Raw genomic sequence first — 99,118 nt, forward strand, 5'->3', positions numbered from 1 at the left:
TATTTTCTTTGAAGTCTTTAAATTCTTTTTTTATTATTTCTTCATTTTGTTCTTTTGCTTTATGAAGTACTTTATCTACCAATTCTTTTATTTTTTCTGGTGTATTCAGCACTTTTAATTTTCTACCTTCTACTATTTTTTCTCCAAAAGTAGTTTCTAATATCTCTTTTTTATAACTTTCTTTTTTTTCTTTTTTCAACTCAGTTAATTTTTCTAATTCTTTTTGAGCATCATATTGTTGCCAGTGAATTCTTATTCTTGCTTGCTGAGTACCTGCATTAAATAACCCCATTACTGGTACATATACTTGAATTGAAAATTCATTTGATTCTTTTTTTAAAGGAATTAAAAATTCTTTAGGGAATTTTTTCCCTTTCATTACTGTATCTGCTCCATTTACTGGATCATTAAAACCATCAATTACATTATATTCACTTATTGGTGTCACAGGATCATATCCTTGTGGTTTTGATGAATTATGAAATTCTCCTGTACCATTTTCTATTCCCAATTTTCCTAAAAAACCTTTAAATGTCATTAGATTTAGTGATTTGAATGCAAATAATCCATAATATCCTTTATTTGTTTTTATTATTTTTGTTGGATGAACAATTGCACCGTCTGCCATTGACAATCTTCCACTTTCATATTCCCAATAATTTATGACTGTAGAATCTGTTTCATCTATCGATTCTATTGTTTCTCCTTTTTCTTTTAATATTGATTGTAATCTTTCATATGGTGAATATTCACTATCATTATATGCTTGTACTGCTGCTTTAAAAGTTGTTAAAGCTCCTTCAATTTTTTGATTTTTTTCTAAAGCTTTTTCTGCATATCCTATATCATCTTGTAATAATTTATATGCTCCTGGAAATTTTTTACCATTATCTTTTATTTTTTTAGCATTTTCTATTTCAGTTTTAAATTCTAATATTAATTTTTCTGCTTGTGCTGATTTTTCTGTTGCTTCTTTTAACGTATTTTCTATAATAGAATTGTCATTTGCTTCTTGTATTTTTTTTGTATATTCTTCTTTTTCTTTTTTACTTAAATTTGCTAATTGGGCTATTTTTTTTATAGCTTTTTCTTTTTCTTTTTTATTTTCTTCTTTTTTATTAGTTTTTACTTCACTTGTATTTTTAGTATTATCTCTTTTCACATCTTGTTGTTTTTCAACTTGTTCTTTGGCACTAGCATTATTAAGACCTAAAACTTGCCCTCCTGTGCTCATAACCAATGCTCCTGCTACTCCAACTGCTAATATCTTATTGTATTTCATATTTTCTCCTTAATTATTTATATGTCTCATTAACTCTTATAATGATAATTATTATCATCGTAAGAGCTTAAAAAAATTTAAATCAAATCTATTTTCATTTTATCATCTTATAAATAAAAAAACAACAATTATTTTAAATATTTTTATCAAATATTTCTTTGCTAAATTTTATAAACGAGTTATATTATGCCCTGCTTGCTGTATATATTAAATTTTCAAAAAATATTTTTTTATTTTTTGAAAAAGAGTTTATAATAATAAAAATACCAACTACAAAACAAGTTTTTTTTATTTTTTGTGTTGATATTTCTTTTTTTCTTTTTTATATTTTTAAGCTGATTGTTAAATAAAACTTTTATTAAAGTATATTTTTATACAACCTATTAATTTTGATAATATTTATCCGTCTATCTTTTCATTTGAACCCACATAACCTCTTATATGCTCTTTTGCAAGTTGTTCATGCTCTTCAAATGTTTTTGAAAAATAAGCTTTGCCTTCCTTATCTGTTAGAAAATATAGATAGCCATGTTGTGAACTGTTATTTATCGCTTCGTATGATTTTTCTCCCGGAGAACAGATGGGACCTGGGGGTAAACCATAATTTACATAGGTATTATATTTTGAGTCATTTTTCAAATCTTCTAATGTTAATTCTCCGCTTGTTTTGTTTAAGCTGTAATAAACCGTAGGGTCTGTTTGTAATGGCATATTTAAAGCTAATCTATTTAGAAAAACTCCTGCTATTTTTTCATTGTCAGTTGATTTTGTTGATTCTTTCTCTAAAATACTACTCATAGTTATATATTTATGAATAGTTACTTTTTCTTTATCTCCTGATATATTCCAAACTAATTCTTGTTTTTTAAAAATTGGTAACACTTTTTCATTAGTAAGCCAAACCATTTGAGATATTAAACTTTCTATATCTTTATTTTCATCATTAATTTTTTCTATATCATATTTTGCTGGGTATAAATATCCTTCTAGCTTATATTTTATATCATCATCTTCTATTTCAGAAGTGATTAATTCTGGATACTTTTGTGACAATTTATTAATAAAATTTTTATCATTTATTTTATCTATAAAATCCTGTTTTTTTATTCCAGTTAATTTTTCCAATTTCTCTGCTATTTTTAATATATTATCTCCTTCTATTATTGATAATGTATATAAAGGTTTTGCATTATCTTTATTTGTAAGAAAATATATTATTTCATTCACACTCATATCTTGCGATAGGTCAAAACTTCCTGTAAAAAAATCTTTTTTATTTATAGTTTTTGCATAAATTTTAAATATAAATTTATTTTTTATTAATTTTTTTTGATATAAAGTTTCTACTATAGAAGAACTACCCTCTCCTTCTCTTATGTGTATTTTTACTTTATCAGAATTATTTTTATTAACAGGTGTTATTTGAGAGTGAATATATCCCAAAAATAGCATTGTAATTACCATAAATATAATAAAAATAGATGCTATCTTATTACTTGATTTTTTCCTTTTTTTATTTCTTAACTCTTCTCTTCTTTCGTAGTAATCATGTTTCATATTAGCAACTTTCTTCTGAATCTATTTCCTCTGATTCAGAATATAAAATATCAAGAACCTCAGACACCATATCCAATTCTTCATCATTTTCTAAAGGCTCAAATCTCATATTTCCTTCTTCTTCTATACATTCCATTGGAAATACTTCTAACTGATAATTATCTATATTTTTTTCTTCTGTAAAAATAAAATATAATTTGTTATTTACTGGATTGGTAAATTCTAGTATTTTTCTATATTCTTTTTCTTTTCCTTCACTGTCAACTAATTCATATACTTCTTCTTCGCTATTTATATTCATTTCATCTAATTTTTTTTCTAACATTATGCTCTCCTATTAATAGTATCTAAATATGTTTGTAATATTATAACAGCTGCCATTTTATCAATTACTTGTTTTCTTTTCTTTCTTGAAAGATTTGCTTCTAACAAAACTCTCTCTGCTCCTACTGTAGATAATCTTTCATCTTGAAATACTATTTCTACTGTTTTTATTTTTTGTTTTAATATTTCTGAAAATTTAATAGTAGCTTCCCCTCTAAATCCTATTGAATTATTCATATTTTTAGGTAGGCCTATTACTATTTTTTTTATATCTTGTTCTCTAACTAATTCTTTTATTCTTTTTATCTTAAAGTCATTTATTTCTTCATTAATTTTTAGTGTTTCTACTCCTTGTGCTGTTAAACCAAGTAAATCACTAATTGCTATACCTATAGTTTTGCTTCCATAGTCTAAGCCCATTATTCTTCCAATACTCATTATATCTCCTTAATAAAAAAATATAGTAAATATTCTAGTATTTCATTTGTATTTATTTTAGAAATTTTTTCCCTCGCTCCATTATCTCTTGGAATATATATGGGATTATTTGTTTTTATATATCCCATTATTTGATTAATAGGATCATAATTTTTCTCTTTTATAACATTTATTACATCTGTCAAAACCATTTTTACATATTCTTGTTTATATTCATCTGTTTTAAAAATATCAGTTTTATCAAAATTAGCCATATATTCTCTCCCCTTATTCTAATTCAATAATTATCCCTACAGCTCCTTCTCCTGTATGTGTTGATATTACTGGACACGTTATAAATACGTCATTATCTGTTAACTTATATCCTAAGTTTTCTAATAATGCCACTTTTATCATTTCTATATATTCATAAGAAAGTGCGTGGGCTAACTTAATAGATTTAATTTTTTCTCCAGCATCTTTTTTTATGTTTTCTATTAATGCACTTACTAATTTTTTCTTTCCTCTTACAGTTTTTATCATTTTTAGTTCATTTGTATAAAGTTTTGTTAGTATTTTTATATTTAAAAATCCTCCTATTATACCAGAAGCTTTTTTTAATCTTCCTCCTTTTACCAAATTATCTAATCTATCGATTGTTACATATGTTAAAATTTTCTTTGCTTTATTATTTAATATTTCAGAGATTTCTGATATGTTTTTTCCTAATAATATCTGATTTATACATTCTTTTATTAAGAAAACCATACCTCTTGATGTAGTTTTTGAATTTACTACTTTCACATTGGTAAATGATTTTGCTACCTGAGAGGCTGTATTAAATGTACCACTAATTACATCAGATAAATGAATTGATATAATATCGTAACCTTCATCTGTCAATTGTTTATATTTATCCATTATCTTACCAATAGCTGGCTGACTAGTAAAAAAACTTTTTGCTGTTCTCATTTTTAAAATATAGTCTTCATTTGATATATCCTCAAATTCTTCTCCATCAACATTTACAGTTAAAGGTAATACTTCTAGATTATATTTTTTTATTTCTTCTTTTGTTAAATCTGCAGTAGAGTCCACAACTATTTTTATCTTATTCACTTTTAACTACTCCTTTTTTTATATAGTGCTTAAACTTGTAATCATATTCATTATCTTTATCTTTTAAAAAACTTTTTTCTTCCACTAAATTCCATTCATTTTTATTTATATCAGGAAAGTAACTATCCCCTTTAACTGTTGCATTAATTTCTGTAATATACATTTCATCTACATCCTTAATGTATTCATTATATATACTACTTCCTCCAAAAATAAAAATTTTTTCTGTCTTTATATTTTTTAATGCTAAATCTCTATTGTTATAAACTTTTACTCCTGGAAAAGAAAAATTAGCAGAAGATGTCAATACTCTATTTTCCCTATTTGGAAGTGGAAATCCTATACTTTCAAATGTCTTTCTTCCCATAAGTATAGTTTGATTAGTTGTTAAATTCTTAACCCGTTTCATATCTGATTTTAATTTCCAAGGTATCTTATTTTTATTACCAATACATTTATTTTTATCATATGCTACTATAAGAGATATCATACTTTACCTCCTATACTGCTATAGGTGCTTTTATAAAAGGATGACAATTATAATCCGATATAGTTACATCCTCTATTTTTAAATTGAAAATAGTATCAAAATCATTTATAACTAACTTAGGTGATTTATATGGCTTTCTTTCTAATTGAGTTTTTACTTGTTCAATATGATTTAAATATATGTGTGCATCTCCTATTGTATGAACAAAATCTCCTAATTCTAAATTACATTCTTTAGCTATTAAAATTGTTAAAAGTGAGTACGATGCTATATTAAAAGGGACACCTAAAAATACATCTGCACTTCTTTGATATAATTGACAACTAAGTTTATTTTCACAAACATAAAATTGAAACATTGTATGGCAGGGAGGAAGTGCCATTGTATCTATTTCCTTTGGATTCCATGCAGAAACTATTATTCTTCTTGAATATTTATTTTCTTTTAACTGATTTATTACATTTTTTAATTGATCTATACCATCAAAATTTCTCCATTGTTTTCCATAGACATTTCCTAAATCGCCATATTTTAAAGCGAATTTTTCATCTGTTAAAATTCTTTCTTTAAATTTTTTCATTTCCTTTTTATATTCTGTCATTAATTTGTCATCTGTCAATATCCTTCTACCAAAATCAGTCATATCAACACCTTTGTATTCAGAACTTTCTACCCATTTTTTAAATGCCCATTCATTCCAAATATTATTTTTATTTTCTAATAAAAATTTTATATTTGTATCTCCTTTTATAAACCACAATAATTCTGACCATATTAAATTAAAATTAACTTTTTTTGTTGTTAATAATGGAAATCCGTCATTAAGATTAAATCTCATTTGATATCCAAAAATACTTTTAGTTCCTACTCCTGTTCTATCCTCTTTCAGACTTCCTTTTTCTAATATAGTTTTACATAATTCTAAATATGTCTTATCTGCTTTCATCTTACCTCTTTACTTTAATTTGTAATTTTTTTCTTTTAAATATTCTATCAATATTGTTATTTTAGATATTGAATCTTTACTAAAATGGTGTTCTATACCTTCCACCTCTTGATAAATATTCTCTTCTTTAACTCCTATAACACCTAAAAACTCTTCTAAAATCTTATGTCTTTTCAAAGTATAGTCCCCCATACCTCTTCCTTTAGGAGTTAAGGCTATTCCTCTATATTTTTCATATTTTATATAACCTTCTGCATCTAATTTTTTAACCATTTTAGTTACAGCAGAAGGATATATTTTTAATTTTTCAGCAATATCCGCCGACCTTGCATAGCCTTTTTTTGATATTAATAAAAAAATAGTTTCAATATAGTCTTCCATTGTTGGGGTAGTTTTAGCCATATAATTCTCCTTATAAAAGTTGAAATGGATTTTCTTCTACTTCAGATAAGTAAATATTTATATTTTTTAAAGAATTTATATTTTCTAAATATTCTTTAAATATCTTTTTACAAATATTTTCTGAAAAATGACCAATATCAATTACATTTTTATTCATTTCAATTGAATCTAATGCTTGATGATAACTTACATCTCCTGTTAAATATATGTCTACATCTGGCAATTTATAAATAAAATCTCCTCCACTACCCCCTAGTAGTGCAACTTTTTTGATATAGTTATCTGGATTTTTTGTTATCAATTTAACATATTTAAGATTTAACTTTCTCTTTACAAACGAAGAAAATTCACTTATTTTCATTTTTTCTTTTAATGTACCTTTTCTTCCCAAACCACAACCTTTAAAATCATTATTTTCAAATAAAACTTCTATATTTTCAAGTTCTAACTCTTTTGACAAATAATAATTTAATCCAAATTTTGCTGAATCTAAATTAGTATGAGCAGAAATAACAGCTATATCATTTTTAATAAGCTTACTAATAATTCTTGCCTTGAAATCATTATAATTTAAAGACTTAATAGGCTTAAATATTAAAGGATGATGAGAAATAATAAGATCAACCTTTTTATTAATTGCCTCTTTAACTACTTCATCTGTCACATCCAAACAAACTAAAATGCTAGATACCTGTCTTTTATCATCTCCAAGCATAAATCCTACATTATCCCAATCTTCTGATAATCTTTCATCTGCTAAATTTTTTATATAATTATATATATCTTTTACTATAATCATTTTTTCTCCTTATTTTCTTATTATATCATAATTACAAGCAACTATTCAACAAAAATTAAAATCACTTTTTCTCTTTATATCAAGCTTTTTAGATTTATAATTTACTATTAAGAAATAATTAAAAATTTTACTATATAATCATTCAATTTTTTCCTATATCATTTATTTTTTAAAAACATAATCTATATCTTAAATTAAAATTATATATTTTATCTTTTTTAATATTTTACTAAAAAATTATTTTAGATATTTTATATATTTGAGTAGACTTTTTCAAAAATTTAATATACGATAAATTTAGAATTTTTTATGAGGTTTTATAAATGAATATCAAAGGTTATCTAAATAAAATAATTTTTCATAATAAAAATAATAATTATTTTATATTATCTGTTTTTTTAGAAAATTCACTTGAATACTTTGAAAGTGATTATGTAACTATCGTAGGTAATTTTAATAATCTAACTTTTAAAGAAGAACAGTTATATGAATTTCAAGGAAACATAATTGAACATAAAAAATATGGAAAGCAATTTTCAGCATTATTCGCAAAAGAAATAGTTGAAAAGAATGAACAAGCATTAATTTCTTATTTATCCGGAAATTCTTTTAAAGGAATTGGGAAAAAAACAGCAGAAATCATCCTAAGTGAACTAGGACTAGAATGTCTAGATAAAATATATGATAACAAAGAAAATTTATATAATATTAAAACAATAAATAAAAAAAAGAAAGATATTATATATAGTAGTATAGTATCTAATTATTATACACAGAATATTTTTTTAGAATTAAATAAGTACAATTTAAGTAACAGTTTAATAACAAAAATATACAATCATTATAAAATAAATACTCTCGATATTATAAAAAATAACACATACGATCTCATAAAAAATATTACAGGAATAAATTTTTTTACAGTTGATAAAATAGCTGAAAAAAATGGGATTTCTTACGACTCTGAAAAAAGAATTTCAGCAGCAATTATTTATACATTAACATATTATTGTTATAGTAGTGGAAATTCCTATCTTTCTAAAAATCAACTTCTTTACAATACATACAATGTTTTATACAAAGCTAGACAAATTCAAATAGATAAAAACACAATTATAAGTGCTCTAAATAAATCTTTAGAAAATAATGAATTAGTCGAAAAAGACGATAAAATATTTTTATTCAATATTTTCCACTCTGAATTTTTTATTTTTAACGATATTTCTTCTAGAATTAAAAACACACAAAAAAATAAATATTCAGAAAAATTAATTTTAAAATATATAAAAAACATAGAAAAAGAATTAGAAATAAAGTATGATGAAACTCAAATTGAAGCTATAAGGACAGCTATAAATAACAATTTTTCTATAATTACAGGAGGCCCTGGAACTGGAAAAACTACCATTACATTAGGAATTATAAAATTATTTCAAAAATTAAATAATTACTCATATAATGAGATAATAGACAAAGAAAAAAATTTAATTACTCTTTGTGCTCCAACAGGAAAAGCTTCTAAAAAAATGGCTGAAGCAACAGGATTACACGCTTCTACAATACATAAAATACTTGGATGGACAACAGAAGATAAATCAATTGAAAATTTTACTACTAGTAACAAAATTAATTCAAAACTAGTTATTATTGATGAGGCTAGTATGATTGACATTTTTCTTATGAAAAATATTTTAAAAATAACAAATAAAAATTCTTGTATAATATTTATTGGAGATAATGACCAACTTCCTTCAATATCTATAGGAAATGTTTTAAATGATCTTATTGAGTCAAAAAAAATAAATGTTATAAAATTAAATAAAATTTTTAGACAAAAGGCCGACTCCGGAATAATAAAATTATCTCATGCTATAAAAAATAATTTAAAAATAAATATCTTGGATAACCAAAAAGACAAAATATTTATAAAAGTCAATAAAAATAATATCAACAATGAAATTCTTAATCTTTATGAAGATTTATTATACGAAAAGCAAAAAGAAAAAATTCAAATTTTAATTCCTACTTATAAATCTGATTTTGGAATAAACAAAATAAATCTTCTAATTCAAGATAAATTTAATAAAAATGAAAATCAAATAGAATATGGCAATAATATTTTTAAAATAGACGATAAAGTCATGCAACTTGTTAATAATGCTGAAGATAATGTTTTTAATGGAGATATTGGTATTATTTATGATATTTACAATGAAAACAATGAACAAAAAGTAATAGTTGATTACGATGGTCACTTCGTTACATATAAAAAAAATGAACTTAATCAAATAACCTTATCATATGCTATATCTATACATAAATCTCAAGGATCAGAGTTTGATTATGTAATAATTCCATTAGTCGATACATACAACTTTATGTTAAATAAAAATATCATGTACACTGCTATTACAAGAGCTAAAAAAAAATTAATTATTTTAGGTGATGAAACGGTTTTTTATAAATCGGTAGAAGAAAATAATGTTGTTATAAGAAATACCTATTTAAAATATTTTTTTAATAAGAATGAAAAAAATATAGAAAAAAATTATATTTTAAATATACATAATATACAAGAAATAGACCCTATGATTGGTATGGAAAATATAACACCATATGATTTTATATAAAAAAACTTGTAAAAAGAATTAATTATTTTTAAAATTTTTCTTTTTACAAGTTTTTTATTAACTTTCTATTTTTTCTAATACTTCCTTGAAGTATTTTGGTAAATCAGTATCTATTTTTATAATTTCATTTGTTATAGGATGATTAAAAACTAAACTTTTAGAATGTAACATCTGTCCTTTTGTATCTAATGTTTTTTTAGGACCATAAACCAAATCTCCTACCAGTGGAAAATTAATATATTTCATATGTACTCTTATTTGATGTGTTCTTCCAGTTTCCAGTTCACATTCTACAAGTGTATATTTTTTATACCTTTTTATAACATTAAAATGAGTTATTGCTTTTTTCCCTTCATCTGAAACTGCCATCTCTTTTCTTTCTTTCGGATTTCTAGAGATAGGAGCGTCAATAGTACCATAATCATGTTTGATATTTCCATGAACTAAAGCATAATATTTTCGTTTAACTTCTTTATTTGCTATCATTTCTGATAATTTAATATGTGATCTATCATTTTTAGCTACTATAATAAGTCCTGAGGTGTCTTTATCTATTCTATGTACTATTCCTGGACGAATTATTCCATTTATAGTCGATAAATTTTTACAGTGATACATTAATGCATTGACTAATGTCCCATCTGGGTGCCCTACAGACGGGTGAACTACTATTCCCTTATCTTTATTAATAACTAATAAATCATCATCTTCATAAACTATATTTATAGGAATATTTTGTTTTTTTATATCTAATTCTTTTTCTTCTCTAAAATTAATTATTATTTCATCATTATTTTTTAATTTATAATTTGCTTTTATATTTTTATTATTTACCAAAATATAATTTTCTAAAATTAAATTTTGAATATTTGTTCTTGAACAATTTTCAAGTTTTGATAATAAAAATTTATCTATTCTCTGTGATTTTTCTAATTCATATATTATTTTTATCATATTTACCTTTCAAAAAAATATATGCACACCTAGATGTGCATATATTTTATTTTTTATTTTTTAGGGCATGTTTTTGAGCTTTTTGCATACTACTCATCATTTGATTTATTTTTTTCTTAGAAGGTTTTTGTCCCATTTGAGCCATCATATTTAACACTACATCTTCATTTAATTGTGGATTTTTTTCCATATATGAAATAAAGTTTTTTCGTGCTATATAAAATCCTCCAATAACTCCCACAACAAGACAAATAGCTCCTACTAACACTACCATTCCTATAGACATTATTTTTTCTCCTTCCTTTTATTTGGAGTAATATCTTCTCCTTTTTCGTTAACTACTTTTGTGTTTTTCAAAATATTTTTAAGATTATTTCTAAAATTTTCTAAATATAATTTTCTATATTTTTGCAACAATTTTTGTTGTTCGTCTGTTAATTTTTTTTCTTTTTTTATTTTATTTAATTCATTGATATTTTGAATTATTTCACTAATTTCCATATTATACACTCATCAACTCAGATTGTTTGTCTTTACTTACTTTTTCTAATTCAGAAATAAACTTATCTGTAACTTTTTGTATTTCATCAGAATATGATTTCAAATCATCTTCTGTTATTTCTGATGATTTCTCCATTTTTTTTATAGCATCCATTGCTTCTCTTCTAATATTTCTTACTGCTATTTTAGAATTTTCTGTTTCTTTTCCTACTTGTTTTGCTAATTCTTTTCTTCTTTCTTCTGTAAGTGCTGGAAAAACAATTCTTATTACATTTCCATCATTTGCTGGATTTAAACCTAAATCTGATGCTTGTATAGCTTTTTCTATTTCTTTTAATAATGATTTTTCATATGGAGATATTAATAACATTTTAGGTTCAGGGACACTAATACCTGCTACTTGATTTATTGGTGTTGCTACTCCATAATATTCTACTGTAAGCCTGTCAAGAACGGCTGAGCTTGCTTTCCCTGCACGAATAGATGATAACTCTTTTCTTAAACTATTTACAGTTTTAGCCATTTTTTGTTCTAAATTTGATATAATTTCCTTCGGCATAATTATCTCCTCATTTATTTTATTTTTTTATAGATGTTCCCATCTTTTCTCCATTGATTACTCTAATTATATTGTCTTCTTCATCTATTGAGAAAACTATTATAGGAAGATTGTTGTCCATACAAAAAGATATCGCAGTTGAATCCATTACTGCTAAACCTCTATTTATAATTTCCATATGAGTTAAGTCATCAAATTTTTTAGCACTTTTAACCAACTTAGGATCTGCAGAATAAACTCCATCTACTGCATTTTTTCCCATTAATATTACATCTGCATCTATTTCTTTTGCTCTTAATGCCGCTGTAGTATCAGTTGAGAAAAATGGATTTCCTATTCCTGCTGCAAATATAACAACTCGTCCCTTCTCTAAGTGGCGTATTGCTCTTCGTCTTATATAAGGCTCTGCCATAGCTTTCATCTCTACAGATGTCAACACTCTTGTATCAACACCTTTTTGTTCCAATGAATCTTGTAATGCTAGTGAATTCATTACAGTAGCTAACATTCCCATAGAATCTGCTGTTGCTCTCTCCATTCCGAGTGCTTCTCCAGTTTTACCTCTCCAAATATTTCCTCCACCAACTACTATAGCAATTTCAACATCTTGTTTTTTAGCTTTTGCTATTTGATTAGTTAGCTTATTAACAACTTTAGGATCTATTCCAAAACCTTTTTCTCCTGCTATAGCTTCTCCACTAAGCTTTAAAAGTACTCTTTTGTATGCCTTACCCATTTTATATCCCCCTGAGTTTTTAACTTTTTTAAAAAAGCACACACTAAAACGGTGTATGCTTTTTTTTAATTAGTTTCCTTTTACTTGGCTCATTACTTCTTCGGCAAAATTATCTTCTCTTTTTTCTATTCCTTCTCCAACTTCATATCTTACGAATTTAGTTAGTTTTCCACCTTTTGAAGCAACAAATTTTTCAACTGTCATACTATCATCTTTTACAAATTTTTGTTTTGTTACGCATATTTCTTCTAAATATTTATTTAATCTACCAACAACCATTTTTTCAACTATTTTAGCTGGTTTTCCTTCTTTTAATGCTTGTTCTGATAGTACTTTTTTCTCATGTTCTAATTCTTCTTTAGATACTTGTGTTTCATCTAAATATTTTGGATTTAATGCTGCTATGTGCATTGCTACATCTTTAGCTACACTTGCATCATCTATTCCATCAATAACAGTTAAAACGCCAATTTTTCCTCCCATATGAGAATATAAACCAAATACTGCATTATCGTTTTTAACTATTATTTCAAATCTTCTTAATGATAATTTTTCTCCAATTGTTGCAATGGCATTATTTATTGCATTTTCTACTGTAATTCCATCTATATCCAATTTAAGAGCTTCTTCTAATGTTTTTGGTTCATTTTTTAAGATAACTTCAGCTATATTTTTAACTAATGTTGTGAACTTCTCATTTTTAGCAACAAAATCTGTTTCTGAATTTATTTCTAAAATTAATGCTTTATTATTATCACATAATAAATATGTTGTTCCTTCAGCAGCTATACGTCCTGCTTTTTTAGCAGCTTTTGCTATTCCATTTTCTCTTAAATAATCTATTGCTGCTTCCATATTTCCATTAGCTTCTGTAAGTGCTTTTTTACAGTCCATCATACCTGCACCAGTACGACTTCTTAATTCTTTAACTTGTGAAGCTGTTATTGCCATGATAATTCCCTCCAATATCGCTTTATTAACTTTTTTTTATTCTTCTACTGTTTCTTCTTTTTCTTCTACTTCTTCAGTTTCTTTTGTCTCTTCTACTTCTTCTATATTACCTTCGTTATATGAAACAAATGCATCAGCCATTTTAGATGTTAATAATTTAACTGCTCTGATAGCATCATCATTTGCTGGTATTACATAGTCTACATCGTCAGGATCACAGTTTGTATCAACAATCCCTACGATAGGAATACCTAATTTTTTTGCTTCTGCTATTGCATTATGTTCTTTTTTAGGATCTACTACAAACATAGCATCTGGCATAGATTTCATTTCTCTAATACCACCTAAAAATTTATTTAATTTATCATATTCTTTTCTTAGTTGAATAACTTCTTTTTTAGGGAGAACTTCAAAAATTCCATCTGCTTCCATTTTTTCAATTTCACTAATTCTGTCAATACGTCCTTTAATTGTTTTATAGTTAGTAAGTGTTCCTCCTAACCAACGGTGATTAATATAATATTGACCAGATCTTTCTGCTTCCTCTTTAATTGCTTCTTGAGCTTGTTTTTTTGTTCCTACAAAAAGCATTTTTCCACCTTGATCTGCTATTGATTTAACAAATTCATAAGCTTCATCAACTTTTTTTACTGTTTTTTGTAAATCTATTATATATATTCCATTTCTTTCTGTAAATATATATTTATCCATTTTAGGATTCCATCTTCTTGTTTGGTGTCCAAAATGAACTCCTGCTTCTAAAAGTTGTTTCATTGAAATAACTGACATAGTTATTGTCCTCCTTGGTTTTTTCCTCCGATATCTTCTTATTAGTTGTAGACAAATGCACCAAACAACTAATCTAATATCGTGTGTTTTTTAGTTGAACATAATCAACCTTTTTAATTATATAGTAAACAGCTTTGAAAATCAAGTATTTTAATACTTTCTTTTTACTTTTTATGAAATTTAAGATATATCAAAAAATTAACAAAAAAAGCTAAACAACTTTGTGCTTAGCTTTTTTCTATTATCATTATTAATTAAGTTTAGTTAGTGAGAGTAATTATTTAACCCAAGCTCCACTTCCGTCTACATAGTAGCTACCTACATATGTATCGTGTGCCATTGCTCCGCTTTCAGTTAAGAAATACCATGTTCCATTAACTTCAACCCATCCTGTTTGCATATATCCATTTTCGTCAAAGTGATACCAGTCATCTCCTACTTTTTCCCATTCGTTAGCTGGGTATGTACCATTTGCTCTTTGATACCACCAACCTGTAGTATTTTGAAGCCATCCTGCTGGTTGATATGCACCATCTGCATTAACAAAGTATCCATCAGGTGTTACTGTGTTTGCTAACATATAACCACCTGCATTGAAGTAATACCATGTTCCATTTATTAATTTCCATGCACTTGCTGGGTATGAACCATCTGCATTTCTGTACCACCAACCTGTAGTATCTTGAACCCATCCTTCTACTACTGATGGAGTTTCTGGTGTAACTGGTGTGTTACGCCAAACTGTAGCTACAGCATCTAAGTAATCAGCAAAACTTACACCTTTATCTGCTGCTTCTTTTTTAGCTACTTCTAAGAAGAATTTTATTTCTTTTAATGTTTGTTGTTTTTGAGCTAAATCTGTTGCTTTTTCTAAATCAGTTTTGAATTTCATGTATACATCGTAATTAGGGATTTCAAGAGCATCAAATTGTTGCATTACAGTATCATCTGTCCCAAATACATTTAATATTTCAGTTTTCCATTTTTCTACTTCTTGTAAATCTTTAGCAGAATCTATTTTGTAGAAATATTGTTCTTTAGTAACACCATGTTTTTTCAAAAATTCTTTAGCTTCTGCTTTAGCTTCTGCTAATTTTTGAGCATCATTGTGTTCAGCAATTGTTACAGAACCTTCGATACCAGCTTTGAATTTTTCTACATCTTCTAATGTTTTTAATTTTTCTAAATCTGCTAAAACTGCTGCTTTTTGTTTAGCATTTTTGAATTTTTTTTCTATTATAGGTTTTAGCTCATCTTTTGCTTCTTTTAATTTTTTTGCAAGTTCTGCTGCTGAATTTTCTTTTTTATCTTGCAATACTTTATCAACTTGTTCACTAAAACTTGGACTAGTTGGATCAGTATAATTAGCTGCTTGTGCAGTGAAACCTACACCACTCATAACGATAGCTACACCTAACGCTGATGATATTAATTTGTTTTTCATAACTATTTCTCCTTTTAATTTAAATATTAATCATAGTCTAATTATATATATATATGTATATATTGTCAACAACTTTTATTGCATTTTATAAAAATATTAAAACTTATTTTAAATCTTTGAATGCGAAATCTCCTTTTATTTTCATGAAATATTATTTTTATTTTTCATTTTATAATACGAATATATATTTTTATTTTTATTAAATATATAATAGATTTTATATTTTATTTTATTAAAATAATAATAAAATGTTATATTGTCAGTATTAATATTTGTTTTTATAATGATATTCAATAATAAATTTATAAATTTATTATTACTATTTCTAGTTAATAAATAATAAATATTCTTGAAAATCAAATAATTAAATGTGTATTTTCCCCTAAACTCAATAATTTAATGCTAGAATATTAATATTTTAAAATATCCTATATCATTAAATCTTTTAAATTAAAATTATCAAAAATCTAGATAATTAAAAAAATTTTTAAAAGATTTTATACATAAAAAAAAGAGAACTATTAAATAATAGTTCTCCTATGACGTCCCGGGAGGGATTCGAACCCACGACCGACGGCTTAGAAGGCCGTTGCTCTATCCTGCTGAGCTACCGAGACATTTGAAAATACTTTAATATTATATATTTTTTATTCTTCTTTGTCAATATTATTGTTGATATTTTTTTAAAATTATAAAATCAACAATAATATGAAGTAAAATAAAATTAAAAATGATAGTATTCAATTAATCATTTATCATAAATAAAATAAATAACTAATACATATTAAATCATTATTGTTAATGATAAAAAAAGCTAATTTATACAAATTAAACTATCTTTTTCTAAATATTTAGGCTCTTTGTCAATAGTATAAGAGAAAAATTTTTTAAAAAAATTTTCAGTTTCAAAAAATACCAACTAGAAAAACAAGTATTTTTTTTATTTTTGTGTTGATACTTATTTTTTAAAATTTTAAAGCTGATTTTTTCTCTAAATAATTTATCAACGATTATATTGTACAACCGTTTTTTCTCTAAATAATTTATCAACGACTATATTACATAACCATTTTGTTTAGTTTTAAAGCTGGTTCTTCTTTCCTAAATTATTATCGGCATGTTATCGTAGAACCTATTTTCCTTTTTTAATCTAGTTTCAAACTAAAATCTTTTCTCAACATTGTTTTAAACAAAAAAAGGAAAACCAATGTCTAAAAAGGTTTTCCTAATGAATTTTTAAAACTATCTTCTTAATCCTAATGATTTTATTAATTGACGATATCTTTGAATATCTTTTTTAATCAAATAGTCTAATAAGTGACGTCTGCGTGATACTTTTTTTAATAAACCTCTACGTCCTGCGTGGTCTTTTTTATGTGTATTTAAGTGTTCAGTTAAACTTTCTATTTCTGCTGTTAGAACAGCCACTTGAACTTCTACTGAACCAGTATCAGTTTCATGCACACGATATTTTTCGATTATTTCATTTTTTCTTTCTTGACTTATTGCTGCCATTTGGCACCTCCATTTATTTTTTTATCCTAAATCTGAGTATAGAATCGGAGTGTTTCTATACCAAGAAACAGGCTATGGTTATTTTATCTTAAATTTTAATTTTTTTCAAGTATTTAAAAAATTTTATTAAAATCTATTTCTTCTTTTTCTGCTACTTTTTTGTCAATGTTTAATTGTTTTTTTAATTCATTCATATCATTAAATTTTTTTTCTTCTCTTATATACTTATAAAAATAAATATTTATTTCCTTATCATATATATCTTCATCAAAGTTTAAAATATGTGTTTCTATAGAAAGGTTATTATCAGCAGAAACCGTTGGGTTATACCCTATATTTGTGATTCCTTTATATAATCTATCATTATACTCTACAACAGTTAAATATACACCATTTTTTTGTGGTATTATGTAATCAGTTACTTTTAAATTCGCAGTAGGAAATCCTATAGTTCTTCCAAGCTGTTTCCCTCTGACTACTATTCCAGAAATTTGATAATATCTTTGTGTTATTTTTTTGTAATTTTCTACTTCTCCTGAAAGAATATATTTTTTTTGGAGAGATGTAGAAATTTTATTTTCTTCTATTTTTTCTATATTTAAGATATTTACATTTATTTCTTTATGATTTTCTTTGATATACATAGGTGTTCCTTCTCCCATATAACCAAATTTATAATCTTCTCCACAAAAAACATCTTTAATATTTAATTTTTTTAACACTTTATTTACAAATTCTTCTTTTTTTAGTTTTTTCAATTTATCATTAAATTCAAGAAAATAAAGTTCTTCTATTCCTAAATTTTCTATTATTCTTTTTTTTAATTTATTAGGGGTTACTATTTTTATATTTTGATTTTTTATATAATTTTTAGGACTATTTAAAAATGTTATTAAAACTGATATTTTATTTTCTTTTTTTGCTTTTTCTACTGCACTTTCTATTATTTTTCTATGTGCTATATGAATCCCATCAAAATATCCTAAAGCACACGTTCTTTTTTCTTCTTTTTTTTCTATTTTATCAACATCTAAAATTTCAAAAAATTTCATAAATATCCTTCTTTTACTCTATTTTTGTAGGAAATATATTTTTTACAGTCAAAAGTTCATCTGACCTTTCTTTTAAATAATATATTCCAATAGCCTTTTTTTTATATGTGAAAACAACTGGATTTTCAAAATCAATATCTTCAAACTGATTTTTTCTAAATCTTAAACCATTTTGAATTTGCTTTGCTCTATATTTAGGAACTTCATAAAATTTATAATTTTTTAAGGCATATTCTTTAGGTAATAAAATCGAGTTTATTTTTTCCAGATTTTGTTTTATGTAATCTAAAGTATATGTATCAGCAATAGTTATATCGCCTGTTGCAATTCTTGTTAACTTGCTCATACAACTTGGAAGATTTAACATTTCTCCTATTTGAGTGGCTACCGTTCTTATATAGGTACCTTTTCCACAACTTATATCTACTGTGAAATAGCATTTGTTTTCTCTATAATGAATACTTTTTTCATCAATGTCTATACTGTTTATCGTTACAATCCTTTTTGGTATTTCTACATCAAACTTGTTTAATCTTGCATACTCATAAAGCTTTTTCCCATTAACTTTTACAGCAGAATATATAGGAGGTTTTTGTTCTATTTTCCCTATAAGTTTTTTAGTCACTTTTTTTATTTCTTCTATGGGGATGTTTTCTACATTTTTCTCATTTAATATATCACCAGATAAATCTTCTGTTGTTGTACTCATTCCTAGACATATTTCTGCTCTATATTTTTTACCTAAATTCATTGCATAATCACTTACTTTGGTACTATCGCCTATTAAAATTAAAAGTATTCCTTCTACATCTGGATCCAAAGTTCCTGCATGACCTATTTTTTTTATTTTTAATATTTTTCTAAGTTTAAATACAACATCATGACTTGTCATATTTTTTTCTTTATATATAGGTAAAATGCCGTTTATCATTTTTTCTCTTCCTTACATTTTGGACAAAGTCCATATATTTCAAACTTGTGATATTCTATTGTATATCCTTCTAATTCAGGAATTATAAACTTGTTACATAAATCAACATTAATATCTTTTGCCTTTCCACAGTTGATGCAAATATGATGATGGTGATGATGAACTGTATCAAAACATTCTATTTTAAAAAATCTTTCTCCCTTTATTTCTATATATCCTAGAATTTTTAGTTCTACATAAGTATTCAAATTTCTATAAATAGTATCAAAACTTAATCCCGGATACGTTTTGACAAGAATCTCTGATATGTATTTTGCATTAAGATATCTATCTTCTTTTACAAGTAATTCTATTATCGCTTTTCTTCTTTCTGTATACTTATAGCCATTTTCTTTTAAAATAGCCATTATTCTTGAAACTTTTTTTTCTATAGTCATATTTCACCTTTTAAAAAGAGTTATTTCTTATTTTGCCTTTTTGCAAATTTTCTTCTCTCTTTTTGTTTTAATTTATCCATTTTATATTTATGTTTTTTCTTGTACCCTGGTTTTACTTTTTTACTTGTTCTAACTTTACTTTTTAGTTTTTTTGTTAAATCGTGATCTGGTGTTACTTTTTTTCGTTTTTGCCTTTTGTTTCTATCTTTTACTTCTATAAATTCACCATTTTTAATATCTTTATGTTCAAATTTTATACCAGATTTTTCTAAATGTTTTAATTTATCTTCATCTTTTTCGGAGTATATCGTTATACAAATACCGTCCATTCCTCCTCTAGCTGTTCTTCCAGCACGATGAACAAAAAAATCTAAATCATTTGGAATATTATAATTTATAATGTGACTAACCGCTTCTATATCTATACCTCGGCTCATCAAATCACTAGCTACTATATAAGTAAAATCTAAATTATTAATTCTTTTTTGGACTTGTTTTCTTTCTCTGCTTGAAAGATCTCCGTGTAAAGCTCCTACTTTTATTCCTCTAGAAGAAAGATACTCAGTTATTTCTTCAACCTCTTTCTTTTTATTAGCAAAAATTATTGCTAAATAAGGATTTATTGTATCTATTATATTTGAAAGTCGCTGTATTTTTGTATATCCTTTTTCTGAAACAAGATAATATTTTATATTTTTAGGACTTGGATTTTTTATTTCTACAAATTCAGAGTTTTTAAAATGTTTTTTCAAAAATACAGATATTTGTTTAGATATTGTAGCTGAAAAAACCGAAAAAGAACAATTTTTACCCGTTTTACTTATTATATTATCAATATCATCTATAAATCCCAAATCTACCATTACATCACATTCATCAATAACAAAATATTTAACAGTTTTTAAATTTATAGCTCCCCTTTTTGATAATTCTAAAATTCTAGTTGGGGTTCCTATTATAATTTGAGGATTAGATTTCACCTTTGATACATCTCTTAATATATCTTGTCCCCCAATTAATAAAGAAATTTTAATAGATTTCTTTGAAAATGATGCTATATGTCCTGCCATATCAAATAATTGCCGAGATAGCTCTCTTGTAGGAGCTAATATAATTGTCTGAAGCTGAGAATTATCTGCATCTATCTTGCTAAATATAGGTAATAAAAATGAATGAGTTTTACCACTTCCAGTTTCTGATTTAGCAATTATATTTCTTCCCTTTAGAATAGGAGAAAATACCTTTTCTTGAACTTGGGTAGGTTTTTTAAAACCTAAATTAACTATTGAATCATTGACAAAATCAACAAATTTAAATTGTTCAAATGATTTTGGTAGCATCTCTTACCTCCATTTTTAAAATTTTCTTTATTATACAATAAATACATTTCTTTTTCCATTTATTCTTAATTTCTAAACTTTAAAAATCTACAAAAAAATGACAAAATAAAAAATATATGATAAAATAGCTTTTAAAACTAAATATATGAAAGCATTTAAAAGGATAACAATATGACTAATAATTTAAAAAATTTAATTGGAAATACCCCTTTAATTAAATTATCACTAGATGACGATGAAAATACTGCAGATATTTATTTTAAATTAGAGAAAAATAATTTAGCAGGAAGTATAAAAGATAGAGTAGCACTTTACATGATAGAAGATGCGGAAAAAAAAGGAATTTTAAAAAAAGGTGATACTATAGTTGAACCAACAAGTGGAAATACCGGAATTGCTCTAGCTTGTATAGGAGCATTAAAGGGATATAATGTAATTTTGGTTATGCCTCATACAATGAGTAAAGAAAGAGAACTTTTGGCGAAAGCTTATGGAGCTAAGGTAATAAGAACAACAGAGGGAGGATTAAAAGGCTCTGTCGACAAAGCAAAAGAACTTGCTAGTATGGACGGATATTTTATGCCTGACCAATTTAATAATAATGCTAATGTTAAGGCACATTATGAAACTACAGCTCCTGAAATATTAGAAAAAATTACTCCAGACGCTTTTGTCGCAGGGTTTGGAACTGGTGGAACTATTAGTGGTGTAGGTAAATATTTAAAAGAAAAATTAGAAAAGGTCAAAATATACGCTGTAGAACCAGCAGAAAGTCCAATGTTGTCAAAAGGATATGCCTCTAGCCACAAAATACAAGGAATTGGAGCAAATTTTGTGCCTAAGATAATTAATAAAAATGTAATAGATGAAATTATAAATATAAAAAGTGATGATGCAATAACTATGACAAAACTTCTAGCTAAAAAATATGGTTTACTTGTCGGCATATCTTCTGGTGCAAATGCAAAAGCAGCACTTAATGTTGCAAAAAAACTTGGGAAAGGAAAAGTAGTAGTAAGTATTTTGCCAGATACTGGAGAAAGATATTTAACTACAGGTATATACGATATATAAAATATGGAATTTGAAGAATATAAGAAAGAACTTATAGTTACAGCACTAAAAAAAGATCCATCATTAAAATCTGAAGATGAAGCAATTATGTTTACATCTGGAGTTAAAGCATTATTATCTCATTTCAGTGCTCATAAACTTTATAATGAAAAAAAATTTTTAGAAGCAAGTGAACTTAGTTTTTTAGCAAAAAAAGAAACAGGAATTGAAATACACCCTGGTGCTAAAATAGGAAGAAGATGTTTTATAGACCATGGAATTGGAGTCGTTATAGGAGAAACAAGTATAATAGGCGATGATGTTGTTATGTATCATGGAGTTACTTTAGGAGCTATTGAAAATAAAAAAACAAAACGCCATCCTACTATAGGAAATAACGTTCTAATAGGGGCAGGAGCCAAACTATTAGGAAACATAACTATTGGAGATAATGTTAAAATTGGAGCAAATGCCGTAGTTTTAAAAGATATACCAAAAAACTCTACTGTAGTTGGAATACCAGGTAAAATAATCAAAAATAATAACTAAACATTTTAAATTAGAGCATAAATCTTATTTATTAAAATTTATGCTCTAATTTTATTATAAAATTTTTATTTGTAATTTTTCACTTTCAAAATAAATATAGATATTAAAAATAAAATAAGACTATTATATCCCAAAAACGAAATAATCTTCATAATATTATAATTAGTAGCATTAAAAAAACTATCAAATGCTAAATTTAAAATATTAAGAAAAGAATATTTAATAAAATAAAATTGTTCATTAATACTAATTAAAAATAAAGTTAAATATTTACTACCTATAAAAAATAATAGTGATAATGAAATAGCTAAATTAGTATTATTAAATATTGTTAAAATAAAAATAACTACAACAGAAATAAATAAAAATAAAGTAATAGATAAAAATACATTATACAAAATTGTAATATCTTTGATTACTGAGAAAAAATCAGTTTCTCCTACATAGTAAAAATAAAAAAATAATATTATTAAAACTATTAGATATAAAACAATTACATTTATTAAATTTACTAAAATTTTTGAAAGCAAATTACTAAATATTTTTGTTTTAGAATAGATAATAAATTTACTAAATTTGCATTTATAATCATCTCTATAAGAAACTATTATGTTAATTGCTAAAACTACAGAAAATATTAAAAATATTAAACGAAATAATATCCCATAATAAAATTCATCAAAAGTAATATTCAAATAATTAATAAAAAAACTATATTTATATGAAATAATTAAAAATAAAAACAAAACAGCTAAAAATAAAAAATAATTCCATTTTCTTTTAAGTAATTTTAAAAATTCAAGTTCTAACATTTATTCTCCTTTTCTTTGCATAAAAAAATATTATTATTAAAATCGTCAATACTAACAACCTCTAATCCAACTTTTATAAGATAAAACAATATTGTTTCTAAATCATCTTTTCTTACAATTAACATATCATCAATAACTGTATATTCATAGTTAAAATCATTATATAATTTTTTTTCATCAAAATTTTTGATTTTTATTATTATCAAATCTTTTATTATTTCTAATTTTTTTAAATCATCATAATATATCTGATTATTTGATGAAATTACTAACGCTTTGTCACATATTTTAGCGATACCGTTTATATTTTCAGAAATTATAATAATATTTCTATTCGAATTATTTTTTTTAATAAAATTACATAAATCTACCTCGTCTTCTTTTGCTAAACTATTATTTAATAAATCTAAAATTAAAATTTCTTTTGAAATTAAAAAAGAAATTAAAATATCAAATTTTTCTCTTTCTATCAGAGATAATTCTGCTATTATTTTTCTGTGAGGTAATCTTAACTCTTCTAAATAATATAATATTTTTTCTTTATTTATTTCATATTTATTAATTTTTAATATTATTTTTATAATTTTATATAATGATATATTATTAAAATATCCTATATCTTCAGAAAAAAATGGATAATATTTTTTTATATTTTTAATATTTTTTTTATTTATCAGCACATCCCCACTATATTTTATATTTTTTTTAAAAATTTCTTTTATTATTTTTAAACTCTTTATATCTTCACTTATTATTGCTAGTGATTTTGCTCCATCTAGAATAAATTCTAATTTAAAATCATTTTTTTTATTTATTTTTTTCTTAAATTTTAAAAATTCAAGTGTCATAAGTTACCTCTTAAATATTTTTTTCTATTATATCATAAATAAAACTATTTCATCAAAATTTAATTTAAAATAAAAAGACATGAAAAGTTTCATGTCCTATTTTTATCTTACTTATTATAATAATTCAATATATTTATATGCACTTTGTGCTGCTATTGCTCCGTCGCTTGTCGCTGTTACTACTTGTCTTATCTCTTTTTGTCTTACATCTCCAGCAACAAAAACTCCTTCTACAGAAGTTAGCATATTTTCATCAGCTATGACATACCCTTTTTCATCAAGTATATTTAAATCTTTAAAAACTTCTGTTTGAGGTATCATACCAATATAAATAAATATACCTTCTGCCTCTATTTTTTTAATCTCATTAGTTTTTACATTTTTTACTTCTATACCTGTTACTTTTTTTTCTCCATTTATTTTAACTGGTATACTGTCCCAACAAAATTCTATATTTTTTTTCTTAAATGCTCTATCTTGCAAAATTTTTTGAGCACGAAGTTCATCTCTTCTATGTACAACAGTAACTTTGTTTACTAAATTAGCTAGATATAGAGATTCTTCTATTGCACTATCTCCTCCACCTATTACTACTACATTTTTTCCTTTGAAAAAAGCTCCATCACAAACTGCACAATAAGAAACTCCCTTGCTTGTAAATTCTTTTTCGCCTTCTATTCCTAAAAGTCTTGCTTGTGTTCCAGTAGCTATTATTATTGATTTGGCTTTATAAGTCTTACCAGATATTTCTAAAATTTTAATATTGTTTTCTATTTTTACTTTTTTTATTTCTCCAAATACAAAATCAGTTCCAAATTTTTTAGAATGTTCAAACATTTTTTCTGATAAGTCTGGACCCGTTATGTTTTCATATCCTGTGTAATTTTCTATTTCTGCTGTTGATAGCATCTGCCCTCCAGGATATTTTTTTTCAACCATTAAAACATCTAAATTTGCTCTACTTGCATATATAGATGAAGTCATTCCTGCTGGACCTGCTCCTATAATTATAACATCATATATTTTTTCCATGTTTTTCTCCAAATTATTTTTAACTATTTATATATAGTATTTTTTTCTTATTATTAAATCTATTAAAAATAAAATAACATATTCCTAATATAACCATTATTAAAGAAACGATTTGAGAAACTCTTATTATTCCTATATATAAAGAATCTGTTCTCATTCCTTCCACAATAAATCTTTCCACTCCATAAAATATCATATAGAATGAAAATACTTCTCCAGAATATAATTTATTTTTTATAATTAGTAATATAATCAAAACTATAAAACACCATATACTTTCATATAAAAATGTAGGTTGTCTATAGCTTCCGTCTATATACATATTTTCTATAATAAATTTTGGTATATTCAACTTTTGCAAGAAGCTTTTAGTTACTATTTCCCCGTATGCTTCATGATTAAAAAAGTTGCCCCATCTTCCTAAAGCTTGTCCTAATAATAAACTAGGGGCTATTATATCCAAAAGTTTCAATATTTTTATTTTATTTCTATTTGAAAATATTAATAATACTAAAAGACCTCCTATAAGCCCCCCATATATAGCAATCCCTCCGTCCCAGATTGCTACTATTTCAGAATAATTTTTTGAGTAATAATCCCATCGGAAAATAACATAATATGCTCTGGCAAATATAAATGCTATCGGAAGTGCTATTATTAATAAATCAAGTATTTTATCTTTTTTAATTCCACGTTTTCTTGCTTCTAACTCAGCTAAATAGTATCCTAATAAAATTGTAGCAGAAATTATAATTCCATACCAATAAACTGGTTTTCCTAATAATTCAAATGCTACCGGATTTATGTAATTGTTCAAAATTAAATTTTCTCCCTATTATTCATTATTTTTTCTGTTAAATTCTTCTCGAACTGTTCAGAAGTGTTTATTCCCATTTTATTTAATTTAAAATTCATTGCTGCTGACTCTATAATTATAGCCATGTTACGACCTGGACTTACTGGTATAACTTTCTTTTCTATCTCGGTGTTATGAATTTTGATTGAATCTCTTTCCAAGCCTATTCTATCATAATTTTTATTTTTATCCCATGATTCTAAATGAATATTAAGGTCTATTGCCTTATCTTCACCTACAGCTCCTACTCCAAAAAGTGTCATAACGTTTATTATACCAAGTCCTCTTATTTCTAAAAGATTTTTTATTATTGACGATCCACATCTTCCTATTAAAAAACCACTGTCTAATTCCTTGATATCAACCCTATCATCAGATATTAATCTATGACCTCTTTTGATTAATTCTAACGCTATTTCACTTTTTCCTATTCCACTTTCTCCTGTAATTAATATGCCAACTCCATATACTTCAACTAAGACGCCATGCATACTAATTTCTTTTGCTAATTCTCTATGTAAAGTAAAGGCTAATTTTGCAATTAATCTAGATGTTGTTTCCTCTGTCCTTAATAAAGGAGTGCCATATTTTTTGGCAGAATCTATTAATTCTTTAGGTACTTCTAACCCTCTTGTTATTATTATTGCTGGTGTTTTTCTAGTACAAAGCATTCTTGTTCTAGCTTTTTTATCTTCATGAGTTAATAATTTAAAAAAAGATAACTCTCCTCTTCCTAGTACTTGAACTCTTGTTGGGTCATAATGAGAAAAATAACCGGCAAGTTGAAGTGCCGGTCTTGATATGTCAGGAGAATTTATTTCTCTATCTAAACTATTTTCACCACTTATAATTTCTAAATTCAAGTTTTCTTTTATAAATCTTGTATTTACTACAACCATAATTTACTATTTTATCCTTGTTATTATTATATTTCTATCATCTTTATTTATTATAAAGTTAAATATTGACATAAATATCGCTAATCCTAAGGCAGAATTGAACGATGTTATCACAAAATTTGGTTCTAATAGTCTTGAAACTAAAATTATCAAAATTGCATTTATAATAATTATAAATAAACCAAAAGTAAATATTATAGGGATTATACTTATTAACATTAAAATAGGTTTTATAAATCTATAAAATAATGTTATTGCTAATGACGCATATAAGGCGTACAAGGCATTTTTTACATATAAATTATTTTCAAAAAAACCTGCAAATGCTAAAATTATTAAAAAATTAATAACTATATTTTTAAGTATAAAAATAACTTGCTTTACTTTATATTTATTCATATTTCTCCTATTCTATTTATTAAATTCTTCAGTAATAGGTGGGACTATTTGTTTTTTTCTAGATACTACTCCTTCTAATGTCATAAAATTATTAATTAATGTTTTAGAAAATGCTTTAGCTACTTTATCTTTGTCTTCTCCCATTACTAATACTTCTGAATTTGATGTCAAAATATTTGTAATAACAAATACAAAAGCATCTAGATTTCTTTCTTTTATGTCTGTAGAAATAGTTTTTTCTAATTCTTCTACTCTCTCTGTTACTTCTTTAGTGTCTACTGTATTTATTTGAGCTATTACTAATTTTTTATTATTTATATCAAATTCTTTTGCATCTAATCCTATTAATTCTTTTATTGATTTATCTTTAGTGTTAGCACCTGCTTTAAGCATTGCTATACCATATTCTTCTAAATTTACTCCTGCTATTGCTGCTAATTCTTCTGCTGCTAATTTGTCTTGCAATGTACATGTAGGTGATTTAAATAGCAATGAATCAGATATTATTGCTGAAAGCATCATACCTGCCATTTTTTTATTTATATCTACTTCTTGTTCATCATATATTTTTTTCATTATTGTTGAAGTACAACCTAATGGTTCTGCTCTAAAATATAGTGGTGATGAAGTTTCAAAATTAGCTACTTTATGATGATCTATCACTTCTTTTATTTTTGCTTTTTCTATTCCTGGAGCTGATTGTTGTCTTTCATTATGGTCAACTAAAATTACTGGTTGTCCTTCTTTTACTCCGTCTATAACTCTAGGTGCATCAAGTCCAAAATAATTTAAAGCATATCTTGTTTCGTCATTAACTTCACCTAATGCTACTGCCTCTGTATCCATACCTTGTGCTCTTTTTAAGTTATTATAAACTATTGATGAACATATAGAATCAGAATCTGGATTTCTATGTCCAAAAATTAAAATTTTATCCATTTTTTATTCCTCCTAAAAACTTTTTTATAATTTTTTATTAGCTAAACTTAAATCAATATGACAATATCCTGACGGATTTTTTTCCAAATATTTTTGATGATACTCTTCTGCATCAACAAAATTCTTCATTTCTTCTATTTCAACAACTATCTTTTTATCATAATTTTTTTGAAGATTTTTTACAAATTTAAAAGCTTCTTCTTTTGTTTCTTTGTCAATATAGTATATTCCTGTTCTATATTGCCTTCCAAAATCTTCACCTTGCTTATTAATACTTGTAGGGTCTATAATTCTAAAATAATGTTTTAATATATTTTCTAAAGAAATGATATTTTTATCATACTCTATATAGATTGTTTCTGCATGGTCAGTTTCTTTTACTTTTTGATAATTAGTATCTTTTGTTTTTCCATTGCAATATCCTACTTTTGTCTTTAATATTCCCTTTATTCTTGAGAAGTATCCTTCTACTCCCCAAAAACATCCTCCAGCTAAATATATTTTTCCTACCACTTTTATCTCCTAATGTATTTCTATATGTGTTTCTTCAAATTTTCTATTTTCAATTCTATAATTATATAAAATAGCATTTATTTCAGCTCCTATTATCAATATATATCCTGTAAAATAAAGCCAAATAACAAAAAGCATTATAGCTCCTATTGATCCATATGTTTTTATATAATTAGAAAAATGATCTATATAATATCCAAATACCTTACTTATTATAATCCATGAAAATGCTGAAAATACAGCCCCTGGTATAGCTAACTTAATCGGTATTTTTAAATTAGTTGCTAACATATATAAGAATGTAAAAATTATTATTGTAAAAAATAATGGTAATAAAATAGTTATATAATTCCATATATCAAAAAATTCTTTATCAAAATTTAATTTATGGAATAATACCCAAGTTATTTGTTTACCAAAAACTAAAAGTACTAACATCAGTAACATAGCTACCATTATTACTATAGTAAAAAATATACTAATTATTTTTACCGTTAGCCACATTCTCTTTTCTTTTACTCTATATGCAATGTTAAAAGCATACATTAAACCATATATACCATTAGACGCAGACCATAGAGTAAAAATTATCCCAAATGTTATTATTGTCTGATTTTTATTATTCAATACTTCACTTATCAATGTGAAAATATAATCACCTAAAACACCTGGTGCTATTGTTTCTATTTTTGTTAGTAAAAAATTTTGATTAATATTAAAATATGGTGTTAATGCTAAAATTACCATTAATAGAGGCAAAATTGATAATATAAAATAATAACTAAGATTAGCAGATATTAATGATAATTCATCATGCATCATTCTATAATATAATTCTTTTAAAAATTTTTTAAATGTTAATTTGTTTTTAGGATTTTCACCTATAAATGTATAATTTTTATCAGGTATTAGCATTTATATTAAAAATTTTATTATTTTTTTCGTAATATAATAATATTTAGGTATAGATGTTAATATATTTTTCTTAGTACTATCCTTTTTATAATTATTTTTATCAACAACTACAAATCCTCTATCATCTAAGTACTCAGAATAACTTTTTATTTTTTCTAATTCACTTTCAGAAAATTTTTTGTCTTTACTCTTAGTCGATAGAAATAATAATATACCTGCACCAACCAGCATTAACATTTTTTTATTATTCATAAATTCCTCCTAATTAGCTAATCTTTTATAACATTTTACTTACTGATTATACCATTATATGAAATTTGTTTCAAATGTATTTCCTTGAAAAAAAATAATACATTTCAATCACGATTTTCTACTCTTTAATTCGTAGATTATCTTGAAATGTATTATTAAATAAGTATATTTTATTTGCTTAAGCTTGCTTTATATCTGTTAGCTGCATTTTTATGAATAAGATTTGTTTTTGCAGCCTTATCAATTTTTTTGAAAGCTAAGTTTACTAATTCTGCAGAATTATCAGCACCCTCAACTTTAGCTAATTTAGCTTTTTTTATCGCTGTACGCATTTCTGATTTTTTAGCTGAATTAGATGCGTTAGTTTTTGTGTCTTTTCTTACACTTTTTACTGATGATTTTATATTTGGCATTATATTCACCTCCTATACTATATTTTCACTAAGAAATATTAATTAATATTCTTAATTACGAATAATTAAGATGTTGTTAAAACAACTTACTAATTATATCAAAAATTCTATTATGTTTCAATAGTTTTTATTATTAATTTTATCAAAGTCTTTCACATAACTTATAAACTAAAAATTGAAAAGTTAAATATTTATCTATATATGAAGTTTTCAATCTTTTATCATATTCTTTACATATTATTATTAAATCCATTAAATCGAATAAATCTCTATTATAAACATATTCCACTGCTAATTTAACTCTATATGGATGAATTTTTAAAATAGATGCTATTTCTTTCTGATTGTAATTATTTTTCAAAAGAATTTTCACATTTATATATATTCTTAACTGATTAGCTATCAAAGTTATCAAAAATATCGGCTCTTCTCCACTAAGTTTTAAACTATTTAAAATTATCTCCAATTTTTTATAATTTTTAGAAAATAAATTGTTAGTTAAAGAAAATATGTCGTATTCCAAACTTTTGCTTATTACACTTTTTATATCTTCTTTTTCAACTGTTTTCTTTTCAAAACAATATATTAATAATTTATCTAATTCTCCTTTTATTTCTTCATACTTCAATCCACTATAAAAAAGTAAAAAATTTATATTATCTTCTGAAATAACAATTTTGTTTTTTTTAAAATAATTAAATACATATTTTCCTAATTCATTATCATTATAATTTTTAAATTCTCTTATATCTGCTATTTTCTTAATATCTTTAACAATTTTTTTTCTGTTATCTAAAGCAACTTCTAATATGAAAATTAACAATATTTCTTTATTAATGTTTTTTATATATTCTTCCAAAAAATTTACTTCTTCTTTTGTTTTTTTTAAGTTAGATTCTATAAATAAAGGATTATTTATAACTACTACTTTTTTTTGAGAAAAAAAACTATTACTTTTACATTCATAAATCCATTCAGATGAATCATCTTTTTTTAAATCATATTCAATATAATTAAAATCATTTTTTTCTTCAGATAAAAATTTTTTTGTTATTTCTTTTTTGAAATCTTTTATTACTTCTTTATTTTCTCCATATAAAATATAGATATTTTTCATATTAATATTCCTTACTTATTTCTTCTTCTTTATCTTGAATTTTAACTTTGAAAGAATTATCATTATTATTTAATATTATTCCTTTTATATTGTAGTTTTTATTATTTTTTATAATTTCAACATTTATATTATTTAAATTAGCAATTTCTTCTATTTCTTTTATAATAGTTGCATTTTTTATTTTTTCTATGACAAAAACTTTTTTTACCATATTTTCGGCTATTAAATTTTTAGAATATCCTATATCCTTTTTCTTTTCACTAGTTAATATTAAATAGTCTATTTTTTTTATTCCTTCATAATTATATAATAAATTATATTCATTCATTATATCATATGAATTTTCTTTCTTTCTAAAATCATTATAAAAATCTTTATAATTATCAGATGTATTTACTAACAAAGTAGTATTATTATTTTTAGCATATAAAATATCATTATTTGCAATTTTTATTTTTTCTAATTTATTTTCTCCATGATTAGCCGAGTAGAAAATAATAAAAAATATAATAAAAATATTAATAAAACTAATTTTAAAATATCTTTTATTAAAAAATATCATTGAAAAAATAACCAATATAAAAATTAATAAAATAGTATTTTCACTTGTATGACCTACTTTTATGATAAACAAAAATTTATTGAATAAAAATCCTATATTATCAAATATTAAAAAAATAAAATTTAATATTGGCACAAAAATTGTATTGAATAAAAAATGAGATAATAAAAATGATATATATGAAACAATTATAACTGGAAATAAAGTCATAGTAAATAAAGGAACAAATATTAAATTACTAAATAGAGCCATATATGAAAAAAAGTAGAAATTATAAATTAATATAGGTAAACTTGATAAAGTAGAAATTAAAGATATTTTTAATAATTTTAAAAAATATTTATCGTTACTATTTATAAATTCGTAAGACATTAATAAAGAAAATGTTACTAAAAATGAAAGTTGAAAACCTATATTATATAAATATAAAGGATTATAAAGTAACATTAGAGAAAAAGTTATTAAAAGTGAATCTAGTGCCTTTATATTTTTATCTACTAATAATATGTATATTAATATCATTATTCCAGCTCTCAAAACTGATGGAGCTAATCCTGTTAATAGCATATATAATGGTAAGGATATAAACACAATCTTTTTATATATATCTTCTCTTATTTTTAATTTTGAACAGAAAAAATATATTATTGATAAAAATGTAGCTATGTGTAACCCTGATATAGCCAATAAATGACTTATTCCTAAATTAGAAAAATTTTGTTTTTCTTCAAAAAATAAATTACTTTTTTCTCCAAAAATTAAAGTTTCGAAATAGCCTTTTTTGTTTAATTTTATGTTTTTTTCTATATCTTTTATTAATTTTAATCTAAAAGCTTTTATTTTATTTTTATATTCTTTTACATCTAAAGATATTTTTTTTATATTTTTTATTGTTACATTTTTAAATATGTTATTTTGGTTACAATATTTTTTATAATCAAATGAATAAAAATTTTGTTTTTTCTTTATGTCACCAATCTCTACATCTGCCAGTATTTCTCCACCTTTAAACTTTTGTAGAAAATATTCTTTTTCATCTTTACTTCTTAATTTATAATTTATATTAACTTTTTCATCATTTATATATCCTATTGTTTTTAAATAATCACCATTTATATCTATTTTATCCACCAATACTATATTTTTTTCTGTTAAATCTGTATTTTTTAATTTAGATACATTATTATTAATTGAAAAGTCAGTTCTGATAAAAAATATTAAAAATATTAAAAAAAATATTAAAAAATTTTTTACACTTATATATCTTTTATTTAAATATATTAATATCAAAAATATTATACTTAAAAGGAATGATATTTTTATATTAATTAATAATAATGATGATATTAGGGATATTAATGAGATTAAAAATATTAACATTGTTTTTGCATTCTTTTAATTACTAAATTATTATCATAAAATATTTTTCTTAATTTAATATTAGATTTTTTTATTAATTGTATTGCATATTCGTTATTTCTATAATCATTAGCATAACATATTTCTTTTATCCCAGATTGAATTATGGCCTTTGTACAATTTAAACAAGGAAAATGAGTTACATATATAACTGCTCCTTCTGTCGATGCCCCAAACTTTGCGCATTGTAAAACTGCGTTTATCTCTGCATGTATTGTTCTTATGCAGTGTCCATCTACAACTTTACAACCTTTTTCTATACAGTGTTCATCCCCTTTTATAGAACCATTATATCCTCCTGCTATAATCCTTTTTTCTCTCACTATAGTTGCCCCGACACATAGTCTGGTACAAGTCGATCTTAAAGATAATAAATAACTTTGTGCCATAAAATACTCATCCCAAGATATTCTATCCATTTACATTACCTCACTTTTTTAATATAATTTTTAAATATCTATTTCATCTTTTATTTTTTCAAAAGTTGCTTTTCCTATTCCTCTTACTTTTGTTATATCTTCTTTTTTGCTAAAACTTCCCTTTTCTTCTCTGTATTTAATTATTGCTTTAGCCTTTGTTTCACCAATACCATTTATCTTCATAAGCTCTTCTTTTGTAGCATTATTTATATTAATTACTTTACTATTTTCATTAGATAAAGTTCTATTTTCTACATTTTCTCCTTTTTTAGGTATGAATATCATCATCTGATCTTTTACTTTTTGACTTAAATTAACTGTTTTTGTATCAGAATCCCCTAATAATCCCCCTGCTTTTTCTATAACATCATTAATTCTATCTTCTTTATTACATTCATAAAGACCAGGATTTTTCACAGCTCCTTTTATATCAACAAAAATTTTATCTACATTTGTTTCCTTAGTATCTAATGATTTTTCACTTTTATTATCTGCTATTTCATAATCATTAATATTTTTATTGCTACTATTATCTTTAAAAAATAAAAAAATAAAGCCTACTAAAATAATACTTGTTAATAGTGCTAATAAAATTTCTTTATAATTTCTTCTTATAAAAATTACAACTTCTTCCTTAGTTATTTTCATATCACTACCTCTCTTTAAGGTAATTATAATATATTAGATTTTTAGTGTCAAAGCTTTTTAAATTAGTATTTTATTCTTAAAATTGAGTGTTTTATTTTTTTATGTTAAAATTATTAATAATGTATAGGAGGTTTTATTTTGGAAAAAATTTATTTAGATTATGCAGCTTCATCACTAAAACATTTTAATATTTATCAAGAAGTTATTAAAAAATTAGAAGGAGAATATGCTAATCCTAGTAGCTCCCATTCTTTAGGTAAAAAAAATTACAGACTTTTAACTACTGCAAGAGAAAAGATTGCTAATTCAATAAATACTAAGAAAGAAAATATAATTTTTACTTCAGGTGGTACAGAAGCAAATAATATGGTATTTAATCATATAAAAACAATATATAATTCTGGAGATATTATTATTTCAAACATTGAACATCCTTCCGTTAATGAATATGTAAATATCTTGAAAAATGATGGATTTAATATTATAAAAATTAAAGTAAATAAAAATGGATTTATTGATATAAAAGAATTAGAAAAGAAAATAACAAAAAATACTATTTTAATATCTATTATGTTTGCTAATAATGAAACAGGGGTCATTAATCCTATAGCAGAAATAGGTGAGATAGCTAAAAAACATAATATTTTATTTCACAGTGATATTGTTCAAGCATATTGTAAAACCGATATAGATATGGAAAAATTAAATATAGATTTTGCATCAGTTTCTTCCCATAAAATAGGAGCTACAAATAATTTTGGGTTTTTATATACAAAAACAAAAATAACCCCTCTTATAATAGGAGGAGGGCAAGAAAATGGAATGCGTTCAGGAACAAGTGATATTTTTTCAGCATTAGTTTTAAGCGAATGTATTGATATAACAAAAAATTCCATGAAGCATATAAAAGAAATGAAAGATTACTTTTTAAAAAAATTATCTTCTGAAAATGTATCATTTTTAATAAATGGTGACGTTACTAAATCACTTCCAAATATTGTTAATATCTATTTTCCAAATATTCAATCACAAAGACTTTTATCATATTTAGATATAAATAATATTTTTGTTTCTGCTGGAAGTGCTTGTAAATCAGGTAGTATCAGAGAAAGTAAAATAATATTAAATATGTTTAACGACATAAAAAGAGCTGGCAGATCAATAAGATTTAGCTTTGGCTTTGATACTACCAAAGAGAAAATAGATATAGTTATTGAGAAAATAGCAACATTAGAAAATAAAATTTTAAATAGAGGTTAATTATGAATAAGAAAAGAGTAATAGTTGGTATGAGTGGAGGAGTAGATTCTTCTGTTTCTGCTTATTTACTTAAAAAACAAGGTTTTGAAGTTATTGGTGTTTTTATGAAAAATTGGGAAGAAAAAGATGAAAATGGTCATTGCACTTCTGAAAAAGACTATGAAGATGTTATAAATGTCTGCAATCAATTAGATATTCCTTATTATTCAATAAATTTCACTAAGGAATACTGGGATAAAGTTTTTTCCTACTTTCTAGATGAATATAAAAAAGGAAGAACTCCAAATCCAGATATTATGTGTAATAAAGAAATAAAATTTAAAGTTTTTCTAGAATATGCTTATGACCTTGGAGCTGATTATGTAGCTACAGGCCACTATGCAAGAATTAAAAAAAATAAAGAAGGTGAAAATCTTTTATTAAGAGGTGTCGATAGTAATAAAGATCAAACATACTTTTTAAGTCAACTATCTAAAGAACAGTTAGAACGAATTATTTTTCCAATAGGAGATTTAGAAAAAAAAGAAGTTAGAAAAATAGCAGAATCAATAAATTTAACTAATGCTAAAAAGAAAGATTCAACCGGAATATGTTTTATTGGAGAAAAAAACTTCAGAAAATTTTTAAGTAATTATTTACCAGCTAAAAAAGGAGATATTATCGATATAAATGGTATAAAAAGAGGAACACATTATGGACTTATGTATCACACAATAGGTCAACGTCATGGTTTAGGAATAGGAGGATGTAAAGATAGTAGTGATGAAGCGTGGTTTGCTTGTGGGAAAGATTTAGAAAAAAATATTCTTTATGTTTGTCAAGGATTTCATAACAAAGCTTTATATTCTAACTGTCTTATTGCTGATTCACTATCATTCACTTTAAGAAAACCTGAAAAGAACAATTTTGAGTGTACTGCAAAATTTAGATATAGACAACCTGACAATAAAGTTAATGTACAAATATTGGATAATAATAAAGTTAAAGTAGAATATAATGATGTTCGAGCCGTTACTCCTGGACAATCAGTTGTTTTTTATGATGGTGATATTTGTTTAGGGGGAGCTATCATCAAAGAAGTATTCTATAATGGAAAAAAACTACAATTATAATTCATATAATAAAATATTGACAAGAGAAGATTAACTTTCTCTTGTCAATATTTTTTCTAAAGATAATGTTGATTTAGCATTTAAAACCAAAGGATCTGAAAATATATTTTTTTTATAATAATAATATCCACAAGCACCTATCATGGCGGCATTATCGCTACAATATTTCATATCAGGTATAAGGACATTTATATCAAAAATTTTTTCGAAATTTTTTACTCTCTTTCTTAATTCGCTATTTCCTGCTACTCCTCCCGCAAGAATAAACTGTTTAATACCAAAATCTTTAATTGCCCTTTTACTTTTTTTCTCTAATACTTCTACAACTGCATTTTGAAAGCTTTTTGCTAAATTTTCTTTAATTATAGATTCTCCTCTTTGTTTACAATTGTGAATAATATTTATAACTGCAGATTTCATACCTGAAAAACTAAAATTATAATCATCACTATCTATCATTGCACGTGGTATATCATAAGTATCTATTCCTAATTTTGATAGTTTGTCTACCTTAGGTCCCCCAGGGTACTCTAAATCTAATTGTCTTGCTACTTTATCGTATGCTTCTCCTACAGCATCATCTTGGGTAGTTCCTATTATATGAAAATCTAATTCTCCTTTTAATAAAACTAATTCAGTATGTCCTCCGCTCACTACTAATGCTAAAGATGGATAAATTATCTGATTGTCTATATTAGAAGCATATATGTGACCTGCGATATGATGTGCCCCTATAAGAGGTTTATTCAGTAAATAACTCAATGTTTTTGCTACATTTACCCCGACCAAAAGTGACCCTATTAATCCTGGCCCTTGAGTTACACAAATTGCAGATATTTCTTCTAAAGTCATTTTTGCTTCTTGTAAACTTTCTGAAATAACTTGAATTATTACTTCTATATGTTTCCTACTTGCAATTTCTGGGACAACCCCTCCATATTTTTTATGAATATTTATTTGACTGCTCACTATATTAGATAATACTTCTTTTCCATTTCTAACTACTGATACACTAGTTTCATCACAACTTGATTCTATAGCTAATATATTAATATTCATCACAAAATTCCCTTATCATTACATATGCATCTTCATTATTATTTTGATAATAATCTGGTCTACGCCCTACTACATCAAAACCTGCTTTTGTATAAACTTTTATTGCTTTTTTATTACTTTCTCTCACTTCTATAGTGGATTTTTCTATACCTTTAGTAGTTTTATAAAGCTCCATAACATAAATTAAAAATAACTGACCCAATTTCTTGTCTTGGTGAGGTTTATCGATAACAAATTTATTTATTTGGTATTCTTTTGCTACATACCAACCACCAAGAAAACCAATAATTTTGTCATCATTAAATAGAGCATAATATTGTGAATTTTCATGTTCCAACTCTTTTTTGAACATCTCTTTACTCCAACTATCATCAAAATTATTTTTATCTATTTCCACTAAATCATCTAATTTTTCTAATCCTACTCTATCTATTTTTATCATTTAATAATTTCCTTTCTGCTTCCGTCAGTCTTAAATAACTAGGAATAGCATTAAAATAATCTGTTTTTTCAACATATTTTTTTACTAATAAATAGTTTTTTGCATATGCATATTGATTAAATAATTTATATTCTTTATTAAATTTTTCATAATCAAATTTATTTATATCTACTCCTACAAATACTATTTCTTTATCGTATTTCTCTAAAAAAGCTAAAATATCATTTAAATCATAATAATTTTCTTTTAAAATTTCCTTATCATTCAAATAAACTGCACCATAAACATGATTTCTTCTAGCATCAATTAAGGGTACTGTCAATTTATCTTTATTATCTACACCAGCAGATAGAAGTCGAAGTGTAGACAAAACTTTTATAGGAATATTTAATACAAATGAAAAAGTTTTGGCAATTGCTAAAACGATTCTTATTGCTGTATATGACCCTGGCCCTTTTGTAACAATTATCTCAGTTATATCATTTTTATCTAGCCCTGCTTTTTTTATAGAACTATCTATTTCATGTAAAATTATTTCTGATAAGTTATTATTACACTGTTTATTTTCTTCTAAAATTAATTTATCATTATCAATAATTGCTATAGATAAAAATCCAATTGAAGCTTCTACTACTAAACTTGCCATCTTTCCTCCAATTTTTTCAACATTTTATTATAATAGTCACCTTCAGATGACAAGGTCAACTCCCTTTTTCCTAATTTATTTTCTATCTTTATATTTATTTTCTCTTTTGGTAAAAAATCTTCTATAAATTCTCCCCACTCAACAACGCATACATTATCTTCAAAAAAAATTTCTTCAAAACCTAAATCATCCTCTGAATTTTCTAACCTATATGCATCTATATGATAAAATGAAAAATTCTTAGCTTGATATTCTTTAAGTATGTTAAACGTAGGTGAAGTTACAGTTTCCTTAACTCCTAAATTTTTCGCCAAAAATTTTGTTAATGTTGTCTTCCCCGCAGCTAAATCTCCTGTTAAAGTAAGAAATAATTTATTTTCTACCAAAGAAGACAATAATTTTGCTAATTTTTTTGTATCTTCTATATTATTTAAAAAAATCTTCATTATCTTATCACCGTTTTTTCTCTACTAAATAATATATTATATAATAAAAAATTATCTTTTTCAAATTTATAAATCTACATTTCTAGAAATTATTATGATTTATACTAAAAATACCATTTTTTATAATTAGCAATAATTTTATTTTCATTTCTTTAGCACTATCTTTATATCGTAAATTGAGTTAAATTTTATTATTATACTTTAAACAAAAAAATTTTTTAGTGTTGTTATTTAAATTTAAATTTGCTATACTTGAAAAAAATAAAAAATAAAGCTTATGTCTTAAGGAGATAACATGAATAAAAAATTATACTTTATTCTCTCATTAATTTTTACTGTAGCTATATGTTCTTGTATTTTTTTATTTAAAGATATAAATTATAAAAATAATTTTCAAAAAACAAAGTCCCAAAATGTTAATGGTATAGTTGTTAAGGGAGATACAACAAGATATGAAGTCAAATTCATAAAAAAAGTCGATGGAGATACGATAAAAGTTAAATTTAATAATAAAAATTTAACCGTAAGATATTTAAATATAGACACTCCAGAAACTGTAAAACCTAATACACCAGTACAAAAATACGGACCCGAAGCAAGTGAATTTAATGAAAACATATTAAAAAATGCAAAAAAAGTAGAACTTGAATTTGATGTTAATAAGAAATTTGATAAATATAATAGAGCCTTAGCCTATGTATATGCTGATGGTAAACTTGTTCAAGAAGAGTTATTAAAAGAAGGATTAGCAGAAATAAAATATGTATATGCTCCCGATACAAGATATTTAAAAAGATTGAAAAAAGCCCAAAATGAAGCAAAATCTAATAAAAAAAATCTTTGGAGCGAAAGATAATATTTTAAAAAATAATTGTTTATTTCTCTATTTAGTTGTATAATTATTATAAAGTTTGAAAGGAGTTTTCTTATGAAAGTAATTGTTTCACTATTTTGGGGATTTATTTTTGCATTTATTGCAATATTCATAATTTCATCAATTTTAGGAAGTAATGGTATTAGTAAAGGAATTTCTTTACAAAATTGTGCTATATTAGCCATTTTCTTTACTATAGGAGCTTCTATAATCACTTCTATGTTTAAACCATCACAAAATAAAGAAAAATAATAATAATAATTTGAACTGTTTTTACAGTTCTTTATTTTTATCTAGGAGAATAAAATGAAAAATGTATTAGCTACAATGTGTTATATAGACAACGGCGATGAGTTCCTAATGCTTTTAAGAAATAAAAAGAAAAATGATATACATGAAGGAATGATAATTAGCGTTGGTGGAAAAATAGAAGATGGAGAAAGTCCAGAAGATTGCGTAATAAGAGAAGTTAAGGAAGAGTCAAATTTAAATATTATAAATCCTAAATTAAGGGGCATAATAACATTCCCAAATTTTCAAAATGAAACAAATTGGTACACTTATGTCTATACAGCTACTGAATATACTGGCAATATTACAGATAACTGTACAGAAGGTGAATTAATATGGATAAAAAAAGATGATATAAAAAATAAAAAAATAAAAACATGGGAAGGAGATTTCTTTTTTTTAAACTGGTTAATAGAAAATAAACCATTTTTCTCTGCAAAATTTATCTATAAAAATAATAAATACATAAACCATGAAGTCAAATTTTATTAAAAAGGAGTAAATATGAATATAATAGAAAACTTAGAAAAAAAATTTATTGTAGAAAAAGAACATAGTGCAAAAAATGTAGGAAGTGGAGATTTAGATGTTTTATCTACTCCTATGCTTGTAGCATACATTGAAGAAACTTGCAAAGATATAATAAATATGTCGTTAAATAATGACGAACTTGGTTCTGTTGGTAGTAAAATAGAATTAGACCACCTTGCCCCATCAAAAATAAAAAATGAAATTTTAATAAAAGCTAAAGTTAAAGAAATTATAAAAGAAAAAATAATAATTTTCGACATTATTGCCATAGATAACACTACAAATAAAAAAATAGGTATCGCCTCTCACACTAGAGTTATAATCAATAATAAAAAATTTTTAGAAAAATTAGGTAATTAATAAAACCTAAATTATTTTTAAAATTATTATTTCCTTACCATTCTTATTAAAAAATAAAAAAATCCTTTGTAACAATTTTATCTTTCTTAAACTTAATTAGTTTAATTTTTTTAAAGTTAAGTATTGTTCAAAGGATTTTTTTATTGTTTTAAATAACTTCTTTTATTCTTTTTACAGCTTCTTTTAGATTTTCCATACTAGTTGCATAGCTAATTCTAACATACTCATCATAGACATTTCCAAATGCTGTTCCTGGAATTACTCCTACTTTTGCTTCTTTTGCTAAAAGTTTGCAAAATTCCATTGATTTAATTTTTCTATATTTTTCAGGTATCCTAGCAAAAACATAAAATGCTCCATCTATTCCTGAAATAGTAAAACCTAATTTTTTTAATTCTGGTACTAAATATTTCTGTCTTTGTGTATAGGTTTCTACCATTTTTCTACTATATTCTTTTGATTTTTCATCTTTTAAAGCAGATATTGCAGCATCTTGAATAAACGTTGCAACTCCTGACACTGTGAACATATGAAAAACTAATATTTTTTTTATAGCTTCTTTTGGTGCTACTACAAACCCTACTCTCCATCCTGTCATTGCGTGTGATTTAGATAGACCTGTTATTAAAATTGTTTGCTCTGGTAATAATTCAGTTAGTGATGTATGTTTATAATTGTAGCTTATATCAGAATATATTTCATCACTTATTACAAAAATATCATATTTTTTAAATGTTTCTGCAAGTGCTTGTAGTTCTTCTTTTGTATAAGAAACTCCAGATGGATTATTTGGATAGTTTATTACTATTGCCTTAACATTATCATACTTTTTGTAATGTTTTTCAAAAAGTTCTGGAGTTAATTTAAAGTTTGTTTCTAATGTATCTATAATTCCTACATTACAATTATTTAAAATTGAACATCCTTCATATGAGGTGAAATATGGTGCTACTATTAAAATAGTATCTCCTGAATTTGTTAAAGCTGATATTGTATGCTCTATTGCTGCACTTGCTCCTACTGTAACTATAACTTCATCAGGAGTATAATTTACATTGTATTTTTCCTTCATCATGTCTGATACAGCTTCTCTTAACTCATAAACTCCAGCATTCAATGAATAATGTGTTCTATTATTCTGTAATGATTTTATAGCTGATTCTTTTACTACTTCAGCTGTATTAAAGTCTGGTTCTCCTAATGTTAATTTTATTATACCTTCTATTTTAGAGGCATATGCATCAAATTCTCTGATTGGAGATCCCTTTAAGTTATCTAACGAACTACAAAAACTGTTTTTTAATGTTTCTTTTAATTTCAATTTCCTACCTCCATAATTTAAATTGTTTTACTTTTTAGCTTATCAGCTAAATATATAAATTTTATAATAGAATTATTCTCTAATTAATTCTTCTAGTTTAGCAAAAGCTACATTTACTTTTGTTTGGTCTTTTGCTCCTGCTTGAGCCATCTCTGGACGGCCTCCACCTCTTCCGCCGCATATTGTAGCTATTTCATTTACTAATTTTCCTGCTTGATATTTAGTTGTTAATTTTTTATCTACTGCTACTACAAAATTAACTTTATTATTATTTATAGCTGCAAATGCTATAACATAACTATCAAGTTTATTTTTAGCATCATCTACTATTTGTTTTAAGTGATTCATGTCTTCTGCTTCTACTACACTTGTTAGCAATTGAACTCCAGAAATTTCTTTTACATTCGAAAGTAAATCTTTTACTTTTTGATTTGAGATTTTTTGTTGTAATGTTTCTTTTTCTTTTGTTAATTTTTTAATATCATCTTGCAATGTTTCTATTTTATCTATTACATTTGTTTCATTTGATTTTGTTAGATTGCACACTTCTTTTAATATATTATTTTCTTTTTTAAGATATTTATAAGCTGCTTTCCCTGTTAAAGCTTCTATTCTTCTTACTCCTGCTGCTATTCCTGTTTCTGATATTATTTTAAAAATACCTACTTCTGCTGTATTTCTGTTATGGGTTCCTCCACAAAATTCTTTAGAAAATTCTCCTATGAATACTACCCTTACCATATCATCATATTTTTCTCCAAATAGCGCTTGTGCCCCTAGTTTTTTTGCTTCTTCTATTGGCATTATTTTTGTGTGCATTGGTATTGCTTCCCATATTTTTTCATTTACTAATAATTCTACATCTTCTATTTCTTGCTGTGTTAGTGCTTTAAAGTGTGAAAGGTCAAATCTTAATCTTTCATCTGTTATAAGTGAACCTGCTTGTTTTACATGATTTCCTACTACTTTTCTTAATGCTTCATTTAATAAATGTGTTGCAGAGTGATTTTTTTCTATATCTAATCTATAAGCTACATTAATTTTTAATTTGTAGTCTTTTTCTTTAGATAATATTCCTTTATTTATTTTTATAAAGTGAATATGTCTTCTATCTGGTAATTTTTTAACATCTACTACTTCTGCTTCAAATTCTTCTGATAATATTTTTCCTTTGTCTGCTACTTGACCTCCACTTTCTGCATAAAATGGTGTTTTGTCAAAAATAACTTTTACTATATCTTTTTTATCATAGTTTTCTATAATATTATCTTCTTTATCTATTATTGCTACTATTTTTGAAGTTGTTTCGTATTCATGATATCCTACAAACTCACTTGTTCCTTTTATTTTAGAATACAAATCAGATTGTACTTGCATTGATTTATCATCATGGCGTGAACTTCTAGCTCTCTGTTTTTGTTTTTCCATTTCTTTTTCAAAACCTGATAAATCTACTTTTAATCCTTGTTCTTGAGCGTATTCATTAGTTAATTCTACAGGAAAACCAAATGTATCATACAATTTAAATGCTTCTTCGCCTGATATTGTTTTTGTTGTATTTTTCACTTCTTCTATTACTTTATTTAAGATTAATTCTCCCTCTTGTAATGTTTCATGAAATCTTTCTTCTTCTTTTAGGATAACATCTTTTACAAAAGTTGTTGATTTTGATACTTCAGGATAGTAATCATGCATTATTTTTGCTACAATGTCTGTTAATTTGTACATAAATGGTTTATTTATATTTAGATATTTTGCATATCTTATTGCTCGTCTTATAAGCCTTCTTAATATATATCCTCTTCCTTCATTAGATGGTATTGCTCCGTCAGAAACAGCAAATACAACTGTTCTTATGTGGTCAGCAATCACTTTAAATGCTACATCCTCTTCTTTTTTATTTCTATATTTATGGCCAGAAATTTTTTCTATTTCTTTTATTATAGGAATAAATAGATCTGTATCAAAATTTGTTTCTACCTCTTGGATAACAGAAGCCATTCTTTCAAGACCCATTCCCGTATCAATATTTTTTGCTGGTAAGTCAGTGTATGTACCATCAGGATTATGGTTGTATTGGCTGAAAACTATATTCCATATTTCTAAATATCTTTCATTTTCTCCTCCTGGATACATTTCGCATTTAGGACAATCTTTATCTACTTCTTCCCCTCTGTCATAAAATATTTCTGTATTAGGACCTGAAGGACCTTCTCCTATATCCCAAAAGTTTCCTTCTATTCTAATTATTCTTTCTTCTGGTAGGCCTATTGTTTCTGTCCATATTTTAAATGTTTCTTCATCTTCTGGATGAATAGTTACATATAGTTTTTCCTTGTCTAATGCTAGCCATTTATCTGATGTTAAAAATTCCCAGCCCCATTCTACTGCTTCTTTTTTAAAATAATCTCCAATTGAAAAATTACCTAACATTTCAAAAAATGTATGATGTCGAGCTGTTTTCCCTACATTTTCTATGTCATTTGTTCTTATAGATTTTTGTGAGTTTACTATTCTAGGCTTGTTAGGTATTTCTCTTCCGTCAAAATATTTTTTTAATGCAGCTACTCCTGAGTTAATCCATAATAATGTTGGATCATTATTTGGGACTAAAGATGCCCCAGGTTCTACCATGTGGTTTTTGCTTTTAAAAAAATCTAAAAACATTCTTCTTATTTGTGATGCTGTTAATTCTTTCATTTTTTTCTCCTCCTCAAAATATATAAATAAAAAAATCCTTGAGTTTAAAACCCAAGGACGAAATTTTCGTGGTACCACCTATTTTCAAGATAATCAGTCTTCTCTAATGTTAATAACGACTTTTCTGCCGGTGAAACTTTTTATAGGTAGCAATTAATAAATGATATTCAGATCCTTTTCACCACTAGATCCTCTCTTTGAAATATCTTTTTTTATTAAAATTCCTAAATTTCTTTATTATTTTCTAATATTATAATAAATTTATAAGATAATTGTCAACTATTTTTTGTTTTTTTAATTTCTTTTTTTGCATTTTTTTCCCAAATATCCAAGTAATTTTTTATTGTTTCAAATCCATATTTTAATTGAATATTTTTGAAATTATCTATATTTTTAGCAAATCCTTTTTTACCATTTTTTGTGAAATTTAATGTTGCATCTATTTTTCCATTTCTTACAGATAGAACTTTAACTTCCACTATTTGTCCTATTTTCAGATAATAATTTATGTCTATTATAAAACTATTATCTATTTCTGAAATATGAATTAGTCCGGATTTCCCATCTTTCGTTTTTATAAATGCACCATAGTATTTGATAGCAGTTACCTTAACTTTTATTATATCTCCATTTTTGTAATATGCCATTTTCCCTCTACTTATTTTAATTCTTTTATCTTTTGAACAATTTTTTCTACTGTAAATCCATATTCTTCCATTACTTTATTTGCTGGTGCTGAAGAACCAAATTTATCAATTCCTATTGCTATTCCATCAAGCCCTACATATTTATACCAAAATGCTGTACTTGCCATTTCTATTGATATTCTTCTTCTAATTTGTTTTGGCAATAAATATTCTTTATATTCACTACTTTGCTCTTCAAAAAGTTCTACAGAAGGCATACTTATTACTCTTATTTTAAATCCTTCTTTTTCTAATAATTTTGCACTGTCCACAGCTAAATTAACTTCAGAACCTGTCGCTATAATTATTGTATCAAATCCTTCTTTATTTTCATATACTATATATGCACCTTTTAAAGTTTTTTCAAAAGATGAATTTTCTAAAATATTTATTTTTTGTCTTGATAATACTATTGATGTTGGTTTATCATTTGTTTTTTGTGAAAAGTACCATGAAGCTTGTGTTTCCACTGCATCTGCTGGTCTAAAAACATATGAATTAGGTAATGTTCTTAGCATTGATAGTTGTTCTATTGGTTCATGAGTTGGGCCGTCTTCTCCTACTGCTATACTATCATGAGTAAATACATATGTTACTGGCAATTTTTGTAATGCTGAAAGGCGTAATGCAGGTTTTAGATAATCTGAAAAAACAAAAAATGTTCCTCCAAATACTCTTACTCCTCCATGAAGCATAAGTCCATTAAGAATGGTTGCCATTGCAAATTCTCTAACTCCAAATTGAATATTCCTTGCAAGTTTATTTTCAGAATTTTGTAAATTATCCTTATTAATAAATGTCATATTTGAATGAGATAAATCTGCAGATCCTCCAAAAAAAGTTGGTAATACTTCTGAGATTGCATTTATAGCGTCTTGTGAAGAATTTCTTGTTGCTTGACTTTCTCCGTATTCTTTAAAATTAAAACTTTTTATGCTTAAATTTTCTATATCTTTTCTGCTTAAAACTTCTTCTAATTCTTTCGCTAAAATAGGATATTTTTCTTTGTATTGATTATATGTTTTTAACCATTTTTTATATGCTTCTTTCCCTCTTTTTATTACTCCTTCTTCAAAATCATTATATACATCCTCTGGTATCTCAAACGGTTTATACTCCCAATGTATTTTTTCTTTGAAAAGCTTAGTTTCTTCTTCTCCTATAGGAGAGCCATGAGCAGAACTTTTCCCTTGTTTATTTGGTGAACCAGCTCCTATAACTGTTTTTACTTCTATTAGAGTCGGTTTCATAGATTTTTTTGCCTTTTGTATAGCTTTATCTATCTTTTTATAATCATAACCATCTTCTACTAAAATTGTATTCCAGCCATATGATTCATATCTTTGTCTTACATTATCAACAAAAGCATCTTTTGTTTCTCCGTCTAAACAAATATTATTTGAGTCATAAAGAACTATTAATTTTTCTAGTTTCTGTGTCCCAGCAAAAGATGCACTTTCAGACGATACTCCTTCCATTATATCTCCATCGCCACAAATTACATAAGTATAATGATTAAATATTTCATATTTTTCTTTATTATATTTTTCACTTAAATATCTTTCAGCAAGTGCCATCCCTACTGCCATTGATATCCCTTGTCCTAATGGTCCTGTAGTTGCATCTACTCCTTTTGTATGTAAATATTCAGGATGTCCAGGTGTTTTTGATCCCCATTGTCTAAAATTTTTAATTTCTTCCATTGATAAGTCATTATATCCAGCAAAGTGCAATAAAACATATTGAAGCATTGATCCATGCCCTGCTGATAGAACAAATCTATCTCTATTTATCCAATAAGGCTTTTGTGAATTAATATTTATATGATTGTTGAATAGTGCGTATCCCATAGGAGCAGCTCCCATGACAATTCCTGGATGCCCAGATTTTGCTTTGTTTATTGCATCTACTCCCAATACTTTTATTGCATTTATAGATTTTTGTGACATATTTACTCCCTTTTCTTTTTTTTATTTTCTATTTTTATAGTTCTGTTCTTGCTGATATTGCTTTTGCTAATGTTACTTCATCTGCATACTCTATATCACTACCAAAAGAAATTCCTTGTGCAATCTTGGTTATTTTTATATCTGTTGTTTTTAAAATCTTAGCTATAAATGATGATGTTCCTTCTCCTTCTGGAGATGGATTTATAGCTAAAATAATTTCTTTTACTTCTTTATCTTTTGCTCTTTCTAAAAGTGATTTTAAATTAATGTCATTAGGCCCTATACCATTAATAGGAGATATCACTCCATTTAAAACATGATATACGCCCTTATACTGCTCCATGTTTTCCATAGCTATTAAATCTTGATCACTTTCTACAACACAAATTATGCTCTTATCTCTATACTTATCTGAACAAATATCACAGGTACTATATTCTGTTATTCTTCCACATTTCACACATTTGCATAAATTGGGTTTCAAGTCAACTAAAGCTTTTGAAAAATCAAAAATATCTTTATCTTTCATATTCAAAGTGTAAAAAGCAAGTCTTATTGCTGTTTTTTTACCTATCCCAGGTAACTTCATATAGCTACTTATTAGCTCTAGTATTGGTTTTGGATATTGCATCTTATAATCCTGGAATATTTAAACCATTAGTAAATTTACCTAATGTGTCTTCTTTTAATTTGTTTGCATTTTCTAAAGCATTATTAACTGCTGTTATTACCATATCTTGTAGCATCTCTATATCTTCTGGATCAACTACTTCTTCTTTTATAACGATATCTAATATTTTGCCATCTCCATTAGCAATAACTTTTACCATATCTCCAGAAACACTTCCTTCTACAGTTTGCTCTTTAACCTTTTCTTGTGCCTGCATCATTTCTTTTTGCATCTTTTGCATTTTTCTCATCATTTGTTGCATATTTCCCATACCACGCATTTATTTTTCCTCCTAAAATTTATATTTATAATTTTATTTAATATTTTTAATATTGTCAATATTTATGAAATACTACTTTTCTACTATTATTTCCGAAAATAACTTTTCTATATCTGTAACTTTTTTATTTTCTTTTTTTGAATTTTTTACATTATTATCATTAATTAAATTATTTTTTATATTTTCTAATAAATAATTATACTGTTCTCTTTGTAATATAAAAATATTGTATTTAACTTCTAATATTTTGCAAAGCTGTTCTTGTATAACATCTTTATATTGAATGTTGCTGTTTATCTTAAATATATTTTGAACATCATCAAATATTATTATTCCACCGTTTTTTGATGATTTATATATTTTCGAGTTTAAAAATATATTTTTAAATTCATTATTAATTTTAGTTGATTCTTTTACTATCTTACTCAATACATTATTTGCATAATTAGTTAACACTTCACTAGAATTTTCTATAATACTAATTATTTCTTCTTTATCAGGTATTATATAATCAGTTATTTTTGAATTGGTATCTAAAATATCCAAATTTTCATTATTTATAAAAATGTCTTTTGATTCTTTTATTTTATTATTATAATTTTCTTCTAATTTTTCTACTTTGTCTTCTAATTTTTTTATTTTCTCTTCTAATTTTTTTACTATCTCTGTTTCTTTATTAACTTCTGGTTTTTCTTTGCAATTAGAACACATTTTTATAATACATATCTGCATATAACTTATTTCTTCTTTTGAAAATCTTATATTTGTCTGAGTTTTAGACAGTTCATCGACATTCTCATATATTGTATTAATAGGTATTGTTTTCAATATATTTTCTAATTTGCTAACTTTATAGTTACAAAAATTTTCATTTAATGTGTTTTTATAAACAATTATGTCTTTAGATAAACTTATTAACTCTACTATTATGTTATCTGTATCTTTAGAACTTTCTAAGAATTTTTCATACTCTTCAAGTGCTTTAGAAGTATTATTATTTAATATTAATTCATAAAAGTTTACTATGTCTTCTTCGCTAATAGATGATGTTATATCTAAAATATCTTCTAAACTTATTTTATCATCCCTTAAGTTAGAAGCTTGTTCTAATAGTCCTATAGCATCTCTTAATCCTCCTTTAGATGCTTGTGCTATTTTTTCCAAGGCTTTAATATCTATTTTTATATTTTCTTCATTTGCAATATATGATATTCTTGATACTATTTCTTTCTCTGTCAAATTTTTAAATTCAAACCTTTGACATCTTGATATTATAGTCTTAGGAATTTTATATATTTCAGTAGTAGCTAAAATGAATATGATATGACTAGGGGGTTCTTCAAGAGTTTTTAATAAAGCATTAAATGCAGAATTTGTCAACATATGTACTTCATCTATTATATATACTTTATACTTACTTTCTGTTGGAGAAAATTTTATATTTTCTTTTAAATCTCTTATTTCATCTACACCATTGTTACTTGCAGCATCTATTTCTATTATATCAACACTTTCTTGTAAATATTCTTTATTATTATTTACTTCATTTGAAAAAATTTTAGCTAAAGAGGTTTTCCCAGTCCCTCTCGGTCCATAAAAAATATAAGCATGTGCTATTTTTTTTTGATCTATTTCATTTTTCAAAACTTTTACAACATTTTCTTGCCCTACTACATCAATAAATTTTTTTGGTCTATACTTTCTATATAATGATTTAAACATTATTACCTCCAAGTTCTTTTTTAATTATAACATATAATATCGTAATATAATATAATAGCTTTCTTTTTAATAAGCTTATATAACAAAACTTTAGCAAAATATTGTAATATCACTTTTTATTAAATTTTAAAATTAAATAAGTAAAATTAATTATCAAACTATCACTGTTGTTTGACTATAATTTAATAAAGTTATATAATTATCTTAAATTTTTTAAACATCATACTAAGGAGTCTTTATGAAAGCTATTATAGTCGGTGGTGGCAAAGTAGGAAATTTACTTTGCGAAGAACTATCAGAAACTTATGATGAAGTAACATTAATAGAAACTAATGAAAAATTAGTGCAAAAAATAATAGAATCTTATGATATTCAAGGTGTAAATGGTAATGGAGCAAATTATGAGATATTAAAAGAAGCTGATGCTTCAAATGCAGATATGTTTATATCTGTAACCGCAAGTGATGAAATAAACATAATTTCCTGTATAACTGCCAAACAAATGGGAGCAAAATATACTATTGCTAGAATTAGAAATCCTGAATATACAGAAACTAAAGAATTTTTAAAAAGTCACCTTGGGATAGATTTAATGCTAAACCCTGAATTTGAGGCTGCAAAACAAATTAGTTATATGCTAAAATATCCTTCAGCTAACAAAATAGAAGTTTTTGGTGATAATAAAGTTAAAATGATTGAAGTTGCTATTGAAAAAGATAGTTTATTAAAAGATATATCTTTAAATGACAGCAAAAAAATAATTAATTTCCCTGCTGTAGTTTGCTTAGTAGAAAGAAAAGGAGAAGTTATTATACCTCGTGGGGACTATATATTTAAAGTTGGAGATAAAGTCCACATAACAGCGGAAGAAAGAAACTTGAAAAAATTTTATAAATTATTAGGAAAAAAAGAAAATATCAACAAAAAAATTTCTTCCTCTCTAATTATAGGTTCTGGAAAATTGTCACATTATCTAATAGAAATATTACTTAATAACAATATATATATTAAAAATATAGAAATAAATAAAGAAAAAGCAGAAAAAATTAGTGAATGTTTTCCTAATATAGATGTTATTTTAGCAGATGGAAGCGATAAGGACACGCTAATAGAAGAAGGAATAGAAACTTTTGATAGCTGTATTGCTCTTACAGGCCTTGATGAAGAAAATATTATTATAAGTTTATACGCAACAAAATTAGGAGTTAGTAAGTCTATAGCTAAAATAAATAGAAACTCTCTTACCCAAATAGCAGAAGACATAGGATTGTACTCTTTTATAACTCCAAAAAGAATCGTTGGAGATATAATAGCAAAACACAGTAGAGCTTTACAATGTAGTTTTGACCCTGATATTGAAAATATATATAAAATAGCAAACAACAAAGTAGAATTAATAGAATTTAAAATTACTAAAGATTATAAAATTAATAACATTGCTATTAAAGATTTAAGTTTAAATAATAACATAATAATAGCCTTCATCATTAGAAATAACAAATTAATATTTCCTAATGGTGATGATAAAATAACACATAATGATAATGTTGTAATAGTTAATTATAATCAAAATATCAAAGAAATAGATGATATTTTAAAATAAGGAGATTTTATGAACTATAGAATGATTTCCTATGTATTAGGAAAAATGATGAAACTTTTAGCTATATTTTTAATTTTTCCAACTATTTGCAGTCTAATTTATAAAGAACCCAAAGAAATAACTATCAGCTTTATATATACTATTTTAATATCTTTATTTCTTTCCTGCTCTTTTAGATTATTAGCAAATGTCAAAAAAATGGAGAAAAATTTCTATACAAAAGAAGGCTTGGTTATCGTTGCGATTACATGGCTTATATATTCAGCTATTGGATGTTTACCATTTGTTTTTTCAAACTCTATACCTAGCTACATAGATGCTTTCTTTGAAACTGCTAGTGGTTTTACAACAACTGGTTCTTCTATAATAGCTGATGTAGAAATACTTGAAAAAAGTATCCTATTTTGGAGAAGCATGACCCATTTTATAGGAGGTATGGGAGTTATAGTGTTTGCTGTCGCTCTCTTGCCAAGGTCACCTCATAATATTTACATATTAAAAGCAGAAGTTCCTGGGCCTATTTTTGGGAAAATTGTTTCATCAATGAAAAAAACTGCACTTTATTTATATATTGTTTACATTTCACTAGCACTTGTTATGTTTATTCTTCTTTTATTTTCAGGAATAGGCATATTTGAAAGTATAAATATAACTTTTTCTACTGCAGGTACTGGTGGATTTGGAACTAAAAATTCTGGAATAAGTTATTACAATAATGATTATGTCACTTGTATCGTTACAATATTTATGATAATTTTTTCTATGAATCTAAACTTAGTTTATATCGCTGTAGCTAAAAAATATATTAAAATTTTTAATAGTGAAGAATTAAAATGGTACTTACTTATAATATTGGCTGCCACTGTGGCAATATATATAAATATATATAATTCTCCAAACGTACATAATGAAAGATTTTTAGATGTTCTGTTTACTGTAAGTTCTATAATTTCTACAACAGGATTTACATATTTAAACTTTAGTAATTGGACCATGTTCTCTCAAATTATTATTGCTTTTCTTATGGTTTGTGGAGGGTGTGCAGGAGGTACTGCAGGAGGATTAAAAGTACCTCGTATTATGTTTATAATTAAAAATACTAAAAATTATATTAGAAAATATATCAATCCTCATAAAGTAGTTGCGCTTAAAATTGAAAATAAAGTTGTAGAAGATACTAATAAAATATCAAATTATATTTTAATTTATTTTCTTGTTTTTGCTGTCTTATCTATTCTATTATCAATACAATTAAATGATTTTGAAGAGATATTTACGGCTGTTTTAACCACCTTAAACAATGTAGGTCCTGGATTTAATAAATTTGGACCAATGGAAAATTTTTCTAATATTCCAAAATTTTCAAAATTTGTCCTATCTATATCTATGTTATTAGGTAGATTAGAAATAATACCTTTTATTGTTCTTTTATCATCAAAAATATGGAGAACAAAAAAAGTTAGATAATTTAAAAAAATTCTTATTTTAATGCTCCCACCAAAAAAATTGCAAATGAGCAACGTGGAAGTTAGTTAAATAAGAATTTTTTTTTATTAAATTTTTTCAGCTAAATATTCCCATCTATCATTTAGTTTTTCTAACTTATCTTTTAATATTTTTTCTATTTCTGTTAACTCTCTTAATTTTTCAAAATTAGTAGAATTTTTTATCATTTCTTCTTGTATTTTTTTCAATTTTTCCTCTATTTCTTCTATATTTTTTTCTAAAGATTCAAATTCTTTTTTTTCTAAATATGTTAATCCTTTTTTCTCTCTTTTGTTTTGTTTTTTTTCTTCTTTTTTAACATCTTCTTTTACTAATTCTTGTTTTGTATCAAAATACTCTGTATAGCTTCCTATATATTTTTTTACATTTCCTTGTCCTTCGAAAATTAGTAATTTATTAATTACTTTATCTAAAAAATATCTATCATGCGAAACAACTATAACCGCTCCTGTAAATTTTTTTAAATAAGTTTCTAAAATAGTTAATGTTTGAGTATCTAAATCATTTGTAGGTTCATCTAAGAGTAAAATATTTGGTCTAGACATTAATAATTTTAATAAATAAAGTCGTTTTTTTTCTCCTCCAGATAATTTTGATAATTTTTTACCATGATCACTTTTTTCAAATAGAAAATCTTCTAATATTTGAAATAAGGAAATATTACTTTTTTCTTCTCTTTTTATTTGCTCTGCTACTTCTCTTAAATAATCAATAATTCTTATATCTCTATCCATATCAGGTATTAATTGATTATAATATGCTATTTTGGCCGTTTGTCCTATTTTTATTATCCCACTATCTTGTTTTTCTTTTCCAATTATCATATTTAAAAATGTTGTTTTCCCAACTCCATTTTCTCCTATAATTCCTATTCTATCCTTATTTTGCACTATTAAATTAAAATTTTCCAATATTTTCTTTTCTTCATATTTTTTTGAAATATTTGAAAATTCTAGTACTTGTTTTCCTAATCTGCTAGAATCTAAATCTATTTTTATTTCTTTTTTTATTTCTTTTTTATCTATTTTTGTTTTTAAATTTTCGAATTCTTTTATTCTTGCTTGTTGCTTTGTTGTTCGTGCTTTTACTCCTGCTCTTATCCATTCTAATTCTTTTTTATATAGTCTTAAATTTTTATGATATTTATTTTGTTGTTCTTCTTCTCTTTTTGTTTTTTCTTCCAAAAATTTACTGTAATTTCCTTCATACTGATAAATATTACCCTTATCTAATTCAATTATGTTATTAGTTATGTTATCTAAAAAATATCTATCATGAGTTACTACTATTAGGCTTTTAGGATAATTTTTTAAATATTTTTCAAGCCATTCTATAGTTTTAAAATCTAAGTGATTGGTTGGTTCATCAAGTAGTAATAAATCTGGAGTTTCTATTAAAACTTTTGCTAATAATACTCTTTTTTTCTCTCCGCCAGAAAGTTCTTTTATTTTTGTATTATACTTTCTTATTCCTAATTTACTTAAGACTGTTTTTGCTATAGTCGTTGCTTCCCACGCATTTTCTTTTTCAATTTTTTCTTGAATATTTAATAATTTATCTTGTAATATGCTATTATTGTTTTTTTCTATTTCGAATAATATTTTCTCATAATTATAAATTAGTTTCATTATTTTAGAGTTGCTTTTAAAAATTGTATCTAAAACTGTTAATTTTTCATCTAAATTGATTTCTTGAGAAAGATAACTTACCTCAAAGTTATTTGAATGAATAATTTCTCCGTCGTCATAGTCATCTTTTTTTGCTATACATTTTAATAATGTTGATTTTCCTGCACCATTTATTCCTATAAGTCCTATTTTTTCTTTTTCTTTTACTGAAAAACTAATTTTATTGAATAGTAGTTTTTCACCACAATATTTTGTTAAATTTTCTACCTTATATATTTCCATAATTTTTCCTTAATATTTATGTGATTTATAAAAATTATATCTTTTTTTGATATTTTATAAATATATCATAACATTATTTTATTGATATTTTAAAGTTTTATTATTAAAAAAACTGATATGAGTTAAACTTTATAACTTATATCAGTTTTTATTTCAATATTTTTTATTTTATTCTTGAGAAAGATCTACTTCTTCTAAAGGTATTACTTTTGTTTTATATTTTAATTTATGGTAAACATAAAATACTATAAATACAGGTACTCCCATATATGTAGTCATAATTCCTCCAAGGTCTACTACACCTTCTGTTATTAATTTAGTGTCTTGTCCTACTATAACTATGATACATAGTATTAATGCTAAAATTGGTCCGAATGGAAACCATTTTGCTCTGTATCTCAAATCTTCTAATTTTTTACCTTGTTTTACATATGCTCTTCTAAATCTATAGTGACTTATCGCTATTCCTAGCCATGCTATAAATCCTGTAAGTCCACTTGCTGCTACTATATATGTATAGGCATTTTCACTTGTAAGCTGAATTAAGAATACTAATATTATTACTGCTGTAGTTCCTAATAATGAATTAATTGGGGTTCCATTTTTGTTTAATTTTGAAAATAATTTAAATGCTAATTTTTCTTTACTCATTGCATATAGCATACGTGTAGAAGCATACATTCCTGAATTTCCTGCTGAAAGTATTGATGTCAAAATTACTGCGTTCATAACACTTGCTGCTAAGGCAAATCCTGCATTTTTAAATACTATAGTAAATGGTGATTTTGCTATTTCTTCACTACTTGCTGCACCTAATAAATCTTCTGATGTGTAAGGTATAAGAAGTCCTATTACTAATATTGCTAAAACATAAAATATTAATATTCTCCAAAATACTTGTTTTACTGCTTTTGGTATTGTTTTTTCTGGATTTTCGCTCTCACCTGCTGTTACCCCTATTAACTCTGTTCCTTGGAACGAATATCCTGCAATTAAGAATACTCCTAATGCTGATAAAACTTTACTTGATAATGACATGTTAGTTCCTACAAATGGTGCTTCTCCGACTGTGAAATTTTTAAATCCTATATATTCTCCACCTAATATTCCAAAAATTGTAAGACATCCTATAATTAAGAAAACAACTACTGTTACAACTTTTATAAGTGCAAACCAATATTCACTTTCTCCATATACTTTTACACTTAACGAGTTTAAAACTATAATAACAACTAAAAATATGACGCTCCATATATAACTAGGTAAAACTCTCATTGGTTCCCAATAACTAACTGCTAAAGATGCTAATTCTATATCAGCAGCTACTGTTATTACCCAGTTAAACCAATAATTCCACCCTAATGCAAATCCTAAAGATGGATCTACATATCTAGTTGCATATGTTGAAAAAGAACCAGATGTTGGTAAATAAGTTGCCATCTCTCCTAATGAAGTCATTAGAAAATACACCATAATTCCTATACACATATATGCAATAAGTGCACCTCCTGGCCCTGCACTTCCTACTGCTTGACCACTGGTCATAAATAGACCGCTTCCTATACAACCTCCAATTGCTATCATTGTAATATGTCTTGATTTTAAATGTCTTCTAACATTTGTTTCGTTATCCATAATGTAACCTCCTAAAAAAATAATGCACAACCAAATAATTAGAGTTGTGCATTACACCCCTCCAAAAGTCAGTAGCTCAACATAACATCACTGCTATGACAGTTCTATACCTATTAAGTATAGCCCCAACAATACTCCAGTAGCTTAAGTATTATTTCGGCAAAAAATCCTTTCAATATACATCAACAAGTGCTACACTCTAAATATATTTAATAATATTTTTTGCGACCTCCACCTCACTTTTAGTGAGGTACCTATTTAGTTGTTACATTATATTATACTCATTATTTTTATATTGTCAATATAATTTGTCTATTTTTTAAAAAAATTCACTGAAATTATTTATTTTTTTTGTTTTTTCGGAAAATTCTAAGAATTTATACTATTTTTTACTACTTGCTTTTTCTAACCTATTTAATAAAGCTTCATTTACATCATTTTCTTTTATTTTCATTATATATATTTCTTTAATATTCTCCAAATCACATTCTCTTAAAATATTATAAAAATTTCTGTTGCATTCTTCTATATTATCTTCATCTGCTGCTAAAAATTTAATCTTAAAATCATAATTTTTTAATTTATTTTCATATTTCTTATAACTTATAAAAACAGTATCTGATTTTTTATTTTTTAAAAAAAATAAGGTTTCATCTAATGTTTTATCTAAAATTATTAATTCTGCATTAGGCGAATAATGTCTATATTTCATTCCAGGTGCTATAGGATTTTTTATAACTCTATTCTTTCTGTATATTATTCCTTCTTCTCCTAGAATTTTTTTTAAATTTTTTAAAGTTATATCTCCTGGTCTTGCTATTTCAAAAGGATATTTAGTACAATCTATTACTGTACTTTCTAACCCTATATCAGAGTCGTCTGCTTTTATAATTATATCTATTTTATCTTTTAAATCATTATAAACATGAGAAAATTTAGTAGGAGAAGGTTTGCCACTTGTATTTGCACTAGGTGCTGCTAGTAGTACTTCTGTCTGTTTTAGAATTTCTCTTGCAAATTTATTACTAGGCATTCTAACAGCTAGGCTATTAAGACCAGCTGTAACTTTATTTGATATTATAGATTTATTTTTTATATTAAGTATCAAACTCATAGGCCCTGGCCAAAAATTATCTATTAATTTTTGCACATTTTCATTTTCTACATCTACAATATTTCTTATTTGTTTTATATCATAAAAATGAACAATTAGTGGGTTGTCACTAGGTCTTCCCTTAGCTTCATAAATTTTTTTTACTGCATAAGTATTTGTTGCGTCTGCACTTAATCCATAAACAGTTTCAGTAGGAATTGCCACTAACTGCCCATCTTTATAACATTTTTTTAATTTTTTATAATCTATATCAAAAAAATCTAACAATTTTGTTATCATAATATATTACCTCTTACTTTAACACATACATTATTACTATTATTAAACCTGTAAACATATATGCTATAAAATCCTTTTTGTTATATTTTAGTTTTTTATATCTTGTTCTTTTTTTATCAGGATCATATCCTCTTATTTCCATAGCAGTTGCTAATTCGTCTGCTCTTTTTAGTGCAGATACAAAGACTGGAACAAGAATGGGTATAAAATTTTTCACTTTATTAATAAAACCCTTAGCATTTAGCTTGGCACCTCTTGATACTTGTGCATTTTTTATTCTCTGAGTTTCTTCAGATAGAGTTGGTATAAATCTTATACAAATAGATATTAACAAAGCAAATGATGAAATATGTATAGAAAATATATTTAAAAAATTCAGGCTTTTTTCTATTGCTAATGTTACTTCTTTAGGTGATGTTGTTATTGTTAAAATAGTCATTAAGGATACCACTAAAAAAAATCTTATCGCTATTAATATTATACTAATTACTGCTCCATGATAAATTTTAAAATTTAAAAAACTAAATAATATCTCTCCTTGTCTGTTAAATACTATATGTATTAACGATGTAAATATCAATAAAAACAATATTAGTTTAATTCCTGAAAAAAGATATTTAAATTGTATTTTGGCTAAATAAGTAATTAATATAAGTATTAATATTAAAAATAAAAACTTCAAAAAAGTTCTTGATAAAAATATACTAAGTAGATATATTATTGCAAATACTAATTTAACTCTAGGATCTAAACTATGAATATATGTATTCATTGGTATATATTTCATTATAAAAGTATTATTCATAACTTTCTTTAAATCTCTCCTTTATTTCGTCAAATAGCTTTTCATATTCAAAGTGAACTCTTGAAAGTGGAAAACCTTTATTAAGCAACTCTAATTGTAATTTTATTATATCAGGAGCTTCTAAATTATATTTATTTTCTTTTATTATTTTTATAAAATAATCTTTATCTTTTATATTCTCTTTTATTTTTCCATCTTCCATAATTATTATATTATCAGCATATTTTAATACATATTCCATATTATGAGTAATAAAAACTATAGTCATCTTCTCTTTTTTATGAATTTTATATATTAAGTCCATAAAATCTTTTTTGCTCTTATAATCTAATCCTATAGTAGGTTCATCTAAAACTAATATTTTTGGCTTTATAGCTAATACTCCACATAAGGCAACTTTTCTCATCTCCCCTCCTGATAGTTCGAAAGGTGACCTTTTTAAATAACTTTCATCTAATCCTACTACATTTATAAGATGTTTTGCTCTAGCTATAGCGTCTTTTTCACTCACTCCATAATTTAAAGGAGCATATATTATATCTCTTAATACTGTAGATTCAAATAATTGTTGTTCTGAAAATTGAAAAAGCATTGCAATATTTTTTCTGATTTGCAGTAAATTTTCTTGTAATAATTTCTTTTCTTTTTTAGTTCTTTTTTTTTCTAATCTTTTTTTTTCTATTAAAACAAAACCTTTATCTGGAAGTAAAAGGCCATTTATATGTTCAATTAATGTTGATTTCCCACTTCCTGTTTTACCTATTATAACCGTAAAACTAGATGGAAATATTTTTAAATTTATTTTTTTTAAAACTTTATTTTCATATGGAGTATTTTCATTATAAGTAAAATCTACTTCATTAAATTTTATTTGCATAATTTATTAACTACATCCTTTATATCATCTTCTAGTTTGAAAATTTCTTTTTTCAAATATCTATTTAAGTCTTCTTTTAATCTCTGTAAAAATGGTAATTCCAAATTATATTTGTTTAATAATTCTCTATTCTTAAATATTTCGTCCTTTGTAGATTTCTTTATTATTTTTCCATCTTTTATTATCATTATACTATCACTATAAATTAACTCGTTCATGTCGTGTGTTATTGATATTATTGTTACATTATGATCTTCATTTACTTTTTTTATATATTTCAAAATTCTTTTCCTAGCTATTGGATCTAACATACTTGTTGCTTCATCTAATATCAATATTTTTGGATTAAGCGCTAATGAAGAGGCTATGGCTACCCTTTGTTTTTGACCTCCTGATAAGTCTTTTGGTTCTTTTTTTCTAAAATTTTTCATATCTACTACTTCTAATACTTTTGAAATTATTTCATCCATTTTTATTGGATCTATATTTTTATTTTCAAGTCCAAAAGCTATATCTTCTTCTACAGTGCTACCTACAAATTGATTATCTGGATTTTGAAATACTATTGCTACTTTACTTCGTATATAATCTAAATTTTCTAATGTATATTCCTTATTATCTAAGAAAATTTCTCCTTCACTTTTTTCATATTGAGCAGATATTAATTTTATTATCGTGGTCTTTCCACTTCCATTATTTCCTAAAATTGTTATCCATTCTCCTTGTTTTACTTCAAATGAAATATTATCTAATACTTTTTTTGCAGTATTAGGATAAGTAAACGATATATTTTTAAATTTCAGCATCTTTTTTCTCCTAAAAATGTCTTAATAATTATAACATATATGTTAAATATTGACTATCAAGTTAAAAATATATTAATTTTTTTAGTAAATAATATTTAAAAAAGAAGTAAGATTTTCCTTACTTCCTAAGCGATTTGTATATTGTATAACCTATATATTAATATTGAAAACAACAATATTATAAACAATATTATCAGATAATATTTGTATTCTTTCATTTTATATTGATCCTGTTAACTTTTTTTCTAAAATATTTCTCAAATGTTCACACATTCTTGTGAAATGAGTAATTAAATCTATATATACAACTCCAGCAGGTATATCACATTCTCCATCTTTCATTCTATTAGTATGATCTTTCCTAGCAGATTTTTCTAGTTTTTGCATTTTTGGACATATAGATAATGCTTCACTGGCAAGAATATTATTATTATCTTTTATTGCCTGAACAGTCAAATCAATCATCTTAACAGTTTCATCATACATTTTTTGTACTTCTTGTTTTGCTTTATCTGAAAATGATATGTTTTTTCTTATTTGATAATTTACTGAATCTACTATATCTCTAGCGTGATCTCCTATTCTTTCTACATCTCTTGTAGAATCTAGTAAACTTGAAGCTTCTATTCCTTCTTTTTCGTTTAGTTTTTCTCTAAATAATAAAGTTAAATAATTTGTCATTTCTTCATCTATTGAATTTATCGCTTCTTCGTATTTTGTTCCTTTATCATTAAGTCTTGGTTCTCTTGTGAAAAAATATTTTACTGCATTATTTAAACTTTTTTTTGATAAAAGTGCCATATCAACAAATTCTTTTCTAACTTGTCCTAGTGCTACTGCTGGAGCACTTGATATAAGACTTTTTTCTAAAAATTGAGTTTTATATTTTATTATTTCATCTTCTCCTGGAATTAGTTTTGTTACAACAATAACTAAAAGCCATATAAATGGAAATTGAATAACTGTGTTGATAATATTAAATGTTCCATGTGCAAAAGCTATAGTTAACTTTGGATTTAACCCTAAAAATGCTTCCATGTAATTAACAAAATATGTATAGGGCACAAGAAGTATCATGAAAATTACTGTTCCTATTACATTAAATAAAACATGTGATGCTGCAACTCTTTTTGCTGAAATTGTTGAACCCATAACTGCCAATATTGCTGTTATAGTCGTACCTATATTATCTCCAAAAAGTACAGGCAATGCCGCATTTAATGCCAAAGCTCCATCTGCATATAAATTTTGAAGTATTGCTATTGTGGCTGATGATGCTTGTATAAGCATAGTTAAGCCCGTACCAGCTAAAACTCCTATAAAAGGACTATCTCCAAAATGATTTATTGCAGTAATAAACCAATTCATTTCTTTCATAGGCACCATTGCCGTGGACATAAGTTTTAAAGAATAAAAAACTCCTCCAAATCCAAATAAAACTCTACCTATATTGTTAATAGATTTTCTTTTTGTAAAAGATAAAAACAACGTACCAATAAATAAAACAGGTAAAGAATATTTTGATAAATTAAATCCTATTATAAGAGAAGTCACAGTTGTTCCGATATTTGAACCCATAACTATTGCTATAGCTTGATTTAATTTAAGAAGTCCTGCTGCTACTAAACTAACTGTTATAACAGTAGTTGCAGAACTAGATTGAATGAGAATAGTAACGAAAATTCCTACTAAAACCCCTCTAAGTGGTGTTGAAGTATACTTATCAAGAACATTTCTCATCTTGTCCCCAGCTACTAATTGAAGACCTTCTCCCATATATTTTATACTAAATAGAAATAAACCTAAGCCTCCAAAAAATCCGAATAATATTTCCTGCCATACGGACGACATTAATTTTCCTCCTAAATTTAAATGTATATTTTAAAGATACATTTAAATTATAACAAATTTAAAAATATTATTAAAGTATATATTAAAAATATTATAATTCTTATTATATTTTATTTTAGACTTTTTATGTCTGATTATCTTAATTTCCTATATTTCTATATATTAGCAAATTTTAAAAATATCAAAATTTTATTTTCTATTTATAAAAACTATTCATATAGTAGCAAAGACATAATCTTTTTTTTATATTATATAATTAAAATAAATATTATTTTGTGTTATTTTTGTAATTTGTTCGTTTTTTGAATAAAAAAAGTTGAAATTATTCTTTTTTTGTATTAAAATGTATGTAAATAAAAAATAACAAAGGAGAAAAAATAAAAAAAATGTCTAATAACGAACTTTTTAAATTAGAGGGGAAACCTAGTTTTACTAAATCTTTTCCTATTTCTATCCAACATGTACTTGCAATGATAATAGGAAACGTTGCTCCGGCAATTATAATCGCTCAATGTATAGGACTTAGTAGTAACCAAATAACTGAAATTGTTCAATATTCTATGATATGTGCTGGTTTAGCTACTATTTTGCAAATATATGGTATTTGGAAATTTGGTGCAAGACTTCCTATTATAATGGGAACCAACTTTGCATTTGTCCCTGTCATTATAACTATTAATTCTAATTATGGGTTTTCTTCTGTATTTGGTGCATGCTTAATAGGAAGTATTTTCCTTATATTATTTGGTTTATTTATAGAAAAAATTATTAAATATTTTCCACCAATAGTTACTGGTACTACTGTTTTATCTATGGGAATTTCTCTTTATCCCGTAGCAATTTCATATATGGCTGGTATAAGTAAAACTCCTGAATATGGAAATCTTACTAACTGGAGTGTGGCTATCGTAACCCTTTTAATAGTTTTAATTATAGATCATTTTGGAAAAGGATATTTTAAAATATTAAGTATATTAATTGGTATTATTGTAGGATATGCTCTAGCTTTTGTATTAGGAATAGTAGATTTTTCTGCGATATCTTCAGCTCCTTTAATATCAGTTCCTAAATTCCTTCCATTTGGAATAGAATTTCATTATGGTGCTATTATTACCATGATTGTTATGTATCTAGTTACTTCTATTCAAGTTATTGGTGATGTTTCTTCACTAACTGTTGGAAGTATGAATCGAGAAGCTAAAAAAGAAGAAGTGTCAGGAGCTATAATGAGTAAAGGTTTAAGTGGACTTATAACTGCTTTAATCGGTGGTCTTCCTTCATCTTCATTTGCTCAAAATATTGGTATTATATGTATAACTAAAGTTATAAGTAAAAAAGTTGTTACATTAGCTGGTATAATAATATTAATTTTAGGATTTTTCCCTAAATTTTCTTCTATAATGACTACAATACCTTATCCAGTTTTAGGAGGAGCAACATTATCAGTATTCTCTATAATAACTATTAATGGTATTAAACTAATAAGTAGAGATAAAATGACTAGTAGAAATGCAGGAATCTTGGGAATAGCACTTGCTTTTGGTTTAGGTCTTACTTCAGTCCCAGAAACACTAGCAAAAACCCCACTTGCTTTTCAAACATTTATAGGAAGTTCTCCTATTATAATAGCTACAATAATTGCTTTTATCTTGAACATTATTTTACCTAAAAATAATGAAAACTAATTTTTTAGTATTGTAAAATGTTAATTTGTTTTCTAATAAGAATTTATATTAACAATTATTAGTAAATATTTATAAAAAAAACACGGAAATAAATTCCGTGTTTTCATTTTATCTAGTTATATTTTCTAAAATTTCTCTAAATATTAAAATTAATCTCTTAACAAAGAGTTCTTTTTCAGTCTTTAAAAAAAGATTTCATTTAAAAAATGAAATCTTTTATTTTTATTTCATATGTTTTACTCTAGATACTATTTCTTTATGTCTTCCCTCTATCATAGGTCTTGCTTGAGGATTTCCTAAATAACCACATGTTCTTTTTACAACATCGCATGTTTTTGGATTTGTATTACCACAAGATGGACATTTAAATCCTTTTTTTGTAGGTTCGAAATCTCCTTCATATCCACATTCATAACATTTATCTATTGGTGTATTTGTTCCCAAATAACCTACTTTATTATAAGCAAAATCCCAAACTGCTTCTAATGCTTTTGGATTTTGTCTTAACACCGGATATTCACAATAATGAATAAATCCTCCACTTGCATAATATGGGTAGTCACTTTCAAATTCTAATTTTTCAAATGGTGTTGGATTTTTTCTAACATCATAGTGAAATGAATTTGTATAATATCCTTTATCTGTAATATTCTCTATACTACCAAATTTTTCTTTATCCATTCTACAAAATCTGTCAGTTAAACTCTCTGATGGAGTTGAATATATACTGAACCAATAATCATACTCTTCTGTCCATTTTTCTACATTTCGTTTTAGCTCTTTCATTATTTTAAGAGTAAACTCTTTTGCTTCTTTATTTTTTTCCCATTCTCCACCATAAAAAACTGTTGCTACTTCATAAAGTCCTATATATCCTAAAGAAAGTGTTGAACGTTTATTTTTAAACAATTTACTTACATTTTCTTTTGGATTAAGTCTTTTTCCAAAAGCACCATGCATATATAAAATAGGTGCATTTTCTGGTTTTGCTTCTCCGCATCTTCTAGCTCTATATATCAATGCATCTTTACATATTTCAAGGCGTTCTTTTAAAATGCTAAAGAATTTTTCTTTATTTCCATTAGATTCTATTGCTATTCTTGGTAAATTTAATGTTACCACACCTAAATTCATTCTACCACTTTCTATATTTTTTCCTTCTTCATCTTTCCATGCAGGTAAAAACGATCTACAGCCCATAGGAGTCTTGCAACTTCCTGTAATTTTTGTAAGTGTATCATACATAATTACGTCTGGATACATTCTCTTTGTAGAACACTCCAATGCCAATTTTTTAATATCGTAGTTTGGATCCCCTTCTTTTAAATTAAGACCGTCTTTTAACGTGAAAATTAATTTAGGAAATATAGCTGTTCTTTTTTCTGTACCTAGGCCATCTATTCTTACTTTTAAAATAGCTTTTTGAATTTCTCTTGAGAAAAAATCTTCTCCTAATCCAAATCCAAGTGAAGTGAATGGTGTTTGCCCTTGAGAAGAATATAATGTATTTATCTCATACTCTAAACTTTGCATAGCATCATAAATATCTTTTTTAGTTTTTGTTAATGCAAATTCTTTTTGTTTTTCTTCTCCTTCAATCCAATCTTTTGCAAGTTTATAATTTTTATTATAATTTAGCTTAGCAAATGGAGCTAATACTTCATCAATTCTATCTGCACTACAGCCTCCATATTGACTAGAAGCTACATTCGCTATTATTTGTGCCATTTGTGCTGTAGCTGTTGTTATACTTTTAGGACTTTCTACATCTGCATTTCCTATTTTAAAGCCTTTAGTTAACATTTCTTTAAAATCTATTAAACAACAATTTGTTAAAGGTTGATAAGGTGAATAATCTAAATCATGAAAATGAATTTCCCCTTTTTGGTGAGCATTAGCTACATGTTCTGGCAACATTTTTAAACCTATTACTTTTGCAACAACCCCACTTGTTAAATCTCTGTGAGTATTAAACACCAAACTATCTTTATTTGCATTTTCATTGACTAATTTTTCATCTCTATTTACTAAACTTTGAATAGCTACATTAATATCTATGCTATTTTTTCTTTTTATATCTCTATTTGCACGATAAGAAATATACTCTTCAGCTATAGCATTCTCTCCTCGTTCTATAAGTATATGCTCAACTATATTTTGTATCTCATATATTTTTATATCTCTATCAAAACGATTACTTATTTCTAAAAGTACTTCTTCTACTATTTTATTTAAATTATAAATTTCACTGCTTCCACCTATAGAATTTATAGCTTTTTCTAACGCTCCATAAATTTTTTCACTATCAAAATTTACTTTTCTACCATCTCTTTTTATAACAATAATTTTTTTAAGTTTATCCATTATTTTTTTATTATTATAATCTATCAATTGACTTTCCATATCTTCCCTCCTTCAAATTATATCATCTTATTTATTATCATAATTTAATAATATAGTTATATTTTAATATCTAAAAAAGTAAATGTCTAGTAAAAAAATTTCCCGGAAATAAGAAAATGCTGTTGTATAGCCTTTTTAAAATTGTGAAATATTATTCACAATTTTGTAAGCATTTTATATGAAATCTTTTCGCATAAAAGAGTATTTTTTCTAATAAAAATACTTTATTATTGCCTAGGAAGTAGAATTTTTTTTGTTTTTATACTATACTTATTAATAACATAAAACATAAAGGAAATTTACAATGAAATTTAAAAGTTTTTTATCTTTATTTTTTTCTTTCTTTTTTATATTAAATAGTAATGTAACTCATGCAGAAGATATTTTTGAAGATAACAATGCTATTTCTTCTCTGCTACAAAAAAATCCTAATATTAAACTAATAATTTCTGAATATAATACAGGAAAAATTATTGCAGAGAAAAATAAAGATCAGAAAGTTAGTTATAAAAAACTAATAAATAATATTGCTCTTCTTGTTCTCTCACAGCAACTGAAAGAAGAAAATATTACTTTAGATACTACCTTAGAAATAAATAATGAGGAACTAATTTCTAACTACGATTTATCTGATAATATCACTGTTAAAGATTTAATATTTTTACTATCACAAGGTGATAATAAAACATTGGCAAATGATGTTTTAAATAGATTTAATATAGATTTAGATAAAGCTAAAAATATTATTAAAAATTTATCTTTATTTGATACAAAATTAGAATCATTAGATATAAATGAAAATAATTATACTACTGCTAGAAATTTAACTTATCTTAATAATATGATAATTAAAAATTATCCTCAAATTACTGATATAACTAAAAATCCACAGTACACTTTGAGCAATGGGATTAGTGTTGAAAATAGTATTGAGTTTATACCATCAGATATTTCGAGAACAATAGGAATTTATTATGATAATGAAAATACTTCTCTTATTACATATAGTGGCAATACTAAAATTGTAATTACTATATTAAATATTGAAGAGAATAAAGAAGATTTTTTTAATGATATGGAAGATTTATATTCTTACATATTTTCTAATTACAAATATATTTTAGTTCTTCCTGCTGGAACTTTTAATATAAATAAAGAAAATATAACTATAGAAGATGATATTTATGACCTCTTTTATAAAGATAGTTCTCCAGAAGATTTAAAATATTTTTTAATGAACGAAAAAATATTATTTTTCCAAAATTATGATAATATCTCATACAATAATGGAACTGTTTATTCTAAATATAAATCTAATACCCATAACTCTAAATTAACTAAAATAAAAAATACTTTTATTCAAGATGATAATTTTTCAAAAAAAGCAATTAAAGACAAAATTAATATCGTTTTAGATAGAACTCAATATTTTGCAAGTTTAGTCTTACTGTTATATTCTACAATATTTGTTGTTTTATATATTATTCAAAAATCACTTAAAAAAGGAGAAAATTAATTGTGGAACTTACAGAAAATAATCTTATTTTTGAAACAGAATTTGGAAAATTTGAACTTATTTACAACTATAAGGAAGCATTTGATAAAGAATTATTTATCGATAAATATGTTCCTATTTTAGATGATAAGGATTTTATTTTAGGTGATATAGCATATGAAAAACTTAGACTTACTGGATTTTTTCTAAATAAAAATATCAATGACCCTAAAAATATTAATAATCTTGAAGATTTCCTTTTAGAATTTTGTAATATTTCTTGTCCATTTTACGTTTTGAAAAGAAAAAAGAACAACTCTTAATTTTGTTATGAGTTGTTCTCTTTTTTTAATATAAATATAACTCTGTCTGCATTTTTATAATTTTTATTTTTTCTATCAAAATCACAAAAATAGTTATTTATCTTAAATCCTATCTTTTTCAAGGTTTCAAAAACTAAATCTATTTCATAAGCTCTTTGTTTTTGAAATTCTTCTATTTTTTTATATAAGTTATTCTTTTGTTTAATAAAAAATGTTATTTCACTTTCTACTTCATTACTTTTTTCCGTTTCATAAGTGAACCATAAATATGATATATCAAAATCTTCATATGCAAATACTTTTTGTTCTATCATGTAATTTATCTTATTAGGTGTATGAATGTCAAAGATAAATTCTCCACCATTTTCTAGTGAATTATATACTTCTATAAGTCCTTTTTTAAATTCACTAAAATCTAATAAATAATTAAATACATCAAATGAACTAATTATAAAATTAAATTTTTCTTCTAATTTTGTTATTTCTAATAGATCTAACAAAAAAAATTCTGCATTACTATTCTTATTCCTAGCTAATGATAACATATTTTCATTATTATCTGCAGCATATACTTTTCCATATTTAGACAAACATTCTATTAAAGTTCCACTGCCACAACCTAAATCTAATATTTTTTGGTTGTTTTTTAATTTTAATCTTTCATCTATTATATTTTTATATATACTGTAGTCAACATCCATTAGCTTATCGTAGACTATGCTGAGATTATCATACATATTTTAAACCTCTTTTAATGGATATTTTTCAAAAAATTTATCTAATTTATAATAATCTCTGTCTTTTGTTGTCATTACATTTACTATAACGTCACCTAAATCTATAAGCACCCAATTTGATTCTTTTAGCCCTTCTACATTATATATTTTGTAATTATTTTCTTTTGCATTTTCTTTTACTTCTTCTGCTATAGCTTCTACTTGTCTATTTGTTGTAGCATGGCATATTACAGAATAGTCATATAAAAAATCTGATTTTTCTAAATCGAATACTACTATATCACTTGCTTTTTTATTATCGCATGAATCTACTACTATTTGTAATAATTTTTCTACTGTCATTAATTTCTCTCTTTCCTCTATTTTATTAAATGAAACATTATTATATAAAGTTCCTCATCATTAGGATACCTTTTTTTTAATTTATTTTTTAATTCTGTTATTGTTACTCCATAATATAATGCATATCTTTCTGGTAATGTTTCTATATTTACAGCTTTTACTAAGTCTACTTCTAGCCTTGCAAATATTGTTTGTGTGCTATCATCATAAGTTACAGCTTCTAGTATATCTCCTTTTTTAAAGTGTGCTTCACTTTTATTTCTTATAGTAACTATTTTTTCTCCAGATAGAATTTTTTCTTTATTTTTTTCTTTAAATCCTACTTGATAATTTTTTATATTATAGTAGTTATAACATTTTAAAAGTGAGGGATATATTCTTTCATCATTGTCTATTAAATATACTAATGTATATTTTGTTGCAAGTCTTACCGCTTCATCTAAGTCATATTTTGCTACTTCTGTTACTTCTTTTAGGTGCGGATGAGTTCTTTTAGGTTCTATATAGTCTGCTAAAAATGTTATTTTTTCTAAAATATTCATGTGTTCTCTACCAAAAGTATGATTGTGAACTGCCATTTTTATTTCTTCATTTTTTATGCCAAATTCTTTTTCTATATATACACTTGCTACTGGACCATGTAAAACTGCTATTGGATAATTTAAAAGTTTTAAGTCTAAATTATATTTTATGACATATTTTTTCATTAATACTTCATCCATAGTTTTACACACATCGTGTAGTAATGCAGCTATTTTTGCTTTTTCTACATCTGCATTATATATTTTTGCTAATTTTTCAGCTGTTTCTACCACTCTTAAACTATGTTCATACCTTTTAGTAGGTAATATTTCTTTTACCTTTTTTTTCATTTCTTCAAAACTCATACAAATTCAACTCCTCTATGTACTTAGCACAATTTTTGTCAATTAGGTCATCTATATTTTTATTTTTTTTTAATTTTTCTCTAATATAACTAGAACTAATTTTGATTATGGGTAACTCTAGTATAACATAATTAATTTTTTTTAAAAAATCATTTTTTGCTATTATTTCTTCCAAATTTTCATTGTTTCTAGGTACAAAAATAAATGTTATTAAATTTTTTAATTTGTCTATATTATACCATTTTTCTAAATCTTTAACTCTATCTGTTCCGATTAAAAAATAAAGATCGTCTCCTTTATATATTTGTTTAAAATGTTTGACTGTATTATATGTATAACTGACATCTTGTTTTTTTATTTCATAATCACTGACATCTAATTTTTTATTGTCTTTTATGCTTCTTAAAATCATATTATATCTATCATTGTTACTAGCTACAAGATTATTTGATTTTAATGGTGTTTGATTGGTAGGTATAAAAATTACTTTGTCTATATTTAATTTTTCTATAGCTTTTTTTGCTGCCTCTATATGGCCTATATGAATAGGGTCAAAGCTTCCTCCAAACAATAAAATTTTCATTATTTTATCAACTCTATCTTTCTATTTTTTTTATTGCTACTTTGTTTATATAAAACTATAATATTCCCTATAATTTGAACTAAATTAGAGGAAGTTTTTCTTACTATTTCATCTGCTAAAAATTTTTTATTGTCTTCACAATTTTGTAATATGTTTATTTTTATTAATTCTCTTTTCTCTAATGCTTCTGATATTCCTATTATCATTTCTTCACTTATGGATGCTTTTCCTATTTGAAATATAGGATTAATCCCGTTTGCTAATGCTCTTAACTGTCTTTTTTGTTTTCCTTTTAACATTTAAGTCTCCTATTTATATTATCTTTGTTTTATTTTATTTAAATAATAGAATCTCTTTCAAAAACTTTTATTTCTTTTGGAGCTAATATTTTTATTTCACATCCCTTTGGACTATTTATAGTTATCCAACCTAACCCAGATATCACAATATCTTTTTTTTGTTCAGATATATTAAAGTTCGTTGCTACATTTTTTTTAAATATTGATAAATTTTCTTCAAAAGGCGGATTTAGAAGTTTTCCTAAGTGTTTTTTATATATAATATCTGCTTTTTTCATTTTGCTTCTGTGTATATCAACCATATTCGATATATATATAGTAAAACTTTGTCTTTCTCCTTTTACAAAATCCATTCTACACATTCCACCCAAAAATAAACTTTGATTACTATTTAATTGATAAACTTTTGGTTTTATTTCTTTTTTGGGAATTGCTATTTTTAAAGATTTTTCGTCCAAATAGTGAGCCATATTATAGTCTAAAATAATGCCTGGCGTGTCATAAATACTACTTTTACTATCTAAGGGGATTTTTATAATATCTAGTGTAGTTCCTGGGAAATGTGATGTTGTTATGACATTTTTTTCACCTGATGTATTTTCTATCAATTTATTTATTAAGGTTGATTTCCCTACATTTGTTGCTCCTAATATATAGATATCTCTTTTTTTTCTATATTTCTCTAATTTTTCTATTAATTCTTCTAAATTATGCCCCTTTATAGCACTTAATAAAATAATATCTTTGAACTTGATATTTTTCTTCTTCATCTCTTTGTAAAGCCATTGCTTTACTTTATTTTCTTTCACTGATTTTGGTAAAAGATCCATTTTATTTGCTACTAATATAAGGTCTTTTTTATTTCCTATTATTTCTAGTATTTCATCTATAAAGCTCCCAGATAAATCAAATATGTCTATTACTTTGACTATTAAAGCATCTTTTTTAGATAATTCTTTTATTATTTTACTAAAATCTTCTGCTCCTATATTTACATCTGATATCTTATTATAATTTTTAAGTCGAAAACATCTTTTACATATTAATCTATTTGATGCTGTTTTTTCTATTACTTCTTTAGGTAAATATCCTTCCAAATTTGAATCATTTGTCTGTATTTCTATTCCACATCCTACACAAATAATTTTTTTCAATATTTTTGCTCCTTATTAATTTTTTTCATTTTATTTTTTATCTTCATAATAGGAAATTGTTTTCTTTCTTTTAATCTTGATACTATTTTTTCTTCAAAATATCTATTTATTCTTGTTTTAAAAGCATCTGTTTTAGATATTGGTTTTACTAATACACTTCTTGCACCACCTAAGTTTTTTGCTCCAAATATATCAGTTAAAACCTGATCTCCTAATACTATTGCCTCTTCTGGTTGTCTATTTAATTTTCTTAATGCTTTTTTAAAACCGCTTATAAGTGGTTTTTTAGCATCTGCTACATATTCTAGGTTTAATTTCTTACAAAAGTTTTTTACTCTTTGTTCACTGTTATTTGATACTACTATTATATCAAATCCTGCTTTTCTCATTTTATTAAGCCATTTTGTTAACTTTTTTGTGTTTTTTTTACTATCCCATGATATTAAAGTATTGTCTAAATCAGATATTATAACTTTTTTATTATGCATATTCATATATTCTACATCTATAAAATTATATTCTTCTATAAAGTCGTCTGGTGAAAAAAATTTTTTTAATAACATTTTTACCCCTTATCTTTCTTTAATAATTTTATTTGAAAATGGCTATTTTTTCTCCCATTTTTATTTCTGTTTTTTCTTTTGTTTCTAAGTTGATACTATTTTTTTCAAATAATAAAACTACTGTTGAACCAAATTCAAAATAACCCATTTCTTGAGATTTTTCTATTTCTTTGGTTTTGTATGTTTCTATTATTGAATTTACATTCTGTGCTCCTATACAAACTAAATTATAAGTTGTATTTTCATTTTCTATTTCAACAATTCTTCTATAATTATAACTTAATACATTATCTCCCAAATTTAGCCCTGCATTATTTACAGGATACGAATGTTTGCCTAATGTGTAACTTGATAATATTTTACCTGAAGTGGGAAAATGAATTCTATGATAATTTTTAGGACTTAAATATATTATAATATAATATCCCCCTGCCAATTTTTTTGCTCTCTCACTATCTGCAAGTAAACTTTTCACCATATATTCTTGTCCCTTTATTACAAATGTTGAATCTTCTTCTATTTTACCTATTTCTGATATTTCTCCATCTGTAGGACTTATTATCCCTTCTCCTATTGGGCGAAGCTTAGGATGTACTTGTCTTATAAAAAAATCATTTAAATTCTTAAAATCACTTATATCTTTTAAAATTTCATAAGTGTTTATATTGTAAGTTTTTATAAATATTGGTATTAGTAACCTACTTAAGTTTGATTTCGTTATTTTTTTTACCATTTTTGATGATAAGTTCCCATTAGTTAATTCAACAAATATTTGAAATAATCTCTTTTTTAACATTTTTTCCTCTCAATATTCTTTCTATTATTACTATAATTATTAAATTCTACTCTCCATATTGTTCTTTTTCTTCTGAATTGTTATCTTCTGAATTATTATCTTCTGATACACTTTCTTCTGAATTATTTTCTTCTTTTAAATCTTCTTCATTATTTTTTGTTACAGTTTTTTCATTTTTTTCTTCATGTTGTACTTTTATTATTTTTTTTACATTTTCATCTATCAAATATCCAAATTTTAAATATACTTTTTCTTCTGATAATTTTTTAAACCAATTTGGAACAATGTCTGATGTATCTCCTTTTTCATTATTTATTTTATTTATTAATGAATTTTCAACCGTATCAGGTTTAGAAAAGTCTTCTTCTATTTTTAGTAATGATGTATCTAAATCATTTATAGAGTTCATAAAATATGCCCATTGATTATGTGCGTGTTGGTATCCAGATATTTCTTGAGGATTATCATATCCTGTCCAAAGTCCTAATGTGACATTTTTAGTTCCTCCTACAACCCATAAGTCATGGTTAAATTCACTTGTCCCAGTTTTCAAAAATATATTTGAAGAGTCAAAATTCAATTTGTTTTTTATATCTTGAGCACTAGCTCCTGGTTTTATAACATCTTTTAACATATCCACAGTTAAATAACTTGTTTCTTTTTTATATATTTTTTTAGGATCTTTTTTGTGCATATAAACAATGTCACCATTATTATTTCTTATTTCATCAACCATATATGCTTTATTATAATTTCCTTCATTAGCAAGAGTTGCAAAAGCATTTGTATTTTCTAGAACACTTACTCCTACCTGAACCCCTCCTATAGAAGTGGCTAAGTTTTTTTCATCATTTTCTGTGAATTTTTCAAAATCCATTTTTTTTAAATATTCTTTTACTGGATTTTCTTTATAAAACGCTGAATATAATCTTATTGTTGAAAGATTTAATGATTGACTAAGAGCCATTCTTGCTGGAATAATTCCGTATTCCATTTTTGTAAAGTTATTTGGTGACCATCCTTTATAATTAAATTTTTTATCTAAAACTGCTGAATTTGTTGTAATGTACCCTTTATCTATAGCTGGTCCATATACTAAAAGAGGTTTTATAGTTGATCCCGGTGAACGATATGTCGACATGGCATGATTAAGTTGATTTTTATCGTAACTTCTTCCTCCTATAAAAGATAATACCTTCCCTGTTTTATTATCTATTACACAGGCTCCTAATTCTATATTTTGACCATTTTGACTAATAAATCCACTATAATTATCTCTTGCTTCTTGGAGTTTATTATATAAATCTTTGTTTATTGTTGTTTTAACGCTATATCCCCCAGAAATAAATTTTATTTTTGCTTCTTCTAAAAGATTAATTCTATATTCTTTGTTATTTTTAAATTTATCAGAATTTCCTTCTTTTTCTGCCATTTGTTTTGCTAAAATTTCTGATGATTCTTTTATTACTGCGTCAGTAATATAAGGATAGCTGAAAGTACCATTGTTAAGTTCTTTAATAAATGATGATTTTATATCAAAATTTATAGCTTCATCGTATTGTTTTTTAGTTATAAAATGTTCATCTAACATTCTATTTAAAACGTATTTTTGTCTATTGAAACCATATGACAATTCTTCATCACTTTTTATATTACCTTTATTATCAAAGGGAGTATATTTAAACGGTGATTGCACAAAACCTGCCAAATAAGATGCTTGTGCTATATTTAAATCTTTTGAGTGAACTCCAAATACTCCTAAGGATGCAGTTTCTATTCCACAAATATTTTGTCCTAATTTATTTTTCCCAAAGGAAGCCATATTAAGATAGCTTTCTAAAATTTCATTTTTTGATATGTATTTTGTTATTCTCAAGGCTATTAATATTTCTTTTGATTTTCGTTCATAAGATCTAGAATTGTCAAGAAGCTGATTTTTTATAAGTTGCTGTGTTATGGTACTTCCACCTGAAATAGATTTTCCTGTAATCTCATTGTATGTAGCTCTAAGCGTAGCTTGAGGCTCTATTCCTGAATTATTATAAAAATTAGCATCTTCACTTGCTATTATAGCTTTTTTTATTGTTTCTCCCATCGCATTAAATGGAACTGTTTTTCTTATCAACTCTGAATTGATAGTTGAAATTTTTTCATTATTAGAAAAATAAACATCACTATTTACATTTAAATCTTTTATTTTTTCTCTAATTTCATTTTCGGTAAATAATGGGATATCTTTTACTAAATTAGCAAAAAATCCTATACCTAACCCTATTAAAAAAGCTAAAAATATAATAGTTACAGCTAGAAATTTTTTTATATGAAATTTCTTTTTCCCTTTTTCTTCTTTCATTAGTAAGCCTTCCAATTATGTTTAATTTTTAAAATTATTATTTTCTTTCATCTCTATTTTTTTTCGATAGTTTATACTGATAAATTGCATCCATTTTAGTTGATGGGTACATATCGTCTGTCTCGGAATTTCTATCTGTTGCAAAATAAATATTTTTGTTACTTTCTACAGTATCTGGTTTTGCAAATTTTTCTGGTATATTATCTCCATGAGCTAGTTTCATTATATGGGCAAATATAAGCTGAGTAGTGCTAGCTTGATTTATATTCATTGCTTTATCTTTAGTGTTAGCAGTATCAACCCCTTGCCACACTGAAACAGTGAATGATGTAGTATACCCTATCATCCAACTATCTTTTGTCGCACTAACTACATTTATTCCTAAATTTCTTGCTACAGAATCATCAAATGTTGTAGATCCTGATTTTGCTGCCATATCATATTCTTTTACGTTACCATATGGTGATGTACCATTATATGTTAAAACATCTTTCAATATATCTGTCATAATATATGCAGTAGAAGCATTCATTGCTTGTACTGGTTTTTGTTTAAAGTCTGTTAATTCTTTATTTTCTCTATCTAATATTTTTACTATTGCTGATGGTTTATTATAAATTCCTCCATTACCAAAAGCTGCATATGCTGCTGCCATTTGAAGTGGTGAAACTGTATCAGTACTTCCTCCTATAGCTGTCGTTGGCATATTAGCTTGGATATTGATTCCTAATTTATTAGCAAAGTATTTACTTCTATCAAATCCCAAACTTTCAAAAGCTCTAATTGCAGGTACATTATACGACATACTTAAAGCTCTTCTCATATTTATATTTCCATGATATCTTCTATCCCAGTTTTGTACAAATACATTTGTCCCTGCTATTCTATATGGACTATCATTGAATTTTGTTTCACTATCCCAACCAAAATATTCTATTCCAGGAGCATAGTCAATAATAGGTTTTATTGAAGATCCCGGTTGCAACTTAGAATCTGTTGCAAAGTTAAAGTCACCATATTTATAATTTTTGCTTCCTCCTACTGCCTCTACTAATCCTGTTTTTGTTTCTAAAACTGTTACTGCTGCTTGTGAAGGGTGTTTTATCATAGGTTTACTTTCTGTATCAAGCATAGTTTGAACAGAATTTTGTAAAGCAGGGTCTAATTTTGTATACACATTTAATCCTAAAGAGAATGGATTTTCTATATCCTTAAATATTTCTGAATTTTTTATTTCCTTCATAACAAAATCTACATATGCCGAATATTTAGGATTGACAATGTTTTTAATCATTCTTTGAGAACGGTCTTTTCCTATTAAACCATCGTTTATTGGAACTTCTATGTATTCTTTATATTGTTTTTTTGATATTTTTCCATTTGAGTACATTGCATATAAAACTGTATCTCTACGTTTCTTACTAGCTTCAGGATTATCATAAGGATTATAATTAACAGGACTTTGAGGTATTCCAGCTAAAAGTGCAGCTTGTGGAATAGTCAAATCTTTTAAATCTTTATTATAAAAATATTTAGAAGCAGTATATATCCCATACTGATTATCTGAATAGAAGTTTTTATTCAGATATATTTCTAATATTTCATCTTTAGTTGCTCTTTTTTCCAACTCTAAGGCTAAAAACAATTCTTGAATTTTTCTTTCATAACTTTTTTCAGAAGATAAAAAGGATTGTTTTACCACCTGTTGAGTAATGGTACTCCCTCCTTCTGAATGTCTAGAAGATATTAAATTAACAATAAGTGCTTTAAATATACGTTTAGGATCTATTCCAACATGATTATAAAATCTTGTATCTTCTATAGAAATAACAGCGTCTTTTACCGTATCAGGTATATCATTAATACTTACGTATTCCCTTCTTTCAGCACCAATTATTGCTACAATATCATAATTTTTATCATATATTCTTGTACTAACATTAGATACAAGTTTATCTTTAGTCAACTCAGGTGTTTTATAAAATTCTATAAGAAAAAAAATAGAAAGTATAAAAATACCTATTGTCATCAAAAAGAAAAAAATAATAGTTACTATTTTTAATCCTTTTAACTTTGTTTTATTCATCCTTCAAGAACTCTCTTTCTTTATCTTTTATTATTTTCAAATAATCTATCCGTATTTTATATGAAAAATCTACTTCAAAAGATTTTTCTTTAAATTCTTCTAAAGTTATAGACTTTCTTCCCCCGTTAATTCTTCTATTACAAAAAGAAATCAAATTTTTATAAGGAAGTACAAAAGTAGTGTCTAGTTTTTTAAATCTTACAATTAAAAAAACTATACCTCCATGTCTATAAACCCTATCCATATGTTCTAACTGGTGAGCATGGATATTTTTCAAAGCAAAAGACGTTGTAGAAACTGTTTCTTTCGCCTCAAAATCTATATATTTACCCATAAATATACCATTATAATCAGTTGTTGATGGAACTTTATAATATGCTCTTTTTATAATAGCATTTTTTCTACTAGGATAATCTACATCAACAATTTGTATAGGTATGGGTTTTTTATGAATAACTGCAATATCTTCATTCAAATAATATTTATTGGCAATATTTATATCATTTTCAAGCGCCATCCCTCTATTAGAATAAGAGGTTTTTTTTGAAAATCTATTATTTCCATTAGGATAATTTATCATTAAAAAACTCCAAAGTATTTTTCCTTATTATACTATATTATACATTTAAAATAAATTATTAATTTATATAACTTTTGAAGTAAAAGTTTTAATATAGTATAATGAAATATAAATAGAAAAAAAAGAGGTTTTATTTTGGAATTAACAGATATAAAAAAAGAACTAGAAGAAATAGAAAAAAATATAAATGATTTTAAAATTTCTCTAAATTTAGATACTAAAAAAGAAAGAATATCTGAATTAGATAATATGATGCTTGATCCTAATTTTTGGACAGATACAGATAAATCAACAAAATTAACATTAGAATCTAAATCTTTAAAAAAAGAAATTTTAGAGTTTGAAGAACTTATCTCTTTACTTGAGCATACAAAAGATCTCATAGAATATCTAAAATTAGAAAATGATAGTGAAATATTTAATGAATTACTTGAATATAAAAAAGAATTGGCAAATAAAGAGAAAAATTTCACTTTAAGACTTTTATTTTCAGAAAAATATGATAAAAACAATAGTATATTTGAAATACATTCTGGTGCAGGGGGAAGTGATGCTACAGATTGTGCTGAAATATTGCTAAAAATGTATGAAAGATTTTTCCAAAAACAAGGATTAAATTATAAATTTATAAACTATCAATCTGGTGATATATGCGGAATAAAATCTGTCACTTTAAAAGTTGAAGGGGAATTTTCTTATGGACTATTAAAAGGGGAAAAAGGAGTCCATAGATTTATTAGAATTTCTCCATTTGATCCTTCTGGCAAAAGACATACATCTTTTTGCTCTGTAGATGTTATTCCTGAATTTTCTGATGAAGAAATAACCTTTGACATACCACAAGATGAATTAAAAATAGATACATATAGAGCTGGAGGTGCTGGAGGCCAACATGTTAATACCACTGACTCTGCTGTTAGAATAACTCATATTCCAACATCTATAACTGTTCAATCACAATCAGAAAGAAGTCAACTAATAAATAAAGAAACTGCCCTAAAAGAATTGAAATCAAGATTATATAGAAAACAATTAGAAGAAAAAGAACAAGAAATAAACAAAATAAGAGGAGAGCAAAAGGCAATATCTTGGGGTTCACAAATCAGAACATATGTTTTTACTCCTTATACAAGTGTTAAAGATCACAGAACAAATCATGAAGTTTCTACTATTGATAAGGTAATGAATGGAGAAATTTTTGACTTTATAGAAAGTTATCTCCATTACAATTATGAAAATAAAATAAAAAGTTAAATTCTATAAATAATATAAGTTTTTTTATATTATTTATTTTTTTATAAATTTAAAAAAGTATATCAAAAATATTATTAATGATATACTTATATTTCTTATTATCTTATTTATTATATCCAGCATCCATCCATGCTACTATTCCACCTGGATGTCTATATACATTTTTAAATCCTGCTTCTTTTGCTATCATTGCTCCAACATGACTTCTTTCACAAGCGACAAATCCACAGTATAAAACGATTTTTTTATCTTTATCATCACCTAAGGCTTTTAAAAACGCTTCTTTTTCTTCTGGTTTTACATCTTCCATTTTAACAGGTAATAATGCATTTACAGCACCAGGTATTTTATTTTTTTCATAGCTTTCTTTTGGCATTGTGTCAACAATAATCATATCTTGTTTTTCATCAATCCATTTTTTAAGTTCTTCTGTGCTTACTAATTTATATTTACCTTTTTCTACAGCAGATACTAATTTCATAGATGCTTTTTCTACCTTTTGCTCATTCCCATCTTTGCTTGATCCGGGACCTTTACTCGTATTTCCACATCCTGCTAATGACACTGATAACGCACATACTGTTAATACAGACAATAGTTTTTTATATTTTTTCAAAGTACTTTCCTCATTTTCTCCCTGTTACCTTGATTTTATTATACTACATTTATTTTATTATTCAATATTTTTTCTTAATTATCAAAATAATTTATTCCCATTGCTGTTTTTACTTCTTTAAGAGTTTGTCCTGCTATTTTTCTTGCTTCTTCGCTTCCTTTTTTTAATATTTCATAGACTTTGTATTTATCTTTTTCTAATTCTTTTCTTTTATTTCTTATTGGTTCTAAAATTTCTTGCATTATTTCATTAAGTCTAAGTTTTAATTTAACATCTCCTAAGCCACCTTTTTGATAATGTTTTTTTAATTCTTCTAATTCTTCTTTGTTTTTATCAAAAATATCTAGATATGTAAATACTACATTCCCTTCTACTTTTCCGGGATCACTTACTTTTATATGGTTTGGATCTGTGTACATTTTCATTATTTTTTCTTTTACTTTTTCTTTGCTATCTGATAAGTATATACCATTATTTAATGATTTACTCATTTTACCACTTCCATCTATTCCTATTAGACGTCCCATATTTTTAGGTGGTAATACTATTTCTGGCTCAACTAATACTTCTTTTTTATATATTCTGTTAAAGTCTCTTACTATTTCTCTAGTTTGCTCAAGCATTGGCTTTTGATCTTCTCCTACAGGGACATGAGTTGCTTTAAATGCTGTTATGTCTGCGGCTTGACTTATAGGATATGTTAAAAATCCTGTTGGGATACTCTCTCCAAAATCTTTACTTTTTAACTCTTGTTTTACTGTAGGATTTCTTTGTACTCTAGCTAAAGTTACTAAATTCATGTAATAAACTGTTAATTCTGCTAACTGTGGAACTTGTGATTGTAGAAAAATTGTAGTTTTTTTAGGGTCAATTCCTACTGCTAAATAGTCCAGAGCTACTTCTATTACACTATCTATTATTTTTTGTGGATTTTCTGCATTGTCTGTTAATGCTTGTTGATCTGCTATCATTATGTACATTTTAGTATTTTCTTCTTCTTGCAATTTTACTCTATTTTTTAATGATCCTACATAATGCCCTAAATGAAGTTTTCCTGTTGGTCTATCTCCTGTTAATATAATTTTTTTATTCATAGATTCTCCTTTTTCTTTCTATATTTATAAAAAAGCGTGTTCTGACACGCTTTTTATTTATTTATTTTTTTGTATATATCTTTTAATTCTGATTCCCAATTATTCCAATCTAATCTTATATGTGCTGATTGTTTTAAGATATCTATAACTATTTCATCTATAGTTATTTTTTCTAATGAATTTTTTAAATCTTGATTTATTATTTCTATTTTTTTTAGATAATCTTCATATCTAGAAGAAACATTTAAAACCCCTTTAAATATTTTTTCTATATATTCTGATTGTAATACAAATAAGCTAACCTCACCATTTATCGCTTTATATATGTCATATAGTGATATTATTTTACTTTGACGATACTTATATCCTCCACCTACTCCTGTGTTTGCAAGAACTAATTTACTTACTACCAATTTTCTCATTATTTTTTTTAAATATGTAGGTGATATTTCAAGTCTGTCACTTATTTCTTTAGAATTTAAATATATTTTTCTATCCTGCATATATAACATAATCATTATACATATAGCTTGCTCTGTACTCTTTGTTAAATGCATTGATAATCTCCTCCATATCTTTAGTAATATTTTAAATTAAATGATTATTTTTGTCAATTATGATATTTTTTGTTTTCTTTTTTATTAATTTATATTTATTTCTATAAAATTTTGCAATAAAAATACTTATTATTTATCTCCCCAATATTGATAATATGTACATTCTATAGAACCATTAAATAACTTTCTTCTTTTAGTTGCTTTTTGTCCATAGATATGTTCAAATTTTTTATTTGATGTCAATATGTACAGCGACCATTTTTTTTCTTTTCTTATGTTTTCTCCTAAAAATTTATACATTTTTTCTACTTCTTTTTTCTCACTTAATCTTTCTCCATATGGTGGATTTATTATAATCGCTCCTACTTCATTTTTTATTACAAAATCATAGACATTCATTTGTTTAAACTCTATAACTCCTGATAACCCAACTTCTTCTGCGTTACTTGTTGCTACTTCTATTATTTTCGGATCTATATCAGAACCATATATTTCTAATGTTTTATCGTAATTTATTTGCTCTTCTGCTTTTTCTCTTTCTTCTTTTACTAATTTTTCAGGTATCATTTCCCACTTTTCAAAGTCAAAGTTTCTATTTAATCCTGGTGCTATATTTAGTGCTAACATTGCCGCTTCTATAAGAAGTGTTCCAGACCCACAAAAAATGTCATATAATGGTATTTCTCCATTCCAATTAGTAAGTTTTACCATAGCGGCGGCTAAAGTTTCTTTTAACGGAGCTGTACCTTGATTTTTTCTATATCCTCTTTTATGCAGTCCTTCTCCAGAAGTGTCTAATAATATTGTTGCTTCGTCATTTAACATTATTATTTCTAATCTATATCTTGCTCCAGTTTCTTCTAGCCATCCCTTTACATTATAACTTTGTTTCATTTTTTCTACTATTGCTTTTTTTACTATTGATTGACAGTCGGAAACACTAAAAAGTTTAGATTTATGACTCCTACCATCTACAGGGAATTTTGCGTTTTTTGGTAAATATTTTTCCCATGGTATCTCTTTTGTTTTTTCAAATAATTCTTCAAATGAATATGCAGGAAATTTTGCTACTACAATCTTTACCCTATCTGCACATCTCAACCAAATGTTTGATTTTACGATTGCTCTTTTATCTCCTTTATAATAAACTCTTCCGTTCTCTACACTTGTTTCATATCCTAATTCTCTTACTTCTTTTGCCACTATAGATTCAAGTCCCATGGGCGTTGTTGCTACCAAATTATAATTCATTTATATCTCCTATTATTATTTATCTATTTTTTCATTAATTAATTTTATTTTTAAAAAAAATAAAGGCCGAAGCCTTTTTTTAGTTATTTTACTTTATCATAAGCCATATTCTGTTCTACCTTACTCAAACAGGTAACTAGCCCTCGTAATAGTAGTGTGATCATCTGTCTAGACAAAATGTCTCCTATTTTGTATTCATTTCTACAAAATAAATGCTTCTACCAAAATTTGAATTGCTCGCTCAAGGGGTTTACCGCGTTCCACTTTTTATATTTCTATAAAAACTACGTCACTGTGGCACTTTACAGATAATATCCCATATATTTCTACTTAGGGATATAATTCCGCCGTTACATATAAATGTACCAAAATTTATTTTTTAATTTTGCATGAACACTACAAACATCTCAGTTTGTGCGAGTATGGACTTTCCTCACCAAAGGCGCGATCACTCAAAAGTAATATGATTATTATAGCATATATTTTTTTATTTTAAAACTTTTATTTTTCCTTCTGCTATCTCTTCTAGTGCTTTTCCTACTTCTTTTACAGATTTATATTTCTCTAATTTTGTCGAAGTCGGATCTTTAAAAAGATCTCTTGCTCTCTTGCTTGCTAAAGAAACAAGCATATATTTTGAATCAATTACTTTTTTTAATGTATCTAATTTTGGATATAACATGATTTCTCCTCTTTATATTTCATCTTCTAATTCAAGTAGTGCTCTTCTGTATTTAAGTTCTACTCTTTCTCGTTTTAAATGCTCACTTTTTATAATGCATTTTATTCTCTCTACAGCAAATTCTACTTCATCATTTTCTACTACATAATCATATAAATACATCATTTTTATTTCTTTTCTTGCTTTTTTTATTCTCTCTTGTATTACTTCATCACTTTCAGTACCTCTTCCTTTAAGTCTACTTTCAAGATCAAGAATACTTGGAGGAGCTAAAAATATAAATAGTGCTTCAGGAAACTTATTTTTTACTTGTTCTGCCCCTTGCACCTCTATTTCAAGAAAAATATCTTTTCCCATATCTATAGTATCTCTCACATACTTCACAGGAGTTCCATAATAATTATTTACATATTTTGCATATTCTAAAAGTTCGCCCTGTTTTATTAAATTTTCAAATTCTTCTTTTGTTTTAAAAAAATAATCAACTCCATCAACTTCTCCGGCTCTTTTCTCCCTTGACGTCATTGATATAGAATATTCAAAATCTACGTTATCTTTAAATATTGCTTTTCTCACAGTTCCTTTTCCTACACCAGAAGGTCCTGAAAGAACTATTAATAACCCTTTCTCACTCATTTTTCATTCCTTTACCGAATATTATGCTCATTACACTATGTTACCATAAATCATAAAAAAATTAAATAACTATGTACAATATATACAATATTTTTTTAATATATGGTATAGTTAATTAATAAAAAAGAGAGGATAAAAACATGGCATTTGATGGTTTTTTTACAAAAAAAATAGTAAATGAATTAAATGATAAAGCAATAAATTCTAGAATAACAAAAATAAATAATATTTCTAATAATAAATTTATTCTTGTTATTAGAAAAAATTTTAATATGAAACTTCTTATATCTGTTGAACCTAACGCTTCAAGAGTTCATATAACTGAAAGTAACTATGAAAATCCCAAATCGCCTTCAAAATTTTGTACACTCTTAAGAAAATACATATCAGGAGCTATTATTTCAAAATTCTCCCAAATTAATAACGATAGAATCATTATTTTACACTTAACAAATAATGACGAATTAGGTTATAAAAAAAAATATAATATTATAGTAGAACTCATGGGAAAACACTCTAACATAATTTTAACTGATGAAAACTTTAAAATTATTGATGCAATAAAAAACAATTACAGTATAGAATACAAAAGAGCAACAATAAAAGATATTAATTATGAACTGCCACCTACCAGAAAAAAAATAAACCCTTTTGATTTTTCAAATTATAATAAAATAAAAGAAACATCTGAAAATAATTTTTTTATAAATAACTTTTATGGAGTTTCTAAACTATTATCAAATAATATAAATAATCTAAATGATTTTAAAAATTTTTGTTTAAATATAGATACCTATAATAAACCTATTTTTTTTATAGATAATGGTAAAAAAGACTTTTATTTTTATGACTTTAATAAAGAATATGATAAAAAAGTAACATTTAATAGTCTTTCTAACCTTCTAGATTTTTATTATTTAGATAATAATTTACTTAATGAAAATAAAAATACTGAAAAACATAAACTATTTTCTTTTGTTAAAAATAAAATAAAAAAACTAAAAAATAAAATTAATATCTTGGACAATGAAATAAAATCAGCAGAAAAAATAAAAGATTTAGAACTAAAAGGTAATCTATTATTAGCAAATAGCTATTTATATAAAAATAAGAAATTTAAAGAAATAATTTTAGATAATTTTTATAGTGAAAATGTTCAAAAAATAAAAATTTCACTTGATGAAAATCTTACTATGCAAGAAAATGCAACTAAATATTTTGAAAAAAACAAAAAAAATAAAAGAACTATTAAAAATTTAAAAATTCAACTAGCTAAAACCAACGAAGAAATTAACTTTTTTGAAAATCTTAGTATTCAGATAGAAAATGCTACTATTTCTGACCTAGCAGAAATAACTGAAGAATTAGTTAATCTAAAATATATTAAAAAGAAAATTAATAAAAAAAATAAAACTCCTAAATTTACTATAGTTAATTATAAAAATGTCAATATATATGTTGGAAAAAATAATGTTCAAAATGATACTATAACTAATAAACTAGCTAAAAAAAATTATTTATGGTTCCATGCTAAAAATATTCCGGGTAGCCATGTAGTTATTTTTTCTGATAAATGTAATAATGAAATTATAAATGTGGCTAGTATGCTAGCTGCATACTTTTCTAAAGCTAAAAACGATGATTTTACATATGTTGATTATACTTACATAAAAAACGTTAAAAAAATATCAAAAGCAACTCCCGGCATGGTTACTTATACTAATCAAAAAACTTTAAAAGTTGAAATTGATAAAAATTTTATAAATAAAATTATAATTAATTTAAATAAATAAAATCTACATAAAACATGAAGAAATTTTATTTATTTTTAAGACTCATCTATAAAATGATGCCTGTGATAGGGTTTTCATTTAAATTTTTTCAATTTTTTTTGTTTTTTCTCTTGATTTTTTGAAAATATCTGATATAATAACTTTATGAAGTAAATTATTACTTCATTTATTCTTTTATTGTAAGTATCCCTAGCTTATGATAAAGACTTTTCATATTTACTCCCTTATTTCTACTTTACATATTTTGTAAAGTAGGTTTTTTTTTAAAATAAGAGCTTAATTGAATTAAGCTCTTATTTTTTTTATTAATATTCCTCTTTTTGGAGATAGCAATAAACTTAATATAAATATAACTCCCATTATAAATGCTTGCATCCCAGAAATAGAAACATCTATATTTATTGCTAAAGTGTACCCTACTACACTTGCTAAACTGCCAATTAATATACTTAAAAACAACATAACATTCAATCTGTCAGTATATAACCTTGCTGTAAGTGCTGGTCCCACCATAAAAGCAATTACCATAACAACTCCTACTGATTGAAAAGTACATACACTGGTTAATGAAACTAAAGTCATTAATAAGTAGTTCATGGCCTTTGGTGAAAATCCTATTACTTGTGCATAATCATGATCAAATGTACTCAATTTTAATTCTTTATAAAATAAAAATATAATTAAAGAATTAATTAAAAGCATAATCAAAGTTATTATTAACGCTTTTGGCCCAAAATCATAGTTTAAAGTTTGAAATCTATCAAAAGGAACAAATGCTATTTCACCAAAAACAACGTGTTCTACGTCTAAATGAACATTTTTTGCAAATTTTGTTATTAAAATTACTGCTACACTAAAAAAAAGTGGAAAGACTATTCCTATTGCAGCATCTTTACTTACTAACTTTGTGTGGTGTAAAACTTCTGTGAACCAAACAGTAAATAATCCTACTATTACTGCACATATCATAAGAATAGGAGAATTTAAATCATTTGATATAAAAAATCCTATAGCTATACCTAATAATATTGTATGAGAAATAGCGTCTGTCATCATACTCATTCCTCGAAGAACTAAAAATGTTCCTGGAATAGAACAACAAGCACAAATCAATATACCTACTATTATTATTTCTAAACTTGTTCCTAACATTTTTTACTTCCTCCATTTAATTGCAATAAAATTTTATTTTTATTTTCTTTTTTATACAAATATGTTTTAAGAATTCCTCTTTTAGGAGAAAATATTAAACTAATAAGAACTATACAACTTAATATTACTATAATAACTGGCCCTGTTGGTAAATTTATACTACTTGAACTTATTAAAGTCCCTAAAAATCCTGATATCCCTCCTACAAAAGCTGCTATTATAACCATGATATTTAAATTGTTTGTCCATTGTCTTGCCGAAACAGCAGGAACTATTACTAAAGAACTCATTAATATTACTCCTACCATCTCTAGCCCTATTACGATACATATAACCATAAGTAATGATAATAATAAATTATATATTTTTGTTTTTTTCTTATACAAAATATTTGCATATGTATAGTCAAAAACCAATATTTTAAATTTATGCCAAAAAATAACTATTATTACTAAAACAATTAATAAAACTGCTATAATTATATAAATATCCTCTTTTAATATTGCTGCTGCTTGTCCAAAAATAAATTTATTCAATCCTGCTTTATTAGCACCAGGTAATTTTTGAATATAGGTCAATAATACTGTACCTAATCCGAAAAAAGAAGATAAAATTAATGCTAATAAATTATCAAATTTTATTGTTATTTTCTTGGAAATAAAATTGATAAAAATTGTAGCAATTATACCAGAACAAAATGCTCCTGATAATAACACCATCAATTCTTTTTTTCCTGTTAATATATACGCTAAACAAATACCAGGTAATGCGGCGTGCGAAACTGCATCCCCTATTAAACTTTCTTTTTTTAATACAGAAAAAACTCCTACAATTCCACAAACTATTCCTAATAAAGTTGAACCTATTGCAACAATTTGAAATGTGTAACTTGACAATAGATTAATCATTTATCTCAACTCCTTTTGCTTAAAATAGCTTTGTCTTTGTTTATATGTTTTTTTTATATTTTCTTCAGTAAATACTTCTTCTACTTTTCCACTTGCTATTATATTTTGATTAATTAAAACTACATTATCAAAATATTCAGAAATTGTTTGTAAATCATGATGAACAACTATTATTGTTTTTCCTTCCTTAGCCAAATCTTTCAAAATTTTTACTATGGTTCTTTCACTATGTGCATCTACACCTTGAAAAGGTTCATCAAGTAAATAAAGATTTGTTTGTTGTGCTAACGACCTAGCCAAAAATACTCTTTGTTTTTGCCCTCCTGATAAATCATTTATTTGTCTATTCATAAATTCTAACAAATCTACTTTTTCTAATGCTTTTTTAGCTATTTCCTTATCTTCTTTAGTAGGTCTTTTTAACCATCCCAATTTCCTATATCTACCCATTATCACCACATCAAGTACTGTTGCTGGGAAATCCCAATCTATACTTGACGATTGAGGAACATAGCTAAAGTCATTTCCATCAACATTATTTATTGTTATTTTTCCTGTTAATGGTTTTTTAAGTCCTAGTATAGTTTTAAATAATGTAGATTTCCCCGCTCCGTTCGGGCCAACTATGGATGTCAACTTTTCTTTTTCAATTTCTAAATTTATATCCCAAATTACTGGCTCAACATCATATGCAACAGATATATTTTCTATTTTCATTTTTACATTCATATTTATATTTTCCCTCCTTTTTTCTCTATAGTTATATTTTTTCACCTCGGTGAATATTACTTAATTTTACTATATCTTATTTTTATTGTAAATAATATTACTGTATATTATTATTATTTTAGTTAAATTTTAAACACTGTTTATTAAAAAGATTTTAAATTAAATTTATTTAAAATATTTCTATAATTTATCTATAATAAAAATTATAAAAAAAGACAGTTCTCACTGAACTGTCTTTTAATAACTAATTTGATTTTGTGATAAAATTCTTCTTTTTGTTTTTTCTATTTCGTATCTTAACGAAGCTCCAGATCCCCATTTTAACATGAAGTTTTTATAATTCATCTCTATAACAATATTTTGACCATCTTCCAATACAAGATTTATTTTTTTCTCTTTTTTATTTATTTTTGCTGTATGAGGATTGATTGAAATATAATTCATATTTAGCCAAAAACTACTATCATTGTCATGATTTGTTGTTCCAAACGGTAGCCAAATACTTCCATATTCATCATTAACTAATACTGGTATCTTTTTATCACATAATATAGTTTTTTTTATTTTTTTTGTACAAGTTACATAATCATTATTATTGTATATTTCACATATAGTGTTTATTATTTTAGATGGTTTTATTGCTACTAAAATTTTCCCATTTTCGTAGCAATAAAGTCTTGATATTAAATTAGCTTGACTGTCATAATAACAATCTATTGCCATTATTCTATACTTTTTTATCAAGGTTACTATATCAGAAGATTTATAATAATCCATATTTATCCCTCTTAATTTTTATTCTTGCTGCTTTTCTTTGTTTTCTTTTACTTTTTTATCATCATTTTCTTTTTTATCAGCATTTTCTTTTTCTTTTACTTTTTCTTGTCTTTGTTTTTCTTGTTGAACACGTTTAGCTTGCTCTGCTTGTTTTGCTAATTCTTTTTTCTCTTCAGAAGTCAATACTTTTAAACCACCTTTGTAGTTTGATATATCTTTAGGAACTGAAAAAGCTTTTTGAGAATGCTGTTTTATTATATTTAACATATTATTTCTAAATAATACTTGTGTTTTAGTTGTATCATTTATATTCATGAAATTTGTTGAATTTTCTATTTTATCAAAGCCTTGCCAAATAGATAATGTATACCCGCTTGTATATCCAACAACCCATGAATCTTTAGCAGAATTATTTATATCAAAACCATATTTATCTGCATCTTCTTGAGAAAATGTTGTTGTTCCAGTTTTAACTCCCATATCTGCTCCACCTATAGCTGCTTGTCTAGCAGTACCATTAACTACGTTTCTTAACATAGATGTCATTATATAAGCTGAGCTTTCTTTTAAAACTTGTTTTTTATCATTTTTTGAGAAACTTCTTATTTCTACTCCATCATTATCATAAACTTTTTTAATAGTTTTTGGAGTTTGATAATATCCTCCATTTGAAAATGGAACATAAGCACCAGCCATTTGAAGAGGACTGTATCCGTCACTACTTCCTCCTATAGCTGTTGTTATAGATTCATCTTTTACTTCCATTCCAACACTATGAGCATATTTTTGGACATTTTTAAATCCTACTGCTTGGAATGTTCTTATGGCTGGAATGTTAAATGACATTGTTAAAGCGTAATTCATAGTAACATTGCCATGATATGCTCTATCCCAGTTTTGAATTTCTGAACCTTCTATTTTTGTATCTTGAATTATCTGATTTGTTGACCATCCCAAATATTCAACAGCAGGAGCATAATCCAATATTGGTTTTATTGAAGAACCTGGTTGAAGTTTTGACTGTGTTGCATAATTAAACCCACCAAATTTGAAATTTTTACCTCCATATATTGCTGATATTCCGCTATTTTCATTATTTAAAACAACCATGGCTACATCAGTTTCTTTTTTTATTTGAGCTGTATTATTTGCTACAGAGTCATATATATTTTTTTGAATATTTGTATCTAAATTTGTGTAAACTTTTAGCCCTAGATTAAGAACATCACCTTCATAATCTTCAAATTCTTTACTTTTTCTTAATTCAGTTGCCACTTGACTCATATAAGCTGTTAAACTTTCATCAAATTCACTAGAAAGAATAAATCTATTTTTGCTATTTCTTGGAACTATTCCTTGCATTACGTCTGTTTGCTTAGCTTTTTTTTCATCGTCTTCTGTAATTTTTCCATGATAAGCCATAAGATGTAAAACTGTATCTCTTCTTTCTTTGGCTGCTTCCTTATGATCATAAGGATTATAAGCGTTTGGTTGTTGTGGTAATCCTGCTAATAACGCTATTTGAGAGAGAGAAAGCTGATTTAATTCTTTCCCATAATAGTAATTAGCTGCTGTTTTTAAACCATAAACTCCATCTGAATAGTATATTCTGTTAATATACATATTAAATATACTTTCTTTATCATAGTTTTGTTCAAGTTTATATGCTAAATATGCCTCTTGAACTTTCCTTTTCATACTTTTCTTATCTTCTAAAAATGTTCGTTTTATCAATTGTTGAGATATTGTAGAACCACCTTGAGTTCCAAATCCACTCGTTATATTAGAAATAGTTGCCCCTATTAAACGTTTATAATCTACAGCACCATGTTCAAAGAATCTATTATCTTCAGTAGCAAGTATTGCATCTTGCATAAGTTCAGGAACCTCGCTCATTTCTGCATTTTCACCTATTTTATTTCCCAATTTTGCTACTTCTTTTTCATTAATGTCATAAACTATTGTTTTATTATTATTATCTAAAACACTAGAATCAAATGCTGGAGCCTGAAATATCCAAAAAGAAAATAGTAAAAATATAACAATAATGCTTATACTAGAAGCATAAAGAAAATATTTGAAAAATACTGACTTTATTTTTGTTTTTTTCTTCAAAGGCCTGCTTATCCTTCTATAACTATCTTCTTTTTTATCTAATTTTTTTCGTAATAATTCCTCACTTATACTAGATCTCTTTGGTGCAGACCTTCTAATAGGAATTTCCTTATTTTCACTGCTGTTAGATTCTGCTTTTTTCCTTGAAGCATACCCACCTGGATCTATATTTTTATATCTTTCTCTTCTTGATAATTTTTTATTATCATCCATAAATAATACTCTTCCTTAAAATTTATATAAATATACAATTTTAATTTTATAGTAAAATAGTTAAAAAATCAATTTATTATTATTTTTATACATATTTAATATTAATATTGTTCTTACTTTTTTACTACTTTACATTTTTATAAATTACAAATATAATTAATTATATATTTTAAGTGAAGATATAATAATAATGATAAATACAATATTTTTTAAAAAATACAAGCAAGAAATAAAAAAAATAAAAAATTTACCTAATATGCCTGATTTTACAAGTTATCATATAGGAAGTACATCTATAGATAATTCTTTTGGAACATCTATTCTTGATATACTAATGATTGTAGAAAATTTACATGAAATTATACACTTTGATGAAAAAAGAATGAATTATTTAGGATATCATAGAATTTCACATGATAAAAAGGGTATTATAATATTTTGTAAAATAAATAATTTTATAAATATTTCCTATGATACTAAGATTTTCATAGTTCAAAAAGATTCTATTTTATATAATAACTTTATTTTTTTTGATAACTTATTAAGACAAAAAACATATGTTTTTACAAAATATCAAAATTTTAAAAAAAATAATTATAAACTAAAACATATAAATAACAAAAAATATACAAAACTACAAGAAATTTTTATAAAAAATATAATTACAGAGGATAAAATGATAGAAGAAATTAAAAAATTACTAAATGATAGTGAAATTAAATTTGATGAACCATTAAAAAATTATTCTTATACAAAAACTGGAGGAAAAGCAACAGTTTTAGTCAAAATCAAAAATATAGAAGACTTTAAGAAGCTATTATCTTTCACTTCAAAAAATAAAATAAATACTACAATTCTTGGTAAAGGATCTAACGTTTTAATATCAGATAATGGACTAGATGGAGTTACTATAATAACTGAAAATCTAAATAAAATAGAAATATTAGATAATGGTATAGTGAGCTGCGAAGCAGGAAACACTCTAAAAGAACTTACTAATGTATTAATTGAAAATAGCCTTTCTGGACTAGAATTTGCTTGTGGAATTCCCGGCAGTATAGGAGGGGCAGTTTTTATGAATGCTGGAGCTTATGGAGGAGAAATAAAAGATGTTGTCTATAAAGTAGAAACTCTCACTAAAAATGGAATAACTAAAACTTATAGTAATTTAGATATGAAATTCAATTATAGATATTCTGTTATCCAAGATAATGATGAAATAATTACAAAAGTTTATTTTAAATTAAAAAAAGGAAACAGAGAAAAAATAAAAAATGATGTAGAAGAATATAATAAAAGAAGAGAGGAAAAACAACCTCTTGAATACCCCTCATGTGGTTCTGTATTCAAAAGACCTGAAGGACATTTTGCAGGGAAACTTATCCAAGAAGCTGGATGCCAAGGACTGTCTATAGGAGGAGCAGAAGTTTCTAAAAAACATGCTGGTTTTATGATAAATAAAAATAATGCAACTTGCGAAGATTATAAAAATCTTATAAAACTTGTCCAAGAAAAAGTCTATAAAAATAGTGGTGTTAAACTAGAAAGAGAAGTTAAAATATTAGGAGAATAAAAGATAAAATTATAATAGAAATTTTATAAAAAGTTATTAAAAAATAATAACTTTAAAAAACGTGATTTTGCAACATTTTTTAAAGTTATCTAAAATTTTTTAATAGCTTTTTTTCTAATATTTTATCATTTATTCTTTATTATAGTATAAAGCTCAGATATTTTATTTTTCCAAGAATGTTTTTGTAGTAAACTTAATATTTCTTTGTCAAATTTTCTTTTAGTTTTTACTCTTGTTATCTGAAGCTCTATTTTTTTTACAAGTCTTTTTACAAATTCTGGTTTTTCTTCTTCAACGGCTTTATCTGTATCATAAATTTTTGGCAGTTTTACATATTCTATCACATTGCTACTATTTATTTCCTCACCTAAAAACTCAATTAACCCTTTTATTTCACTAGAAACAACAAAGACTCCGCTTCCTAATGCTTCTACTGCTATAAGTCCTAAACCTTCAAAATATGAAGGTAGAACAAAAATATCTTTTTTTCTCAAAATATTTGCTAATTCTTTCTGATTTAAAGTATTATAAATATTTATATTTTTTATATTTAAATTTAATTCTTTTATTTTAGCCCTATTTTCACAAGTTAAATTGCCTATAATATCTACTGATATGTTATCATATTTTTCTTGTAATATATTGCAAGATTTTATAAACTCATAAAACCCTTTAGATTCAGAAAATTTACCAGCATATATTAACTCGATTTTTTCTTTTTTCGGATAATTTTCTAGTGGATAAAATATTTTTTCATTATATCCAGCTCCAAAATCTATTATATTTTTTTTATCATATCCATATATTTCTTCTATTTCATTTATTACGTCATTACTCAATGCAAAAATTTTTTTTAATTGTTTCAAATTTGTTACATATTTTTCTTTTATATCCTTATTTTTCAAAGCTTGTCTAATATCAGTATTGTGACAAATACCATATATTTTTTTATCATAAAATATATCACATACCATAGAACTTAATATCCAAAGATGATGAGTTATCACAATATCAGGATTAAATTCCTTTTTTGCTTTTTTCAATATTTTATAAAAATTTTTTTGCCAAATTTCAAACATTTGTTCTGTCATTTCGCTGTATAAAGTATTTTTATAAGGCATTGTGTCACTCATTCCCACTATTGAAAAAGGGATATTTTTACTTTCAAACTCTACTTCATATAAATTTTTTTCTTCAAGAAAATTTACAGAATAATCTTTTGTAGTTGCATATATCGCCGCTTGATTCACCTCTTTATATTCTTTTAAACCATCTATAACACTTGTAAAATATACTCCGCTTCCTGTTTTCATAGGTAGCTGAGCTATTACGTGTAATATTTTCATATTTTCTCCTTATCTTTTCTTTTTTTTCGTCTTTTTTATAATTATAGTTAATATATTTTAAAAAATCTACTAAATTTTTGTTTGAAAATTTTATAATAAAAAAAAGATTTTTTTAAAAAAATCTTTTTTCTCTCATAGTTTATACCTAAACTATTTATATTCTAATCTCAACCACCACAACCACTTTCTTTTTCAGAAATTTTAGAAATAAAATCTTTTTTATTCATTGGCGTAAATAAATATTTTTTTGCATCCATTGGTTCTATTAAGTTTATTACATTTTTTCCTTCTTTTGATAGTATTTTCGCAGCTTCTAAAGAATCTTCTTCATTGTTACTATAAGTTATAATTGGCACTTCTATATGTTTGGTTTTTTCTACTACGTTATCTAATGTTGCTTTAATCTCATATTTTTTAAATTGTTCTGTTCCCAAATTTACAAAGACATGTTCTCCTGTCATAAGTATATATTTTAATTCTGGCATTAAAACATTTTTGAATTTAGCCTTACCATAATTATACTGTTTTACCCCATCTCCTATATGTAGTTTAGTAAAACCTCTCTCTTTTAAAATTTTTTCTGTGTTTCTTGAAGTTATGTCTACAACACAGTAAAGAATTATGTCTTTATTTTTATAATTGTCTAAAATTTTACTTCCTTCTTTTAATACTTTTATAGGGACGCAAATAGCATTTACAGCATGTTCTTTTTCATATTGTTTTCTCCATCTTGTGTCAACTACAAGAGCTTCTTTAAATGTCTTTTTTTCTACTTCACGTCCTGGTATTCTTCCACCTTTTCCTCTTTTTAATTTTAACCAGTAAACATATAAAAATATACAAATAATCACTACTATTATACATGTATATTTTAAATTTTGCATTTTTATTCTCCTTTTACTCTTTTCCTTCTAAAAATTTTTCTACAAATGTTCCTGCTTTTTCTCTTGTTGTTTCTATCACTAATTTATCATTTAAGTGTAAAATAGTATTACCTTTAGGTATTATATGTTTTCCATTTCTTTCTATCTCTGATATAAATACTTTTTCTCCCCACATAATATCTTTTATTTTTTTATTAATTAATTTTGAATCATTTTCTATTATAAGTTCAAACTCTATTTCATTTTCACCATCAAATTTAATTTTATTTTTTTTCAAAAGATTTAATAATAAATATTCATATACTGGTTTTGTTCCAAGAATATTCGCAGTATAATATGCTAATAAGCAGCATATTCCTAATGGTAAAAAATAAGATAATTTTTGAGTCATTTCAAATATTAAAATCATTGATGTTAAAGGACTTCTTACAACCGCAGTTAGATACCCTGCCATAGATATTATTATAAATACAGCTATATTTTCCTTATCTACAAAATTACTAAAAATTGCTCCTAAAATAGCTCCTTGCACTAAAATTGGTAAAAATATACCACCTGCAACTCCAGAAGCAAAAGACATCAATGAAAAGAATGTTTTTACAAAATATAATATTATTAAAAATATCAATCCATAACTTGTATATATTAATTTTTCTACAAGATTATGCCCACTTCCTAATACTATAGGAAAAAATAAAAACATAATCAGTGATAAAAACATAGCTATTTGAGGTCGTATAAGTACATTTAAACTTATTTTATTATATATTTTTATACAAATTTTCATCAAAACATTATAGAAAGTTCCAAAAAATCCTAAAATCACTCCCAAAATAGCCATATAAAAATAAACATATAACTTTATTTCACTTAAATTTGGAAAAGTAAAAATAGCATCAAGTCCAAAAACATATTGAGCTATTATATCTGATACAATAGCAGAACTAAAACAACTTATAACAAGTTTTTTGGATATATTTTTATGTACTTCTTCTAAAGAAAACATAACTCCTGCAAGTGGAGCGTTGAATGCAACTGATAATCCAGCGCTTGCTCCGGATGTTAGTAAGTATGTTTCTTTTATACTATCTCTTTTCAAAATTTTTGATATAATTTTTCCGCACATAGCTCCTAGCTGAATAGATGGCCCCTCTCTTCCTAAAGATAGCCCTCCTAAGCTTGCAAAAAAACCACCAAACATTTTTGATATAAGTACAGAAATAGGTTTTTGATTTAATCTACCTGTTACTTCTGCTGAAACTTGAGGTATTCCACTTCCTGATGAATGTGGTGATTTTTTTACCATATATCCTGACAAAAATCCTACTATAGATAAAAATATAATTAAATATATAATATTAAATTTATTAGTTGATATAATAACTAAAAATTTTTTTACTACATTTTCACTATAAGTTATCATTAATCTATATATAATTCCTACTACTGCTGCTAGTATTCCAACAAGTATTCCATCAAATAAAAATGATGATTCTTTTAAAATTTCTCTTTTTCTTTTATTTATCTCATTCATTTTATCACCTTTATTTATTTTACTAATTTATTATAAATTTTAAAAGTATTTTTATTTAAAATTTTATTTTTTAATATAAAAATTATTCATCTTTTAAATTTTAAATTAAAAATAATAAAAAAAGCATCTTAAAAATGAACTGACCCCCAAAAGTTAGACCTAA

The 99,118-nt window shown here is 25.2% G+C and carries 99 protein-coding genes, 1 tRNA gene, 1 other RNA gene and 1 riboswitch; of the genes, 17 read left to right on the forward strand and 84 right to left on the reverse strand.

The window, feature by feature from the left end:
- From HMPREF1871_RS00005 to HMPREF1871_RS00050, 10 genes are all read right to left on the reverse strand, one after another.
- Positions 1-1,282: ATP synthase subunit B family protein (locus tag HMPREF1871_RS00005; RefSeq protein ID WP_198145734.1), on the reverse strand; the 1,282-nt coding region annotated here is incomplete at its 3' end.
- Between the two features lie 399 nt (positions 1,283-1,681).
- A complete protein-coding gene (mltG, locus tag HMPREF1871_RS00010; protein WP_066128215.1) occupies positions 1,682-2,839 on the reverse strand; it encodes an endolytic transglycosylase MltG in 1,158 nt (385 codons plus the stop codon).
- Between the two features lies 1 nt (position 2,840).
- Positions 2,841-3,164 (reverse strand): DUF1292 domain-containing protein, encoded by a 324-nt coding sequence (locus HMPREF1871_RS00015; protein WP_066128218.1) that lies wholly within the window; start codon positions 3,162-3,164, stop codon positions 2,841-2,843.
- Positions 3,164-3,601: a Holliday junction resolvase RuvX gene (gene ruvX, locus HMPREF1871_RS00020; RefSeq protein ID WP_066128221.1), complete on the reverse strand. Its 438-nt coding sequence runs from the start codon at positions 3,599-3,601 to the stop codon at positions 3,164-3,166. The genes HMPREF1871_RS00015 and ruvX overlap by 1 nt, the downstream gene beginning before the upstream one ends.
- On the reverse strand, positions 3,601-3,855 hold the full coding sequence (locus HMPREF1871_RS00025; protein WP_066128225.1) for an IreB family regulatory phosphoprotein: 255 nt from the start codon (positions 3,853-3,855) through the stop codon (positions 3,601-3,603). The genes ruvX and HMPREF1871_RS00025 overlap by 1 nt, the downstream gene beginning before the upstream one ends.
- Before the next feature lie 13 nt (positions 3,856-3,868).
- Positions 3,869-4,699 (reverse strand): DegV family protein, encoded by an 831-nt coding sequence (locus HMPREF1871_RS00030; protein WP_066128227.1) that lies wholly within the window; start codon positions 4,697-4,699, stop codon positions 3,869-3,871.
- Positions 4,692-5,189, reverse strand: a complete 498-nt coding sequence (locus HMPREF1871_RS00035) for a dihydrofolate reductase (protein ID WP_066128231.1) — start codon at positions 5,187-5,189, stop codon at positions 4,692-4,694. Before HMPREF1871_RS00035 ends, HMPREF1871_RS00030 begins: the two co-directional genes overlap by 8 nt.
- A 10-nt stretch (positions 5,190-5,199) precedes the next feature.
- Positions 5,200-6,135 (reverse strand): thymidylate synthase, encoded by a 936-nt coding sequence (locus HMPREF1871_RS00040; RefSeq protein WP_066128233.1) that lies wholly within the window; start codon positions 6,133-6,135, stop codon positions 5,200-5,202.
- 9 nt (positions 6,136-6,144) lie between these two features.
- The gene (gene mntR / locus HMPREF1871_RS00045) at positions 6,145-6,537 is read right to left on the reverse strand and encodes a transcriptional regulator MntR (protein ID WP_066128235.1); all 393 of its coding nucleotides are present in this window, start codon (positions 6,535-6,537) and stop codon (positions 6,145-6,147) included.
- 10 nt (positions 6,538-6,547) lie between these two features.
- On the reverse strand, positions 6,548-7,336 hold the full coding sequence (locus tag HMPREF1871_RS00050; RefSeq protein WP_066128239.1) for a Nif3-like dinuclear metal center hexameric protein: 789 nt from the start codon (positions 7,334-7,336) through the stop codon (positions 6,548-6,550).
- Between the two features lie 323 nt (positions 7,337-7,659).
- On the opposite strand from HMPREF1871_RS00050, the gene recD2 reads away from it, so the two are divergent.
- Entirely contained in the window at positions 7,660-9,966 is a 2,307-nt protein-coding gene (gene recD2, locus HMPREF1871_RS00055; protein ID WP_066128242.1) for an SF1B family DNA helicase RecD2, read from the forward strand.
- A gap of 57 nt (positions 9,967-10,023) precedes the next feature.
- Here the strand turns inward: recD2 and HMPREF1871_RS00060 are convergent, their stop codons facing one another.
- From HMPREF1871_RS00060 to HMPREF1871_RS00130, 14 genes are all read right to left on the reverse strand, one after another.
- Positions 10,024-10,920 (reverse strand): RluA family pseudouridine synthase, encoded by an 897-nt coding sequence (locus tag HMPREF1871_RS00060; protein ID WP_066128244.1) that lies wholly within the window; start codon positions 10,918-10,920, stop codon positions 10,024-10,026.
- Between the two features lie 46 nt (positions 10,921-10,966).
- Positions 10,967-11,206 (reverse strand): YneF family protein, encoded by a 240-nt coding sequence (locus HMPREF1871_RS00065; RefSeq protein WP_066128247.1) that lies wholly within the window; start codon positions 11,204-11,206, stop codon positions 10,967-10,969.
- Entirely contained in the window at positions 11,206-11,421 is a 216-nt protein-coding gene (locus tag HMPREF1871_RS00070) for a DUF896 domain-containing protein (RefSeq protein ID WP_066128249.1), read from the reverse strand. Before HMPREF1871_RS00070 ends, HMPREF1871_RS00065 begins: the two co-directional genes overlap by 1 nt.
- 1 nt (position 11,422) lies before the next feature.
- Positions 11,423-11,980, reverse strand: coding sequence for a ribosome recycling factor (gene frr / locus HMPREF1871_RS00075; RefSeq protein ID WP_066128252.1), 558 nt, complete (start codon positions 11,978-11,980; stop codon positions 11,423-11,425).
- 19 nt (positions 11,981-11,999) lie between these two features.
- Positions 12,000-12,716, reverse strand: coding sequence for a UMP kinase (pyrH, locus tag HMPREF1871_RS00080; RefSeq protein ID WP_066128254.1), 717 nt, complete (start codon positions 12,714-12,716; stop codon positions 12,000-12,002).
- A gap of 69 nt (positions 12,717-12,785) precedes the next feature.
- Positions 12,786-13,667 carry a translation elongation factor Ts gene (gene tsf / locus HMPREF1871_RS00085; RefSeq protein WP_066128257.1) on the reverse strand — a complete coding sequence of 294 codons (882 nt, stop codon included), beginning with the start codon at positions 13,665-13,667 and terminating at the stop codon, positions 12,786-12,788.
- A gap of 36 nt (positions 13,668-13,703) precedes the next feature.
- On the reverse strand, positions 13,704-14,456 hold the full coding sequence (gene rpsB / locus HMPREF1871_RS00090; RefSeq protein ID WP_066128260.1) for a 30S ribosomal protein S2: 753 nt from the start codon (positions 14,454-14,456) through the stop codon (positions 13,704-13,706).
- A 277-nt stretch (positions 14,457-14,733) separates the two neighbouring features.
- Positions 14,734-15,900: an albumin-binding GA domain-containing protein gene (locus tag HMPREF1871_RS00095; RefSeq protein WP_066128263.1), complete on the reverse strand. Its 1,167-nt coding sequence runs from the start codon at positions 15,898-15,900 to the stop codon at positions 14,734-14,736.
- A 543-nt stretch (positions 15,901-16,443) separates the two neighbouring features.
- Positions 16,444-16,517, reverse strand: a tRNA-Arg gene (locus tag HMPREF1871_RS00105).
- A 625-nt stretch (positions 16,518-17,142) separates the two neighbouring features.
- The gene (gene rpsO, locus HMPREF1871_RS00110) at positions 17,143-17,415 is read right to left on the reverse strand and encodes a 30S ribosomal protein S15 (RefSeq protein ID WP_066128269.1); all 273 of its coding nucleotides are present in this window, start codon (positions 17,413-17,415) and stop codon (positions 17,143-17,145) included.
- 113 nt (positions 17,416-17,528) lie between these two features.
- The gene (locus HMPREF1871_RS00115; RefSeq protein WP_066128272.1) at positions 17,529-18,467 is read right to left on the reverse strand and encodes a bifunctional riboflavin kinase/FAD synthetase; all 939 of its coding nucleotides are present in this window, start codon (positions 18,465-18,467) and stop codon (positions 17,529-17,531) included.
- 13 nt (positions 18,468-18,480) lie between these two features.
- The gene (truB, locus tag HMPREF1871_RS00120) at positions 18,481-19,398 is read right to left on the reverse strand and encodes a tRNA pseudouridine(55) synthase TruB (protein WP_066128275.1); all 918 of its coding nucleotides are present in this window, start codon (positions 19,396-19,398) and stop codon (positions 18,481-18,483) included.
- Positions 19,395-19,835, reverse strand: coding sequence for a Fur family transcriptional regulator (locus tag HMPREF1871_RS00125; RefSeq protein WP_066128278.1), 441 nt, complete (start codon positions 19,833-19,835; stop codon positions 19,395-19,397). Before HMPREF1871_RS00125 ends, truB begins: the two co-directional genes overlap by 4 nt.
- 20 nt (positions 19,836-19,855) lie before the next feature.
- The gene (locus tag HMPREF1871_RS00130; protein ID WP_066128281.1) at positions 19,856-21,175 is read right to left on the reverse strand and encodes a DEAD/DEAH box helicase; all 1,320 of its coding nucleotides are present in this window, start codon (positions 21,173-21,175) and stop codon (positions 19,856-19,858) included.
- 171 nt (positions 21,176-21,346) lie between these two features.
- Here HMPREF1871_RS00130 and cysK point away from each other — a divergent pair, with 171 nt between their 5' ends.
- Both cysK and epsC read left to right on the forward strand, forming a co-directional pair.
- Positions 21,347-22,249, forward strand: coding sequence for a cysteine synthase A (gene cysK / locus HMPREF1871_RS00135; RefSeq protein WP_066128284.1), 903 nt, complete (start codon positions 21,347-21,349; stop codon positions 22,247-22,249).
- Positions 22,250-22,252: 3 nt separating this feature from the next.
- Positions 22,253-22,777, forward strand: a complete 525-nt coding sequence (epsC, locus tag HMPREF1871_RS00140; RefSeq protein ID WP_066128286.1) for a serine O-acetyltransferase EpsC — start codon at positions 22,253-22,255, stop codon at positions 22,775-22,777.
- Positions 22,778-22,842: 65 nt separating this feature from the next.
- Here the strand turns inward: epsC and HMPREF1871_RS00145 are convergent, their stop codons facing one another.
- The 15 genes from HMPREF1871_RS00145 to HMPREF1871_RS00215 form a co-directional block, all read right to left on the reverse strand.
- Positions 22,843-23,589: an ABC transporter permease gene (locus tag HMPREF1871_RS00145; RefSeq protein WP_066128288.1), complete on the reverse strand. Its 747-nt coding sequence runs from the start codon at positions 23,587-23,589 to the stop codon at positions 22,843-22,845.
- Positions 23,583-24,437, reverse strand: coding sequence for a hypothetical protein (locus HMPREF1871_RS00150; protein WP_066128292.1), 855 nt, complete (start codon positions 24,435-24,437; stop codon positions 23,583-23,585). The genes HMPREF1871_RS00145 and HMPREF1871_RS00150 overlap by 7 nt, the downstream gene beginning before the upstream one ends.
- 114 nt (positions 24,438-24,551) lie before the next feature.
- Complete coding sequence (gene trxB, locus HMPREF1871_RS00155; RefSeq protein ID WP_066128295.1) at positions 24,552-25,469, reverse strand: thioredoxin-disulfide reductase; 918 nt, start codon at positions 25,467-25,469, stop codon at positions 24,552-24,554.
- 19 nt (positions 25,470-25,488) lie between these two features.
- A complete protein-coding gene (gene lgt, locus HMPREF1871_RS00160; RefSeq protein ID WP_407919976.1) occupies positions 25,489-26,286 on the reverse strand; it encodes a prolipoprotein diacylglyceryl transferase in 798 nt (265 codons plus the stop codon).
- Positions 26,287-26,288: 2 nt separating this feature from the next.
- Positions 26,289-27,224: an HPr(Ser) kinase/phosphatase gene (gene hprK / locus HMPREF1871_RS00165; protein ID WP_066128301.1), complete on the reverse strand. Its 936-nt coding sequence runs from the start codon at positions 27,222-27,224 to the stop codon at positions 26,289-26,291.
- A gap of 6 nt (positions 27,225-27,230) precedes the next feature.
- Positions 27,231-27,623: a phage holin family protein gene (locus tag HMPREF1871_RS06155; RefSeq protein WP_066128304.1), complete on the reverse strand. Its 393-nt coding sequence runs from the start codon at positions 27,621-27,623 to the stop codon at positions 27,231-27,233.
- 12 nt (positions 27,624-27,635) lie between these two features.
- A complete protein-coding gene (locus HMPREF1871_RS00175; protein WP_066128307.1) occupies positions 27,636-28,562 on the reverse strand; it encodes a manganese-dependent inorganic pyrophosphatase in 927 nt (308 codons plus the stop codon).
- Between the two features lie 24 nt (positions 28,563-28,586).
- Positions 28,587-29,075 (reverse strand): peptide-methionine (S)-S-oxide reductase MsrA, encoded by a 489-nt coding sequence (msrA, locus tag HMPREF1871_RS00180; protein ID WP_066128309.1) that lies wholly within the window; start codon positions 29,073-29,075, stop codon positions 28,587-28,589.
- 9 nt (positions 29,076-29,084) lie between these two features.
- Positions 29,085-29,990 carry a YihY/virulence factor BrkB family protein gene (locus HMPREF1871_RS00185; protein WP_066128312.1) on the reverse strand — a complete coding sequence of 302 codons (906 nt, stop codon included), beginning with the start codon at positions 29,988-29,990 and terminating at the stop codon, positions 29,085-29,087.
- Entirely contained in the window at positions 29,991-30,242 is a 252-nt protein-coding gene (locus HMPREF1871_RS00190) for a hypothetical protein (RefSeq protein ID WP_066128315.1), read from the reverse strand.
- 170 nt (positions 30,243-30,412) lie between these two features.
- Positions 30,413-30,655 (reverse strand): 30S ribosomal protein S20, encoded by a 243-nt coding sequence (rpsT, locus tag HMPREF1871_RS00195; protein ID WP_066128318.1) that lies wholly within the window; start codon positions 30,653-30,655, stop codon positions 30,413-30,415.
- Between the two features lie 142 nt (positions 30,656-30,797).
- Positions 30,798-31,772 (reverse strand): DNA polymerase III subunit delta, encoded by a 975-nt coding sequence (gene holA / locus HMPREF1871_RS00200; RefSeq protein WP_066128321.1) that lies wholly within the window; start codon positions 31,770-31,772, stop codon positions 30,798-30,800.
- Between the two features lies 1 nt (position 31,773).
- Complete coding sequence (locus tag HMPREF1871_RS00205) at positions 31,774-33,714, reverse strand: ComEC/Rec2 family competence protein (protein ID WP_066128324.1); 1,941 nt, start codon at positions 33,712-33,714, stop codon at positions 31,774-31,776.
- The gene (locus HMPREF1871_RS00210; protein ID WP_066128327.1) at positions 33,708-34,172 is read right to left on the reverse strand and encodes a ComE operon protein 2; all 465 of its coding nucleotides are present in this window, start codon (positions 34,170-34,172) and stop codon (positions 33,708-33,710) included. Before HMPREF1871_RS00210 ends, HMPREF1871_RS00205 begins: the two co-directional genes overlap by 7 nt.
- Positions 34,173-34,202: 30 nt before the next feature.
- Entirely contained in the window at positions 34,203-34,820 is a 618-nt protein-coding gene (locus HMPREF1871_RS00215) for a helix-hairpin-helix domain-containing protein (protein WP_066128331.1), read from the reverse strand.
- A gap of 138 nt (positions 34,821-34,958) precedes the next feature.
- Between HMPREF1871_RS00215 and HMPREF1871_RS00220 the strand changes: the two genes are divergently transcribed.
- Complete coding sequence (locus tag HMPREF1871_RS00220; RefSeq protein ID WP_066128334.1) at positions 34,959-36,080, forward strand: cysteine desulfurase family protein; 1,122 nt, start codon at positions 34,959-34,961, stop codon at positions 36,078-36,080.
- Between the two features lie 2 nt (positions 36,081-36,082).
- Positions 36,083-37,192 (forward strand): tRNA 2-thiouridine(34) synthase MnmA, encoded by a 1,110-nt coding sequence (gene mnmA, locus HMPREF1871_RS00225; RefSeq protein ID WP_198145735.1) that lies wholly within the window; start codon positions 36,083-36,085, stop codon positions 37,190-37,192.
- A 30-nt stretch (positions 37,193-37,222) separates the two neighbouring features.
- Here the strand turns inward: mnmA and tsaD are convergent, their stop codons facing one another.
- From tsaD to tsaE, 4 genes are read right to left on the reverse strand one after another with little or no spacing between them, the layout of a single operon-like run.
- Entirely contained in the window at positions 37,223-38,251 is a 1,029-nt protein-coding gene (gene tsaD / locus HMPREF1871_RS00230) for a tRNA (adenosine(37)-N6)-threonylcarbamoyltransferase complex transferase subunit TsaD (RefSeq protein WP_066128338.1), read from the reverse strand.
- A complete protein-coding gene (rimI, locus tag HMPREF1871_RS00235) occupies positions 38,241-38,693 on the reverse strand; it encodes a ribosomal protein S18-alanine N-acetyltransferase (RefSeq protein WP_066128341.1) in 453 nt (150 codons plus the stop codon). The genes tsaD and rimI overlap by 11 nt, the downstream gene beginning before the upstream one ends.
- Positions 38,677-39,339 (reverse strand): tRNA (adenosine(37)-N6)-threonylcarbamoyltransferase complex dimerization subunit type 1 TsaB, encoded by a 663-nt coding sequence (gene tsaB / locus HMPREF1871_RS00240; protein ID WP_066128343.1) that lies wholly within the window; start codon positions 39,337-39,339, stop codon positions 38,677-38,679. The genes rimI and tsaB overlap by 17 nt, the downstream gene beginning before the upstream one ends.
- The gene (gene tsaE / locus HMPREF1871_RS00245) at positions 39,327-39,785 is read right to left on the reverse strand and encodes a tRNA (adenosine(37)-N6)-threonylcarbamoyltransferase complex ATPase subunit type 1 TsaE (RefSeq protein ID WP_232297331.1); all 459 of its coding nucleotides are present in this window, start codon (positions 39,783-39,785) and stop codon (positions 39,327-39,329) included. Before tsaE ends, tsaB begins: the two co-directional genes overlap by 13 nt.
- 295 nt (positions 39,786-40,080) lie before the next feature.
- Here tsaE and HMPREF1871_RS00250 point away from each other — a divergent pair, with 295 nt between their 5' ends.
- The 4 genes from HMPREF1871_RS00250 (at position 40,081) to HMPREF1871_RS00265 (ending at position 41,841) form a co-directional block, all read left to right on the forward strand.
- A complete protein-coding gene (locus HMPREF1871_RS00250) occupies positions 40,081-40,641 on the forward strand; it encodes a thermonuclease family protein (protein ID WP_066128349.1) in 561 nt (186 codons plus the stop codon).
- A gap of 72 nt (positions 40,642-40,713) precedes the next feature.
- Complete coding sequence (locus HMPREF1871_RS00255; protein WP_066128352.1) at positions 40,714-40,911, forward strand: DUF2929 family protein; 198 nt, start codon at positions 40,714-40,716, stop codon at positions 40,909-40,911.
- Positions 40,912-40,965: 54 nt separating this feature from the next.
- Positions 40,966-41,442, forward strand: coding sequence for an NUDIX hydrolase (locus tag HMPREF1871_RS00260; RefSeq protein ID WP_066128355.1), 477 nt, complete (start codon positions 40,966-40,968; stop codon positions 41,440-41,442).
- Positions 41,443-41,454: 12 nt separating this feature from the next.
- A complete protein-coding gene (locus HMPREF1871_RS00265; RefSeq protein WP_066128357.1) occupies positions 41,455-41,841 on the forward strand; it encodes a thioesterase family protein in 387 nt (128 codons plus the stop codon).
- 148 nt (positions 41,842-41,989) lie between these two features.
- Here the strand turns inward: HMPREF1871_RS00265 and HMPREF1871_RS00270 are convergent, their stop codons facing one another.
- The 7 genes from HMPREF1871_RS00270 to dnaX all read right to left on the reverse strand — a co-directional run bounded on the left by HMPREF1871_RS00270 (position 41,990) and on the right by dnaX (position 51,169).
- Complete coding sequence (locus HMPREF1871_RS00270; protein WP_066128361.1) at positions 41,990-43,162, reverse strand: pyridoxal phosphate-dependent aminotransferase; 1,173 nt, start codon at positions 43,160-43,162, stop codon at positions 41,990-41,992.
- A 72-nt stretch (positions 43,163-43,234) separates the two neighbouring features.
- Positions 43,235-45,862: an alanine--tRNA ligase gene (gene alaS, locus HMPREF1871_RS00275; protein ID WP_066128364.1), complete on the reverse strand. Its 2,628-nt coding sequence runs from the start codon at positions 45,860-45,862 to the stop codon at positions 43,235-43,237.
- Between the two features lie 275 nt (positions 45,863-46,137).
- Positions 46,138-46,509, reverse strand: coding sequence for a S1 RNA-binding domain-containing protein (locus HMPREF1871_RS00280; protein WP_066128367.1), 372 nt, complete (start codon positions 46,507-46,509; stop codon positions 46,138-46,140).
- 11 nt (positions 46,510-46,520) lie between these two features.
- On the reverse strand, positions 46,521-48,497 hold the full coding sequence (gene tkt / locus HMPREF1871_RS00285; RefSeq protein WP_066128370.1) for a transketolase: 1,977 nt from the start codon (positions 48,495-48,497) through the stop codon (positions 46,521-46,523).
- Between the two features lie 34 nt (positions 48,498-48,531).
- Positions 48,532-49,128, reverse strand: coding sequence for a recombination mediator RecR (gene recR, locus HMPREF1871_RS00290; RefSeq protein WP_066128373.1), 597 nt, complete (start codon positions 49,126-49,128; stop codon positions 48,532-48,534).
- A 1-nt stretch (position 49,129) separates the two neighbouring features.
- Complete coding sequence (locus HMPREF1871_RS00295) at positions 49,130-49,447, reverse strand: YbaB/EbfC family nucleoid-associated protein (protein WP_066128376.1); 318 nt, start codon at positions 49,445-49,447, stop codon at positions 49,130-49,132.
- A gap of 72 nt (positions 49,448-49,519) precedes the next feature.
- Positions 49,520-51,169: a DNA polymerase III subunit gamma/tau gene (dnaX, locus tag HMPREF1871_RS00300; protein WP_066128379.1), complete on the reverse strand. Its 1,650-nt coding sequence runs from the start codon at positions 51,167-51,169 to the stop codon at positions 49,520-49,522.
- 238 nt (positions 51,170-51,407) lie between these two features.
- On the opposite strand from dnaX, the gene trkA reads away from it, so the two are divergent.
- A complete protein-coding gene (gene trkA / locus HMPREF1871_RS00305) occupies positions 51,408-52,772 on the forward strand; it encodes a Trk system potassium transporter TrkA (RefSeq protein WP_066128382.1) in 1,365 nt (454 codons plus the stop codon).
- A gap of 9 nt (positions 52,773-52,781) precedes the next feature.
- Positions 52,782-54,239 carry a TrkH family potassium uptake protein gene (locus tag HMPREF1871_RS00310; protein WP_066128385.1) on the forward strand — a complete coding sequence of 486 codons (1,458 nt, stop codon included), beginning with the start codon at positions 52,782-52,784 and terminating at the stop codon, positions 54,237-54,239.
- Between the two features lie 86 nt (positions 54,240-54,325).
- Here the strand turns inward: HMPREF1871_RS00310 and HMPREF1871_RS00315 are convergent, their stop codons facing one another.
- The 7 genes from HMPREF1871_RS00315 to HMPREF1871_RS00345 all read right to left on the reverse strand — a co-directional run bounded on the left by HMPREF1871_RS00315 (position 54,326) and on the right by HMPREF1871_RS00345 (position 63,555).
- Positions 54,326-56,188, reverse strand: a complete 1,863-nt coding sequence (locus HMPREF1871_RS00315; RefSeq protein ID WP_066128389.1) for an ABC-F family ATP-binding cassette domain-containing protein — start codon at positions 56,186-56,188, stop codon at positions 54,326-54,328.
- Between the two features lie 168 nt (positions 56,189-56,356).
- The gene (locus HMPREF1871_RS00320; protein WP_066128392.1) at positions 56,357-57,823 is read right to left on the reverse strand and encodes an amino acid permease; all 1,467 of its coding nucleotides are present in this window, start codon (positions 57,821-57,823) and stop codon (positions 56,357-56,359) included.
- A 64-nt stretch (positions 57,824-57,887) separates the two neighbouring features.
- Positions 57,888-58,065: riboswitch (Lysine riboswitch) on the reverse strand.
- A gap of 140 nt (positions 58,066-58,205) precedes the next feature.
- Positions 58,206-59,216, reverse strand: coding sequence for an L-threonylcarbamoyladenylate synthase (locus HMPREF1871_RS00325; RefSeq protein WP_066128395.1), 1,011 nt, complete (start codon positions 59,214-59,216; stop codon positions 58,206-58,208).
- 13 nt (positions 59,217-59,229) lie between these two features.
- Complete coding sequence (locus HMPREF1871_RS00330; protein WP_066128398.1) at positions 59,230-60,021, reverse strand: energy-coupling factor transporter transmembrane component T family protein; 792 nt, start codon at positions 60,019-60,021, stop codon at positions 59,230-59,232.
- The gene (locus HMPREF1871_RS00335; RefSeq protein ID WP_066128401.1) at positions 60,014-60,898 is read right to left on the reverse strand and encodes an ATP-binding cassette domain-containing protein; all 885 of its coding nucleotides are present in this window, start codon (positions 60,896-60,898) and stop codon (positions 60,014-60,016) included. The genes HMPREF1871_RS00330 and HMPREF1871_RS00335 overlap by 8 nt, the downstream gene beginning before the upstream one ends.
- Positions 60,889-61,704: an energy-coupling factor transporter ATPase gene (locus HMPREF1871_RS00340; RefSeq protein WP_066128404.1), complete on the reverse strand. Its 816-nt coding sequence runs from the start codon at positions 61,702-61,704 to the stop codon at positions 60,889-60,891. Before HMPREF1871_RS00340 ends, HMPREF1871_RS00335 begins: the two co-directional genes overlap by 10 nt.
- Positions 61,705-61,923: 219 nt before the next feature.
- The gene (locus HMPREF1871_RS00345; RefSeq protein ID WP_066128407.1) at positions 61,924-63,555 is read right to left on the reverse strand and encodes a Na/Pi cotransporter family protein; all 1,632 of its coding nucleotides are present in this window, start codon (positions 63,553-63,555) and stop codon (positions 61,924-61,926) included.
- A gap of 386 nt (positions 63,556-63,941) precedes the next feature.
- On the opposite strand from HMPREF1871_RS00345, the gene HMPREF1871_RS00350 reads away from it, so the two are divergent.
- Positions 63,942-65,240, forward strand: a complete 1,299-nt coding sequence (locus HMPREF1871_RS00350; RefSeq protein ID WP_157058033.1) for a uracil-xanthine permease family protein — start codon at positions 63,942-63,944, stop codon at positions 65,238-65,240.
- 222 nt (positions 65,241-65,462) lie between these two features.
- Here HMPREF1871_RS00350 and nrdD read toward each other — a convergent pair whose 3' ends face one another.
- Positions 65,463-67,643, reverse strand: coding sequence for an anaerobic ribonucleoside-triphosphate reductase (gene nrdD / locus HMPREF1871_RS00355; protein ID WP_066128416.1), 2,181 nt, complete (start codon positions 67,641-67,643; stop codon positions 65,463-65,465).
- A gap of 304 nt (positions 67,644-67,947) precedes the next feature.
- Between nrdD and HMPREF1871_RS00360 the strand changes: the two genes are divergently transcribed.
- Together HMPREF1871_RS00360 and HMPREF1871_RS00365 are read left to right on the forward strand one after the other, a co-directional pair.
- Positions 67,948-69,159 carry a serine hydrolase gene (locus HMPREF1871_RS00360; RefSeq protein WP_066128421.1) on the forward strand — a complete coding sequence of 404 codons (1,212 nt, stop codon included), beginning with the start codon at positions 67,948-67,950 and terminating at the stop codon, positions 69,157-69,159.
- Between the two features lie 2 nt (positions 69,160-69,161).
- The gene (locus tag HMPREF1871_RS00365; RefSeq protein WP_066128426.1) at positions 69,162-69,461 is read left to right on the forward strand and encodes a YutD-like domain-containing protein; all 300 of its coding nucleotides are present in this window, start codon (positions 69,162-69,164) and stop codon (positions 69,459-69,461) included.
- A 5-nt stretch (positions 69,462-69,466) separates the two neighbouring features.
- Here HMPREF1871_RS00365 and HMPREF1871_RS00370 read toward each other — a convergent pair whose 3' ends face one another.
- The 11 genes from HMPREF1871_RS00370 to recU are packed head-to-tail and all read right to left on the reverse strand — an operon-like array spanning position 69,467 to position 79,841.
- Positions 69,467-70,198: a class I SAM-dependent DNA methyltransferase gene (locus HMPREF1871_RS00370; protein WP_066128429.1), complete on the reverse strand. Its 732-nt coding sequence runs from the start codon at positions 70,196-70,198 to the stop codon at positions 69,467-69,469.
- Positions 70,199-70,201: 3 nt separating this feature from the next.
- Positions 70,202-70,540, reverse strand: a complete 339-nt coding sequence (gene rsfS, locus HMPREF1871_RS00375) for a ribosome silencing factor (protein WP_066128432.1) — start codon at positions 70,538-70,540, stop codon at positions 70,202-70,204.
- 17 nt (positions 70,541-70,557) lie between these two features.
- Positions 70,558-71,427, reverse strand: coding sequence for a bis(5'-nucleosyl)-tetraphosphatase (symmetrical) YqeK (gene yqeK, locus HMPREF1871_RS00380; protein ID WP_066128435.1), 870 nt, complete (start codon positions 71,425-71,427; stop codon positions 70,558-70,560).
- Positions 71,417-72,010 (reverse strand): nicotinate-nucleotide adenylyltransferase, encoded by a 594-nt coding sequence (gene nadD / locus HMPREF1871_RS00385; protein WP_066128438.1) that lies wholly within the window; start codon positions 72,008-72,010, stop codon positions 71,417-71,419. The genes yqeK and nadD overlap by 11 nt, the downstream gene beginning before the upstream one ends.
- Positions 72,010-72,309 (reverse strand): ribosome assembly RNA-binding protein YhbY, encoded by a 300-nt coding sequence (yhbY, locus tag HMPREF1871_RS00390; RefSeq protein WP_066128442.1) that lies wholly within the window; start codon positions 72,307-72,309, stop codon positions 72,010-72,012. The genes nadD and yhbY overlap by 1 nt, the downstream gene beginning before the upstream one ends.
- Before the next feature lie 38 nt (positions 72,310-72,347).
- On the reverse strand, positions 72,348-73,466 hold the full coding sequence (yqeH, locus tag HMPREF1871_RS00395) for a ribosome biogenesis GTPase YqeH (RefSeq protein WP_066128445.1): 1,119 nt from the start codon (positions 73,464-73,466) through the stop codon (positions 72,348-72,350).
- A complete protein-coding gene (locus tag HMPREF1871_RS00400) occupies positions 73,460-74,026 on the reverse strand; it encodes a YqeG family HAD IIIA-type phosphatase (protein ID WP_066128448.1) in 567 nt (188 codons plus the stop codon). Before HMPREF1871_RS00400 ends, yqeH begins: the two co-directional genes overlap by 7 nt.
- Positions 74,027-74,054: 28 nt before the next feature.
- Positions 74,055-74,822: an archaetidylserine decarboxylase gene (gene asd / locus HMPREF1871_RS00405; protein ID WP_066128450.1), complete on the reverse strand. Its 768-nt coding sequence runs from the start codon at positions 74,820-74,822 to the stop codon at positions 74,055-74,057.
- Between the two features lie 46 nt (positions 74,823-74,868).
- Positions 74,869-77,175, reverse strand: coding sequence for a transglycosylase domain-containing protein (locus HMPREF1871_RS00410; RefSeq protein ID WP_066128454.1), 2,307 nt, complete (start codon positions 77,173-77,175; stop codon positions 74,869-74,871).
- A gap of 37 nt (positions 77,176-77,212) precedes the next feature.
- Positions 77,213-79,261 (reverse strand): transglycosylase domain-containing protein, encoded by a 2,049-nt coding sequence (locus HMPREF1871_RS00415; RefSeq protein ID WP_066128457.1) that lies wholly within the window; start codon positions 79,259-79,261, stop codon positions 77,213-77,215.
- The gene (gene recU, locus HMPREF1871_RS00420) at positions 79,254-79,841 is read right to left on the reverse strand and encodes a Holliday junction resolvase RecU (RefSeq protein ID WP_066128461.1); all 588 of its coding nucleotides are present in this window, start codon (positions 79,839-79,841) and stop codon (positions 79,254-79,256) included. The genes HMPREF1871_RS00415 and recU overlap by 8 nt, the downstream gene beginning before the upstream one ends.
- A 135-nt stretch (positions 79,842-79,976) precedes the next feature.
- Here recU and prfB point away from each other — a divergent pair, with 135 nt between their 5' ends.
- A complete protein-coding gene (gene prfB / locus HMPREF1871_RS00425) occupies positions 79,977-81,095 on the forward strand; it encodes a peptide chain release factor 2 (protein WP_066128464.1) in 1,119 nt (372 codons plus the stop codon).
- 103 nt (positions 81,096-81,198) lie between these two features.
- Here the strand turns inward: prfB and HMPREF1871_RS00430 are convergent, their stop codons facing one another.
- The 7 genes from HMPREF1871_RS00430 to gmk form a co-directional block, all read right to left on the reverse strand.
- Positions 81,199-81,711 (reverse strand): rhodanese-like domain-containing protein, encoded by a 513-nt coding sequence (locus HMPREF1871_RS00430; RefSeq protein WP_066128467.1) that lies wholly within the window; start codon positions 81,709-81,711, stop codon positions 81,199-81,201.
- A gap of 74 nt (positions 81,712-81,785) precedes the next feature.
- On the reverse strand, positions 81,786-82,805 hold the full coding sequence (gene trpS / locus HMPREF1871_RS00435; protein ID WP_066128471.1) for a tryptophan--tRNA ligase: 1,020 nt from the start codon (positions 82,803-82,805) through the stop codon (positions 81,786-81,788).
- Between the two features lie 53 nt (positions 82,806-82,858).
- Positions 82,859-83,362, reverse strand: a complete 504-nt coding sequence (locus HMPREF1871_RS00440; protein WP_066128474.1) for an RrF2 family transcriptional regulator — start codon at positions 83,360-83,362, stop codon at positions 82,859-82,861.
- 129 nt (positions 83,363-83,491) lie between these two features.
- Positions 83,492-84,613: a THUMP domain-containing class I SAM-dependent RNA methyltransferase gene (locus HMPREF1871_RS00445; RefSeq protein ID WP_066128476.1), complete on the reverse strand. Its 1,122-nt coding sequence runs from the start codon at positions 84,611-84,613 to the stop codon at positions 83,492-83,494.
- 94 nt (positions 84,614-84,707) lie between these two features.
- An RNA gene (gene rnpB / locus HMPREF1871_RS00450) (RNase P RNA component class B) lies at positions 84,708-85,073 on the reverse strand.
- 27 nt (positions 85,074-85,100) lie between these two features.
- A complete protein-coding gene (gene rpoZ / locus HMPREF1871_RS00455) occupies positions 85,101-85,295 on the reverse strand; it encodes a DNA-directed RNA polymerase subunit omega (RefSeq protein ID WP_066128479.1) in 195 nt (64 codons plus the stop codon).
- Positions 85,296-85,307: 12 nt separating this feature from the next.
- Complete coding sequence (gmk, locus tag HMPREF1871_RS00460) at positions 85,308-85,931, reverse strand: guanylate kinase (protein WP_066128482.1); 624 nt, start codon at positions 85,929-85,931, stop codon at positions 85,308-85,310.
- Between the two features lie 140 nt (positions 85,932-86,071).
- Here gmk and HMPREF1871_RS00465 point away from each other — a divergent pair, with 140 nt between their 5' ends.
- Positions 86,072-87,724 carry an Rqc2 family fibronectin-binding protein gene (locus HMPREF1871_RS00465; RefSeq protein WP_066128485.1) on the forward strand — a complete coding sequence of 551 codons (1,653 nt, stop codon included), beginning with the start codon at positions 86,072-86,074 and terminating at the stop codon, positions 87,722-87,724.
- A 285-nt stretch (positions 87,725-88,009) separates the two neighbouring features.
- Here the strand turns inward: HMPREF1871_RS00465 and HMPREF1871_RS00470 are convergent, their stop codons facing one another.
- From HMPREF1871_RS00470 to HMPREF1871_RS00490, 5 genes are all read right to left on the reverse strand, one after another.
- Positions 88,010-88,876, reverse strand: coding sequence for a metal ABC transporter permease (locus HMPREF1871_RS00470; RefSeq protein WP_066128488.1), 867 nt, complete (start codon positions 88,874-88,876; stop codon positions 88,010-88,012).
- A complete protein-coding gene (locus HMPREF1871_RS00475) occupies positions 88,870-89,784 on the reverse strand; it encodes a metal ABC transporter permease (RefSeq protein ID WP_066128491.1) in 915 nt (304 codons plus the stop codon). The genes HMPREF1871_RS00470 and HMPREF1871_RS00475 overlap by 7 nt, the downstream gene beginning before the upstream one ends.
- A complete protein-coding gene (locus tag HMPREF1871_RS00480; RefSeq protein ID WP_066128495.1) occupies positions 89,785-90,513 on the reverse strand; it encodes a metal ABC transporter ATP-binding protein in 729 nt (242 codons plus the stop codon). It abuts the gene before it with no gap.
- 237 nt (positions 90,514-90,750) lie between these two features.
- Complete coding sequence (locus HMPREF1871_RS00485; RefSeq protein ID WP_066128496.1) at positions 90,751-91,290, reverse strand: competence protein ComK; 540 nt, start codon at positions 91,288-91,290, stop codon at positions 90,751-90,753.
- An 18-nt stretch (positions 91,291-91,308) separates the two neighbouring features.
- Positions 91,309-93,618, reverse strand: coding sequence for a transglycosylase domain-containing protein (locus tag HMPREF1871_RS00490; protein WP_066128499.1), 2,310 nt, complete (start codon positions 93,616-93,618; stop codon positions 91,309-91,311).
- 190 nt (positions 93,619-93,808) lie between these two features.
- Here HMPREF1871_RS00490 and murB point away from each other — a divergent pair, with 190 nt between their 5' ends.
- Positions 93,809-95,191 (forward strand): UDP-N-acetylmuramate dehydrogenase, encoded by a 1,383-nt coding sequence (gene murB, locus HMPREF1871_RS05995; RefSeq protein ID WP_083505601.1) that lies wholly within the window; start codon positions 93,809-93,811, stop codon positions 95,189-95,191.
- Positions 95,192-95,316: 125 nt separating this feature from the next.
- On the opposite strand, the gene HMPREF1871_RS00500 is transcribed toward murB, so the two are convergent.
- The 3 genes from HMPREF1871_RS00500 to HMPREF1871_RS00510 form a co-directional block, all read right to left on the reverse strand.
- Positions 95,317-96,537, reverse strand: a complete 1,221-nt coding sequence (locus HMPREF1871_RS00500; RefSeq protein WP_066128502.1) for a glycosyltransferase family 4 protein — start codon at positions 96,535-96,537, stop codon at positions 95,317-95,319.
- A gap of 167 nt (positions 96,538-96,704) precedes the next feature.
- A complete protein-coding gene (locus tag HMPREF1871_RS00505; protein WP_066128505.1) occupies positions 96,705-97,421 on the reverse strand; it encodes a rhodanese-like domain-containing protein in 717 nt (238 codons plus the stop codon).
- A gap of 13 nt (positions 97,422-97,434) precedes the next feature.
- The gene (locus tag HMPREF1871_RS00510) at positions 97,435-98,955 is read right to left on the reverse strand and encodes a ClC family H(+)/Cl(-) exchange transporter (protein ID WP_066128509.1); all 1,521 of its coding nucleotides are present in this window, start codon (positions 98,953-98,955) and stop codon (positions 97,435-97,437) included.
- Between the last annotated feature and the right edge of the window lie 163 nt (positions 98,956-99,118).

It is taken from the genome of Gemelliphila asaccharolytica, assembly GCF_001553005.1.
Lineage (GTDB): Bacteria > Bacillota > Bacilli > Staphylococcales > Gemellaceae > Gemelliphila > Gemelliphila asaccharolytica.

Coding starts and splice junctions, on each gene's coding strand:
- mltG (WP_066128215.1), bottom strand. CDS start 2,839: ATGAAACATGATTACTACGAAAGAAGAGAAGAGTTAAGAAATAAAAAA.
- HMPREF1871_RS00015 (WP_066128218.1), bottom strand. CDS start 3,164: ATGTTAGAAAAAAAATTAGATGAAATGAATATAAATAGCGAAGAAGAA.
- ruvX (WP_066128221.1), bottom strand. CDS start 3,601: ATGAGTATTGGAAGAATAATGGGCTTAGACTATGGAAGCAAAACTATA.
- HMPREF1871_RS00025 (WP_066128225.1), bottom strand. CDS start 3,855: ATGGCTAATTTTGATAAAACTGATATTTTTAAAACAGATGAATATAAA.
- HMPREF1871_RS00035 (WP_066128231.1), bottom strand. CDS start 5,189: ATGATATCTCTTATAGTAGCATATGATAAAAATAAATGTATTGGTAAT.
- HMPREF1871_RS00040 (WP_066128233.1), bottom strand. CDS start 6,135: ATGAAAGCAGATAAGACATATTTAGAATTATGTAAAACTATATTAGAA.
- mntR (WP_066128235.1), bottom strand. CDS start 6,537: ATGGCTAAAACTACCCCAACAATGGAAGACTATATTGAAACTATTTTT.
- HMPREF1871_RS00050 (WP_066128239.1), bottom strand. CDS start 7,336: ATGATTATAGTAAAAGATATATATAATTATATAAAAAATTTAGCAGAT.
- recD2 (WP_066128242.1), top strand. CDS start 7,660: ATGAATATCAAAGGTTATCTAAATAAAATAATTTTTCATAATAAAAAT.
- HMPREF1871_RS00060 (WP_066128244.1), bottom strand. CDS start 10,920: ATGATAAAAATAATATATGAATTAGAAAAATCACAGAGAATAGATAAA.
- HMPREF1871_RS00065 (WP_066128247.1), bottom strand. CDS start 11,206: ATGTCTATAGGAATGGTAGTGTTAGTAGGAGCTATTTGTCTTGTTGTG.
- HMPREF1871_RS00070 (WP_066128249.1), bottom strand. CDS start 11,421: ATGGAAATTAGTGAAATAATTCAAAATATCAATGAATTAAATAAAATA.
- frr (WP_066128252.1), bottom strand. CDS start 11,980: ATGCCGAAGGAAATTATATCAAATTTAGAACAAAAAATGGCTAAAACT.
- pyrH (WP_066128254.1), bottom strand. CDS start 12,716: ATGGGTAAGGCATACAAAAGAGTACTTTTAAAGCTTAGTGGAGAAGCT.
- tsf (WP_066128257.1), bottom strand. CDS start 13,667: ATGGCAATAACAGCTTCACAAGTTAAAGAATTAAGAAGTCGTACTGGT.
- rpsB (WP_066128260.1), bottom strand. CDS start 14,456: ATGTCAGTTATTTCAATGAAACAACTTTTAGAAGCAGGAGTTCATTTT.
- HMPREF1871_RS00095 (WP_066128263.1), bottom strand. CDS start 15,900: ATGAAAAACAAATTAATATCATCAGCGTTAGGTGTAGCTATCGTTATG.
- rpsO (WP_066128269.1), bottom strand. CDS start 17,415: ATGGCAGCAATAAGTCAAGAAAGAAAAAATGAAATAATCGAAAAATAT.
- HMPREF1871_RS00115 (WP_066128272.1), bottom strand. CDS start 18,467: ATGAAATTTTTTGAAATTTTAGATGTTGATAAAATAGAAAAAAAAGAA.
- truB (WP_066128275.1), bottom strand. CDS start 19,398: ATGATAAACGGCATTTTACCTATATATAAAGAAAAAAATATGACAAGT.
- HMPREF1871_RS00125 (WP_066128278.1), bottom strand. CDS start 19,835: ATGACTATAGAAAAAAAAGTTTCAAGAATAATGGCTATTTTAAAAGAA.
- HMPREF1871_RS00130 (WP_066128281.1), bottom strand. CDS start 21,175: ATGCTACCAAAATCATTTGAACAATTTAAATTTGTTGATTTTGTCAAT.
- cysK (WP_066128284.1), top strand. CDS start 21,347: ATGACTAATAATTTAAAAAATTTAATTGGAAATACCCCTTTAATTAAA.
- epsC (WP_066128286.1), top strand. CDS start 22,253: ATGGAATTTGAAGAATATAAGAAAGAACTTATAGTTACAGCACTAAAA.
- HMPREF1871_RS00145 (WP_066128288.1), bottom strand. CDS start 23,589: ATGTTAGAACTTGAATTTTTAAAATTACTTAAAAGAAAATGGAATTAT.
- HMPREF1871_RS00150 (WP_066128292.1), bottom strand. CDS start 24,437: ATGACACTTGAATTTTTAAAATTTAAGAAAAAAATAAATAAAAAAAAT.
- trxB (WP_066128295.1), bottom strand. CDS start 25,469: ATGGAAAAAATATATGATGTTATAATTATAGGAGCAGGTCCAGCAGGA.
- hprK (WP_066128301.1), bottom strand. CDS start 27,224: ATGGTTGTAGTAAATACAAGATTTATAAAAGAAAACTTGAATTTAGAA.
- HMPREF1871_RS06155 (WP_066128304.1), bottom strand. CDS start 27,623: ATGAATAAATATAAAGTAAAGCAAGTTATTTTTATACTTAAAAATATA.
- HMPREF1871_RS00175 (WP_066128307.1), bottom strand. CDS start 28,562: ATGGATAAAATTTTAATTTTTGGACATAGAAATCCAGATTCTGATTCT.
- HMPREF1871_RS00185 (WP_066128312.1), bottom strand. CDS start 29,990: ATGCTAATACCTGATAAAAATTATACATTTATAGGTGAAAATCCTAAA.
- HMPREF1871_RS00190 (WP_066128315.1), bottom strand. CDS start 30,242: ATGAATAATAAAAAAATGTTAATGCTGGTTGGTGCAGGTATATTATTA.
- rpsT (WP_066128318.1), bottom strand. CDS start 30,655: ATGCCAAATATAAAATCATCAGTAAAAAGTGTAAGAAAAGACACAAAA.
- holA (WP_066128321.1), bottom strand. CDS start 31,772: ATGAAAAATATCTATATTTTATATGGAGAAAATAAAGAAGTAATAAAA.
- HMPREF1871_RS00205 (WP_066128324.1), bottom strand. CDS start 33,714: ATGTTAATATTTTTAATCTCATTAATATCCCTAATATCATCATTATTA.
- HMPREF1871_RS00210 (WP_066128327.1), bottom strand. CDS start 34,172: ATGGATAGAATATCTTGGGATGAGTATTTTATGGCACAAAGTTATTTA.
- HMPREF1871_RS00215 (WP_066128331.1), bottom strand. CDS start 34,820: ATGAAAATAACTAAGGAAGAAGTTGTAATTTTTATAAGAAGAAATTAT.
- mnmA (WP_198145735.1), top strand. CDS start 36,083: ATGAATAAGAAAAGAGTAATAGTTGGTATGAGTGGAGGAGTAGATTCT.
- tsaD (WP_066128338.1), bottom strand. CDS start 38,251: ATGAATATTAATATATTAGCTATAGAATCAAGTTGTGATGAAACTAGT.
- rimI (WP_066128341.1), bottom strand. CDS start 38,693: ATGATAAAAATAGATAGAGTAGGATTAGAAAAATTAGATGATTTAGTG.
- tsaB (WP_066128343.1), bottom strand. CDS start 39,339: ATGGCAAGTTTAGTAGTAGAAGCTTCAATTGGATTTTTATCTATAGCA.
- tsaE (WP_232297331.1), bottom strand. CDS start 39,785: ATGAAGATTTTTTTAAATAATATAGAAGATACAAAAAAATTAGCAAAA.
- HMPREF1871_RS00250 (WP_066128349.1), top strand. CDS start 40,081: ATGAATAAAAAATTATACTTTATTCTCTCATTAATTTTTACTGTAGCT.
- HMPREF1871_RS00255 (WP_066128352.1), top strand. CDS start 40,714: ATGAAAGTAATTGTTTCACTATTTTGGGGATTTATTTTTGCATTTATT.
- HMPREF1871_RS00260 (WP_066128355.1), top strand. CDS start 40,966: ATGAAAAATGTATTAGCTACAATGTGTTATATAGACAACGGCGATGAG.
- HMPREF1871_RS00265 (WP_066128357.1), top strand. CDS start 41,455: ATGAATATAATAGAAAACTTAGAAAAAAAATTTATTGTAGAAAAAGAA.
- alaS (WP_066128364.1), bottom strand. CDS start 45,862: ATGAAAGAATTAACAGCATCACAAATAAGAAGAATGTTTTTAGATTTT.
- HMPREF1871_RS00280 (WP_066128367.1), bottom strand. CDS start 46,509: ATGGCATATTACAAAAATGGAGATATAATAAAAGTTAAGGTAACTGCT.
- tkt (WP_066128370.1), bottom strand. CDS start 48,497: ATGTCACAAAAATCTATAAATGCAATAAAAGTATTGGGAGTAGATGCA.
- recR (WP_066128373.1), bottom strand. CDS start 49,128: ATGCAATATCCAAAACCAATACTAGAGCTAATAAGTAGCTATATGAAG.
- HMPREF1871_RS00295 (WP_066128376.1), bottom strand. CDS start 49,447: ATGCGTGGTATGGGAAATATGCAACAAATGATGAGAAAAATGCAAAAG.
- dnaX (WP_066128379.1), bottom strand. CDS start 51,169: ATGTTTAAATCATTATATAGAAAGTATAGACCAAAAAAATTTATTGAT.
- trkA (WP_066128382.1), top strand. CDS start 51,408: ATGAAAGCTATTATAGTCGGTGGTGGCAAAGTAGGAAATTTACTTTGC.
- HMPREF1871_RS00310 (WP_066128385.1), top strand. CDS start 52,782: ATGAACTATAGAATGATTTCCTATGTATTAGGAAAAATGATGAAACTT.
- HMPREF1871_RS00315 (WP_066128389.1), bottom strand. CDS start 56,188: ATGGAAATATATAAGGTAGAAAATTTAACAAAATATTGTGGTGAAAAA.
- HMPREF1871_RS00320 (WP_066128392.1), bottom strand. CDS start 57,823: ATGGATAACGAAACAAATGTTAGAAGACATTTAAAATCAAGACATATT.
- HMPREF1871_RS00325 (WP_066128395.1), bottom strand. CDS start 59,216: ATGATAACAAAATTGTTAGATTTTTTTGATATAGATTATAAAAAATTA.
- HMPREF1871_RS00330 (WP_066128398.1), bottom strand. CDS start 60,021: ATGAATAATACTTTTATAATGAAATATATACCAATGAATACATATATT.
- HMPREF1871_RS00335 (WP_066128401.1), bottom strand. CDS start 60,898: ATGCAAATAAAATTTAATGAAGTAGATTTTACTTATAATGAAAATACT.
- HMPREF1871_RS00340 (WP_066128404.1), bottom strand. CDS start 61,704: ATGCTGAAATTTAAAAATATATCGTTTACTTATCCTAATACTGCAAAA.
- HMPREF1871_RS00345 (WP_066128407.1), bottom strand. CDS start 63,555: ATGTCGTCCGTATGGCAGGAAATATTATTCGGATTTTTTGGAGGCTTA.
- HMPREF1871_RS00350 (WP_157058033.1), top strand. CDS start 63,942: ATGTCTAATAACGAACTTTTTAAATTAGAGGGGAAACCTAGTTTTACT.
- nrdD (WP_066128416.1), bottom strand. CDS start 67,643: ATGGAAAGTCAATTGATAGATTATAATAATAAAAAAATAATGGATAAA.
- HMPREF1871_RS00360 (WP_066128421.1), top strand. CDS start 67,948: ATGAAATTTAAAAGTTTTTTATCTTTATTTTTTTCTTTCTTTTTTATA.
- HMPREF1871_RS00370 (WP_066128429.1), bottom strand. CDS start 70,198: ATGTATGATAATCTCAGCATAGTCTACGATAAGCTAATGGATGTTGAC.
- rsfS (WP_066128432.1), bottom strand. CDS start 70,540: ATGACAGTAGAAAAATTATTACAAATAGTAGTAGATTCATGCGATAAT.
- yqeK (WP_066128435.1), bottom strand. CDS start 71,427: ATGAGTTTTGAAGAAATGAAAAAAAAGGTAAAAGAAATATTACCTACT.
- nadD (WP_066128438.1), bottom strand. CDS start 72,010: ATGAAAATTTTATTGTTTGGAGGAAGCTTTGACCCTATTCATATAGGC.
- yhbY (WP_066128442.1), bottom strand. CDS start 72,309: ATGTTAAAAGGAAAACAAAAAAGACAGTTAAGAGCATTAGCAAACGGG.
- HMPREF1871_RS00400 (WP_066128448.1), bottom strand. CDS start 74,026: ATGTTATTAAAAAAATTTTTTTCACCAGACGACTTTATAGAAGAATAT.
- asd (WP_066128450.1), bottom strand. CDS start 74,822: ATGTTAAAAAAGAGATTATTTCAAATATTTGTTGAATTAACTAATGGG.
- HMPREF1871_RS00410 (WP_066128454.1), bottom strand. CDS start 77,175: ATGAAAGAAGAAAAAGGGAAAAAGAAATTTCATATAAAAAAATTTCTA.
- HMPREF1871_RS00415 (WP_066128457.1), bottom strand. CDS start 79,261: ATGAATAAAACAAAGTTAAAAGGATTAAAAATAGTAACTATTATTTTT.
- recU (WP_066128461.1), bottom strand. CDS start 79,841: ATGATAAATTATCCTAATGGAAATAATAGATTTTCAAAAAAAACCTCT.
- trpS (WP_066128471.1), bottom strand. CDS start 82,805: ATGAATAAAAAAATTATATTAACAGGAGATAGACCAACAGGAAAACTT.
- HMPREF1871_RS00440 (WP_066128474.1), bottom strand. CDS start 83,362: ATGCATTTAACAAAGAGTACAGAGCAAGCTATATGTATAATGATTATG.
- HMPREF1871_RS00445 (WP_066128476.1), bottom strand. CDS start 84,613: ATGAATTATAATTTGGTAGCAACAACGCCCATGGGACTTGAATCTATA.
- rpoZ (WP_066128479.1), bottom strand. CDS start 85,295: ATGTTATATCCAAAATTAGATACATTAAAAAAAGTAATTGATTCAAAA.
- gmk (WP_066128482.1), bottom strand. CDS start 85,931: ATGAGTGAGAAAGGGTTATTAATAGTTCTTTCAGGACCTTCTGGTGTA.
- HMPREF1871_RS00465 (WP_066128485.1), top strand. CDS start 86,072: ATGGCATTTGATGGTTTTTTTACAAAAAAAATAGTAAATGAATTAAAT.
- HMPREF1871_RS00470 (WP_066128488.1), bottom strand. CDS start 88,876: ATGTTAGGAACAAGTTTAGAAATAATAATAGTAGGTATATTGATTTGT.
- HMPREF1871_RS00475 (WP_066128491.1), bottom strand. CDS start 89,784: ATGATTAATCTATTGTCAAGTTACACATTTCAAATTGTTGCAATAGGT.
- HMPREF1871_RS00480 (WP_066128495.1), bottom strand. CDS start 90,513: ATGAATGTAAAAATGAAAATAGAAAATATATCTGTTGCATATGATGTT.
- HMPREF1871_RS00485 (WP_066128496.1), bottom strand. CDS start 91,290: ATGGATTATTATAAATCTTCTGATATAGTAACCTTGATAAAAAAGTAT.
- HMPREF1871_RS00490 (WP_066128499.1), bottom strand. CDS start 93,618: ATGGATGATAATAAAAAATTATCAAGAAGAGAAAGATATAAAAATATA.
- murB (WP_083505601.1), top strand. CDS start 93,809: ATGATAAATACAATATTTTTTAAAAAATACAAGCAAGAAATAAAAAAA.
- HMPREF1871_RS00500 (WP_066128502.1), bottom strand. CDS start 96,537: ATGAAAATATTACACGTAATAGCTCAGCTACCTATGAAAACAGGAAGC.
- HMPREF1871_RS00505 (WP_066128505.1), bottom strand. CDS start 97,421: ATGCAAAATTTAAAATATACATGTATAATAGTAGTGATTATTTGTATA.
- HMPREF1871_RS00510 (WP_066128509.1), bottom strand. CDS start 98,955: ATGAATGAGATAAATAAAAGAAAAAGAGAAATTTTAAAAGAATCATCA.